114 protein-coding genes, 1 tRNA gene and 1 riboswitch (2 of these 116 cut by a window edge) are annotated in these 112,357 nt (G+C 62.6%); of the genes, 65 read left to right on the plus strand and 50 right to left on the minus strand.

From position 1 onward, the window contains the following. The 3 genes in view from frc to GO499_RS02820 are tightly spaced (at most 33 nt apart) and all read right to left on the minus strand, a layout consistent with a single transcriptional unit that may run on beyond the window. A protein-coding gene (gene frc, locus GO499_RS02810) for a formyl-CoA transferase (RefSeq protein ID WP_161860764.1) crosses the window boundary here: on the minus strand, positions 1-154 show its 5' portion. It extends 1,121 nt beyond the left edge of the window; 154 of the gene's 1,275 nt are visible here — the first part of the coding sequence; its start codon is at positions 152-154; the stop codon falls past the left edge of the window. 18 nt (positions 155-172) lie between these two features. Continuing rightward, complete coding sequence (gene oxc, locus GO499_RS02815) at positions 173-1,933, minus strand: oxalyl-CoA decarboxylase (RefSeq protein ID WP_161860765.1); 1,761 nt, start codon at positions 1,931-1,933, stop codon at positions 173-175. Between the two features lie 33 nt (positions 1,934-1,966). Beyond that, positions 1,967-2,668, minus strand: coding sequence for a GntR family transcriptional regulator (locus GO499_RS02820; protein ID WP_161860766.1), 702 nt, complete (start codon positions 2,666-2,668; stop codon positions 1,967-1,969). A gap of 307 nt (positions 2,669-2,975) precedes the next feature. Between GO499_RS02820 and GO499_RS02825 the strand changes: the two genes are divergently transcribed. Both GO499_RS02825 and sucD read left to right on the plus strand, forming a co-directional pair. Further along, complete coding sequence (locus GO499_RS02825) at positions 2,976-4,136, plus strand: succinate--CoA ligase subunit beta (protein ID WP_161860767.1); 1,161 nt, start codon at positions 2,976-2,978, stop codon at positions 4,134-4,136. After that, positions 4,133-5,011: a succinate--CoA ligase subunit alpha gene (gene sucD / locus GO499_RS02830; RefSeq protein WP_161860768.1), complete on the plus strand. Its 879-nt coding sequence runs from the start codon at positions 4,133-4,135 to the stop codon at positions 5,009-5,011. The genes GO499_RS02825 and sucD overlap by 4 nt, the downstream gene beginning before the upstream one ends. A 55-nt stretch (positions 5,012-5,066) precedes the next feature. Here the strand turns inward: sucD and GO499_RS02835 are convergent, their stop codons facing one another. Together GO499_RS02835 and GO499_RS02840 are read right to left on the minus strand one after the other, a co-directional pair. Continuing rightward, positions 5,067-7,484 carry a M10 family metallopeptidase C-terminal domain-containing protein gene (locus GO499_RS02835; RefSeq protein ID WP_161860769.1) on the minus strand — a complete coding sequence of 806 codons (2,418 nt, stop codon included), beginning with the start codon at positions 7,482-7,484 and terminating at the stop codon, positions 5,067-5,069. Positions 7,485-7,523: 39 nt separating this feature from the next. Beyond that, positions 7,524-7,883, minus strand: coding sequence for a hypothetical protein (locus tag GO499_RS02840; RefSeq protein ID WP_161860770.1), 360 nt, complete (start codon positions 7,881-7,883; stop codon positions 7,524-7,526). Positions 7,884-8,243: 360 nt separating this feature from the next. On the opposite strand from GO499_RS02840, the gene GO499_RS02845 reads away from it, so the two are divergent. The 3 genes from GO499_RS02845 to preA all read left to right on the plus strand — a co-directional run bounded on the left by GO499_RS02845 (position 8,244) and on the right by preA (position 11,878). Continuing rightward, entirely contained in the window at positions 8,244-9,590 is a 1,347-nt protein-coding gene (locus GO499_RS02845) for an NAD(P)-dependent oxidoreductase (RefSeq protein WP_161860771.1), read from the plus strand. A 126-nt stretch (positions 9,591-9,716) separates the two neighbouring features. Then, positions 9,717-10,553 carry a class I SAM-dependent methyltransferase gene (locus GO499_RS02850; protein ID WP_161860772.1) on the plus strand — a complete coding sequence of 279 codons (837 nt, stop codon included), beginning with the start codon at positions 9,717-9,719 and terminating at the stop codon, positions 10,551-10,553. A 14-nt stretch (positions 10,554-10,567) separates the two neighbouring features. After that, positions 10,568-11,878, plus strand: coding sequence for an NAD-dependent dihydropyrimidine dehydrogenase subunit PreA (gene preA, locus GO499_RS02855; protein WP_161860773.1), 1,311 nt, complete (start codon positions 10,568-10,570; stop codon positions 11,876-11,878). 3 nt (positions 11,879-11,881) lie between these two features. On the opposite strand, the gene GO499_RS02860 is transcribed toward preA, so the two are convergent. Further along, positions 11,882-12,559: a DUF2270 domain-containing protein gene (locus GO499_RS02860; protein WP_161860774.1), complete on the minus strand. Its 678-nt coding sequence runs from the start codon at positions 12,557-12,559 to the stop codon at positions 11,882-11,884. A 127-nt stretch (positions 12,560-12,686) separates the two neighbouring features. On the opposite strand from GO499_RS02860, the gene GO499_RS02865 reads away from it, so the two are divergent. Further along, positions 12,687-14,870 carry a hypothetical protein gene (locus tag GO499_RS02865; protein ID WP_161860775.1) on the plus strand — a complete coding sequence of 728 codons (2,184 nt, stop codon included), beginning with the start codon at positions 12,687-12,689 and terminating at the stop codon, positions 14,868-14,870. Positions 14,871-14,893: 23 nt separating this feature from the next. Here the strand turns inward: GO499_RS02865 and GO499_RS02870 are convergent, their stop codons facing one another. The 3 genes from GO499_RS02870 to GO499_RS02880 form a co-directional block, all read right to left on the minus strand. Further along, positions 14,894-16,030: a sensor histidine kinase gene (locus GO499_RS02870; RefSeq protein ID WP_161860776.1), complete on the minus strand. Its 1,137-nt coding sequence runs from the start codon at positions 16,028-16,030 to the stop codon at positions 14,894-14,896. After that, positions 16,014-16,523, minus strand: coding sequence for a methanogen output domain 1-containing protein (locus tag GO499_RS02875; protein WP_161860777.1), 510 nt, complete (start codon positions 16,521-16,523; stop codon positions 16,014-16,016). The genes GO499_RS02870 and GO499_RS02875 overlap by 17 nt, the downstream gene beginning before the upstream one ends. A 110-nt stretch (positions 16,524-16,633) precedes the next feature. Beyond that, positions 16,634-17,236, minus strand: coding sequence for a TetR/AcrR family transcriptional regulator (locus GO499_RS02880; protein ID WP_161860778.1), 603 nt, complete (start codon positions 17,234-17,236; stop codon positions 16,634-16,636). 67 nt (positions 17,237-17,303) lie between these two features. On the opposite strand from GO499_RS02880, the gene GO499_RS02885 reads away from it, so the two are divergent. Beyond that, positions 17,304-17,729, plus strand: coding sequence for a VOC family protein (locus tag GO499_RS02885; protein ID WP_161860779.1), 426 nt, complete (start codon positions 17,304-17,306; stop codon positions 17,727-17,729). A gap of 15 nt (positions 17,730-17,744) precedes the next feature. On the opposite strand, the gene GO499_RS02890 is transcribed toward GO499_RS02885, so the two are convergent. Both GO499_RS02890 and GO499_RS02895 read right to left on the minus strand, forming a co-directional pair. Then, entirely contained in the window at positions 17,745-18,437 is a 693-nt protein-coding gene (locus GO499_RS02890; protein ID WP_161860780.1) for a hypothetical protein, read from the minus strand. A gap of 120 nt (positions 18,438-18,557) precedes the next feature. After that, positions 18,558-19,181 (minus strand): TetR family transcriptional regulator C-terminal domain-containing protein, encoded by a 624-nt coding sequence (locus tag GO499_RS02895; protein WP_161860781.1) that lies wholly within the window; start codon positions 19,179-19,181, stop codon positions 18,558-18,560. Between the two features lie 117 nt (positions 19,182-19,298). On the opposite strand from GO499_RS02895, the gene GO499_RS02900 reads away from it, so the two are divergent. The 3 genes from GO499_RS02900 to GO499_RS02910 all read left to right on the plus strand — a co-directional run bounded on the left by GO499_RS02900 (position 19,299) and on the right by GO499_RS02910 (position 21,427). Beyond that, a complete protein-coding gene (locus tag GO499_RS02900) occupies positions 19,299-19,655 on the plus strand; it encodes a hypothetical protein (protein WP_161860782.1) in 357 nt (118 codons plus the stop codon). A gap of 32 nt (positions 19,656-19,687) precedes the next feature. Further along, positions 19,688-21,013, plus strand: a complete 1,326-nt coding sequence (aptA, locus tag GO499_RS02905; RefSeq protein WP_161860783.1) for an omega-aminotransferase AptA — start codon at positions 19,688-19,690, stop codon at positions 21,011-21,013. Between the two features lie 108 nt (positions 21,014-21,121). Continuing rightward, the gene (locus tag GO499_RS02910) at positions 21,122-21,427 is read left to right on the plus strand and encodes a cupin domain-containing protein (RefSeq protein ID WP_161860784.1); all 306 of its coding nucleotides are present in this window, start codon (positions 21,122-21,124) and stop codon (positions 21,425-21,427) included. 19 nt (positions 21,428-21,446) lie between these two features. On the opposite strand, the gene GO499_RS02915 is transcribed toward GO499_RS02910, so the two are convergent. Further along, complete coding sequence (locus GO499_RS02915; protein ID WP_161860785.1) at positions 21,447-22,121, minus strand: hypothetical protein; 675 nt, start codon at positions 22,119-22,121, stop codon at positions 21,447-21,449. Between the two features lie 104 nt (positions 22,122-22,225). Between GO499_RS02915 and GO499_RS02920 the strand changes: the two genes are divergently transcribed. Next, a complete protein-coding gene (locus GO499_RS02920; RefSeq protein ID WP_284154871.1) occupies positions 22,226-22,681 on the plus strand; it encodes a GFA family protein in 456 nt (151 codons plus the stop codon). 22 nt (positions 22,682-22,703) lie between these two features. Here the strand turns inward: GO499_RS02920 and GO499_RS02925 are convergent, their stop codons facing one another. Together GO499_RS02925 and GO499_RS02930 are read right to left on the minus strand one after the other, a co-directional pair. Further along, the gene (locus GO499_RS02925) at positions 22,704-23,081 is read right to left on the minus strand and encodes a carboxymuconolactone decarboxylase family protein (RefSeq protein WP_161860786.1); all 378 of its coding nucleotides are present in this window, start codon (positions 23,079-23,081) and stop codon (positions 22,704-22,706) included. Beyond that, positions 23,078-23,443 carry a MerR family transcriptional regulator gene (locus GO499_RS02930; protein WP_161860787.1) on the minus strand — a complete coding sequence of 122 codons (366 nt, stop codon included), beginning with the start codon at positions 23,441-23,443 and terminating at the stop codon, positions 23,078-23,080. Before GO499_RS02930 ends, GO499_RS02925 begins: the two co-directional genes overlap by 4 nt. 139 nt (positions 23,444-23,582) lie before the next feature. On the opposite strand from GO499_RS02930, the gene GO499_RS02935 reads away from it, so the two are divergent. From GO499_RS02935 to GO499_RS02990, 12 genes are all read left to right on the plus strand, one after another. Then, a complete protein-coding gene (locus GO499_RS02935) occupies positions 23,583-24,833 on the plus strand; it encodes a Zn-dependent hydrolase (protein ID WP_161860788.1) in 1,251 nt (416 codons plus the stop codon). 76 nt (positions 24,834-24,909) lie between these two features. Further along, positions 24,910-25,461: a hypothetical protein gene (locus GO499_RS02940; RefSeq protein WP_161860789.1), complete on the plus strand. Its 552-nt coding sequence runs from the start codon at positions 24,910-24,912 to the stop codon at positions 25,459-25,461. 629 nt (positions 25,462-26,090) lie between these two features. Beyond that, complete coding sequence (locus GO499_RS02945; RefSeq protein WP_161860790.1) at positions 26,091-26,603, plus strand: hypothetical protein; 513 nt, start codon at positions 26,091-26,093, stop codon at positions 26,601-26,603. A gap of 87 nt (positions 26,604-26,690) precedes the next feature. After that, positions 26,691-27,554, plus strand: coding sequence for an endo alpha-1,4 polygalactosaminidase (locus GO499_RS02950; protein WP_161860791.1), 864 nt, complete (start codon positions 26,691-26,693; stop codon positions 27,552-27,554). A gap of 162 nt (positions 27,555-27,716) precedes the next feature. Next, on the plus strand, positions 27,717-29,171 hold the full coding sequence (gene hydA / locus GO499_RS02955; protein WP_161860792.1) for a dihydropyrimidinase: 1,455 nt from the start codon (positions 27,717-27,719) through the stop codon (positions 29,169-29,171). Positions 29,172-29,192: 21 nt separating this feature from the next. Further along, the gene (locus GO499_RS02960) at positions 29,193-29,609 is read left to right on the plus strand and encodes a hypothetical protein (protein WP_161860793.1); all 417 of its coding nucleotides are present in this window, start codon (positions 29,193-29,195) and stop codon (positions 29,607-29,609) included. Beyond that, on the plus strand, positions 29,602-30,375 hold the full coding sequence (locus GO499_RS02965; RefSeq protein WP_161860794.1) for an ABC transporter ATP-binding protein: 774 nt from the start codon (positions 29,602-29,604) through the stop codon (positions 30,373-30,375). Before GO499_RS02960 ends, GO499_RS02965 begins: the two co-directional genes overlap by 8 nt. A 123-nt stretch (positions 30,376-30,498) precedes the next feature. Beyond that, positions 30,499-31,362: an ABC transporter permease gene (locus GO499_RS02970; RefSeq protein WP_161860795.1), complete on the plus strand. Its 864-nt coding sequence runs from the start codon at positions 30,499-30,501 to the stop codon at positions 31,360-31,362. Positions 31,363-31,546: 184 nt separating this feature from the next. Next, complete coding sequence (locus tag GO499_RS02975; protein ID WP_161860796.1) at positions 31,547-32,389, plus strand: ABC transporter permease; 843 nt, start codon at positions 31,547-31,549, stop codon at positions 32,387-32,389. 32 nt (positions 32,390-32,421) lie between these two features. Next, positions 32,422-33,402 carry an ABC transporter substrate-binding protein gene (locus GO499_RS02980; protein ID WP_161860797.1) on the plus strand — a complete coding sequence of 327 codons (981 nt, stop codon included), beginning with the start codon at positions 32,422-32,424 and terminating at the stop codon, positions 33,400-33,402. Between the two features lie 205 nt (positions 33,403-33,607). Then, positions 33,608-34,222 carry a hypothetical protein gene (locus GO499_RS02985; RefSeq protein ID WP_284154872.1) on the plus strand — a complete coding sequence of 205 codons (615 nt, stop codon included), beginning with the start codon at positions 33,608-33,610 and terminating at the stop codon, positions 34,220-34,222. A gap of 173 nt (positions 34,223-34,395) precedes the next feature. Further along, positions 34,396-35,079, plus strand: a complete 684-nt coding sequence (locus tag GO499_RS02990) for a hypothetical protein (RefSeq protein ID WP_161860799.1) — start codon at positions 34,396-34,398, stop codon at positions 35,077-35,079. 8 nt (positions 35,080-35,087) lie between these two features. Here the strand turns inward: GO499_RS02990 and GO499_RS02995 are convergent, their stop codons facing one another. Further along, positions 35,088-35,285, minus strand: coding sequence for a hypothetical protein (locus tag GO499_RS02995; RefSeq protein ID WP_161860800.1), 198 nt, complete (start codon positions 35,283-35,285; stop codon positions 35,088-35,090). Beyond that, positions 35,282-35,608 carry a TraR/DksA family transcriptional regulator gene (locus tag GO499_RS03000; RefSeq protein WP_161860801.1) on the minus strand — a complete coding sequence of 109 codons (327 nt, stop codon included), beginning with the start codon at positions 35,606-35,608 and terminating at the stop codon, positions 35,282-35,284. The genes GO499_RS02995 and GO499_RS03000 overlap by 4 nt, the downstream gene beginning before the upstream one ends. A 100-nt stretch (positions 35,609-35,708) precedes the next feature. On the opposite strand from GO499_RS03000, the gene GO499_RS03005 reads away from it, so the two are divergent. From GO499_RS03005 to GO499_RS03055, 11 genes are all read left to right on the plus strand, one after another. Beyond that, complete coding sequence (locus GO499_RS03005; protein WP_161860802.1) at positions 35,709-36,389, plus strand: DUF2161 domain-containing phosphodiesterase; 681 nt, start codon at positions 35,709-35,711, stop codon at positions 36,387-36,389. Between the two features lie 161 nt (positions 36,390-36,550). Continuing rightward, on the plus strand, positions 36,551-39,358 hold the full coding sequence (locus GO499_RS03010) for a hypothetical protein (RefSeq protein WP_161860803.1): 2,808 nt from the start codon (positions 36,551-36,553) through the stop codon (positions 39,356-39,358). Positions 39,359-39,470: 112 nt separating this feature from the next. Beyond that, entirely contained in the window at positions 39,471-40,010 is a 540-nt protein-coding gene (locus GO499_RS03015) for a histidine phosphatase family protein (RefSeq protein ID WP_161860804.1), read from the plus strand. A 14-nt stretch (positions 40,011-40,024) separates the two neighbouring features. Beyond that, a complete protein-coding gene (locus tag GO499_RS03020; RefSeq protein WP_161860805.1) occupies positions 40,025-42,079 on the plus strand; it encodes a M28 family metallopeptidase in 2,055 nt (684 codons plus the stop codon). 44 nt (positions 42,080-42,123) lie between these two features. After that, positions 42,124-42,531, plus strand: coding sequence for a DUF3775 domain-containing protein (locus GO499_RS03025; protein ID WP_161860806.1), 408 nt, complete (start codon positions 42,124-42,126; stop codon positions 42,529-42,531). 240 nt (positions 42,532-42,771) lie between these two features. Then, complete coding sequence (locus tag GO499_RS03030) at positions 42,772-44,409, plus strand: FAD-binding dehydrogenase (protein ID WP_161860807.1); 1,638 nt, start codon at positions 42,772-42,774, stop codon at positions 44,407-44,409. Continuing rightward, positions 44,406-45,074, plus strand: a complete 669-nt coding sequence (locus tag GO499_RS03035; protein WP_161860808.1) for a transaldolase family protein — start codon at positions 44,406-44,408, stop codon at positions 45,072-45,074. Before GO499_RS03030 ends, GO499_RS03035 begins: the two co-directional genes overlap by 4 nt. Before the next feature lie 3 nt (positions 45,075-45,077). Next, positions 45,078-46,244: a M20 aminoacylase family protein gene (locus GO499_RS03040; RefSeq protein WP_161860809.1), complete on the plus strand. Its 1,167-nt coding sequence runs from the start codon at positions 45,078-45,080 to the stop codon at positions 46,242-46,244. Between the two features lie 103 nt (positions 46,245-46,347). Further along, positions 46,348-46,941 (plus strand): NYN domain-containing protein, encoded by a 594-nt coding sequence (locus GO499_RS03045; protein ID WP_284154873.1) that lies wholly within the window; start codon positions 46,348-46,350, stop codon positions 46,939-46,941. A 74-nt stretch (positions 46,942-47,015) separates the two neighbouring features. Next, entirely contained in the window at positions 47,016-47,477 is a 462-nt protein-coding gene (locus GO499_RS03050) for a carboxymuconolactone decarboxylase family protein (protein ID WP_161860810.1), read from the plus strand. After that, on the plus strand, positions 47,467-48,324 hold the full coding sequence (locus GO499_RS03055) for a sigma-70 family RNA polymerase sigma factor (protein ID WP_161860811.1): 858 nt from the start codon (positions 47,467-47,469) through the stop codon (positions 48,322-48,324). Before GO499_RS03050 ends, GO499_RS03055 begins: the two co-directional genes overlap by 11 nt. 7 nt (positions 48,325-48,331) lie before the next feature. Here GO499_RS03055 and GO499_RS03060 read toward each other — a convergent pair whose 3' ends face one another. From GO499_RS03060 to chvE, 5 genes are all read right to left on the minus strand, one after another. Then, positions 48,332-49,243, minus strand: coding sequence for a Gfo/Idh/MocA family protein (locus tag GO499_RS03060; RefSeq protein ID WP_161860812.1), 912 nt, complete (start codon positions 49,241-49,243; stop codon positions 48,332-48,334). After that, a complete protein-coding gene (gene araD, locus GO499_RS03065; RefSeq protein WP_161860813.1) occupies positions 49,243-50,994 on the minus strand; it encodes an L-arabinonate dehydratase in 1,752 nt (583 codons plus the stop codon). The genes GO499_RS03060 and araD overlap by 1 nt, the downstream gene beginning before the upstream one ends. A 22-nt stretch (positions 50,995-51,016) precedes the next feature. Further along, positions 51,017-52,249 carry a multiple monosaccharide ABC transporter permease gene (mmsB, locus tag GO499_RS03070; RefSeq protein WP_161860814.1) on the minus strand — a complete coding sequence of 411 codons (1,233 nt, stop codon included), beginning with the start codon at positions 52,247-52,249 and terminating at the stop codon, positions 51,017-51,019. 10 nt (positions 52,250-52,259) lie between these two features. Next, positions 52,260-53,780, minus strand: coding sequence for a multiple monosaccharide ABC transporter ATP-binding protein (gene mmsA, locus GO499_RS03075; protein WP_161860815.1), 1,521 nt, complete (start codon positions 53,778-53,780; stop codon positions 52,260-52,262). Between the two features lie 71 nt (positions 53,781-53,851). Next, positions 53,852-54,919: a multiple monosaccharide ABC transporter substrate-binding protein gene (chvE, locus tag GO499_RS03080; RefSeq protein ID WP_161860816.1), complete on the minus strand. Its 1,068-nt coding sequence runs from the start codon at positions 54,917-54,919 to the stop codon at positions 53,852-53,854. A 155-nt stretch (positions 54,920-55,074) separates the two neighbouring features. On the opposite strand from chvE, the gene GO499_RS03085 reads away from it, so the two are divergent. After that, positions 55,075-56,019, plus strand: a complete 945-nt coding sequence (locus GO499_RS03085) for a LysR family transcriptional regulator (RefSeq protein ID WP_161860817.1) — start codon at positions 55,075-55,077, stop codon at positions 56,017-56,019. On the opposite strand, the gene GO499_RS03090 is transcribed toward GO499_RS03085, so the two are convergent. Genes GO499_RS03090 through GO499_RS03105 form a run of 4 tightly spaced genes read right to left on the minus strand, consistent with a single transcriptional unit; the run spans position 56,004 to position 59,323 of the window. After that, the gene (locus tag GO499_RS03090; protein ID WP_161860818.1) at positions 56,004-56,690 is read right to left on the minus strand and encodes an ABC transporter ATP-binding protein; all 687 of its coding nucleotides are present in this window, start codon (positions 56,688-56,690) and stop codon (positions 56,004-56,006) included. The genes GO499_RS03085 and GO499_RS03090 overlap by 16 nt on opposite strands. After that, a complete protein-coding gene (locus GO499_RS03095) occupies positions 56,687-57,430 on the minus strand; it encodes an ABC transporter ATP-binding protein (RefSeq protein WP_161860819.1) in 744 nt (247 codons plus the stop codon). Before GO499_RS03095 ends, GO499_RS03090 begins: the two co-directional genes overlap by 4 nt. Further along, positions 57,423-58,406, minus strand: coding sequence for a branched-chain amino acid ABC transporter permease (locus GO499_RS03100; protein WP_161860820.1), 984 nt, complete (start codon positions 58,404-58,406; stop codon positions 57,423-57,425). Before GO499_RS03100 ends, GO499_RS03095 begins: the two co-directional genes overlap by 8 nt. Beyond that, a complete protein-coding gene (locus GO499_RS03105; protein ID WP_161860821.1) occupies positions 58,403-59,323 on the minus strand; it encodes a branched-chain amino acid ABC transporter permease in 921 nt (306 codons plus the stop codon). Before GO499_RS03105 ends, GO499_RS03100 begins: the two co-directional genes overlap by 4 nt. Positions 59,324-59,367: 44 nt before the next feature. Here GO499_RS03105 and GO499_RS03110 point away from each other — a divergent pair, with 44 nt between their 5' ends. Next, positions 59,368-59,856, plus strand: a complete 489-nt coding sequence (locus GO499_RS03110) for a GNAT family N-acetyltransferase (protein WP_284154874.1) — start codon at positions 59,368-59,370, stop codon at positions 59,854-59,856. 1 nt (position 59,857) lies between these two features. On the opposite strand, the gene GO499_RS03115 is transcribed toward GO499_RS03110, so the two are convergent. The 5 genes from GO499_RS03115 to GO499_RS03135 form a co-directional block, all read right to left on the minus strand. Further along, entirely contained in the window at positions 59,858-60,994 is a 1,137-nt protein-coding gene (locus GO499_RS03115; protein ID WP_161860822.1) for an ABC transporter substrate-binding protein, read from the minus strand. Between the two features lie 93 nt (positions 60,995-61,087). After that, positions 61,088-64,150, minus strand: a complete 3,063-nt coding sequence (locus tag GO499_RS03120; RefSeq protein WP_161860823.1) for an efflux RND transporter permease subunit — start codon at positions 64,148-64,150, stop codon at positions 61,088-61,090. Further along, positions 64,147-65,211 carry an efflux RND transporter periplasmic adaptor subunit gene (locus GO499_RS03125; RefSeq protein WP_161860824.1) on the minus strand — a complete coding sequence of 355 codons (1,065 nt, stop codon included), beginning with the start codon at positions 65,209-65,211 and terminating at the stop codon, positions 64,147-64,149. The genes GO499_RS03120 and GO499_RS03125 overlap by 4 nt, the downstream gene beginning before the upstream one ends. Beyond that, positions 65,208-66,275, minus strand: coding sequence for an efflux RND transporter periplasmic adaptor subunit (locus GO499_RS03130; protein ID WP_161860825.1), 1,068 nt, complete (start codon positions 66,273-66,275; stop codon positions 65,208-65,210). The genes GO499_RS03125 and GO499_RS03130 overlap by 4 nt, the downstream gene beginning before the upstream one ends. 87 nt (positions 66,276-66,362) lie before the next feature. After that, positions 66,363-67,199 carry an AAA family ATPase gene (locus GO499_RS03135; RefSeq protein WP_161860826.1) on the minus strand — a complete coding sequence of 279 codons (837 nt, stop codon included), beginning with the start codon at positions 67,197-67,199 and terminating at the stop codon, positions 66,363-66,365. 198 nt (positions 67,200-67,397) lie between these two features. Here GO499_RS03135 and dksA point away from each other — a divergent pair, with 198 nt between their 5' ends. After that, positions 67,398-67,820 (plus strand): RNA polymerase-binding protein DksA, encoded by a 423-nt coding sequence (dksA, locus tag GO499_RS03140; RefSeq protein ID WP_161860827.1) that lies wholly within the window; start codon positions 67,398-67,400, stop codon positions 67,818-67,820. Between the two features lie 63 nt (positions 67,821-67,883). Next, positions 67,884-68,987, plus strand: coding sequence for an FAD-dependent monooxygenase (locus tag GO499_RS03145; protein WP_161860828.1), 1,104 nt, complete (start codon positions 67,884-67,886; stop codon positions 68,985-68,987). Here GO499_RS03145 and GO499_RS03150 read toward each other — a convergent pair. After that, positions 68,984-69,661 carry an ArsR/SmtB family transcription factor gene (locus GO499_RS03150; RefSeq protein WP_161860829.1) on the minus strand — a complete coding sequence of 226 codons (678 nt, stop codon included), beginning with the start codon at positions 69,659-69,661 and terminating at the stop codon, positions 68,984-68,986. The two genes, GO499_RS03145 and GO499_RS03150, sit on opposite strands and share 4 nt — an antisense overlap. 71 nt (positions 69,662-69,732) lie before the next feature. On the opposite strand from GO499_RS03150, the gene GO499_RS03155 reads away from it, so the two are divergent. Further along, entirely contained in the window at positions 69,733-70,035 is a 303-nt protein-coding gene (locus GO499_RS03155) for an NIPSNAP family protein (protein WP_161860830.1), read from the plus strand. Here the strand turns inward: GO499_RS03155 and xth are convergent. Further along, a complete protein-coding gene (gene xth / locus GO499_RS03160; RefSeq protein ID WP_161860831.1) occupies positions 70,030-70,809 on the minus strand; it encodes an exodeoxyribonuclease III in 780 nt (259 codons plus the stop codon). The two genes, GO499_RS03155 and xth, sit on opposite strands and share 6 nt — an antisense overlap. 96 nt (positions 70,810-70,905) lie before the next feature. Between xth and GO499_RS03165 the strand changes: the two genes are divergently transcribed. Further along, positions 70,906-71,793, plus strand: a complete 888-nt coding sequence (locus tag GO499_RS03165) for a hypothetical protein (RefSeq protein WP_161860832.1) — start codon at positions 70,906-70,908, stop codon at positions 71,791-71,793. Between the two features lie 25 nt (positions 71,794-71,818). Here GO499_RS03165 and erpA read toward each other — a convergent pair whose 3' ends face one another. Next, positions 71,819-72,148, minus strand: a complete 330-nt coding sequence (gene erpA / locus GO499_RS03170) for an iron-sulfur cluster insertion protein ErpA (RefSeq protein WP_161863815.1) — start codon at positions 72,146-72,148, stop codon at positions 71,819-71,821. Positions 72,149-72,237: 89 nt separating this feature from the next. Between erpA and GO499_RS03175 the strand changes: the two genes are divergently transcribed. The 6 genes from GO499_RS03175 (at position 72,238) to scpB (ending at position 78,640) form a co-directional block, all read left to right on the plus strand. After that, positions 72,238-73,380 carry a deoxyguanosinetriphosphate triphosphohydrolase gene (locus GO499_RS03175; protein WP_161860833.1) on the plus strand — a complete coding sequence of 381 codons (1,143 nt, stop codon included), beginning with the start codon at positions 72,238-72,240 and terminating at the stop codon, positions 73,378-73,380. Between the two features lie 95 nt (positions 73,381-73,475). Beyond that, on the plus strand, positions 73,476-75,209 hold the full coding sequence (gene argS, locus GO499_RS03180) for an arginine--tRNA ligase (RefSeq protein WP_161860834.1): 1,734 nt from the start codon (positions 73,476-73,478) through the stop codon (positions 75,207-75,209). 84 nt (positions 75,210-75,293) lie between these two features. Next, positions 75,294-76,208 carry an SPOR domain-containing protein gene (locus GO499_RS03185; RefSeq protein ID WP_161860835.1) on the plus strand — a complete coding sequence of 305 codons (915 nt, stop codon included), beginning with the start codon at positions 75,294-75,296 and terminating at the stop codon, positions 76,206-76,208. Beyond that, positions 76,184-77,218: a glycoside hydrolase family 3 N-terminal domain-containing protein gene (locus GO499_RS03190; RefSeq protein WP_431309882.1), complete on the plus strand. Its 1,035-nt coding sequence runs from the start codon at positions 76,184-76,186 to the stop codon at positions 77,216-77,218. Before GO499_RS03185 ends, GO499_RS03190 begins: the two co-directional genes overlap by 25 nt. Then, positions 77,208-77,993, plus strand: coding sequence for a segregation and condensation protein A (locus GO499_RS03195; protein ID WP_161860836.1), 786 nt, complete (start codon positions 77,208-77,210; stop codon positions 77,991-77,993). Before GO499_RS03190 ends, GO499_RS03195 begins: the two co-directional genes overlap by 11 nt. After that, entirely contained in the window at positions 77,990-78,640 is a 651-nt protein-coding gene (scpB, locus tag GO499_RS03200) for an SMC-Scp complex subunit ScpB (protein WP_161860837.1), read from the plus strand. The genes GO499_RS03195 and scpB overlap by 4 nt, the downstream gene beginning before the upstream one ends. A 3-nt stretch (positions 78,641-78,643) precedes the next feature. On the opposite strand, the gene GO499_RS03205 is transcribed toward scpB, so the two are convergent. From GO499_RS03205 to GO499_RS03245, 9 genes are all read right to left on the minus strand, one after another. Beyond that, positions 78,644-79,732 (minus strand): 2'-deoxycytidine 5'-triphosphate deaminase, encoded by a 1,089-nt coding sequence (locus tag GO499_RS03205; RefSeq protein ID WP_161860838.1) that lies wholly within the window; start codon positions 79,730-79,732, stop codon positions 78,644-78,646. 73 nt (positions 79,733-79,805) lie between these two features. Beyond that, positions 79,806-79,882: transfer RNA gene (locus tag GO499_RS03210), tRNA-Pro, on the minus strand. Between the two features lie 45 nt (positions 79,883-79,927). Continuing rightward, positions 79,928-80,593 (minus strand): MerR family transcriptional regulator, encoded by a 666-nt coding sequence (locus tag GO499_RS03215; RefSeq protein WP_161860839.1) that lies wholly within the window; start codon positions 80,591-80,593, stop codon positions 79,928-79,930. An 8-nt stretch (positions 80,594-80,601) separates the two neighbouring features. Further along, the gene (gene ihfA / locus GO499_RS03220; RefSeq protein WP_161860840.1) at positions 80,602-80,904 is read right to left on the minus strand and encodes an integration host factor subunit alpha; all 303 of its coding nucleotides are present in this window, start codon (positions 80,902-80,904) and stop codon (positions 80,602-80,604) included. Positions 80,905-81,019: 115 nt separating this feature from the next. Further along, on the minus strand, positions 81,020-81,997 hold the full coding sequence (locus tag GO499_RS03225; RefSeq protein WP_161860841.1) for a beta-ketoacyl-ACP synthase III: 978 nt from the start codon (positions 81,995-81,997) through the stop codon (positions 81,020-81,022). Further along, positions 81,994-83,100 carry a phosphate acyltransferase PlsX gene (plsX, locus tag GO499_RS03230; RefSeq protein ID WP_161860842.1) on the minus strand — a complete coding sequence of 369 codons (1,107 nt, stop codon included), beginning with the start codon at positions 83,098-83,100 and terminating at the stop codon, positions 81,994-81,996. The genes GO499_RS03225 and plsX overlap by 4 nt, the downstream gene beginning before the upstream one ends. Positions 83,101-83,122: 22 nt before the next feature. Then, on the minus strand, positions 83,123-83,329 hold the full coding sequence (gene rpmF, locus GO499_RS03235; protein WP_161860843.1) for a 50S ribosomal protein L32: 207 nt from the start codon (positions 83,327-83,329) through the stop codon (positions 83,123-83,125). A 167-nt stretch (positions 83,330-83,496) separates the two neighbouring features. After that, on the minus strand, positions 83,497-84,312 hold the full coding sequence (locus GO499_RS03240) for an aspartate dehydrogenase (protein WP_161860844.1): 816 nt from the start codon (positions 84,310-84,312) through the stop codon (positions 83,497-83,499). Beyond that, a complete protein-coding gene (locus tag GO499_RS03245; RefSeq protein WP_161860845.1) occupies positions 84,299-84,862 on the minus strand; it encodes a YceD family protein in 564 nt (187 codons plus the stop codon). The genes GO499_RS03240 and GO499_RS03245 overlap by 14 nt, the downstream gene beginning before the upstream one ends. A 146-nt stretch (positions 84,863-85,008) precedes the next feature. Here GO499_RS03245 and GO499_RS03250 point away from each other — a divergent pair, with 146 nt between their 5' ends. Then, complete coding sequence (locus GO499_RS03250) at positions 85,009-85,467, plus strand: outer membrane protein assembly factor BamE (protein WP_161860846.1); 459 nt, start codon at positions 85,009-85,011, stop codon at positions 85,465-85,467. Between the two features lie 21 nt (positions 85,468-85,488). Here GO499_RS03250 and msrB read toward each other — a convergent pair whose 3' ends face one another. Next, a complete protein-coding gene (gene msrB, locus GO499_RS03255) occupies positions 85,489-85,881 on the minus strand; it encodes a peptide-methionine (R)-S-oxide reductase MsrB (RefSeq protein WP_161860847.1) in 393 nt (130 codons plus the stop codon). 120 nt (positions 85,882-86,001) lie between these two features. Between msrB and GO499_RS03260 the strand changes: the two genes are divergently transcribed. Both GO499_RS03260 and mbfA read left to right on the plus strand, forming a co-directional pair. Then, positions 86,002-86,733, plus strand: coding sequence for a GNAT family N-acetyltransferase (locus GO499_RS03260; protein WP_161860848.1), 732 nt, complete (start codon positions 86,002-86,004; stop codon positions 86,731-86,733). A 67-nt stretch (positions 86,734-86,800) separates the two neighbouring features. After that, a complete protein-coding gene (mbfA, locus tag GO499_RS03265; protein ID WP_161860849.1) occupies positions 86,801-87,784 on the plus strand; it encodes an iron exporter MbfA in 984 nt (327 codons plus the stop codon). Between the two features lie 255 nt (positions 87,785-88,039). Here the strand turns inward: mbfA and GO499_RS03270 are convergent, their stop codons facing one another. Then, entirely contained in the window at positions 88,040-88,747 is a 708-nt protein-coding gene (locus GO499_RS03270) for a glutathione S-transferase N-terminal domain-containing protein (RefSeq protein WP_161860850.1), read from the minus strand. Between the two features lie 30 nt (positions 88,748-88,777). After that, entirely contained in the window at positions 88,778-89,758 is a 981-nt protein-coding gene (locus GO499_RS03275; protein ID WP_161860851.1) for an alpha/beta hydrolase, read from the minus strand. 138 nt (positions 89,759-89,896) lie between these two features. Beyond that, positions 89,897-89,973: riboswitch (SAM riboswitch) on the plus strand. A gap of 64 nt (positions 89,974-90,037) precedes the next feature. Here GO499_RS03275 and metZ point away from each other — a divergent pair. The 4 genes from metZ (at position 90,038) to GO499_RS03295 (ending at position 94,555) form a co-directional block, all read left to right on the plus strand. Next, a complete protein-coding gene (metZ, locus tag GO499_RS03280; RefSeq protein WP_161860852.1) occupies positions 90,038-91,225 on the plus strand; it encodes an O-succinylhomoserine sulfhydrylase in 1,188 nt (395 codons plus the stop codon). Between the two features lie 97 nt (positions 91,226-91,322). After that, positions 91,323-91,958 (plus strand): GTP cyclohydrolase I FolE, encoded by a 636-nt coding sequence (gene folE / locus GO499_RS03285; RefSeq protein WP_161860853.1) that lies wholly within the window; start codon positions 91,323-91,325, stop codon positions 91,956-91,958. 148 nt (positions 91,959-92,106) lie between these two features. After that, positions 92,107-93,555, plus strand: a complete 1,449-nt coding sequence (locus GO499_RS03290) for a TrkH family potassium uptake protein (protein WP_161860854.1) — start codon at positions 92,107-92,109, stop codon at positions 93,553-93,555. 70 nt (positions 93,556-93,625) lie between these two features. Continuing rightward, positions 93,626-94,555, plus strand: coding sequence for a glycine--tRNA ligase subunit alpha (locus tag GO499_RS03295; RefSeq protein ID WP_161860855.1), 930 nt, complete (start codon positions 93,626-93,628; stop codon positions 94,553-94,555). Between the two features lie 42 nt (positions 94,556-94,597). Here the strand turns inward: GO499_RS03295 and GO499_RS03300 are convergent, their stop codons facing one another. Next, positions 94,598-96,628, minus strand: coding sequence for an acyltransferase family protein (locus GO499_RS03300; protein WP_161860856.1), 2,031 nt, complete (start codon positions 96,626-96,628; stop codon positions 94,598-94,600). A 170-nt stretch (positions 96,629-96,798) separates the two neighbouring features. Here GO499_RS03300 and GO499_RS03305 point away from each other — a divergent pair, with 170 nt between their 5' ends. The 10 genes from GO499_RS03305 (at position 96,799) to glmM (ending at position 108,366) form a co-directional block, all read left to right on the plus strand. Next, positions 96,799-96,948 (plus strand): hypothetical protein, encoded by a 150-nt coding sequence (locus tag GO499_RS03305; RefSeq protein ID WP_161860857.1) that lies wholly within the window; start codon positions 96,799-96,801, stop codon positions 96,946-96,948. Further along, the gene (locus GO499_RS03310; RefSeq protein WP_161860858.1) at positions 96,945-97,394 is read left to right on the plus strand and encodes a DUF6446 family protein; all 450 of its coding nucleotides are present in this window, start codon (positions 96,945-96,947) and stop codon (positions 97,392-97,394) included. Before GO499_RS03305 ends, GO499_RS03310 begins: the two co-directional genes overlap by 4 nt. After that, positions 97,395-98,315 (plus strand): glutaminase, encoded by a 921-nt coding sequence (locus tag GO499_RS03315; protein ID WP_161860859.1) that lies wholly within the window; start codon positions 97,395-97,397, stop codon positions 98,313-98,315. It abuts the gene before it with no gap. A 54-nt stretch (positions 98,316-98,369) separates the two neighbouring features. Continuing rightward, positions 98,370-100,493: a glycine--tRNA ligase subunit beta gene (gene glyS / locus GO499_RS03320; protein WP_161860860.1), complete on the plus strand. Its 2,124-nt coding sequence runs from the start codon at positions 98,370-98,372 to the stop codon at positions 100,491-100,493. A 57-nt stretch (positions 100,494-100,550) separates the two neighbouring features. Beyond that, the gene (gene ppdK, locus GO499_RS03325; protein ID WP_161860861.1) at positions 100,551-103,133 is read left to right on the plus strand and encodes a pyruvate, phosphate dikinase; all 2,583 of its coding nucleotides are present in this window, start codon (positions 100,551-100,553) and stop codon (positions 103,131-103,133) included. A gap of 347 nt (positions 103,134-103,480) precedes the next feature. Next, entirely contained in the window at positions 103,481-104,332 is an 852-nt protein-coding gene (locus GO499_RS03330) for a cell wall hydrolase (RefSeq protein WP_431309891.1), read from the plus strand. Positions 104,333-104,440: 108 nt separating this feature from the next. Continuing rightward, positions 104,441-105,376, plus strand: a complete 936-nt coding sequence (locus GO499_RS03335) for a dihydroneopterin aldolase (RefSeq protein WP_161860862.1) — start codon at positions 104,441-104,443, stop codon at positions 105,374-105,376. After that, positions 105,357-106,016 carry an HAD-IA family hydrolase gene (locus GO499_RS03340; RefSeq protein ID WP_161860863.1) on the plus strand — a complete coding sequence of 220 codons (660 nt, stop codon included), beginning with the start codon at positions 105,357-105,359 and terminating at the stop codon, positions 106,014-106,016. The genes GO499_RS03335 and GO499_RS03340 overlap by 20 nt, the downstream gene beginning before the upstream one ends. Next, positions 106,013-107,014, plus strand: coding sequence for a dihydropteroate synthase (gene folP, locus GO499_RS03345; RefSeq protein WP_161860864.1), 1,002 nt, complete (start codon positions 106,013-106,015; stop codon positions 107,012-107,014). The genes GO499_RS03340 and folP overlap by 4 nt, the downstream gene beginning before the upstream one ends. Before the next feature lie 11 nt (positions 107,015-107,025). After that, on the plus strand, positions 107,026-108,366 hold the full coding sequence (gene glmM / locus GO499_RS03350; protein WP_161860865.1) for a phosphoglucosamine mutase: 1,341 nt from the start codon (positions 107,026-107,028) through the stop codon (positions 108,364-108,366). A gap of 15 nt (positions 108,367-108,381) precedes the next feature. On the opposite strand, the gene GO499_RS03355 is transcribed toward glmM, so the two are convergent. The 4 genes from GO499_RS03355 to GO499_RS03370 all read right to left on the minus strand — a co-directional run bounded on the left by GO499_RS03355 (position 108,382) and on the right by GO499_RS03370 (position 110,801). Then, positions 108,382-109,068: a DUF1194 domain-containing protein gene (locus GO499_RS03355; RefSeq protein ID WP_161860866.1), complete on the minus strand. Its 687-nt coding sequence runs from the start codon at positions 109,066-109,068 to the stop codon at positions 108,382-108,384. A gap of 10 nt (positions 109,069-109,078) precedes the next feature. After that, positions 109,079-109,756, minus strand: coding sequence for a DUF1194 domain-containing protein (locus GO499_RS03360; RefSeq protein WP_284154876.1), 678 nt, complete (start codon positions 109,754-109,756; stop codon positions 109,079-109,081). A gap of 95 nt (positions 109,757-109,851) precedes the next feature. Further along, positions 109,852-110,280 (minus strand): VOC family protein, encoded by a 429-nt coding sequence (locus GO499_RS03365; RefSeq protein ID WP_161860868.1) that lies wholly within the window; start codon positions 110,278-110,280, stop codon positions 109,852-109,854. 134 nt (positions 110,281-110,414) lie between these two features. Next, positions 110,415-110,801, minus strand: a complete 387-nt coding sequence (locus GO499_RS03370; RefSeq protein ID WP_161860869.1) for a response regulator — start codon at positions 110,799-110,801, stop codon at positions 110,415-110,417. Between the two features lie 321 nt (positions 110,802-111,122). On the opposite strand from GO499_RS03370, the gene thyX reads away from it, so the two are divergent. Next, positions 111,123-112,028 carry an FAD-dependent thymidylate synthase gene (gene thyX, locus GO499_RS03375; protein ID WP_161860870.1) on the plus strand — a complete coding sequence of 302 codons (906 nt, stop codon included), beginning with the start codon at positions 111,123-111,125 and terminating at the stop codon, positions 112,026-112,028. 38 nt (positions 112,029-112,066) lie between these two features. Further along, positions 112,067-112,357 carry the beginning of an NAD(P)-dependent oxidoreductase gene (locus tag GO499_RS03380; protein ID WP_161860871.1) on the plus strand. It continues 567 nt past the right edge of the window, so the window shows 291 of its 858 coding nt (coding positions 1-291); the start codon lies at positions 112,067-112,069; the stop codon falls past the right edge of the window.

The following is a 112,357-nucleotide window of genomic DNA, read 5'->3' on the forward strand; positions in this document are numbered from 1 at the left end:
GTACGTCCACGAGTTGCTTGCGTGTCGCATCGCCGACGCCGGGACGCTCCACCTTGATCACATCGGCGCCAAACCATGCAAGCAGCTGTGTGCAGGTCGGGCCGGACTGGACGTGTGTGAAGTCCAGAATTTTGACACCTTCTAGGGCTTTCATTTCACTGAAACTCCGGCATTACTTGATTTTTTGAGCCTGCGGGTAGCGCTGCTGCGCCACGACCGAAGACGGGTTCAGGTTGCCGATATTTCCGCTTTCCTTACCGGCATCTTCGGCAATGATTGCATTGATCAGCGTAGGTTTGCGGCTGGCAAAAGCCTGCTTCACGGCTTGTCGCAATTCATCGGGATTATTGGCTGTGACACCGACGCCACCGAAAGCCTGCATCATCAGTTCATACTTGCTGCCCTTGACGAAAACAGTGGTTGACGGGTCTTCTCCGCCAGACCAGTTCTCGCCGTCACCACGATAGATACCGTTGTTGTTCATGATCACGATGCAGACAGGCAAGTTGTAGCGGCAGACCGTCTCGATCTCCATTCCGCAGAAGCCGAAAGCACTGTCGCCCTCTACGGCGAGAACCTGATTTCCGGTTTCCACGGCGGCGGCGATGGCGGAACCCATTCCGATCCCCATGATGCCCCAAGTGCCGACATCCAGACGCTTGCGCGGCTTGTGGATGTCGATGATCGACCGGGCTTGATCCAGCGCGTTGGCGCCCTCGTTGACGAGAACCACATCCGGGTTTTCCGCGATCAAGTCCTTCAGCACGCCGAGCGAACCGGGATAGTCCATCGGGGAATTGTTGTTTTTAAGTCGGGGGGCCATACGCTCGATGTTGGCCTGTACCTTGGAACTGACGGCACCTGTCCAGTCTTCCGAGGGTTTTTGCCAATTGCCACCGATCTTTTCCAAAAGTGCGGTAGTGGTGCTCTCGATATCGCCAATCAGCGGGGCAGAAATCGCCTGGTTGCTGTCCATCTCTGTCGGCTCAATGTCGATCTGAACAAACTTTTTCGCGCCTTTCTCACCCCATGCCTTGCCTTGCCCATGGCTCAGAAGCCAGTTCAGACGCGCACCTATCAGGAAGACGCAATCGCTCTCCTTCAGTACCAGCGAGCGCGCGGCAGAGGCGCATTGCGGGTGGGTATCGGGCAGGAGGCCCTTTGCCATCGACATGGGCAAATATGGGAAACCCAGCGTTTCGACCAACTCTTTGACCTGTTCGTCGGCCTGTGCGTAAGCCGCACCTTTTCCGAGAATAATCAAAGGCTTTTCGGCGCTTTTCAAAACTTCCAGAGCCCGGTCCAAGGCTTCCGAGCTGGGCACACTGGCCGGGTTCGGATCCACCACCTTGATCATGGATTTCTGGCCTTCCGCCGCGTCCATGACCTGGCCGAGCAGAGCGCCCGGCACATCAAGGTAGACACCGCCGGGGCGGCCCGTCAACGCCGCACGGATGGCGCGGGCGACACCGAGCCCGATATCTTCGGCGTGCAAAATGCGGTAAGCGGCCTTCGCGTGAGGGCGGGCGATAGCCAATTGATCCATTTCTTCGTAGTCACCGCGCTGCAGATCGACAATCTCACGCTCAGACGAGCCTGAAATCAAGATCATCGGCCAGCAATTTGTCGTGGCATGAGCCAGAGCAGTTAGGCCGTTGAGGAAGCCGGGGGCCGACACTGTCATGCAGATCCCGGGTTTCTTGGTTAGGAAGCCGGCAGCGGCGGCGGCATATCCGGCATGTTGTTCATGACGGAAGGACAGAACCCGCAATCCCTGCGCCTGCGCGTAACGCCCAAGATCGGTGATCGGAATGCCCGGCACGTTGTAAATGGTTTCGACGCCGTTGATCTTCAGAGCGTCAATCAGCAGATGAAAGCCGTCTGTCAGGCTTTGTGGATCCGCCACTTCCAAGTTTTCCACTGTTGCAGACATTCTCTCTCCCTAATGTCTATTATCGCGTTGTTATCACGCGTTTTTTTCACCCGCGGCGCGGGCGTCCAGTTTTGTCCAAGCGCGGCGAACATGCTCATGCAGCCGCATCGTGTGCTCTCTTGAAAGTCTTGCAGCCACATCGGCCTCGCGCGTCTCCAGCGCTTCGATGATCCCCATGTGATCGACCACGGAGTTCGCCGCCCGATCATTTTCCGCCAACGCGCGGCGACGAACGGCGTACATGTGAACGAACAGCCGCTCCGCCATGTCCTTGAGTTGTGCGCTTCCGCACATCTCAAATATCATCTGGTGAAAACGGATGTTGGCGTCCGAATATTCTGAAAGATCGGCGCGGGCGGAACTCGCACTGTGCGACATGGCATGTTTGCGCAGTGCCGCTATCTGCTTGTCGGTCGCGTTCGTTACGCTCAGTCGTGCTGCCATGCTTTCCAGCGCCGCCCAGGCAACGATCATATCCAACACATCATCCATTGTCTTCCGCAGGACAAACACGCCCTTGCGAGGCCGGACTTCAAGAAAGCCTTCCTGTTCCAGGCGGGAAAGGGCTTCGCGCAGGGGGGTTCGCGAAATGCCGAGTTGTTCGGAGAGCGAGCGTTCGTCAAGGCGAAGGTTCGCGTCTTCGTCATAGATATTCATGTCAATGATAGCCGCCCTGAGCATTTCGTAGATTTGCTCTTTCAGCGTATTGTTTGTTGGAATCGGGCTCAGTTTCATGACTTCGTTTGGGCCTTGCGGTTGCCGCTGCGACTCAGTGCTATCTGGTATACCATACGCCACGGATTTTCGTCGTGCAATGAAAGGTTAAGACTTTTGTCTGGATTTCGTTTCTATCTATTGTGCGGCGCGCAAATATCTTCGCGGAGCCACGTTGGCTTCGATGTGACATTATATAATAAATTCAAGAGGTTGATAAAAAACAGGAGGCGCCGCATAGCTGCAATGTTTCCAGCGTTTGACCGACTCGAGTCCGTGGTATACCATATGCCACAGGGGTCGGAATAGGCCCGGGAGGAGCCAAATAATGAACTTGTCGGAGCACAGATCGAAGGAACTTCTGGCCCAATACGGGATCCCGATTCCCGCGGGCAGGTTCGCTGAAACAGCGCAGGAAGCCGAGGCGAGATGCCGAGAGATTGACGCGAAAAAATACGTGGTGAAGGCGCAGATCGCCGCCGGAGGCCGTGGGCTGGCGGGCGGAATTCGCTTTGCCGCAACGCCTTCTGCCGTGCGTGCGGAGGCTGACGCGATGATCGGCAAGCCGCTCGTTACCGAACAGACGGGTCCCGTCGGCCAGATCGTGAAGGGTGTTTACGTAGAGGCGGCCGTCGATGCGAGCCAGAGTTATTACGTCGCTCTGCTTCTGGATCCGGAAACCGCGCGTCCCGTCCTGCTTGCATCGCTGGAGGGCGGCGTCGAGTTTGAGAAGAGCGCCGCAAACAATCCGGGTATTGTGCGCCGGTTGTTGCTGGGTGGCACCTCCGTGAAAGAGATAACTTCCTTTCTATCAGACCTTGGATTGCCAGATGCCGAAGGCGCTGCGGGACTGATCGTTAAGATGGAGGAAGCCTTTGTTGCCAATGACATGCTGCTCGCTGAAATCAACCCGCTTGTTGCGGCACCGGGCGGATGGCTGGCTGTCGATGCAAAGGTGAGTCTGGACGGCAATGCAATGTTCCGGCATCCGGAACTCGAAGCTTTGGTGGAGGATCAAAACCTCTCGCCGGCGGAAAAGGTCGCGCAGGAAAACGAGATCAATCTTGTGAAACTCGATGGCAATATTGGCGTCGTGGTGAACGGTGCAGGTCTTGGCCTTGTTACCAACGATATGCTGACCAAAGCTGGCGGAGTGCCGGCAAATTTCATGGATATTCGGACCACGGCCACGAGTTTTCATATATCACGCGGTGTGCAGTTGCTGCTGGAGGATCCGAACGTGACGATCATCCTCGTCAATGTTCACGGTGGTGGCATGACGGTTTGCGATACTGTCGCCGAGGGCATCGCCTTTGCCTATTCAAAGGCGCAGCGTTCGGTGCCGATAGTTGCCCGGTTCGCGGGCCAGAGTGCTGACTGGGCCCACAAGATCTTGAGCGACCGTATGTTGCCGGTGGAAAAGGCCGCCAACATGACGAATGCTATTGAACGCGCTGTTGCCAAGGCAACTGGGGAGGCCAAGCGATGAGCATTCTTGTCGATGAAAACACCAAGGTGATCGTTCAGGGCATGACCGGACGCTCGGGCACATTTTATACCGATTTGGCAATTCGTTATGGTGCCAGTTATGTCGGCGGCGTGCGGCCGGGCAAAGGCGGCACAACGCATCTTGGCCTGCCGGTTTTCGACAGTTGCGCAGATGCTGTGAAAGCGACCAGTGCCAACGCCAGTCTCGTGATGGTGCCAGCGCATAGGGCCGCAGACGCGATCCTCGAGGCGATAGAGGCCGGTATCGGCGTCATCGTTTGCGTTACAGAACGGGTGCCACAGCACGATATGACCAGAGTGAAGGCCGCGCTGAGTGGCAGCGACAGCATTTTGATCGGACCCAACTCCCAGGGTATCCTGACGCCTGGCAAGTGCAAGATCGGCGTGATGCCCACCCGCGACGCACAGGCGGGCAGTGTCGGGATTGCGTCGCGTTCGGCGTCGCTGACTTCGGAAATCCTTGCGCAGGCCAGTGCCGCGAACCTTGGGCAATCCACTACCGTCGGAATTGGCGGCGATGCCATCCATGGGATCGGTTTTGTCGAGTGTCTGAAACTGTTTCGGGAAGATGCTGAAACGAAAGCTGTTGTTCTCATAGGAGAAATTGGCGGCAGCGAGGAGGAGGCAGCAGCGGCCTATCTGGCATCTGAACCCTTTGGCAAGCCCGTGATTGCCCTGATCGCCGGCATCCACGCGCCGAAGGAAAGAAGAATGGGGCACGCCGGCACGCTTGCCGTACTTGGCGCCACAAGTGCGAACGAAAAGATTGCGGCGTTGCGTGCGGCCGGGGTGATCGTTGCCGCGAATGCCGACGACGTTGTGCCTAAGGTCGTTGATGCCCTTACAGGCGGCTAGCCCGGAAACAAAAATGGCGCCCGGCGGGCGCCATTTCCGAAGCTGAGCGTGCGACTTAGGCGAAATTGAAATCGCCCGCGTCGATCAGCGTGTGATCGAAGTTAACCAGCCGGATGCGAACATCACTGAAATCGATCAGCGTATCCGCACCGGCGTCGGAAACGGAAAGCTGCCAGAAAGCCGCCGCGCCGCTGTCGATGCGGATCGTGTCCACGCCGTCCTGGAAGTCGAGAATGCGATCCGTGCCGTCGCCGGAATCGAAGACGAAGACATCCGCCCATGTACCACCGGCAAGAGTGTCGTTCCCTGCATTGCCCCAGATCGTATCACGACCGGCACCGCCACGGACGTCATCCGCGCCGTTGTCGCCACGAAGCCTGTCATTACCTGCATAGCCGAACAGTGTATCGCTGCCATCGCGGCCTTGCAGGACATTGCGGGCACCATTGCCGTGAATGATGTCGTTGCCCGATCCACCGGTGACGTTTTCGATGCTGATGAAGGTTTCCTGGCCGGAGTTCGTGTTTTGAGAACCGGAAATGTTCAGGTTTATCCGCAGGTTGGCGCCTGAAAGGTAGCGCGCTGTGTCGATGCCTCCACCGCCGTTGTAGATGTCATTGCCCCATCCGCCGTCCAGCGTGTCGTCGCCGGCGTGCCCTTGAAGATTGTCGTTCCCGGCAGCGCCCATCAGCAGATCGTTGCCGTCGCCGCCGCGCAGGCTGTCGTTGCCCTGACCGCCGAAAAGATTGTCGTTTCCATTGAGGCCGATCAAAGTGTCGTTGCCGTTCTTGCCGAAGGCGCGGTCGTTGCCTGCTCCGAGATTGATGACGTTGTTTGCGCCAGTGCCCCAGACGGAATCCGCACCGGAGCCGGTGGTGACGTTTTCGAAGTTGCGCACGTAGTCGGAACCATTGCCGTATCCGAGATCCTGCAGACCCCAGATGTTGAGGCGGACATCGGTGTCGTAGCTGCTGACGTAGCGAACGGTGTCGATGCCGTCTCCGCCATTGAGCGTGTCGATGCCGTTTCCGCCTTCGATGACATCGTTGCCGGCGCCACCATTGATCGTGTCGTTGCCGTCGTCCCCGAATGCGCGATCATTACCGCCGCCGAGGTTCATGACGTCGTTGCCGTTGCCGCCGCGAACGACGTTCCGGAGGCTGTTGCCCTGGATGGTATCATTGCCGCTGCCGCTGACGAGGTTCTCGATGTCCACGCCGCGGAAGATGAACATATTGCCGTCAAGACCGCCGATATCCGAAGAGCGACCGGCCCGCAGATCAATCCGCTGATCGTAGACGTAGCCACTGAAATCGAGCGTGTCGATGCCACCGTCATCGTAGATCGTAAAGGCAACCGGGTCGTTCTGGTTGGTGATTTGATTCAAATAGCCTGAAACGCCGACGGAGTTGAAGCCGTAGGTGGTGTCGCCGGTTCTCTGGTTGGTCGGTCTGCCGTAAAGGTCTTGAATCGCTATGATATCTGCCATCATGGGTGACATGATGTAGGCGTAGTCGGCGTCGACGTTGGTGTTATCTGTCTGGCTGAAATAGGACATCACTGTCGCCTGCCAGCTGTCATTTAGGTAGTCGTTGTCCTGACCGTAGATGGCGGAGCCGTTGTAGTTACCGGCGTGGCCGAGGCCGAGGGCGTGGCCGATTTCGTGGATGAAGGTCTGGAAGGTGTAGCTGTCCAGTTCGGACCCGCCGCCATCCCAGCTGGAAGATACGTTGACGTGGCTGGAAACGATGCGGCTGCCGGACAGGTTGCTCTGCGCGAAGGCACCGCTTTCGTTGTCGTCAAACGTGATGTCGGCGCCGGAAGTGACCCTTCTGAACGCGATGCCGGTGACATTTGTCCATGCCTCGAGGGCGTGGGTGGCGAGGGCTGCGCGAGCGCTGGTCAATCCGGACAGGTCAACGGTCAGTTCGCCGCCAGCACTGACGTTGAAAGAGCGGGCGCTGCCACCCCAATAGCCCTCTGTTAGTTGCTCGGCGATTTCATCGTAGGTGTAGTTGCGGGGAGGTTCCGGGGTGTCGACCTCGATGATGTAGTCGCCGTCGTAGTTGTTGTTCCAGGAATCCGCTTCGATGTAGTAGGTGCCGGTATAGCTGGCGGTGAATACGAGGCGCGAGTTGTATCCTGCGCCACCATCATCGTTCTCTGTAATGTACCCGCCGCCGGAATCGAACAGGCGCAGGTAAGGGTCGTCGAGACCATCGCCGCCGGTGGCGTCCAGCGTAATCTCGTATTGCTGACCTGCTGTCAGGTTGATGCGGACCCAATCGGTATCGCCGACGCTGAGGTAGCCCGTGAACGTGTCACCCACGTTCATGCTGTAGGCCGTGCCCGTGTTGGAAGCGGCATCGGAGCCGCTCTCGCTACGTGCAGCATAGTCGCGACCGGTGTCAGCGAGCTCTGCAAATACGCAGTCTTCGTCGTAGGGACGGAACTCGGCGCAGAGGGTACACATGATTGGTTATCCTTTTCCTAACGGGCACCAGAAAACTGGTTACTTCTTGATGGCGTCGGGGAGACCGGCGCTTTGGAGTAGGCTGGCGGCGAAGCGTTTGTAGGCAGCGGCGTCCAGTGTCTTGTCTACGATCGAAACGGTGAGGTCCGGGCCCTGCCGGCCGCCGCCTGCGCCGTGCCAGGCGAGGCTGGCCGAGGCTTCGGTGGGGCTGTGGGACAGCAGGGTCAGCGTGACTTTCACATCTGCCGCCTTGTCGGAGGAGGGCGCCAGCGCGACGCTGGAAGCGGGCAGCATCTCTTGCATAACCGATTGCAAGGCCAAACAAATTTCAGCTTTCGCCTGCGGGTTCTTACCCTCACAGCCAATCACGATTCGCTGCGCCGAGGCCTGTGAAGACATGCCGGAAACTGCCATGAGAAGAGCGATGGCCCCCAGAGATTTGCGAAGCACTACAGCCCCTCCCGCCACTTGCAAATTATCAGATCTGTCCATCCGATCGCAAGGTTTCGGTCGAGTTAGTACTAATTGAATGTGACCTCAATTCACTTTTTTGAGGTATTTTCGTGGCGTCGCCCCGTTATCCGAAACCCGGAAATCCGAAAGCTGGGTTTGGTATGGTTTCGGTATGGGTTTGGTATGGCTGCGAAACCATATTCCGCTGATTTCCCGCCGATTTTGCACCGCGAAAAAAATTTTTGACCTTTTGATAAAATTCTCACAGACTTCTGTCGAGCGGCGCAAGCGGAAGGAGCCAGGGCCATGAGTGAGACGGAGCGCAGAAGGGATGTGGCGGGGGCGCGACTTCCGGCGGAGGCTTACGGGGAGTTGTTTGCCGGAATCTATCCGCCGCTCGATGCGCACGAGGCCCGGGTGGAAGCCGACCGCTGCTATTTCTGCTACGACGCGCCCTGCGTTCAGGCCTGCCCAACGGATATTGATATACCGCTGTTCATTCGTGAAATCGCGACGGGTAACCCCGATGGCTCGGCGAAGACGATCCTGAGCCAGAACATTCTCGGCGGTATGTGCGCACGGGTCTGTCCGACGGAAACGCTGTGCGAAGAGGTTTGCGTGCGGGAGGTGGCCGAGGGCCAGCCGGTGCAGATCGGGGAATTGCAGCGATACGCGACGGATCACCTGATGGCCCGGGGCGAACACCCGTTCAGCCGTGCCGCGCCGACCGGCAAGAGCGTCGGCGTGGTTGGTGCGGGACCAGCAGGGCTGGCGGCGGCGCACCGGCTGGCGATGCTCGGCCACGACGTTGTGGTGTACGAAGCGCGGCCGAAGCCCGGCGGCCTGAACGAATACGGGATCGCGGCCTACAAGGCGGTGGACGACTTCGCGCAGGAGGAAGTGGAGTTCGTCCTGAAGATCGGCGGGATCGAGATGCGATATGACCAGCCGTTGGGCAACGCCGTGACGCTGGAAGATCTGCTGGAGGCGCATGACGCGGTATTTCTCGGCATGGGATTGCCGGATGTGAACCGGCTGGGGTTGGAGGGCGAGGAAGCGGACGGGTGCCTCGATGCCGTGGCCTATATCGAGACGCTGCGGCAATCGGACGATCTGTCGAAGCTGCCGGTTGGGCGCAACGTGGTGGTGATCGGCGGTGGCATGACTGCGATCGACATTGCGGCGCAGGTGAAGCTTCTTGGCGCGGACAGCGTGACGATTGCCTACCGGCGCGGGCAGGACGCGATGAACGCGAGTGTCTACGAGCAGAACCATGCGCGGAAACTGGGCGTGACCATTCGCCACTGGATGCAGCCCGAAGCGCTGATCGTCGAGGACGGCGCTGTAGTGGCTATCGACCTCGCGGCGACGACGGCGGGGCCAGAAGGGCTGCGGAAGACGGGCGAGATGGTGCGTCTGCCGGCGGATCAGGTTTTCAAGGCCATCGGGCAGGCGGGCGATGCCGGGCCGCTGGCAGGGGCCGGGATAGATATGGCCAAGGGCCGGATCGTGACGGATGAGACCGGGCGGACCAGCCATCCGAAGATCTGGGCGGGCGGAGACTGTACTGCCTCCGGCGATGATCTGACGGTGACTGCTGTGGCCGAGGGCCGGGATGCCGCCGAGGCGATCCACAAGGCGCTGATGGAATGAGCGGAGCGGCTGACTGCTCGCGACGTCCGGGAAGGGCCTGACATGGGCGCCGTGTGGCATACTGCACGCGAATACGGGGTAAATCGTGGTATGCTTGCCAACATTGAAATGTTGGGGGACATGGCGATGGAACGGACAGAGGACCGGGTGGTCGCGCATTACGGCGTGGACGGGTTGATGGAACGGATCGAGGCGGCGCTGGTGGAGGCGGGGGCCGATCTGGCGGCGCTGATGCCTGCCGACCTCAAACCTGTTGACGAGTTTCACACCGGTGGGTTGCAGGCGACGGAAGACCTGCTGTCGCAACTGGAGATTTCGCCTGAGATGGCGGTGCTGGACATCGGCAGCGGGCTGGGTGGCACCGCACGGTTTCTGACCCAGCGCTTCGGGGTACGGGTGACTGGCGTGGATCTGACGCCGGAGTTCGTGGACGTGGCGACGCGGCTGAGTGCGGCGGTGGGATTGCAGGAGGCGGTGCGGTTCGAGACCGGTTCCGCCCTTGATTTGCCGGCGGCGAGCGGAAGCATCGATCTGGAGACAATGCTGCATGTCGGAATGAACATCGAGGACAAGGCGGCGCTGATGGCGGAGGTGGCGCGGGTGCTGGCGCCCGGCGGGCGATTTGCGGTGTTCGACGTCATGCGGACGGGCGAGGGCGCGCTGGAGTTTCCTTACCCGTGGGCGGAGGAAGCGGGATTTTCCTTCGTGGCACCGCCGGAAGACTACCTTGCAGGCGCGGAGGCCGCAGGCTTGCTGCCGGTGGCGCAGCGTGACCGTTCCGAATTCGCGTTGTCCTTCTATCGCAACGTTTTCGCAAAAACCAAGGAAATGGGCGGGCCGCCGCCGGTGGGGTTACACCTGCTGATGCGCGGGACCGCGGGACCGAAATTGCAGAACTACATGAGAAGTGTCGAAGCGGGGCTGATCGCGCCCTGCGAGATGATCTTCGCCAAGCCGGGATAGATGAGGAGACAGCCATGGCGGACCTGACGACCGAGTTTCTGGGGATCCGATCCCCCAACCCCTTCTGGCTGGCCTCGGCCCCGCCGACGGACAAGGCCTATAACGTCGAAAGGGCGTTCGAGGCGGGGTGGGGCGGTGTCGTCTGGAAGACGCTGGGCGAGGCCGGACCGCCGGTGGTGAACGTGAACGGGCCGCGCTATGGCGCGATCTGGGGGGCGGACCGGCGGCTCTTGGGGCTGAACAACATCGAGTTGATCACCGACCGCGACCTGGAGTTGAATCTGCGGGAAATGACGGAGGTGAAGAAGCGCTGGCCGGACCGCACGATCATCGCCAGCCTGATGGTGCCCTGCGAGGAGGAGCCGTGGAAGGCGATCCTCGCGCGTGTGGCGGAAACCGGTGTGGACGGGGTGGAGCTGAATTTTGGCTGCCCGCACGGGATGAGCGAGCGCGGCATGGGCAGTGCGGTGGGGCAGGTGCCGGAATACATCGAGATGGTGGCGCGTTGGTGCAAGCAGTACAGCGACCTGCCGGTGATCGTGAAGCTGACGCCGAATATCACGGATATCCGCTATCCGGCGCGGGCGGCCAAGGCGGGCGGGGCCGATGCGGTGAGCCTGATCAATACGGTGTCGTCGATCACGGCGGTCGATCTCGACAGTTTCGCGCCGGAGCCGACGATCGACGGCAAGGGCTCCCATGGCGGCTATTGCGGCCCGGCGGTGAAGCCGATCGCGCTGAACATGGTGGCCGAGATCGCGCGGGATGCGGAGACGGCGGGGCTGCCGATCTCGGGCATCGGCGGGATCACTACGTGGCGCGATGCGGCGGAGTATATCGCGCTGGGCTGCGGCAACGTGCAGGTGTGCACGGCGGCGATGACCTACGGCTTCAAGATCGTGCAGGAGATGATCTCGGGCCTGTCCGACTACATGGACGAGAAGGGGTTCACGAGTATCGAGGATTTCCGGGGCCGTGCGGTGCCGAACGTGACGGACTGGCAGTACCTGAACCTCAACTACGTGACCAAGGCGCGGATCGACCAGGACAAGTGCATCAGTTGCGGGCGTTGCCATATCGCGTGCGAGGATACCTCGCATCAGGCGATCACCAACATGGTGGACGGCAAGCGGCATTTCGAGGTGATCGACGCGGAATGCGTGGGCTGTAACCTGTGCGTCAACGTCTGCCCGGTGGAGGACTGCATCTCGATGGTGGAGCTTCCGGCGGGCGAGGTGGATGCGCGCACGGGGCAGACGGTGCGCGAGGACTATGCCAACTGGACCACGCACCCGAACAATCCGAGTGCGCGTGCGGCGGAATAGGCGTCAGCCCATACTGGCCTGATTGCGGCGGAGGGCGGCGCGGCGGGTGTCGTCGCGCCAGCTCCAGTAGGCGGCGACGGCCCATGTCAGGCAGTAGGCGCCGCCCAGCCCGAGAATGACGGTACCGCTGACGGGGCCGATGGCGGCGCGTTCCAGCAACTGTGAGAAGCTCTCCAGCGGTTCGGGGTGGACGAGCAGTTTGCCGCAATAGGCTGTTGTCTGGATCAGCAGTATCCACAGGTAGTTTCGCCGGATGCGGCGGCCGATCGCGACCCAGATCGAGACGTGGTAGCGGGGCTGCCAGTAATCCTCCGCCAGGGTGCGTTGCCAGCCTTCCTCCATGTGGAGATCGCCGTCGTGCAGCATCGGCGCGTAGAAATGCGTTTCCATCCAGCGGCAACGGGCACGCCAGACGTTGAAGTATCGGTAGCGCCGGGCCTCCAGCATCAGGAAGAAGACGATGAGGATGCCGACGAGAACCAGCGGCAGCGGTGAGGCGACGGGCGAAGAGAACGAGATCGACAGGGCGATGCCGAGGGTGACGACGGCCCAGTTGGTGGTGGTGTCGAGGCGGGTGCGCCAGATCGTGGAGCGGTAGACCTCGCCCCGGTAGAGGTGGGCGACAGCGCCAATTTCGGCCGCGTCGAATGCCTTGCGTTCGGTTAACCCGCCTTTTGACATGTTTTCAGTCTCCCGGCCTCCATGATGCACGCAGGCTCGGCTTCGGGCAAGTTCCGGCCATCGTCCGTGTTGCATTGAATCGGGAGATGCGCTGATCTGAAAGCGGTTTGGCTTTGGGGGTTAACGGATGCGCGCGTTCAAGTGGCTGCTTTGGGTGGGTATGCTGGTTGCCGGTACGGACGCGGCCCTTGCGCAACAGGGCCGGCCGGGGGAGCGATGGAGCTTCGCCGATACCGAGTTTTTTCAGGACTATGCCTGGAATCTGGGGCGGCTTACCGGGAGTTTCAGCGAGATCGCAGTGTTTTGCGAGGGCGGCCAGCCGTTCGTGCTGTTCGATGACGGCCAGGTTTATCAGGGGGATACGCGGCAGGGGCGGTTGTCCATTTCGGTAGACGGGCGGGATTTTTCTCGGGTGGCGGAGTTCATTCCACATGGGCATGTATCCTTCTGGAAGGTCGATCCCGGCGCTGGATTGCTGGATGCACTGATGGCGGGGAGTACGGTAACGGTGGTGTCAGACAACCGCGGCGATGCCTTCAGTTTCAGCCTGCGCGGGTCGAGCGCGGCAATCAGCCAGGCGGTGCGGGCCTGCGGCGGGCAGGCCGTGGCGAGTGCTGGCGGTCAGGGCGGCGGTGGCGAGCTTTCGCCGGACCTGCTTGCGGCGCGTATCCGCGAGGTGTGCCGAGGGCCATCGACGCTGGAGCAGGGGGCGATCGCATCGGGCGACATCGACCGGGACGGGCGCGCAGACTACCTGTTGGACTGGTCCAAGGTCGACTGTGCGGACCGGTCCGTTGGGCGGGGTGGCGGTTTTTGCGGGATGCAGATGTGCTCCGTCGATGTGTACGCGTCGTCTGTGTGGACACCTTCGCGGTATCCGCAGGGTATTTTGACAGTGTCCTATGAACTGGCGGGGCCGGGTGACGATTTCGCCTTGCAGACGACCTCCAGCGGCGGCGGTTGTCCGTTTGCGCAGGTGTGCCATGCGGTGTGGCGGTGGAACGGGGCGGAGCTGGTGCCGACGGTCGTGGATGCGCCGGTGGAAAGCACAGCTTCGCAGCCTGAGCCATCACCCGTGCCTGTCCCTGCGCCGATGGCGGAGGCGCCGCCAGCGGCCGCGCCCGTGCAGGGCGAGGGTATTCAGTACCAAGGGGCAGGCCCGGACTATGGGCAGCAACTGGCGCAGGCCGGTATTGTGCCGGGCCAGTGGAGTTCGCTGGTGCCAGAGGGGGCGATGGGCGCGGTTTTCAGCCTTTATGTCGACCTGACGGGCCTGTCGTTGACGCTGGGATGCGCGCCGACGCTGCCGGGACTGACGGTGACGGCGGCGGCACCGATGCTAACGGGACTGAACCCCGATTTCGGGCCGGAGGACGACGTGTTCCTGCGACTGCGCGGGGAGGATTTCCGGCTGCCCTTTCACGAGACACTGACCACGGGTGGCGACCCGGGCCGGATGACCGCGCGCTGGGACGGGCAGGTGCGGCTGCTGGCCTTGTTGAATGCGGGCGCGGATGTCGACGTTATGATCGCGCCTGATGGGGACTATGGGGCTGCGATACCGGTGGGGCGGGTGCCCGGCTCTGCCAATAATCCGGGCTATGCGCATGTGCTGGCTGAGTGCGGGGACGGGCCCACGCCGGCGGGTGCGGTGCAGAGCTTCCCCAATGGCGAGGACATGGTATTCGAGGGAGCGTGGATGCTGCGGCCGCGGACGGAGCATTTCCTCGTGCCAGTTTCACGCAGCATAGATGAGCGCAACGGCATGAGTTTCGGACTGCATTGCGGCGTTGATGGCGGGCCGATGGGGCATCTGAACCCGATGCTGGTGACGGAGGGGGCGCTGTATCCGGTGCAGCTGCGGATTGGCGAACAACTCTTCAGCCTGCCGGGTTTTGGCGAGAAGGGATCGGTTGTCTTCGGGCTGACAGATCGGTTCATGGCTGCGCTGGACCCGGGCCAGCCGGTGATCTGGTTGCAAAACGGACGGGCGGAAAACACGTTCCGCACCGAAGGGCTGCCGCGGGCGAAGGCGTTCGCGCTGGGTGATTGCACCGGTGGCGGCAATGCCGGAGCGGGGGCGCCTGTGACCGAAGGTGACGACGCCGACGCGACTTTGGTGGCGGCGTTCGAGGCCAATGGCTGCGTGATGACGGAGGCCCAGTTGCTGGAGTTCTACAACGGTGCAGGTCTCGGCCTGATGGGCGCGAACAACGCGGTGATCGCCGTGTCGGAGCGGCCGGATGTGGAGGTCATCAGCCGGGAGCCTTTCACCTATCGGTTCTTCGGTTCGCCGTATTGCGGGTACTGAACGGGCAAGGATGCCGCCGCCTGTCAGCCGTCGGGCATGGCGATCTGGAAGATCGCGCCTCTGCCGGGGATGCCGCCCGCCGTGAGGTGCCATTGATGCTTTTCGCAGATGGAGCGGCAGGTTGCGAGGCCGATGCCGCTGCCCTCCACCGCCTCGGGCACTACCAGCCGCTCAAACGGTTCAAACAGGCGGGTGCGATCCCGGCAGTGAAAGCCGATGCCGTTGTCGCGAATGGTCAGGCGGCTGTTGCCGTTGGTTCCATGAAGGCGGCGGACGCGGATCAGGGGTGACCGGCTCTCGGCCCGGTACTTGATGGCATTGCCGAAGATGTTGATCAGCAACTGGTCAAGGAGTACGGGATCGGCCTGTGCCTCGCCCAGGTGGCCCATGATGTCGATCCGGGCATCGGTGCCACGGAATTGAGGAAGCATCGCCTCCTCAACGCGGGCGATCGCGTCTTCGATGCAGATGGTCTCCTTCGTTGGCATCATGGCCCCGGAACGGGCGTGTTCGAGCAGGTCGGCGATGAGTTTCTGCAGGCGCTCGGCGGCGGTGCGGGCGATGTCCAGCGTTTCGGTGGCTTCCGGTGGCAAGGCTTCGCCGTAATCCTCCTCGACGATGTCGATCAGGCCGGCAATGTGATTGAGCGGTGTCTTGAGATCGTGGGCGGCGACGTAGCTGAAGCGTTCGAGATCGTGGATGTTGGTTTCCATCTGCCGGATCAGGCGACGTTGTTCGGCGGCGAGTTGGTTGGCGCGGCGAAGCTGGGTGTTGAGAGCCTCGAATGTCTTGTCGATCGGCTTTTCCGGGTTCTCCAGCAGTGTGTAGGCGGTTGCGGGACCATCCGGACCCTTGAGCGCCGAAACCCGCATATCAAGGCTGATTTCCGGCCGTTGGCGGTGCCGCAGGCGCAGGCTGCCGCCGGATGCGGTGGCACGGATGTCGGCCATCAGGTCGGCGCGACCGCTGGTGAAGTGGGTATCTATCCGCGCGCCGGGCCAGGTGCCGGCGGGCATGCAGAAGGACAGGATCTGGCGCATGCGGCGGTTGGCGGTGGTGATTCTGCCGTCTGCGTCGATGGCAAGAACGGCGGTCGGCAGGCTCTCTACCATCGCCCGGTAATCGGCGGTTGATCGGGTGGGATCAGCCGAAATACTCACGACCGCCCCCGCCTTCTGCCAGATGGACGATGACCCGACAGCCCGGATCTCCCTGCGAGATTGTTTGCGCCAGTTCGACGCGGGCGTAACCCAGGTTGTTGGCGGCGATGCGCCCGAAGACGCTGGATGTCATCATGCAGAGCGAGTAGCGGCCGTTGACGTATCTGCCGAAGGGACATCGGGTGTTGACGAGGACGATCCTGCGGGCATCGATGCTCTCGATGGAAAAACCTCCGTCGATCCGGGATTTGAGATCGACCAGCGCATTGGCGACCTGATGGATATCCAGTTTGGCGGTGTCGGCAGCGGATAGGTATTCCGCGTTCATCATTTCGCCTATGCGGTTGCCGACAAGGGCGATGAAGCCTTCAGCCTCACTCAGGCCGACGGAATCCTCCAGCACGCTGGCAAGTTCGCTCATCAATTCGCGCAGGAAAATGTCCCGGTCACGGGAAATTTCGGAGGTGGCAAATATGTTGGTGTCGTCAATCATCGTTCTGCACTCCGGCCCGGCAGGCAGGCTATAGGCAGCCGGGGCACGAACAGTATGTAGCAGAAAAATACAATCAAAGGTTGATAAAGCTGTTCGGGCAGATCGTCGGGTCATCCGTCCGGGCCGCGGGTGTGATTCAGGATCAGTCCGAACAGGATCTCATGCAGCGCTTGGCGGTAGGGCTCGGCCGGGGTGCCGGTGTCGATGGCGAGGGCCGCACGGTCGAACATGGCGGAGGCGAGGTCGGCGCGGGCGTCGATATCCGATGATGGCGTTCCCGGGGGCGCAGCCGCGGCGATCGCGTGACGCAAGGTGGCCGCACCCGTGGCGGTGTCGATTTCGCGCATCGCCGCCGGACCGAGGACGGCGGGCCCCTCGACAAGCATAAGCCGGGTGCGTCCGGGGATGGCCATTGCGGCGAAGAAGGCGTCTGCGCCGGTTCTCAACGCCTCGTTACCGGGCGAAGTGCCCTGGGTGGCGCGGTCGATGGTTGTGGCCACGGCCTCCGCTTCGGCGGTGATGACGGCGCGGAACAAGTCCTGCTTGTCGCGGAAATGGTGATAGAGCGCGCCGCGGGTAACGCCGGCGGCAGCGACGAGATCCGGTGTGCCTGTGTTGGCATAGCCATGGGTGGCGAAGCGCTCCCGCGCGGCGCGGACGAGGGCTGTGCGGGTCTCCGCACGGCGGTCGGCGTTGGAACGACGTTCTTGCATACATACAGCCTGTATGTTAATTGCGATATACATACAGTGTGTATGTTTATTTCGGAAAGGACAAGGGATGAAGACGAGCCAGTATTATCCGGTGCTGATGGTCGAGGATGTGGCGACGGTGGCAGCGTTCTACGTGCGGCACTTCCGGTTCCGGCCGCTTTTTGAAAGCGACTGGTATGTCCATTTGCAATCGGTGGAAGATGAGGCGGTTAACCTGGCGATACTTGCTGGCGATCACGAGACGATCCCAGAGGTGGCGCGAGGCAGGGCTGCGGGTGTCTTGCTGAATTTCGAGGTGGAGGATGTGGATGCAGTTTACGCGGAGCTTGGCGCGGCAGGATTGCCCATGCTGCTTGAGTTGCGCGACGAGGCATTCGGGCAACGGCATTTCATCACGCGCGATCCGGCGGGTGTGCTGATCGATGTGATTACGCCGATCCCGCCCAGCGGAGAGTTCGTGGCTCAGTTCGACGCCGCGGCAGTGCCAGCGTAAGGGGCGTGCCGGTTATCAGGCCGCCACATCAAAAAGTTGCGGTTCCGGTTTGCCGGTGCCGTTGACGATCTCCACGTCACGCTCGATGGGTGTCTGCTGACGTTCCGGCACATCCCTGGCCAAGGAGGCATTCACTCCGGCATCTGTATCATTTTGGGTGGCTGCCGATGGGCCGGTGACGGCGAAGGGCGACGGGGGAGGAGCCTCTCCGGGATCAATGCGACCCGTGGTTTCCCGCAGCGCCGCCTCCCGCTGGTTGGCAAGATTGGTGCTTTCTGCCGTGTCGATGCGCCCACCGACCGGTTCCGTGGCAGCACCCGTAACGGTCTCCGGATTGGGAGGCCGGGTTTCGGTGGATGGTGCTGAATTGCCGGTCTCCGCTGTCCCGACGGATTCGTCCGCCGAATTGCTGGCGTCGGACCTTGCCTGCGAGACTTCCTCGGACTTGGCGACTTCCTCGGCCCTGGCCTCCACGGCCGCCTGCCTTGCGGCATCGGCACGGGCCTCGGCTTCCCGCGCCTTGGCCTCCGCCTCCGACAGGTCGCGAACCATCTTCTGGATAGCGGTGGGCGGCACGGAAGGTGCTTCCCGCACCGCTTTTGATGGCGGCAGTTCCGTCTTTTCGCCCTTTGCCTCACTTCGGGCAGCGGCGTTGGTGATCGCTCCGGACGCTGCCGGAGCAGGATCGATACTGGCTGATGGTATCATCGTATCCTCTTCCAATCAGAGCGTCGCTTCTGCGCGCGGCTTAACACGGTGATATTGCGGCTGAGGATGTTACCGGATGGTTAGCGACATGGCGCGGCCAACCGATATTTCCGGATCTGGTTAAAGACCCGTTATCGCTGACGGACGCAGGGTCTTGGTGAACATCTGTGTCAGGAAGTGTGCGGCGTCATGGATGTGGCCATCCTCGCGCGTGCCGAGGATGCCGCGTATCTGGGCATCGAAATCGGCGTAGTGCTGCGTCGTGGCCCAGATGGCGAAGATCAGGTGGTAGGGATCCGTGCGGGCGATGCGGCCGGAGCGGGACCAGCCGCGTATGACGTTGGCCTTCTCGTCAACGAGGTCCTTCAGCGGCCCTTCGATCACGTCCATCATGCGGGGCGCGCCCTGTACGATCTCGCCGGCGAACAGGCGGCTTTCGCGAGGATAGTCGCGGGCCATTTCCAGCTTGCGCTGGATGTAGGCGGTGATTTCGGTCAGCGGATCGCCGTCTGCGTCGACGGCGCGCAGCGGGGCCAGCCACATATCCAGCAGATTGGACAGGAGCGCGCGGTGGATCGCCTCCTTCGAGGCGAAGTAGTAGAGCAGGTTGGGCTTGGAAAGGCCCGCGGCGTCGGCGATCTGGTCGAGGGTGGCACCCCGGAAGCCGTGGGTGGAGAACACCTCCAGAGCGGCGTCGAGGATCGCCTCTGTCTTTTCCGATTGTATCCGTGTCCGGGCTTTCATGGGCGCAGCTTTGCGGAAGGCGCTGGGCTGTGCAAGAGCGGATGCGCCCCTTGCGGCGGCCCGGCGGCTGGGAGTAGCTTCGCCGGGACAGAATCCCGGGATAGAGAGGTAGACCCGATGTTGCGGAACGCCATTGCCTGCGCCTTTGCCGCCCTGACGCTTGCCGCCTGCGATGGCCCCATTGCCCAGCCGGTGCTGACCGAGGCCCAGTTCCGGCAGGAGATCGTCGGCAAGACGCTTTCCAACGGCGCGACGACACTGCGGATTTTCGCCAACGGCATTGTCGGCGGTCTTGGCAACTCCGGGCCGGTGGTGGGCACGTGGCGTTGGGAGGACGGTCGGTTCTGCCGGATCATCGCCTCGGGCGGGCCGGTAGGCGATGGCTGCCAGACGGTGCTGCTGACAGGAGAGGCCGTGACGTTCATCGAGGCGTCCGGCGGTGTCGGCAACCAGACCTATTTTCTGGCGAACTGAGCGCAGGGCGCGCGACGATAAGGAGAGACGAGATGTCGGACAGGACGGCGCGGGTGCCGAATGATTTGCGGGCGTTCTGGATGCCCTTCACCGCCAACCGCCAGTTCAAGGCGGCGCCGCGCATGTTCGTGGCCGCCGAGGGCGTGCACTATACCACGGCCGAGGGCCGGCAGGTGCTGGACGGGACATCGGGGCTGTGGTGCTGCAACGCGGGCCACAAGCGGCCGAAAATCGTGGAGGCGATCCAGAAGCAGGCGGAGGAGCTGGATTACGCACCCGCCTTCCAGATGGGGCACCCCAAGGCGTTCGAGCTTGCCAACCGGGTGATCGACATCGCGCCCGAGGGCATGGAACACGTGTTCTACACCAACTCCGGCTCCGAAAGCGTGGAGACGGCGCTGAAGATCGCGATTGCCTATCACCGGGCGCGGGGCGATGCCGGGCGCACGCGACTGATCGGGCGCGAGCGGGGCTACCACGGGGTGAACTTCGGCGGTATCTCGGTGGGCGGGATCGTGGCCAACCGCAAGCATTTCGGCAGCCTGCTGAACGGGGTGGATCATCTGCCGCACACGCATCTGCCCGAGAACGCCTATTCGCGCGGCCAGCCCGAGCATGGCGCGCATCTGGCCGATGAACTGGAGCGGATCGTCGGCCTGCACGATCCCTCGACCATCGCCGCCGTGATCGTGGAGCCGATGGCGGGCTCGACGGGTGTGCTGATTCCGCCGAAAGGGTATTTGCAGAAGCTGCGGGACATCACGAAAAAGCACGGGATCCTGCTGATCTTCGACGAGGTGATCACCGGGTTCGGGCGCGTGGGTGCGGCCTTCGGGTCGCAGCGATACGGGGTGACGCCGGACCTGATCACCTGTGCCAAGGGGCTGACCAACGGGGTGATCCCGATGGGCGCGGTGCTGGCGACAGCGGAGATTCACGACGCGTTCATGACCGGGCCGGAGAACATGATCGAGCTGTTCCACGGTTACACCTACAGCGGCAACCCGATGGCCTGCGCCGCCGGGCTGGCGACGCTGGAGACCTATCGCGAGGAAGCGCTTTTCGAGCGGGCGGCCGACCTGGCGCCCTATTGGGAAGACGCGCTGCATTCGTTGAAGGGGCTGCCCCATGTGATCGACATCCGCAATGACGGGCTGATCGGCGCGGTGGAACTGGAGCCGATCGCCGGACAGCCGACGCGGCGGGCCTTTCAGGCGTTTCTGGATGCCTACGAGGCGGGGTGCCTGATCCGCACGACGGGCGATATCATCGCGCTGTCGCCGCCGCTGATCTTCGAGAAGGCGCATATCGACCAGTTGATCGGGACGCTGGGGGATGTGCTGAAGAAGCTGGGGTGAGTGTGGGCTGCCGCTGGCCCGGCGGGCTTCGCCCTTGTTTCCGGGCCGGGTGTGCGGCGGATATGGACGGTGGGGTGAAGGCTACATTGCGGTTTTCGGGAGGTTCTGATGACGGAACGGGAAGCGGCACATGCCGAGACGCTGGTGGATGATGCGCGGGTGCGGGTGACGCGGTTCGATTTCGCGCCGGGGGCCGAGACGGGGTGGCATGTGCACGGGCATGACTACGTGATCACGGCGATTACTGATTGCGAGATGCTGCTGGAGGAGCCGGGCGGCGGGAGCCGGCGGGTGCAGGTGCCGGCGGGCAGTGCCTACCGGCGCGACGCGGGCGTGGAGCACAATGTCGTCAACGCCGGCGATGCGCCGATGCGGTTCATCGAGGTGGAACTGAAGGAGCGCGCCCCGGCGTGAGCCGGGGCGCTGGGTGGTATCAGCCGCAGGTTGCCGACAGGCTGGCGTGGCCACGATCCACCGCGTCGAGCGTGACGGTGCAGCTTTCGCCTTCGAGTTCGACTGTCGCTTCTTCACCGGTCGCAAGGGAGACGGTTCTGAAACCGTTGAGGGCGACGGTGGCACCGCTGCCGTCAGCGGCAACGCGCGAGACAAAGGCGCGGATCTTGCCATCGGCCAGTGCGATCGTTGAGCCGGGACGGGTGCCTTCGGGCTCGCCCGCCGGGGCGTCGGCTGCGGCATCGGCACTGGTGGCGGCACCGCCTGCGGCAAGCATTTCGGCAACGCTGCCCTGCAAACCCTCCAGCCCGGTACTGAGGGCCTGACTCTGGTTCTCGGCGGCCTCTGACAGAGCGCTGCTGACGGAGCCGGAGAAACCCTCGAAGGCGGAGGTGAAGCTGGCGCCGAGACCTTCCGTCGCTTCCGTGCTGGCGGTATTGGCTTCGGCGACGCTGGTTTCCATCGCGGTGACCTTCTCCGACAGGTTGGTAATTTCGGCGGACAGGCTGTCGGTGCTGGCGCCGATTGCCTCGATCTGGCCGGCGAGGCTCTGCTGCAGTTCCTCGACATCGGGCACGGAGGGGCTGGCGAGCCAGGTGATGAAGGCACCGAAGATGGCACCGCCACCGGCGACGAGAAGGGTGTTTTCGGACATTTGGAAACTCCTGAATGGCTGCGCACGATCGAATTTCGTTCACACATCCCGTGCGAATCCTGTTGATGGTAGCGCAAATGGGCGCTTCACCGAGGGGAAATTCCGTGCTGAATTCCGGAACGGAAGTGTCGAGGGAGGCGGCGATGGCCGGAGTGGAAGGCGGATGCCTGTGTGGTGCGGTGCGCTATCGGGCGGCGGAAGCGCCGAGCGTGACGGTGCATTGCGCATGCAGCGATTGCCGCAAGCTGGGCGGCACGGGGCACTCGACGCACAGCGTGGTGCCGGCGAAGGGCTTCGAGATCAGCGGCGCGGTGACGGCTTGGGAAAAGGTGGCCGACAGCGGCAACCGTATCAACCGGCGGTTCTGCCCGGTGTGCGGGGCGCAGGTCTATCACACGCGCGACGGGATGGAGGGGCTGGTGGTGCTGCGCACCTCGTCGCTGGACGATCCGGAGGTCGCGGTGCCGGCGCGGGTAATTTACATGACCTCCGCCGTCACATGGGATCATTTCGATCCGGGGTTACCGAAGTTTGAGAAGATGTCGGTGCCGAAGGGGTAGGCGTGCCACGGCCTGCCTGGGTTCATACGCCACGCTCGGCAAAGACCTCTTTTGCGGTGAAGAGGCCGTTGAGGGCGGCGGGGAAGCCTGCGTAGACGGCCATCTGCATGAGCACTTCGGTGATTTCCGCGCGGGTCAGGCCGACATTCAGACCAGCCTCTATGTGGACCTTGAGTTGCGGCGTGGCGGTGCCCATCGCCGTCAGGGCGGCGATGGTCGCGATCTCGCGGTCGCGCAGGGAAAGACCCTCGCGGCTGTAGATATCGCCGAAGGGAAACTCGATCAGCAGGCGGGCGAAATCGGGGGCGATGTCGGCGAGGGCGGCGACGACGTTCTCGCCAGCCGCGCCGTCGATCTGCGAGAGGGCGCGGGCGCCGCGCTCGTATCTGGTTTCGGTCATGTCGGTTCCTTTTCCACGAGGGATTGCAGCGCGGCGATCTTGGTATCGAGGGCGCTGAGGTTGCAGGCGAGTTCGGCGGCATCGGCGCGGACCTTCACACGATGCGCTTCCATCAGGGCAAGCCGGGCGGCGGCGCTGGCATCGCCTTCGCCGCGCAGCCGCGCGTATTCTAGCATCTGGCGGATCGGCATTCCGGTGGCTTTCAGGCGGCGCAGAAAGTCGATCCATGTCAGGATCGTCTCGTCATAGTCGCGCCTTCCGGAACCGTCGCGCCCCGCACGCGGCAGGAGGCCGATGCGCTCGTAATAGCGGATCGTATGGGCAGAAAGGCCGGTGCGGGCCGCGAGTGCGCCTATTTTCATTGCATGATTCCCCGAGTGATGCGGCCAACCTACGAGTTGGAGTACGCTCCAGGTCAAGAGCGGTTCGAGGGCGCGGAATCCGCTTGACCGCGCCCCGCCCCCCGGTAGCCTGCCTGCGACAGCAAGTGAGGAGAGCGTTATGGCGGCACCCGGTGAGAACCTGCGGATCAATGGCGAACGGCTGTGGGACAGCCTGATGGAGATGGCCAAGATCGGGCCGGGCATTGCCGGCGGCAACAATCGCCAGACGCTGACCGACGAGGATGGCGAAGGCCGGGCGCTGTTTCAGAAATGGTGCGAGGCGGCGGGCTGCGAGATGGGGCTGGACCAGATGGGCAACATGTTCGCGTGGCGCGCGGGCGAAGACCCGGATGCGCTGCCGGTTTATGTCGGCTCCCACCTCGACACGCAGCCGACCGGTGGCAAGTACGACGGGGTGCTGGGTGTGCTGGGCGGATTGGAAGTGATCCGCAGCATGAACGACCTCGGCATCAAGACGAAGCATCCGGTGGTGGTGGTCAACTGGACCAACGAGGAGGGCACGCGCTTTGCGCCCGCGATGCTGGCCTCTGGCGTATTCGCGGGCATGCATGAGCAGGCGTGGGCCTACGACCGCCAGGATGCGGACGGGAAGAGTTTCGGCGCGGAACTGGAGCGTATTGGCTGGAAGGGCGAGGAGGAGGTGGGCGCACGCAAGATGCATGCCTTCTTCGAGTTGCACATCGAGCAGGGACCCATCCTCGAAGCGGAAGGCAAGGATATCGGCGTGGTGACGCACGGGCAGGGGCTGTGGTGGCTGGAGGTGACGCTGACAGGCAAGGATGCGCATACCGGCTCCACCCCGATGAACATGCGTGTGAATGCGGGGCTGGGCATGGCGCGGATCACCGAAGCGGTTCACCGGATCGCGATGGAGCATCAGCCCAATGCCGTGGGCGCGGTGGGGCAGGCGAATGTCTATCCGAACTCGCGCAACGTCATTCCCGGCAAGGCGGTGTTCACGATCGACTTCCGCTCGCCCGATCTGGAGAAGCTGACCTCGATGCGCGAAAAACTGGAGGTCGAGGCGGCGCGGATCGCGGAGGAATTGGGGCTGGGCATTGAGATCGAGCCGGTCGGGCATTTCGATCCCGTCACGTTCGACGAGGGGTGCGTCGGCGCGGTGCGCGATGCGGCGGAGCGTCTGGGTTATTCGCATCTCGATATCGTCAGTGGCGCGGGGCACGATGCCTGCTGGATCAACCGCGTCACGCCGACTGCGATGGTGATGTGCCCCTGCGTCGACGGACTGAGCCATAACGAGGCCGAGGAGATCAGCGCTGAGTGGGCGCGGGCCGGGGCGGATGTGCTGTTTCACGCAGTGGTGGAAACGGCGGAAATCGTCGGATGAGGCGGAACAGGCACGCCGGCGTTAGCGCAGCTATAGGCGTGCCGAAGCCGCGCCGTGGTGCCGGGTGGATGCCGCGATGAAACGCGCGCTGCTTCTTGCCCTGACGCTGCTGATATCGGCCTCTGCTCGGGCGGAAGCGGTCTGGTACGACTATCGGAACTGGACGGTGATCGTGGAGACCGTCGATACCGGTGAGGATTTGCGGGTGACCTGCACGGCGCGAACTGGCGGCGACGGGCTGCCGACGCTGAAGCTGGAGGTTTCCAACGGCGATGCCTTGCCGCCGGGCTACTACCCCGAGGTGGCGCTGGAGGAGAGCGCCATACGCGGCTATCCGACAGTGATGAACGAGACAATGACGGTGTATTTCGAGACCGACAGCGGCTGGAAGAGCGATGCCGGTGTGGCCGCCTGGCGCGATGATGAGGGGTTTGCCCATGCGCGGGCAGTGATCTTCGGCGGCAGCGCGGCCAACCTGGCGCTGTTGCGGGAGATGCGGCAGGCGGGGAAGCTGTGGGTGACATCAGATGGCGAGGTGATCCATGCCGCATCGCTGGCGGGATTCACGGCGGCCTATGGCAAGGTGGCAGAACAGTGCGGATTTTCGGCGGCGGATGTGACCGGCTGAACTTTCGATTTGTTCACTATGTTCCGGAGAGAACAGATTGCCAGCCCGGGATGCGGTAGCTTTCCCTTGTGTTCAACATAACACGCGTAACGAGTAAGCCGGGGTTTGGGGGCCCCGGAGTTCGATCGGGGGGTTGAGCAATGAGTGGGGCAACTTTTCTGCTTCGCCCGTTGATCGTCGGTACCAGTCCCAGTCGGGACGCATAATTCAGGGAGCCATTCGACCTCTCCCGAAGTGTCGGATGGCTTCTCCTCGCGTCGGCCAGGGGCGCGGTGGTGGATCATCGCAGCGACAGCGACGGTCTCCAAACAGTGCAGCGCGCTGAAGAAACCGCGAAAGCCCTTATTTTATCAATTGCTTGCAGCCCGTTTCTTATGTGAAACGTCGGCTGCTTCTGCCGCTGTTCGCGGCCCGTTGCCAGAGCCGGCACTCGCAAAAACATCTGAACTGTAGGGCCAGCTGTGCGTTGCTGAAAGCAGAGGTCGATATCATGATCCTCGGGAATGATCAGACGAACGTATCGCGGCGCACCTGCAACGAGTAGCTGTAGCCTTGAGCGTTCCTGTCTGTCATTGTAACGCAACAAGCAGACCGGTCCGGGACAAGGGCCGGGCACAAAGGAGAGAACGATGCGAAAGTTTTTGGGGGCCTTTCTGGCCGCAACCCTCGGGTTCGGCGGTGCAGCAGTGGCGCAGGATCCGCCGAAGCACTTCAGCAACCAGTGGGAAGTCGGCTATTATGATGCTGATGGCAATGCCACGACGGCACTGGGTGGCGCCGAGCAGGTGGCCTTTGTGCGCGGACCGAAGGAGATCGTACTGGAGATCGGGTGCCGGACGGGTGACCAGGATGGCCTGTTCTATCGCATTGGCAGCCGTTCCGCCGAGAACAAGCAGTTCGCCGGCGAGGGGTTCACGCCGACCGTGACGATCCGGGATGCCGGCCAGGTGCGGTTCGAAAAGGAACTGGTGACCAACAAGTATTTCCCGCGCGAGTTCTATCAGGGCCCGGTGATCCAGGCTTTCCAGGACGGACTGAAAGGTGGCGACCGCATCGTCTTCAATGACAAGGCGAAGGAAGTTTTCTTCACCTTCTCGTTGGCCGGGTCTAGCAAGGCGATTTCCAGCCTTCCCTGCATGTAAGGACTGACCGTGGCGCGAAGAGGCAAGCGCGGCGCGTTGAAACGCGGGCTGCGTTGGGGAAAGTGGTTGATATCCGGCGGAGCCATTGTGGCTATCGCAATTTTCCTCGTGATCTTCATGCCGACCACAGAAACGGGTCCGGGGCAGGGCGAAGTGGCCTTGCCCCCGACCGGCATGCCGCAGGAAGCCAACGTGGTGCCGGAAGCGACGGCGGCGACCGTGGTGGAGAGCGAAGAGGCAACTGCCAAACCGCCGACATTGCCGAGCTGGGACTGGCAACTCTCCGCCCCGTTTGCCTATGACCGCGTCGTCGATGTGATGGATGTTGATCCCGACAGTATTGTCAGCTCCGACGTTGCCGCATTGAAGGAACGGGGCACGTATCTGATCTGTTACGTTTCGGTCGGGACGCTGGAGAGCTATCGCCACGATGCCAACCAGTTTCCGGCGGCGGTGATCGGCGAAATCTACGGTGACTGGCCGGACGAGCGGTTCCTCGACATCCGGGAGATCGACACGTTGCTGCCACTGATGGAAGCACGGTTCCGCGCGTGCAGGGACAAGGGGTTTGATGCGGTGGAGCCTGACAATCTCGATGTGCATTTCAATGACAGCGGATTTCCCATCACGGCTGCCGACAGCCTTGCCTATGCCAAGGCACTGGTAATGGTCGCCAAGGGCATGGGACTGGCCATCGGACAAAAGAACGTGCCGGATCTGGTGCCTGATCTGGTGGGCGAGATGGATTTCGCCATCGCCGAAAGCTGTTTTGAACATGTCTGGTGCGACAAGCTCCAGCCCTATCTTGATGCGGGCAAGCCCGTCTACGGGGCCGAATTCACCAACGCTGAGCTCGATTGGGAAGCTGCGTGTTCGGCGGCGACGGAAATGGGCATTTCCCTCATCCTCAAGGATCGCGACCTTTCGGCGGCGATCACCCGCTGCCCCTGACGCAATGCGGGCAAGTGCCTGACGGAAAGGCACTTTGTCGTTCATGCCCCTTGCGGGGCGTTCTCGTTCCTTGCACTCTCCGGACTGCTCATTAGAGTGGCGGAAGGCGGCGGGCCGGCGATGCCCCGGCCGTGCCGGACAACAGGGAAAACGAGGCGTATCATGACAACGGTTATCAAGGGCGGCACGGTCGTCACGGCGGATCTCACCTATAAGGCGGATGTGTTGGTTGATGGCGGCAAGATTATCGAGATCGGTGAGGGACTTTCCGGCGATACCGTGCTGGACGCCACGGGCTGTTATGTAATGCCGGGTGGGATCGACCCACACACGCATCTGGAAATGCCATTCATGGGCACCTATTCGTCGGACGATTTCGAGAGCGGAACGCGCGCTGCACTTTCGGGCGGCACGACGATGGTCGTTGATTTCGTGCTTCCTTCGCCCGACCAATCCCTGCTGCAGGCGATGGACATGTGGCACAACAAATCGGGCCGCGCGTCGTGCGACTACAGTTATCATATGGCGATCACCTGGTGGGGCGAGCAGGTGTTCGACGACATGAAGACGGTGGTGCAGGAAAAGGGCATCAACTCGTTCAAGCACTTCATGGCCTACAAGGGTGCACTGATGGTCAACGACGACGAGATGTACGCCTCGTTCCAGCGTTGTGCCGAACTGGGCGCGCTGCCGCTGGTGCATGCGGAGAATGGCGACGTGGTGGCGGAGTTGCAGGCTAAGTTGATGGCGGCGGGCAATGACGGGCCGGAAGCGCATGCCTATTCCCGCCCGCCGGAGGTGGAGGGTGAGGCGACCAACCGCGCGATCATGATCGCCGATATGGCGGGTGTGCCGCTGTACGTGGTGCATACCTCCTGCGAGGAGGCGCATGAGGCAATCCGGCGGGCGCGGCAGAATGGCAAGCGCGTATACGGCGAGCCGCTGATCCAGCATCTGACGCTGGACGAGAGCGAATACGCCAACCCCGACTGGGACCATGCGGCACGGCGGGTGATGAGCCCGCCCTTCCGCAACAAGAAGCATCAGGACAGCTTGTGGGCCGGGCTGGCGGCGGGATCGTTGCAGGTGGTCGCCACCGATCATTGCGCCTTCACGACCGAGCAGAAGCGATACGGCGTGGGCGATTTCACCAAGATCCCGAACGGGACCGGCGGGCTGGAGGATCGGCTGCCGATGCTGTGGACCCATGGCGTGGGCACCGGGCGGCTGACGCCGAACGAATTCGTGGCTGTTACATCAACAAACATTGCCAAGATATTGAATTGTTATCCGAAAAAGGGCGCCGTTCTGGTGGGCGCAGATGCCGATCTGATTGTCTGGGACCCGGAAGCGGAGAAGACGATCATGGCGTCCAAGCAGGTCTCGGCAATTGATTACAACGTGTTCGAGGGCAAGAAAGTGAAGGGCCTGCCGCGCTACACGCTGACCCGCGGTTTCGTCGCCGTCGAGGATGGCACGCTCAAGGCGCAGGAGGGCCATGGCGAGTTCGTCAAGCGCGAGCCGTTCCACGCGGTGAACAAGGCGCTGAGTACGTGGAAGGAACTGACGGCACCACGGAAGGTCGAGCGTTCGGGCATTCCGGCGAGCGGGGTCTAGGCCGTCGTGCCGGGTGGCGCGATGATGTGGATCGCGATTGCGGCGGGCATCGTTGTGGTCCTGCTTGTTGCCGGCCAGTTCCGGCCATCCCGCCGGGTCGGCGACGGCATGCCGGCAACGGGAAAGGGCCTGACCCCGGAGTTGCGACGGGAGATCGAGGCCATGCTTGCGGCCCGGAGGATGATTCCGGCGATCAGGCTTTACCGGCAGGCGACGGGCGCCGGGCTCAAGGATGCGAAGGAGGCTGTCGAAGCGATAGGCAGAGGCAACGTGCCGGGCCCGATTTCGCGCGATCACACCGGGGCATCGGCGGAGATCGAGGCTGCGCTGGCCAAGGGACGGGTGATCGACGCGATCAGGCTCTACCGAGAGGAACACGGCGTGGGTCTGAAGGAGGCGAAAGACGCCATTGATGCGATGAGGAAAGAGCGTGGTTGAAAGTGTGGTATCGGCACGTGGTCTGAACCTCGTATTCGAGACGGGAGACGGGCCGGTACAGGCGCTCTCCGATGTGAACCTCGAGATCGGCTCGGGCGAGTTCGTGAGCTTCATTGGCCCGTCGGGCTGCGGAAAGACGACTTTTCTGCGGGTGGTCGCGGATCTGGAGCAGCCGACCGGCGGTGCGGTGACGGTGAATGGAATGAGCCCGGAAGCGGCGCGCAAGGCGCGGGCGTATGGCTACGTGTTCCAGGCGGCGGGCCTGTATCCGTGGCGGACGATCGGCGGCAACGTGGCTTTGCCGCTGGAGATCATGGGATATTCCAGGGCCGAACGCGCGGAGCGGGTGGCGCGGGTGCTGGAACTGGTGGAACTCGGCGGGTTCGCGGGCAAGTTCCCGTGGCAGCTTTCGGGCGGCATGCAGCAGCGGGCGAGCATCGCGCGGGCGCTGGCGTTCGATGCCGACATCCTGCTTATGGACGAGCCCTTCGGTGCGCTGGACGAGATCGTGCGCGACCGGCTGAACGAAGAGTTGCTGGCACTATGGGCGCGGACAGGCAAGACGACGCTGTTCGTGACGCATTCGATTCCCGAGGCGGTGTATCTTTCGACGAAGATCGTGGTGATGAGCCCGCGTCCCGGGCGAATCCGCGACGTGATCGACAGCCCGCTGCCGAAGGAACGGCCGTTGGAAATTCGCGATACGCCAGAGTTCATTGCCGTGGCACATCGGGTGCGAGAAGGGCTGAGGGCGGGGCATGATTAGGGCGGTCGGGCGCGGCGCAGGGGCTCCGGCCCGCAGGGCGGGCACGGGGGCTTTGCCCCCGTCTGAAATGCAACATTTCAGCGGAGCCCGGTCGAACCCTCCGGTCCGGCGGGCTTGGCTGCGATGAGGTCGGTCCTGCCCGTACTGACGGTTGTCGCCGCGATCCTCGTGATCTGGTACGGCGCGGCCGTCTGGCTGAACTCCGCCTGGGCACAGGACCGGGCGGCCCGGGCGGATGTGGAGCTGAGCCTCGGCGCCCTGGTCGCTGACACTCTCTCTCAGGACAAGCCGAAGCTGCCGGCGCCGCACCAGGTGGCCGTGGAACTGTGGGAGACGGTGGCCGAGAAGAATGTGACCTCCAAGCGCAGCCTTGTGTATCATGGCTGGATTACCCTGTCGGCGACGCTGCTTGGCTTTACGCTGGGCACCGGGCTCGGCATCCTACTGGCCATCGGGATCGTACATGACCGGGCGATGAACAATTCGGTGATGCCGTGGCTGATCGCGAGCCAGACGATCCCGATCCTGGCCATCGCGCCGATGATCATCGTCGTGCTCAATTCCGTCGGCATCTCGGGGCTGTTGCCGAAGGCGCTGATTTCCACCTATCTCAGTTTCTTTCCTGTTGCGGTCGGCATGGTGAAGGGCTTGCGCAGCCCTGACGCGATGCAACTCGACCAGATGCGGACGTGGAATGCGTCCCGCTCTCAGGCGTTCGCCAAGCTGCGCTGGCCGTCGGCGATGCCCTATCTCTTCGCCTCGCTGAAGATCGCGGTCGCGGCCGCGCTGGTTGGGGCGATTGTTGGCGAATTGCCTGCCGGAGCGGCCGGCGGGCTGGGCGCGCGGTTGCTGGCGGGCAGCTACTACGGGCAGACGATCCAGATCTGGTCCGCCCTCTTTGCCGCGGCGGCACTGGCCGCGGTGATGGTGGGGCTGATCGGGCTGGTGCAGCGGGTGGTGCTGGCGCGGATGGGGATGGTGCGATGAGTTTGGCGCGGGTCGGGCTTGGGGTGCGGGCACAGAATTCTGCCGGGAAGCGGTTCAGGGGCAAGTCTGCCCTGAACGCGCCACCTTCAGTTTTCTGCGGGTCACGCCCGCGTCAAGGACATGCCCGCCATCGGCGCGGACCCATGACCGTGGCGCGAGCCACGCCGGCGGCAGGGAGAAACGCATGCTGATCGTGGCGGCCTTGGCTGTCTGGATTGCGGGCTGGGCGCTCAACCACTGGCTGGCGCGGCGACGGGAGCGGTGGGTGCCGCTGATCTCGGCCTTGATCTTCGGAGCGACGCTGCTGCTGATCTGGGAACTTCTGGTGCGGGGGCTGGCCGTGCCGGCAGTGATCCTGCCGCCGCCTTCGGCCATCGCGGCGCGGCTGGCGGACCCGGCGACGCAAGGTCTGCTCTGGGGCGATTTCGTGCAGACTTTCGTGAAGGGCGCCCTGTCCGGCTTCGTGATCGGCAGCGGCGCGGCCTTCGTGGTGGCGGTTGTCACCGACAGGTCGCCGTTTCTCCAGCGCGGCTTGTTGCCAGTGGGCAATTTCGTGGCTGCGCTGCCGATCATCGGCATGGCGCCGATCATGGTGATGTGGTTCGGTTTCGGCTGGCAATCCAAGGCCGCCATCGTCGTCGTCATGGTGTTCTTTCCCATGCTGGTGAACACGGTCGCCGGACTGAAGGAAACGGACGCGCTACAGCGTGACCTGATGCGCACTTATGCGGCCGGCTACTGGCAGACATTACTGAAGCTGAGGTTGCCGGCAGCGGCGCCGTTCATCTTCAACGGGCTGAAGATCGCATCCACACTTGCGCTGATCGGGGCGATCGTCGCAGAATTCTTCGGATCACCGACGCGCGGCATGGGGTTCCGGATCTCGACCGAGGTGGGGCGGCTTTCGCTCGACATGGTCTGGGCCGTGATTGCGGTGGCGGCGGTGGCCGGTTCCGCGTTCTATGGTGGGATAGCGCTCCTGGAGAGAGCGGCCACCTTCTGGCATCCTTCCCAACGGGAGAGGTGAGGAGCCATTTAGTGTTCAACAAGGAGACTGAGATGAAACGGGTTTTGACAGGGATCATGGCGCTCGGGCTTTCGGCCGGAGCGGCGGAAGCGGCGGACGAACTGACGCTGCAGCTGAAGTGGGTGACGCAGGCGCAGTTCGCCGGCTACTACGTGGCGCTGGAGAAGGGGTTCTACGAGGACGCTGATCTCGATGTAGAGATAAAGCCGGGCGGGCCGGACATCGCGCCGCCGCAGGTGATCGCGGGCGGCGGGGCCGATGTGATCATCGAGTGGATGCCGGCGGCACTTGCCGCGCGCGAGAAGGGGCTGCCACTGGTGAACATCGCGCAGCCGTTCAAGCGCTCCGGCATGATGCTGACGTGCCTGAAGGAGACGGGGATCGAGAGTCCCGAGGATTTCAAGGGCAAGACGCTGGGCGTCTGGTTCTTCGGCAACGAGTTCCCGTTCCTCAGCTGGATGAGCCAACTCGGCATTCCGACCGAGGGCGGCGACGAGGGCGTGGAAGTCCTCAAGCAGGGGTTCAACGTCGATCCGCTGATCCAGAAGCAGGCGGATTGCGTCTCCACCATGACCTACAATGAGTATTGGCAGGTGATCGACGCAGGGTTTACCCCGGATGACCTCGTCGTTTTCAACTACACGGATCAGGGTGTGGCGACGCTGGAAGACGGGATCTACACCACCGAGGAGAATGTCGAAGATCCGGAGATGGCCGATAAGCTGGCGCGGTTTGTTGCCGCCTCCATGCAGGGGTGGGAGTATGCCCGCGAGAACCCCGACGAGGCGGCGGATATCGTGCTGGAGTATGATGCCACCGGCGCCCAGACCGAGGAGCACCAGCGGCGGATGATGCGCGAGATCAACAAACTGACGGAAGGGTCCGACGGCACACTGGACGTTTCGGCCGCCGAGACCACCGTGGACAGCCTGCTGTCCGGGGGAGAAGCACCGGTGATTACCAAGCGGCCGGAAGGCGCATGGACGGACAAGATCACTTCGATGATCGAGTGAGTGAAATGCCGGGCCCGGTGCGAGGCCGTGCCCGGCAGCAATTGCCGATTTATCCGCAGTCTGCCCGGCTTGAGGCCGATTCCGGCGAATTTCCGTCTCCAAACGTGATTTTTCGTCGATATACCCGCCTATTGATGGTGTAACCCGTCCGATCCGGCGCTACCCTGCGCGCCGGGTGAACAAAGTGTTTGGAAAGGGGTGACATTTGGGGGTGATTTCAGGGCTCAGGCGGCTTTTCGGCGGGGGTGTGCCGGAGAAGCAGGCCGAGGGAGTTTATGTGCGTGCGCGGTTGAATGCACGGGTGCAGCCGATCGACCGCGGCGAGTATTTCGAGGATCCGCTGGACGAGTTTTTGCGGGAGGCGGGCCTCGGAGAGGTGACCGGCGGCGGCACGCAGATGGCGGAAGAGCCGGCGGGGATCGAGTTCTGCGACGTCGAGATCAGGTTGACTGATGACAGCGACGAGACCGTGGCACTGCTGATCGGCCACCTGGAGGGGCTGGGGGCGCCGATGGGTTCGCGTCTGATCCGGGAGGGCAGCGAGGAACTGCCGTTCGGGGTTCTGGAAGGACTGGGGTTGTTCCTCAACGGCACCGATCTGGACGAGGAAATATACAGCACCTCAGACGTCAACCACGTGATCACGGAGTGTCAGCAGCTGATCGCGCAGGGTGATTCTTTTCGTGGGCACTGGCAGGGATCGCGTGAGACGGCGCTGTATTTCTATGGGCCGTCATTTGCGGAGATGCGGGCGGCGATCGAAGGGTTCGTGGCCGAATATCCGCTCTGCCAAAGGGCGCGGATCGAGCAGATCGCCTGAAGCGACCCCGCGGCGGAACGCTATTTCCGAGGAAGGCGGCCGCGGTGACATCCTGGAGAATACCGAACTGTGACGAATGCCATTGTCTCGCAGGGAACTGTGCCGCCAGAATATATCTGAAATGCTAAAGATGTGAATGTGATTGGTTTCAACACGCGGATGGTGTGAGTGCGATGTCCAAGAGCAGGCTTGAGCGGTGGGATATAAGGGTCGGCATCCTGGTCGGGATGCTGACGCTGATTGGTGGAGCGTACAAACTCTACGGCGATCAACGTGACCGCAGGGCGGCCTTCGTCGACAATGTGCAGGAAGTGCGGAGCGTGGCGGAGGCGCTCCGGGATTCGATGTATGGCGAGCGGATCTACAGCCAGCTTGAGAACTTCGAGGTTGCGCTGCAGAAGTGGGACACGCTGGCAGCGCCGCCGCCTGACATCAGGCTGATACCCGAGCAGATTGTCACCAATCGCGCGGATGTGCAGGCCCTGTATATCCGGCTTCAACAGAAGATCGACGCATTGGAACTGGCGGGGGACGGCGACACGCTGGGCGAGATCGCGGCTTTGATGGAGCGAGTAAGGATCAATTCCAAAGGCATGTTCGACCATGCGTTCGCGCGTTTTTCCGACCCCGAGCACGACATGAGCGATCCGGAGGGGTTTGCGGTTCAGAAGGCGCGGTGGGCGGAGATTTCAGCCACTCTGCGGTCATTGCTGCGCAATGAGACACAAGCCCTGCTGAACTGTGTCGACGACAGGCTTGGGGCGGTGATCGACGACCGCAAGGCCATGCAGGGCACACTTTGCAAGGCCGAGCGGGAGGCCTATCTTGCGCGGCACGCGGCGATTTTGCGTCAGTAAAAGTAGGGTTAGCCGCGGTGGCGGGCCAGATCGCGGGACAGGCTTGCCTCGAAGCTCTTGAAATCCTCCGGCACCGGCAGACCGAGCGAGCGGAATTCCGCGATCTTCTCGCGGATACTCTCCTCGATCTGATGTGCGTCCTCCGGCTGGTTGACCATCTGGTCAAGCAGGAGCGAAATACTGGCTTTCAGTGTCTCGAAGCTCATGAACACGCCTTTGCACAGGTCCGGCAGATCGGCGTCTCTGGCAGGATGGCGAGGCGGTCCTCGTCGATGCTTTCGCCGCAACCGGTGCAGACACCGTAGAGCCCGGCCGCAAGCCTGTCCAGTGCCGCCTGGATGCGGCGCATCTCTTGCTGGCCGGCGGTGCCGAGCCCCTCAAGTACCTCCGTTTCCTCGCGCTCCGTGGCGAAATCCTCGAAGTCGCGGGGCGGGGTTTCCTCCAGAGTGTCCTCGATCCTGTGGAGGCGGCCATCGAGTTCAGCCATGCGGCGTTCGAGCCGCGCCCTGATCTGATTTCGGTCCTGCATTGTGGTCTCCTTCCATCGTTTCGCCACCAAGTCTGGCGCAGGTGGTTGCCGGGCGCCTTGATGCGGGTCAATCTTTGTGCGGAAAAAACGGGGACGACGAATGCGGGAAACCGATCTCTACGCGCCGGTGAAGGCTTATCTGGAAGGTCAGGGCTTCGAGGTGAAGGGCGAGATTGGCAATTGCGACGTGCTGGCCCGGCGCGGGCAGGAACCGCCGGTGGTGGTGGAACTGAAGCTGACATTCTCGCTGGCGCTGGTGATGCAGGGGACGGCGCGGCAGGCGCTGTTTGATGATGTCTACCTGGCGGTGCCGGTGTCCGGCGCGAAGGGGTGGAAGCTGCGTTACAAGGATGTCCTGCGGCTGTGCCGCAGGCTGGGGTTGGGACTGCTGGCCGTTGATGTGAAAACGGGCAGGGTGACGGCGCATCTGGATCCGGGGCCGTATCAGCCGCGCCGGAATGGCAAGCGGGCAGGGCGGCTGTTGCGGGAGTTCGAGCGGCGTGTGGGTGATCCGGTGACGGGTGGCGTAACAGGCGTGAAGCAGGTCACAGCCTACAGGCAATCGGCGCTGCGGGCGGCAGAATTTCTGGCGGCCTCGGGCCCGGCGCGGGCGCGCGACGTGGCGGCAGCGACAGGATTCGCGCAAGCGGGAGCGATGTTGCGGGCCGATCATTACGGCTGGTTCGAGAGAGTCGAGCGTGGCGTCTATGCGCTGACGCCGAAGGGCGTGGAGGGGCTGGCAGAATACGCCGAGGAGGTGGCGGCGCTGGCGGCGGATTGAGGCCTTGCCGGCAATCCGTTCATCAATTCAACTGGTTGTCTGACCCATAGCGCTTTGATCGCTTCCTTGTGGGGAGTGACAAATGTCGCATCCGGCATGCGTGCACTGTGTCACCCTTGTCCCAGAAAGAAATTCACACATCGCTTTTTGGGGGAAATGCCATGTCTGAGACGATTATCCGGAACAAGTATGGCGAAGTCGAACACATGACCTTCGATGCGCCGATGGCTGTGCCTGACGGTTTTGCCGGGGCCAGCCCGACTATCATGGCAAATTGGGCTCTGAAGGAACTGATGGGCCAGATGGGGCTGGAAAAGACCCGGATGGACAGCGATCCGGCAGCCGAGGATGCAAAACGCGCTGATGAACCGATCCTTCGGATGGTGAAGGAAAAGCCGCTGCCCGGCACGATGATGGTGGTCTACGAGCAGGAGGCGATGGGGATGCCGGTTTTCGGGGCGAAGGTGGGCATTCGGATCGCCGAGGAAACGAAAGCCGTCACCTCGCTGCAATCATCGGTCCATGCCGGGATCGACGTGCAGAACCCGAAAGCCAAAAGCGCGCGAGAGCCGATGGACGGGATTGCCAAGACGACCTTGAAGAAGATGATCGGCGCGACGCCGGACAAGGCCGAAAACGGGCGCGTGCGTCGCCAGGTCATCTATCGCTACGAGCCGGATGAGCGGGTGGAGGAGCCGCACCGCGAGGAAGGTGGCTGTTTCGGCCGTGATCATGCGTTGCCACTGAAGCTGGCCGCCGTACCGAAGGGTATCGAGGCCGGAAAGCATTACATCGCCGATGAGATACTGTTCGAGGCGCCGTACTCCGAGGCCGGACACACCGCGAACTGGCGGGCGCTGGTGGAGCCGGAGACGGGTGCGGTGCTGTACATCCGGGCGCTGGTCGGCGGCGCGACCGGAATGGTCTATGATCGCGATCCGCAGACGCAGACGGGCACGGCGCTGGGGCCGGACGCGAGCGACGCACAGCTCAACCCATTCCGGACGAGCGTGACGTTGCAGGGCCTGACGGCGGCGACGCCGCAGCCGCTGGCCGGTGAGTTCGTGTCCGTTCAGGAGACGCGGGATCCGGTGGTGGCCGCGCCGGAAGCTGCGGGTCCGGGTGGCACGTTCAACTTCAACGTGACGACCGACGATTTTGCAGCCGTGAATGCCTATTTCAGCATGGATCGATGCTATCGGACGGTGCAGGATTTCGGCTTCGACATTCCCACGTATTTTGCCGGAACGACTTTCCCGGTGCCGGTCGACCATCGCGGTGAATTCGGCGGACGCAACGCCCACGCATGGTCGAACGGGACGGGCGACGGCATGGGGCATTACACCTTCGGCCTTGTCGAGACGGGCGAGCCGGTGGGGATTTCGACGTCGAACCGGGTGTGCTGGCACGAGTTCGGCCATGCACTGTTGTATGAAAGCGTCGGCGGACCCAATTTCGGCTTCGCCCACAGTGCGGGCGACAGCATGGCTGCGATTTCCAATGACCCGGGCACCGCGGCGCCCGATCGCGGATTGACCTTCCCGTGGGTGGACGCGGGCTCCGGCTTTACCCGGAGGCATGACCGGACGGTTGCGGCGGGCTGGGGCTGGTTTGGCAGCCAATACGGTTCCGGCTACGACGGCGAGCAGGTGCTTTCCTCGACGCTGTTCCGTCTCTACCGCTCCTACGGCGGCGATTCCGGGAACGTGAACCGGCAGCGCGAGGCCTCCAACTACGTGATGAACCTGATCTTTGGCGGCTGTGGTGCGCTGACGTCCACAACCAGCAACCCCGAGGTTTTCGAGGCGGCGATGGAGGATTTCGAACGCAATATTCCGATGTTCAACGGCATACCCGGCGGACATCTGCACAAGGTGATCCGCTGGTCTTTTGAACAGCAGGGGCTTTTCCAGCCACTGGCGGCACCGGGGACGCCGGGCAATGTGACGACTGTGGGCAACCCGCCGGATGTGGATGTATACATTGATGACGGGCGCAACGGGGAATACGAGTGGCAGGCAAACCACTGGTCCTGCCAGGACATGTGGGTGCGCCGCAGCGCCGATGGCGGCCTGACGCACGAGCAGCCGATCGTCGGCCAGACTAACTACATGTATGTCAGGGTGAAAAACCGGGGCACGCAGACGGCAAACGGGGTTTCCGTGGATGCGTATCACTGCATTCCGGGCACCGGGCTGGCCTTTCCCGACGACTGGATGCCAATGGCGACGGCGACGCTGGGCCTGCCCGCCATCGCATCTGGCGGCGAAGATATCGCGGGACCGTTCGCCTTCGTGCCTACGGAAGTGGGGCACGAATGCCTGCTGGCGATTGCCCGCGCCGATGGCGACGAGGGCAATGACACGACGATCAACGGCACGATCCCGGAGAGCCGGCTGGTGCCGTTCGACAACAACATCGGCCAGCGCAACGTCAACCCGATCCTGCCATCTTTCCGCCGGATCGTGGAGTGGTGGCGTGAACACGTGATCATCGTCCGCAACCCGTTCTGCGACCCGCGGATCGCCCGTATCGATATCATCCTCCCCCAATTCCTGCGGCGGCTGGGCTGGCAGATGCGTGTCGTTTCCGAAGGTGGGCCGAAGTTCCGTCTGGAGGAAGGCGCACGCAACAAGGTCTACTTCCAGATGGAGCCGGGCAAGGATTTCTCTGACGACCTGGTGCGCCGGGCGATCAAGGAGGGCGATGCCGAGATACGGATCGAGGTGTGGCTGGACGGCGAGTTGTCGGGCGGCATGAGTTATCCGCTGTCCTTCGATGCCGGTGACGACGGCAAGGACCCGGATGGCGGACGCGACCCGATAAAGCCAGTGCTGACGGGCAATACGATCCGCGACATCCTGGGCGTTCTGCGCGGCGGCACCGCGCTGCCGGGGGGTACGATTTCGGAAGCTGGCGGCGTCCGGCGGCTGCGGATCGAATTCGATCTGGACGACGACGAGACCTGAGTGGGGGAACCGGTGTCCCGTCACGGCGATGTATGCCGCGGCGGGACCGTTGGGGGAAAGCTTGCGGGGGCTGGCTTTCCCCCCGGTTATCGAAACGTGAAAGGATGGACCGATGAAGGAACGCAGACACGGCTTTCGCAGGATGCTGATTTCCGGGCTGGTGATCGTTGCCGTGATCATCATTGGCTGGTGGTGGTGGTTCTTCCCGATCACGACAACGGTATTCGTGGTGCGGCACGGCGAGAAGGCCACGGCCAACCCGGCGGATCCCGTGCTGTCGACAGCCGGTGAGGCGCGGGCGCAGGAATTGGCGCATGTGCTGCGCGATGTGGGCATCGATGCGGTCTACGTGACGCAATTCCAGCGTACGCAACTGACCGGCGCACCAGTGGCGGCGGAGGCCGGAGTGACGCCGGTGCAGTATGATGCCGGTACGGTTTCGGAAGCGGTGGACGCGGCGCTGGCGGATTTCAACGGCCGTGAGGTCGTGATCGTCGGCCATTCCAACACGGTGGACGACATCATCGCGGCGCTTGGTGTCAACGGGGTCAGTGAACTGGCGGAGAGCCAGTTCGATCGGCTGTTCGTGGTGACGAAACATTCCGGCGCGACGCATCTGACGCGGCTGCGCTACGGCGCGGACACGCCCTGAAAGGGGAGGGGATCATGGCCAAGGAAAAGATACACGCAGCGCTGGTGGTGCTGGATCAGGCCAGCGGCGCCTTGCGCGAGGGTGGAGAGGGAACCATGGGGATGGACCTGTGGCCGGAGACCCGTGCCGCACTGGCGCTGGCCCGCGAGACCGGCGTGAAGACGGCGCTGGTGGTTCCGACGCCGGAGGGGGCCAAGGCGCGGGGGGCACTGCTGCCCTACAGCGACGGATCCGAGGTGATCGCCGTGCCGATGCACGATGTGCAGGTGGCGGCGGAGATGCGCGGCGGCGAGGGGGTCGCGCTGGTGTCCGGCGACCGGCGAATGCGCGGAGATGCGGCCAAGGCAGGAATGTTGCCGGTGGCCCACGCAGCGCTGCTGCCGGTGGTGTGTGCCGGAGAGTCGGTGGTGGCGGCGTGTCTGACCGGCGGTCGGGATGCGTTGTGGCGCTTTGCGGTAAAGACCGGTGCGGTGCCGCTGTATTTCCAGCCCAGTGGGGGCAGCAGGGCGTGGGTGTTGATTGCCCTGATGGGCGAGTCGGCGCTGGATGGTGGCAAGGGGCTGTCGGTGGAGCGGCTGGAGTGCGATCCGGGCGTCTGCGACCTCGTCTGGCAACGTCTGGACGAGGGTAAGCCACCGGAACGGCGCAAGGTGCTGTACCGTGAGCCGGGGCAGGTTCTGCTGGCGCTGGGACCGGGGGAGACGGCGGAGGATATCGGCATGCACGGCGAGCACGGGCATACCGAGGCGTTGCTGCCCGACCCCGGACTGCTGCGGCCACCGGTGATGGAGGACGCCGGGTTCCGCAGCGGTGACTACATGCGGTTTCCCGCGGAGATCATCGACGTGACGGAGGCGGTGCTGCCCGACAGCGTGATCCGGCAATTGAGTTTGCCCGCATGTGCCAGCGTGACAGCAGGCTACGAGAACGACATCGACCGTTATTCGGGGGTGACGCCGCTGGACGCGGCGGGGGTGATCGTATCCCGCCACATCAACCACGCCGACAACAAGCGGGTGGAGGCGCAACTGCTCTCCGATCTGCGGGCGATGGGCTATTGCCCGTGGCGGCACAACTTCTTCCACGGCGGAACGATGCATTCCAACATCATCGCCGATCTGCCGGGGCGGGGGTATTTCGTGCTGAAGCCGCAGGTGCTGGAGCGGGTGCGCGAGATCATGCTGCGCGGGCCGGTGCTGAAACCGGTGCAGGCCTGGGAAGGCGAGATGGAACGCCTGAAGCTGGCGGACTGGTTCCGAGACGGAAATTTCGGTGAGATGGAGCCGCGTGAGCTGCGGTTGCGAATGGAGGAGATATTCCAGTTGCGGCCGTGGTATCCGTGGTGGCACCGGTTCTGCCTGTTCGCCGGGTTCGGTGCTGGCATACAGATCGTCGGATGCCACCTCGACAGCACCGCGGCAAACGACGGCGGCTACAATTCCGCTGTGGATCCGGCTCCGGGCCGGGACGACAACTGCTCCGGCCTTGCGGGCGTGCTGAGCATGGCGCGATACCTGAAGGCGCATCACGCCGGCAAGCTGCGGCACACGGTGCGGTTCTGTTTTTTCAACGCCGAGGAACAGGGGCTTGTCGGCTCCAAGGCCTATGCGGCCCATCTGAAGGCAGCGAACGCGCCTTTGCGCGGGGCGCTATGCCTGGACATGATCGGACATAACTCGGACGCGCATCGGTTGTGGGAGGTACATGCCGGCGCGTTCGACGGGGCGGCGCGGGACGCTAGCCTGCCGATGGCAGCGGTGGTCGAGAGCGCGGGCGCGGCCTATGGCACGCTGGCACCTGCACAGGTTTACCGTGGCACGAGTTGGTCCGGCGCACCGGACAGGGATGTTTATGACGGGGCGATCAACCGGTCGGACCATGCGGCCTTTCACCAGCAGGGATGGCCGGCGGTGCTGTTGTCCGAGGACTTCTTTGCCAACCTTGCCTCGGAGCCCGGGGCGGACCCTAACCCGAACTATCACCGGCAGGCGGACACAGTGATCGACCTGCCCTTCGCGCGGGACATCGTTTGTGCTGCGACGAAGGCAGTGCTGACGCTGGCGGGATAGCGCAAATTGTGGCAGACTGCGCCCCTGAAGGGGGGCTTTCGGCCATGCCGGAACTGGATTTTGATCCCGAGTACCTGCGACGCCTGATCGTGAAAATGCGGGTGGTCACCGGCGGCGAGGCCACGCAGATGGCCGAGACCCTGGAAGAGGCCGCGGGCGACGTATGGCACCTCAACGTCAACCGCAAGAATGGCGATCCCCTGAACCAGGAACTGGAGGAGGAGATCGGGGCGCTCGACCTCGACCACAAGCTGGAACTGGTGGCGCTGATGTGGCTGGGACGGGGGGACTTCGGGGCGGACGAATGGGACGAAGCGCTGGCGCTGGCGGACGAGCGCCGCGGGGCCCCGACGGCGCAATACCTGCTGGCGCATCCGCAGGTGGCCGACGAAATCGCCAGCGGGCTGGACGCGCTGGGCTTCAGCCATATCATGGAAGATGGCGAGTATTGAGAGCACATCAATTTTTTACCTCAAGCAATTGATTCATATAAGTTTAAACAAGAAAATCAGTGATTGACGGGTGGCCGGGAGACCGCGAACCCCTGATCTTCACGGCATATGCGAGAGCTGCAGGCGTCAGGAAATTCCGGCCAGTATTCGATTGATCTTCCGCCGCAATGATCTTTCATGGTGCGAAAGGCACGGGGGAAATCGGCATGAACAATCAGACAGGCGTCGGGGTTGCTGCCCATGGAGGCTGATGTCGTCGTGATTGGCGCCGGGCTATCGGGCCTTGTGGCGGCCGTGGGGGTGGCGGACCGGGGCAAATCGGTACTCGTTCTTGATCAGGAGGGGCGACAGAACCTCGGCGGGCAGGCGCACTGGTCACTGGGTGGGTTGTTCATGGTCGATACACCGGAGCAGCGGCGGATGGGCATTCGTGACAGCCTGGGCCTGGCGGTGGGCGACTGGATGGGCTCCGCCCAATTCGACAGGGAGACGGATGCGTGGCCTCGCAGCTGGGCTGCGGCCTACCTCGATTTCGCCAGCGGCGAGATGCGTGACTGGCTGCATGGCCTGGGGCTGCGCTGGTTTCCGGTGGTCGGCTGGGCGGAGCGTGGTGGCAGCTTTGGAAGCGGGCACGGAAACTCCGTTCCGCGATTTCATTTGACGTGGGGCACGGGGCCGGGGGTACTGGCGCCGTTCGTGGCACGGGCGCTGGAGCATGAACGCGCAGGGCGGCTGCGTTTCGGCTTTCGCCACCGGGTGACTGCGCTGGAATGTTCCGATGGCGCAGTACGAGCGGTGGCAGGTGATGTGCTGGCGGAAGATGCGGCCGAGCGGGGGGCAGAGACGAACCGAGACGTGGTGGGGGATTTTCGGATCGACGCCGCGCAGGTGATCGTTACCTCCGGCGGGATTGGCGGCAATGACGAGATGGTGCGGCGCAACTGGCCGGTTGACCGTCTGGGACCGCCCCCGGACGAGATGGTCTGCGGGGTGCCGGCCCATGTCGATGGCCGGATGCTGGACGTGGCGGCGGCGGCGGGGGCTTCGCTGATCAACACCGACCGGATGTGGCATTATACCGAAGGCATCCGCAACTGGGCGCCCATCTGGCCGCGCCACGGCATCCGCATCCTGCCGGGACCGTCCTCGCTGTGGTTCGATGCCGAGGGCAATCGGCTGCCTGCACCCTGTATGCCGGGGTTCGACACATTGTCCACATTGCGCGAAATCTGCCGCCGTGGGCATGGGCATTCGTGGTTTGTGCTTACGCAGAAGATTATCGAGAAGGAATTCGCCCTGTCCGGTTCGGAACAGAACCCGGACCTGACCTCCGCATCTTGGCGGGCGGTATTGAAGGAACGGGTGGGTAAGGGCGCGACCGGCGCTGTGGAGGCTTTCAAGGAAAAGGGCGCCGATTTCGTGGTTGCCGAAGATCTTGCGAAACTGGTCGAGGGCATGAACCGATTGAGCGGGCGCTTCGATGCGCAGGCGTTACGCACCGAGATCGAAGCGCGTGATGCGCAACTGGAAAACCGATTTGCCAAGGATGCGCAGATCATTGCACTTCGCGGCGCGCGCAAGTATCTCGGGGACAGGCTGGTGCGGACGGCAAGACCGCATCGCATCCTCGACCCGGCAGCCGGGCCGCTGATCGCAGTCAAGCTGCATATCCTGACGCGCAAGTCACTGGGCGGTATCCACACCGACCTAGACGCAAGGGTGCTGGATGATGGCGGAGAGCCGATAGGCGGGCTTTATGCCGCGGGCGAGGCAGCCGGGTTCGGTGGCGGAGGCTACCACGGATACAACGCTCTCGAAGGCACGTTTCTCGGCGGTTGCCTGTTCTCGGGGCGCAAGGCAGGAGAAGCGGCAGGATGAGACTTTACCTCGACACGGCGGAACGGGCGGCCTGGGAAGAACTGATGCCGCTGGGAATTTTCCACGGTATCACAACAAACCCGCTGCTGGCGCATCGCGCGGGTCTGGAATACGGCGCTATCGACTGGCGAGAGATGGCAGGCCGGGCAAGGGCCCTGGGGGCACAGGAATTGCATGCGCAGGCGGCCGGACCTGTGGAGGGCTATGTTGAGTTCACCGCGGCTCTCTATGAGGCCGGACGGGCCGAGGGCATCGAGACCGTGGTGAAGGTACCACTGGTGCCGGATGCGATCCGGCAGGTGCCGGCGGTGAAGGCGCTGGGCGGCAAGATCCTGATGACATGTTGTTACGACGCAAAGCAGATGCTGGTGGCAGTGGCGCTGGGGGCCGACTACATCGCGCCGTATTACGGGCGGATGGTGGAGGCAGGAATGGATGCGGATGCGCATATGGCGCGGATGCTTGCGATTTCCCGGGCCGGTGGCGGTACCTGCCGGGTGATGGCGGCCTCCCTGCGGAATCCGGAGCAGGTGACGGCGCTTTCTCTCGCAGGGCACGACGTGTTCACCATCGCGCCCGCGGTCGCCCGCGCATTGTTGGGCGATGATCTGAGTGCCAAGGCCTATGCCCAGTTCGAAGCGGCGGCTGCCGGAGAGGGAGAATAGCCGATGCCAATCAGGAACCGCATGGCTGAAATGAAGGGCGAGATTACCGCATGGCGGCGCGACCTGCATGCCAACCCGGAACTGGGGTACGACACGCACCGGACTTCGGCGATGGTGGCCGAAAAGCTGCGTTCGTTCGGCTGTGACAAGGTGGTGGAAGGTATCGGGCGTACTGGTGTCGTTGGCCTGATCCGGGGGCAGAAGGATACGCGCGGGCATGTCGTCGGCCTGCGGGCGGACATGGATGCATTGCCGATCACCGAGGCGACGGGCAAAGAATACGCCTCCAAGGTACCCGGCAAGATGCATGCCTGCGGACATGACGGCCACACTGCAATGCTGCTGGGGGCCGCGAAGTATCTGGCGGAAACGCGTAATTTCGACGGGTCGGTGGCCGTTGTCTTCCAGCCGGCGGAAGAGGGCGGCGCCGGGGGCGAGGCCATGGTCGAGGACGGGCTGATCGACCGGTTCCGCATCCGGGAAATCTACGGGATGCACAATGTTCCGAACAGGCCGCTGGGCAGCTTCGCCATCCGTCCCGGCGCCTTCTATGCGGCTGTCGATACGTTCGAGATCCTGGTGACGGGCAAGGGCGGACACGCGGCACGTCCGCAGATGGTGGTCGATACAACGCTGGCGGCCTCGGCTATCGTGGTGGCGTTGCAGTCGGTGGTGTCGCGCAATGCCGACCCGCAAACGGCGGCTGTGCTGTCGGTAACCAGTTTCCGCACTGAGAGCGAGGCGTTCAACGTGATCCCGGAGCGTGTGGTTCTGCGAGGCACGGCGCGCACCTTCACCAACGAGACGCGGGAGATGGTCGAAATCCGCCTCAGGAACATCGCCACGCTGACGGCAGAGGCGCATGGCGCGCGCGCGGATGTGAAGTGGATGCCGAGCTACCCCAGCATGATCAACCATCCACGCGAGACCGAGATCGCCGCCGATGTTGCGGAGAGATTGACTGGCGCGGTGGAGCGCAATGCACCGGCGACGACGGGTGGCGAGGACTTTTCCTACATGCTGCAGGCCTGTCCGGGGGCCTATATCCAGGTTGGCGGCGGCCCGGGGGCGGGATTGCATCACCCCGAGTACGACTTCAATGACGAGTTGATCCCGGTGGGTGCCTCCTACTGGGCGGAATTGGTCGAGGCGCGTATGCCTGCCGGGTGAACCGTTGCGCAGCGGCCGGTTGACGGCCGCAGAAGGCTGGTGCCATGCTGGTCCGACAGTCGGATTTGAGGCGGGCAGGCGATGAAGCTGCCCGGCACGTGATTTGAAAATACCTTTACTGTTTCTGGTTGTCTGCCTTGCCGCCCTCGGTGCCGGTATCGTCCGGCCCGAATGGACGGAAGCGATACCGCTGGCTGCGGCAGGAGTGCTGGCAAGCGCCATACTGTTCATAAGGGCGCTGCTGCGTCGTCCGCGCGCCGCGCCGGAGAACTACGTCATCATCGATGGTTCCAACATCATGTACTGGAAGAAGGGCGTGCCGGATATCGAAACGGTGCGTGACGTGGTGCGCAGGATCTCAGCGTTGGGGTATATGCCGGGGGTGATGTTCGACGCCAATGCCGGCTATCTGCTGAAAGGCCGCTATCAGCATCACCGTGAATTCGCCCGGCACCTGAAACTGCCGGAGGCGAGCGTGATGGTGGTGCCCAAGGGGACGCCGGCGGACGCGTATATCCTGAGGGCCGCGCGTGATATGAGAGCCGTGATTGTCACCAATGACCGCTATCGCGATTGGGCGGATGAATATCCCGAGGTGCAAACGCGCGGGCATCTGAACCGGGGTGGGTATCGTGACGGCAAACTGTGGCTGCAACTGCAGCCTCTGGACCAACCGGTGGCTGCGCGAGCAGGATAAATTTCCCGCTGCATGTCACATTCCGCTTCGCTGCCTCGTCAGAGGGGTGTCAGTTCGAAGAAGGAGACAGAGACATGACACCGAGGATGACCGATTACATGGAACGGGCGGCGGCAGGGATGAAGCCCTTGTTCACGATGGAAGCGGCGATCGGCAACTCGCCGCTGGAGCGGGAGCTTGTGCATCTGGTGAAGCTGCGGGCTTCGCAGATCAACGGCTGTGCGTTCTGCATCCATATGCACGTATCCGAAGCGCTGCGCGACGGCGACACGCCGCTGCGCCTGCACATGCTGCCGGCGTGGCGGGAGTCGTCGCTCTACTCCCAGCGGGAGCGTGCGGCACTGGCCTGGACCGAGGCACTGACGCTGGTGGCGGAGTCGGGCGCGCCGGATGGTGACTGGCAATTGGTGGAGGCCGCCTTCGACCCCGATGAGCGGGCCTGGCTGTCACTGACGATAGGGGCGATCAACCTTTGGAACCGGATGCAGGTGGGTTTCCGTGCCGCGCATCCGCTGGAGTTGCCGGTTGCCGCCTGAGCCGGGGGTGGATGTGTTCGAGGCGCAGCGGCCGCGGCTGCTGCGTCTCGCCTACCGGATGCTCGGCTCCTCCTCTGAGGCAGAGGACGTGGTGCAGGAGGCTTGGCTGCGCTGGGACCGACAGGCGCAGGCCGAAATCGGTGAGCCGGCGGCATGGCTGACGAGGGTGGTCAGCCGCTTGTGTCTCGACATGATGAAGTCGGCGCGGTCGCGTCGGGAGAGCTATCCCGGCATCTGGCTGCCGGAGCCGCTGGTAGAAGCCGAGGACGACGATCTGCGCGCCGACAACCTGACGCTGACGTTGATGCTGGCGCTGGAGCGGCTTTCGCCGCTGGAGCGTGCGGCTTTCCTGCTGCACGACGTGTTCGGGCAGCCACTGGACGAGGTGGCGGCGGTGGTGGAGCGCAGCCCGGAAGCGGCGCGGCAACTGGCGCGACGGGCGAGGGCGCATGTGCGGGTGGACCAGCTGCGTTACCCGGTGGCACGGGATGAAGGTGAGAATATCGTGCGGGCCTTTTTCGAGGCTTGCCGGGTGGGAGATGCGGAAGCCCTGTCCCGGATGCTGGCTGAGGGTGTGACGCTGCAGTCGGACGGTGGCGGCAAGGTTCTGGCCTATCCGAACCTGATCCGGGGGTCGAAACGGATGCTGCGGCTGCTGCTTGGCCACGCGAGCAAGTATGGCAGCGGCATGCGGTTCGAGCGGTTCGTGATGATCGACGGTCTGCCGGGATTTGTCAGTGCCATGGGCGGGCAGGTGCAGACGACAGCGCTGGATACCGAAGGCGGGAAGATCACGGCGATCTACATCACCCGAAATCCCGAAAAACTGGCGCGGGTTGTGCACTGAGCGGCGCTCAGAACGAAAACTCCGCCGCTTCCACCCGTTGGCCGAGAGTGAAGGCATCCGCCACGTGGACCATCGGTGCGAGATCGACATCGCTGATCCCCAGAGCGATGCATTCGGCCATGCGGGCGTAGAGGCCGGCATACTCGGTGTTGCGCGGCAGCGGGTGGTCGGCACCGCCGATGCTGAGGGTCGAGCCTCCCTTGCCGAGGTGAAGGGTGCCTTCCGACGTCTCCACGTCGATGTCCCATGTTGGCGGGCCTTCCTGCAGCCAGTTGAAATGCGCCGTGGTGTTGCCGGTGAAGCGGAGGTTTGCGGCAATGGGGGTCGCGCGGTTAGCGGGGAAATCGAGTGTGGCGGCGGTGAGGTGAACCGGGTGCGGCAGGATCTCCGTGAGGATCGACAGGGCGTTGATACCGGGGTCGAAGACGCCCATGCCCCCGGGTTCGAAGACCCAGTCCTGGCCCGGATGCCATTCGCGGACGTCTTCTTGCCAGTCGATGTGCACGCGGGTGATGCGTTTGTCGGCGAGCCATTCCCTGGCAGGAGCGACACCGCAGGCGGCACGGCTGTGCCATGAGGCAAAGAGCGTCAGGCCGCGCTCCCGCGCCATCGCGGCGAGGGTATGTACCTCCGCGAGTGTCGCACCTGGAGGCTTTTCCAACATCACATGACGACCGGCCTCCAGAGCGGCCTGCGCATAGGCAAAGCGAGGCGCGGGCGGCAGACAGAGGGAGATGACAGGGATGTCGGGCCGGGTGGCCAGCATTTCCTCGATGCCGGTGAAACCCTCGACGTCCGGCACGGAGCCGGAGCGGGAAACAGTGGCTGCCAGATGCCAGTCATCGCTGGAGGCAATGGCCGGGAGGTGCTGGTCCTCGGCGATCTTGCCGATGCCGACGAGCGCGACAGGCGTGGACATCAATGCGATTCCCGTGCCACTTCGTTTCCGCGACAGCCGACGAGGAAGTCGAAGTCCGCCCCGGTATCGGCGCCCATCACCCGCTCATGGTAGAGTTGGGCGTAGCCGCCATCGGGAACATCGACAGTCGGTTGCCAGGCCTTGAGACGGGCCTCCAGTTCGGCGTCCGGAATGTCGAGATGCAGGCGGCGGTTCGGAACGTCGAGTTCGATCATGTCACCGGACTGCACGACTGCCAGCGGGCCGCCGCGCGCAGCTTCGGGCGAGGTATGCAGGACGACGGTGCCGTAGGCGGTGCCGGACATGCGGGCGTCGGATATACGGATCATGTCGGTGATGCCCTTGCGCAGGACCTTGGGCGGTAATCCCATGTTGCCGACCTCGGCCATGCCGGGATAACCGCGCGGGCCGCAATTCTTGAGCACCATGATGCAGGTCTCGTCAATGTCGAGATCCTCGTCCTCGATGCGGGCCTTGTAGTCGTCGATGTCCTCGAAGACGACGGCGCGGCCCTTGTGCGTCAGCAGATGCTCGCTTGCGGCGGACGGTTTGAGGACCGCGCCGCCGGGGGCGAGGTTGCCGCGCAGGACTGCGATGCCGCCAGAGGCTGTCAGCGCCTGTTCCTTCGGCCGGATGACATCCTCGTTCCAGTTCTTGACGTCTTTCACCTCTTCCCAGATCGAGGCGCCGGAAACGGTGATGGCCTCCTTGTGCAGGAGGCCTTCCTCACCCAGACGCTTGATAACAACGGGCAGGCCGCCGGCGTAGAAGAACTCTTCCATCAGATATTTGCCGGAAGGCATTAGGTTGACGATCGTGGGCACGTTCTGGCCGCAGCGGTCCCAGTCCTCGAGCGTGAGGTCGATACCGACGCGGCCGGCGATGGCGAGCAGGTGCACGACGGCGTTGGTGGAGCCGCCGATGGCGCCATTGGTGCGGATGGCGTTCTCAAAGGCGTCCTTCGTCAGGATGTCTGAAGGTTTCAGGTCGTCCTTGACCATCTGCACGATGCGCCGTCCGGTAAGTTGCGCCATCATGCGGCGACGGCTGTCGACCGCCGGGATGGCGGCATTGCCGGAGAGTGCCATGCCGAGAGCCTCGGCCATGCTGGCCATCGTGCTGGCGGTGCCCATGGTGTTGCAGGAGCCGGGGGAACGGGACATGGAGGCTTCCGCCTCGACGAAATCCTCCGACGTCATCTCACCGGCCTTCACGGCTTCGGAGAACTTCCAGAGATGGGTGCCGGAGCCTACTCGCTCGCCCTGGAAATAGCCGTTCAGCATCGGGCCGCCGGAGACGACGATGGCGGGCAGATCGACTGAGGCTGCACCCATCAGCAGGGCTGGGGTGGTCTTGTCGCACCCCGCGAGAAGGACCACGCCGTCGATGCACTTGCCGCGGATCGCCTCTTCCACATCCATCGAACAGAGGTTGCGGAACATCATGGCCGTGGGGCGCAGCGTGCTTTCGGAGGGCGAGAATACCGGGAACTCGACGGGGAAGCCGCCCGCTTCCCACACGCCGTTCTTCACCCGCTCGGCGATGTCGCGCAGATGCGCGTTGCAGGGGGTGAGTTCCGACCAGGTGTTGCAGATGCCGACGATGGGACGGCCATCAAACAGGTCGGCCGGGAAGCCCTGGTTCTTCATCCACGAGCGGTGGTAGATGGCATCCTTGGTGGAGCCCGAAAACCATTCCTGGGAGCGGAGTTTGCGGGGCCAGGTGGCTGGTTTGAAGCTGGTGGCGTCCATTGTGCGCGTCCTGTTCCGGGCCTCAGCCCTGTTTGCTCTTGTTGTAGACATCGAAGATGACGGCGGCGAGCAGCACGAGACCCTTGATGACCTGTTGATAATCGATACCGATTCCCATGATCGACATGCCGTTGTTCATGACGCCCATGATGAAGGCGCCGACGACGGCACCGACGATCTTGCCCACGCCGCCCGACATGGAGGCACCGCCGATGAAGACCGCGGCGATGACGTCGAGTTCGAAGGCGACGCCGGCCTTGGGTGTTGCGGTATTGAGGCGGGCGGCGAAGATGAGGCCCGCGAGTGCCGCGAGCATACCCATGTTGACGAAGGCGAGGAAGGTGAGCCGTTCGGTCTTGATGCCAGAGAGCTTGGCCGCCTTCTCGTTGCCGCCGAGTGCGTAGATGCGACGGCCGAGCGTCGTCTTCTCCGTCAGGAAGGCGTAGACTACGGTCAGGACGCCCATTGTGATCAGCACGTTCGGCAGGCCACGGAAGGTGGAGAGCTTGTAGGAAATGAAGACGATGGCACCGGCCACGAGAGCGTTGCGGATGACAAAGAATGCCATCGGCTCGCCAGCCATGCCATAGCGGGCGTTGCGGATGCGGGAACGGTAGCCGACCCAGACGATGGCGGCGGCGATGATGATACCGCAGGCAACTGCGAAGCCATTGACGCGTTTCGCGCCGGTGATTTCTGCCAGAAGCGCGCCGAACGGGCTGATGAAATCGGGAATGAAACCGGTGGAGAGGCGCTGAAACTCGACAGGGAAGGGGCCGACCGACTGGCCCTCGAGCAGCCAGAGCGACAGGCCGCGGAAGACGAGCATGCCCGCGAGGGTGACGATGAAGGACGGAATCCGCCAGTAGGCGATCCAGTAACCCTGCGCGGCACCGATCAGGATGCCGGTAAGGATGCAGGCGGGCGCGGCCATGAGAATGGGCCATTCCCATTGCACGATCATCACGGCCGCGAGGGCACCGACAAAGCCGACGACCGAGCCCACGGAGAGGTCGATATGGCCCGCGACGATCACCAGCAGCATGCCCAGCGCCATGATGATGATGTAGCTGTTCTGCAGGAAAAGGTTGGTGATGTTGACTGGGCGCAGAAGGGTTCCGTCGGTCACGATCTGGAAGAAGCCCATGATAACGACCAATGCCAGCAGCATGCCGTAATCGCGGATGTGATCGGCGAGGTAGGTCTTCATCGAAGTCCTGTCAGCCGGGGCCGGGGCGTCTATCACGTCTGCCATCTACTCTCTCCTACCTGCGCACGATGAACGACATGATGCGTTCCTGGCTGGCCTCCTCGGCCGAAAGCTCACCAACCAGTGCGCCTTCGTTCATCACGTATATCCTGTCGCACATGCCGAGCAGTTCAGGCATTTCCGAGGATATCATGACGACGCCCCGGCCCTCGGCGGCCAGATCGTTCATGATGCTGTATATTTCGTATTTTGCGCCGACGTCGATGCCGCGTGTCGGCTCGTCGAGGATCAGCACGTCGGGTTCGGTGAACAGCCACTTGGACAGTACGACCTTCTGCTGGTTGCCGCCCGAGAGGTTCATCACTCTCTGGTGAACGCCGGGCGTACGAATGTTCATGGCCTTGCGGTATTTCTCGGCCACCTGCTGCTCGCGCCCCTCGGAAAGAACGGCGTTCTGCGAGACGCCGGCGAGATTGGCGAGCGTGATATTTCGGCTGATCGGCTCCTCCAGGATCAGCCCGAGCGATTTCCGGTCCTCCGTCACGTAGGCAAGGCCGGCGGCGATGGCGCGATCAACGGTGGAGATGTCGATGGGCTGTCCGCGAAGCCGGGCTTCGCCAGAGATGTTCTTGCCATAGCTGCGACCGAAGAGGCTCATTGCCAGTTCGGTGCGGCCAGAGCCCATGAGGCCGGCGATGCCGACGATCTCTCCGGCGCGCACCGTGAAATTGGCGTTCTTGATCACCTGACGTTCGGCGTGCTCGGGGTGCCAGACGGACCAGTCCTTCACCTCGAAGAGTGTCTCGCCGGGGTTGCGCACGCGGTCCGGGTAGCGGTGGGACATGTCGCGGCCGACCATGTCGCGGATGATGCGTTCCTCGCTGATTTCCCCGGCCTTGGCGTTCAGGGTGCTGATGGAACGGCCGTCGCGGATGACGGTGATGGTGTCGGCCACACGCTCGACCTCATTGAGTTTGTGGCTGATGAGGATGGAGGTGATGCCCTGGCGCTTCAGTTCCAGCAGCAGGTCCATCAGGGCGGCGCTGTCATTCTCTTGCAGGGCCGCCGTGGGCTCGTCGAGGATCAGCAGTCGCACGTCTTTGGAGAGCGCCTTGGCGATCTCTACCAATTGCTGTTTGCCGACGCCGATTTTGTCGACGATGGTTGTGGGTGCTTCGCGGAGGCCGACCTTGCGCAGGAGCTTCTCGGTGCGGGCGAATGTTTCGGGCCAGCTTATTACACCGTTGGTGGCGACCTCGTTGCCGAGAAAGATGTTTTCGGCGATGGAGAGGAGCGGGATCAGGGCAAGTTCCTGATGGATGATGATGACGCCCTTCTTCTCGCTGTCTCCGATGGACCCAAAACGGGCTTCCTCACCTGCATAGGAGATCGTGCCTTCGTAGGAGCCATGGGGGTAGACGCCGGAAAGCACCTTCATCAGCGTCGATTTGCCGGCGCCGTTTTCGCCAACAAGAGCGTGGATTTCGCCTTCCTCCACCGAGAGAGAGACCTCGTCCAGTGCTTTCACGCCCGGAAAGGTCTTGGTGATGGATTGCATTTCGAGGAGGGTTGGCATGTCTGGTTCTGCTTCAGGACAGCAGAGCCCGCCGCAGATGTCGCGGCGGGCCCCGGCGTTGCGTGGACAGATTACTCGATCTGGTCTTTGGTGTAGTAGCCGGACCCGATCAGGATCTCTTCCCAGTTGGAGGCATCGACGGAAACCGGCTCCAGCAGATAGGAGGGAACGACGAGGACGCCGTTGTCGTAGGTTTCGGTGTCATTGATCTCCGGCTCACCGCCTTCCAGCAGAGCCTCGACCATACCGACTGTGACGCGTGCGAGTTCACGTGTGTCCTTGAAGACCGTGGAGTACTGCTCACCCGCGAGGATGGACTTCACGGACTGTACCTCCGCATCCTGACCGGAAACGATGGGCATCGGCTGGTCGCCGGAGCCGTAGCCGACACCTTTCAGCGAGGAAAGGATACCGATGGACAGGCCATCGTACGGCGAAAGGACGCCGTGGACGGGCTGGTCGGTATAGTGGGCGGAGAGAAGGTTATCCATCCGCGCCTGCGCAACCGCGCCATCCCAACGGAGGGTTCCGACCGTATCCATGCCCATCTGGCCGGACTGAATGATGACAGTGCCATCGTCGATCAGCGGCTGGAGGACCGACATGGCGCCATCATAGAAGAAATAGGCGTTGTTGTCGTCCGGGCTGCCGCCGAAGAGTTCGACGTTGTAGGGGCCGTCGCCAAAGCGCTGCTTCAGGCCGTCTACGAGCGAGGTCGCCTGCTGGACGCCGACCTTGAAGTTGTCGAAGGTGGCGTAGTAGCTGACGTCGCCGCTGTCGCGGATCAGCCGGTCATAGGCAATGACGGGGATGTCGAGCGCGGCGGCGTTGGCGAGGGCATTGGACAGGGTCGTGCCGTCGATGGCCGCGATTACGAGCGCGTCGACTTCCTTGGTGATCATGTTTTCGATCTGGGCGAGCTGGTTGGGAATGTCGTCTTCGGCATACTGAAGATCGGTCTCGTAGCCGGCGGCTTCGAACTGTTCCACCATGGACGCACCGTCGGAAATCCAGCGGGCGGAGGATTTGGTGGGCATGGCGATGCCAATGGTGCCCTTGTCCTGCGCCGCCACGGGGGCGGTAATTGCCATACCCGCAACGAGTGCCGTCGCGGCCAGGGCCGTTGTCAAAAATTTCATAATGTCCTCCCAGACCCGCCTCGGTGACGGGTAAAACTTTGAACGGAGCGACTCGTTGCTTGGGCCGCTTCCTGCGGCATCATGGGCATGGGTGGACATATCAGTCAAATGCGAAAATAAGATAGAGTCATACCAATTTTGATATGAGATTCGGCATGCTCGACCAGAGATTGCATAAGGGCCTGAAGATTTCCCACATCCGGCTGCTGGCCGCAGTGCTGCAGGAGGAAAACCTGAGTGCCGCGGCGATGCGGGTGGGTATCAGCCAGCCTGCGGCGTCGCGTCTTGCCGGCGAACTCGATGCGCTGCTGGGCTGTCCACTGTATTTGCGGACGGCGCGCGGCGTGCGGCTGACGGCGGAGGGGGCGGCGCTGGCGAAGCGGGCAGCGAGGATGCTGAGCGAGATCGATCTGGCCGGACGGGAAATCGAGGAACTGCGCAGCGGAGCCGTGGGGCGGGTGCGTGTGGGATCCGTCACCGGACCGGCGGTGGAATACGTGCTGCCGGCGATTGCGGCTTTCCGTCTGAGCCACGGACAGGTGGCGGTAGGCGTGGACGTCGGCACCAGCGATGACCTGATGCCGCGCCTGCTGGACGGGACGCTGGATTTCGCGCTGGCGCGGCGGCCCGCACATCTGCCGTCGGAAGAATTTGTTGAATTACCGCTGATTGACGAGCCGGTGGATTTCATCGTGCGTGCCGGTCATCCCTTGCTTGGACAGGGGCGGCTGCCGGTGGAGGCGGCGCTGGCTTATGAGTGGGTTCTTCCGTTCGAAAGGGCGCTGTTGCGTGAGACGGTGGAACGGGCACTGAGGGCTGAGGGGCTGGCGATGCCGGCGACGGTACTGTCCACCAGTTCCTTTCTCGCGACGCTGGCGGCAGTACGCAATTCCAACGCGGTGGCGCCGATCGCCTCTTCTGTGGCCGATGGCTTTCCGGGCAGCGAGATCCGGACCTTGCCGCTGACAATGCAGGTGCAGGTTGAGCGGTATTCCTATTTCCAGCGGGCGGGGACGGACCTGACGCCGGCGGCGCGGGCGTTGGCACGGGATGTGATCGGCCGGTTGCAGCCGGCGCTGCTGTCTCAGATGCCGAGGTAGCGGGTTGCCAGATCGGGTGTCAGGCCGGAGATGGGCCCTGACCACACGGAGGTGCCGCGCTCCAGCAGTACGGCGGTATCGGCGATCGACCTAAGTTCCTTCAGCGACTTGTCGATGATGAGGAGCGAAAGGCCGGTCTCGGCTTTCAGCGTGCCGATGGCTGCCCAGATTTCCTGCCGGACAAGGGGGGCCAGGCCCTCCGTCGCCTCGTCGAGGATCAGAAGGCGCGGATTGGTCATCAGGGCGCGGGAGATGGCGAGCATCTGCTGTTCGCCGCCCGAGAGCGTGGCGGCGTTCTGGCCCCTGCGCTCGGCGAGGCGGGGAAAAAGCGCCGTAACACGGGCCATGTTCCAGTGGCCGGGACGGGCGGCGGCGAGGAGGTTTTCGGAAACGGAGAGGTTCGGAAAGCAGCGGCGGCCTTCAGGCACGAGGCCAATGCCGAGGCGGGCGGCCTTGTGGGCGGGAAGGTCGGCGAGTGACCGACCGGCGAAGGTAATTGTGCCGCCCGCGGGCAGCAGGCGGCAGATCGCCTTCACCGTCGTGGATTTGCCCATTCCGTTGCGGCCCATGAGTGCCAATGCCTCACCTTCGGCAATAGTCAGCGAAACGCCGAAGAGCGCCTGTGCGGGGCCGTATGAGGCGGAGACGTTTTCAAGGGACAAGAGGCTCATGCGTCCTGCCCCAGATAGGCTTCGCGCACCACCGGATTGGCGCGGATCTCATCGGTTGTACCGGTGGCGATGACTTCGCCGTAGACGAGGACGGAGATGCGGTCGGCCAGCGCGAAGACGGCATCCATGTCGTGTTCCACCAACAGGATCGGGGCTTGGGTGCGGAGTGTGGCCAGAAAGTCGGTCATGTTCTGGGAGCCTTCAGAGCCGAGCCCGGCCATGGGTTCATCGAGGAGGAAGGCCTTTGGCTCCAGCGTCAGGGCGATGGCGAGTTCCAGCAGGCGGCGCTGGCCGTGGCTGAGGGCGGAGACGGGCGTGGCGGCCTGCCCGGCAAGACCGACGCGGGTGAGCGCGGCCTGCGCCCGTTGGCGGAGAGTGTCCACAGGACGACCCCACAGACGGAAGGGCCGACCGTTGGTGGCGGTTGCGCCGAGCAGAGCGTTCTGCAGTACCGTGTCCTGCATCGCCAGTTGCGATACCTGAAAGGTGCGGGCGAGGCCTGCGCGCGCGCGGGCAGGAGTGGAAAGATGGGTGATATCTTCGCCGCAGAGATGGACGCTGCCGTTGTCTGGCTTCAGTGCACCGGCGATCTGGGCGATCAGGGTCGATTTGCCCGCACCGTTGGGGCCGATGAGGGCATGGATTTCTCCGGGGCAAAGAGTGAGGGAGACAGATTTGCTGGCTTCGAGTGCGCCGAAGCGCTTAGAGAGGCCGCGCGTTTCCAGAACCGGGTCAGACATGGGGCCGGGCCTTTCCGGCGGCGATGCCGACCAGGCCGCCGGGGGCGAAGAGCACCGTCACCAACAGGATGAGGCCAAGTGCGATCTGCCAATAATCCGAGACGCCGCCGAGCAGTTCTTCCAGCAGGATGAACAGGGCCGCGCCCGCGACCGGCCCGAAAAGGCGGGCGGTGCCGCCGAGAATGACGAGGATCATGATCTCTCCACTGGTTTGCCAAGAGAACATGGCCGGAGAGACGAAGCGGTTGAGATCGGCATAGAGCGCGCCTGCAAGGCCGGTGATCATGCCGGAGAGGGTGAAGGCGAGAAGGCGGAGGCGGTAGGGCGAGAGGCCGACAGCCTCCACCCGCGCGTGGGCTTGCCGGGCGGCATTGAGTGAAAGGCCGAAGGGTGAGCGGGCGAGCATGGCTGCGAAGGCGAGGGCGGCGAGCAGCACGGCGAGGGCAAGACCGTAGAACTGGATCGGATCGAGCGTGTTGAGGCCGGGAAAGCCGTTGCGCACGTAGATCGGCAACCCGTCCTCGCCGCCATAGGCGGGCCAGCTGATCGCGAAGTAGAAGAACATCTGGCCGAAGGCGAGCGTGATCATGATGAAGTAGACGCCGGAGGTGCGCAGCGACAGCGCGCCGATGGCCAGCGCGGCAAGGCCGGAGGCGGCGAGGGCGGTGGCCCAGATGATGGGCATCGATTTGGTGCCCTCGATCAGGACCGGCCAATCGGTGAGGGGCGTGTAGCTTTGCGCGTGGCTGGCGAGGATGCCCATCGCGTAACCGCCGAGACCGAAGAAGGCCGCGTGGCCGAGCGAGACGAGCCCGCCGAGGCCAAGGGCGATATTCAGGCCAACACCTGCGAGCGCCAGGATGGCGACCTTGGTGCAAAGCGTGATGATGAAAGGCTCGTCCGCCACCCATGCCCAGAGCGGCACGGCGACAAGGGCGGCGAGGAGGGCCGCGTTGAGGATACGCTCGCGGGTCATGCGCGGGCGCCGTAGAGCCCGGAGGGGCGCAGGATGAGGATGACTGCCATCAGGATGTAGATGAGCATGGACGAGAGGGCCGCGCCGGTGGAGGCGGCGGCCGACGGTTCCATGAAAAGGGCGAAGGCGGCGGGCAGGAATAGGCCGCCCAGCGTATCCGTGAGGCCCACCAGCAAAGCGCCAACAAGCGCGCCCTTGATGGAGCCGATGCCGCCGATGACGATGGTGACGAAGGCAAGGATCAGTACCGGCTCGCCCATGCCCACCTGCACGGACTGGATCGCCCCGACGAGCGCACCAGCCAGCCCGGCCAGCGCCGCGCCGAGCGCGAAGACGATGGTGTAGAGGCGGCTGATGTCGACACCGAGGGCCGCGATCATCTCGCGGTCACTTTCGCCCGCGCGGATGCGGATGCCGAGCCGGGTGCGGCCCACCAGCAGGAACAGGCCGCCCGCGATGGCGAGGCCAGCGACGATGAGCGCGAGGCGGTAGAGCGGGTACTCGATGCCGAAGGGCAGGGTGACGGGGCCCGACAGCACGGGCGGGATCGAGAGGTAGAGCGGGAAGGAGCCGAAGACCCAACGCGTGCCTTCCGAGAAGATGAGGATCAGCGCGAAGGTCGCGAGCACCTGATCAAGATGGTCGCGCGCATAAAGGCGACGGATCACCGTGACCTCGACCAGCGCCCCGGCAGCGGCAGAGGCGGCAAGGGCCGCGATGAGCCCGAGAAAGAACGAGCCGGTGGCGGCGGCGGTGGCTGCAGCGGCGAAGGCGCCGATCATGTAGAGCGAGCCGTGCGCGAGGTTGATCAGGCCCATCACGCCGAAGACGAGCGTGAGACCGGCGGCCATGAGAAACAGCATGATGCCCAGTTGCAGCCCGTTCAGCACCTGTTCGGCAAGAAGGAGACTGGACATCAGCGCATCGCTTCGGAACTGTGCCCGAAAAAGGAGGATCCGGGGTGAGCGAAAGTGTAAAGGTGCGGCCCGCACGGGCGGAGGATGTGCCGGAGATGGCGGCGATCCTGAACGAGATCATCGCGATCGGCGGGACGACCGCCTTCGAGGATGAACGGAGCGAGGCCGAGGTTGCGGACATAGTGATGGAGCGGCCGGAGAGCCTCTTCGCGCATGTCGCGCTCGACGGCGAGGGGGCGGTGGCCGGGTTCCAGTACGTGATCGCGACAGACGAGGCGGGCGTCGGCTCGGTCGCCACCTTCGCGCGGCAGGCGCCGGTCATCCGGGCCGTCGGCACGGCGCTGCTGCGTGCCACTGTTCTGTCGTCGCAGGCCGCGGGGCTGACGGCCATCGACGCGCACATCCGCGGCGACAATGTGCCGGGCCTGGCCTACTATTCGAAGATGGGATTCAAGGATCATGCGGTGGTGCCGAGCGTGCCGCTGAAGAACGGCACACCCATTGATCGGATCGTTAAACGGCTGCAACTGTAGGTTACATCTCGCATTCGGCGGCATAGGCGTCGCCGTGGGCGAGCAGAGCCGTGTCAACGATCTTGTTGGTGTAGACGTCACCTTCCTTGATGACCTCACGCACGTAGATATCCTGGATCGGATGGTGGTTCGGGCCGAACGAGAACGTGCCACGCGTGCTGTCGAAATCCGCTTCCTCCAGTGCGGCCTGGAAGGCGGCGGTGTCTTTCACATTCGCCTTTTCCATTGCTGAGAGCAGCAGCAGCGCGGTGTCGAAACCCTGCGAAGCATAGAGCGAGGGAAGGCGATCGTACTCCGCCTGGAAGCTTTCGACAAAGGCCTTGTTGGCGGGCACGTCGAGATCCTTGCTCCACTGCGACGTGTTCTTCACGCCGAGTGCGGCGTCACCCACAGCCTGCAGGATGCCCTGATCAAAACTGAAGGCGGGGCCGACGACAGGAATGTCGATGCCGCTGTCTGCGTATTGTTTCAGGAATGAGATGCCCATTCCGCCAGGCAGGAAGAAGAACACGCTGTCTGCACCGGATGCGCGGATGTGGGCGATTTCGGCGGCGTAGTCGGTCTGGCCGAGATCCGTATAGATCTCGTCGGCGATCTCGCCTGCGTACTCGCGCTTGTAGCCGGTGAGAGCGTCCTGGCCAGCCGGGTAGTTGGGCGCGAGGATAAACGTGTTGGTGAAACCTGCAGTGTTGGCGTAGGCCCCCGCCGCCTCATGCAGGTTGTCGTTCTGCCAGGCGACGTTGAAGTAAAGCGGATGGCAACCCTTGCCGGCGAGCTGGGACGGGCCGGCGTTGGGCGAAAGGTAGAATTTGCCCTGCGCGGTCGCTGAGGGGATCACGGCCATTGCAAGATTGGACCAGATTATCCCGGTCAGCACGTCCACCTTCTCGGACTGGATCATCTTGTCGGCCAGTTGCACGGCGATGTCCGGTTTCTGCTGGTCGTCCTCGATGACGACCTCGATATCGGTGTTACCGGACTGCTTGACCGCGAGCATGAAACCGTCGCGCACGTCGATGCCGAGGCCGGCGCCGCCGCCGGAAAGCGTGGTGATCATGCCGACCTTGACTGGGTCTGCCGTGGCAGCGGTGGCGAGCGCGGCGAGGCTGGCCGCGAGCAGCGTGGATTTGAGGCGCATGGTGTTACTTTCCCGGTTGTTACGCTTGTTCTGGTTTTGTGGGAGAGTGTGCGGTTTTCGGGCGCGCAGGCAACCCCGTATTGCGGTTGAAGCCTATTCGGACACCGATGCCGGGGCCGGTTCCTCGCGTTTTACACGGAAGACGGCGAGGTAGAGTGCGGGCACGAACACCAGTGTGATGATCGTGCCGGCGATGATGCCGCCCATCATCGCATAGGCCATCGGCCCCCAGAATATCTGGCGCGAGATGGGGATGAGCGCGAGACTGGCTGCGGCGGCCGTCAGCAGGATCGGGCGAGCCCGGCTGTCGCTGGCCTCGAAGACCGCATCCCATGCGGACCGCCCTTTCTCGCGCAGGACCTCGATTTCGTGGACGAGGATAATTGAATTGCGGATCAGGATGCCGACCAGGGCCAGCACGCCGAGAATCGCGACAAATCCGAGCGGTGCGCCAGAGGGCAGGAGGGCGGCGACGACACCGATCAGGCCGAGGGGCGCGACACAGAGGACGACGAAGGTGAGGCGGAAGCTCTGCATCTGGATCATGATAAGAAAGAGCATGATCAGGATCATGAGCGGCACGACGGCCGCTATGGGTGCCTGACTGTCGGCGCTGGTCTCGACGGCGCCGCCGACCTCCGCCCTGTAGCCGAAGGGAAGATCGGCGTTGAAGGCGGCGACAGCGTCGGCCAGATCGGCGACGACAGTGGCCGGCTGATCGGCGGTGGCGATGGCGCCCTTGACGGTAATCGTCGGTATCCTGTTGCGCTGATGGATCACGGGCTGCTCGGTGGCGACAGGGAAGGTGGCGACGGAACGCAGCGGAATAGTCGTGCCGCTGGCGGTATTGAGTTGCAGGTCTGCGAGGGCCTCGACCGAGCTGCGATCCTCTTCGCTGCCGCGGGCGACTATGTCGATCAGGTACGATTGGTCTCGCAACTCGGTGACGTTCGATCCGTCGTAGATTGCGTTGAGCGCGGTCGAGATGTCGCTGGCGGTAATGCCGAGTTGCCTTGCCTTGTCCTGCAGGATCTCTACCCGGACGACGCGGGCGGGCTCGTTCCAGTCCATGACGATGCCAGTCAGCCGCTCGTCCTGCCCTAACAGGGCGGCGAAGTCGCGGGCGCTGTCGCGCAGTATCAGGATGTCAGGTCCTGAAATTCGGTACTGGACCGGCCGGCCCACAGGCGGGCCGATTTCCAGCAGTTTGACGAAGGCATCGACGCCCGGGAATTCGGTGCGTGTCACCTCGTCCAGTTGAATGCGAAGGGCATCGCGATCCTCGACGGACGGAGTCTGGATCACAATCTGGCCCGTATTCGGCCCGGGGGTCGGCGTATCAAATGAGAGTAGGAAACGCGGAGCGCCGCGACCGACGTAGGAAGACCAGAAAGAGACGTGTTCGTTGCCGTCGAGATAGGTCTCCAGCCGCTCGATCTCCGCCTCTGTCGCGGCGATGGACGCATTCTGGGGGAGGGTGATATCGACAATCAGTTCCGGGCGGTCGGAATTGGGAAAGAACTGCTGCTCGACAAAGCGCATGCCGAAGATCGAGAGCGCGAACACGGCCAAGGTTATGACAATGGTCAGCCAGCGGAAATGCATCGCAGCACGCAGCAGGCGGTGGAAGCCGCGTCGCAGACGACCTGGTTGCGCATCATGTTTGTGCATGTTCGAGGACAGCATCGTCACCCCGATCAGCGGTGCGAAGAGTACGGCGACGACCCATGAGACCAGCAACGAGACGGCGATGACGACGAACAGCGAGAAGGTGAACTCGCCCGCCGCCGAGGAATTGAGGCCGATGGGGATGAAGCCGGCGACGGTCACGAGCGTGCCCGAAAGCATCGGAAAGGCGATGCTCGTCCAGGCATAGGAGGCCGCCTTGCGCATGCTTTCGCCTTTTTCCAGGCGGGAGATCATCGTCTCGATGGCGATCATCGCGTCGTCCACCAGCAGGCCAAGGGCGATGATCAGCGCGCCAAGCGAGATGCGCTGCAGCGTGATGCCGGTGTATTCCATAATGACGAAAGTGATCGCCAGCACCAGTGGAATGGTGAGGGCGACGACAAAGCCGGCGCGGAGACCGAGCGAGATGAAACTGACGGCGAGAACGATGAGCACGGCCTCCGCCAGCGCTTGAATGAAGTGGCCTACGGCTTCATCGACCACGTGCGGCTGGTCGGCGACCTGATGGATGGTGATGCCTATGGGCAGATCGGCCTGTGCCCGCGCGATCACGTCGCTCAACTCTTCGCCGAATTCGAGAATATTGGCGCCCTTGCGCATACCGACGGCGAGGCCGATCGCCTCTTTGCCTTTGAAATGGAAGAGTTCCGAAGGCGGGTCCTGATAGGCGCGGCGAATTTCCGCCACGTCCGTCAGGCGGAAGAAGCGGCCGTCGATGCGCAGGTTGATGTCCTCCAGGCTGCCGGCATCTGCGAACTGTCCGCCGACGCGGACGAGCACCTGCTCGGGGCCTGCGTCGATCACACCGGATGGGAGAATGGCGTTCTGGGCGGAGAGTGTGGCCTGCACGGCCTGTTGGTTGAGGCCGAGGGCCGCGAGGCGCTCGGTGGAGAATTCAAGGTAAATGACCTCGTCGCGGGTGCCGAAAATCTCGACCTTACCGGCATCGTCCAGCGCCTGAACGGTGCGGCGGACATCTTCCACGTAGTCGCGAACCTCACGGTGGGAAAATCCGTCCGACGTGAAGGCGAAGATGTTGCCAAAGACATCTCCGAAAGTGTCATTGAACTGAAATCCTGCGAATTCGGCGGGGAAATCGCCGCGGATGTCGCCGATCATGTTGCGGACCGTCTGCCAGATACGGGGCAGTTCGCTGGCGTCGGTGGTGGGCAGCAGTTCGACATACACGATCGTCTGGCCGGGTATGGTGATCGAGCGGGTGAAATCGAGTTCGGGAAGATCCTCCAGCTTCTTCTCGATCCGGTCGGTTACCTGTGTTCGGGTCTCCTGCACATCGGCGCCGGGCAGGGCGGCGGAGATCACCATCGTCTTGATCGAGAAATCCGGGTCTTCTTCCCGGCCGATGTTGAGATAGGACAGCGTGCCGGCGATGACCGAGACGATCATCAGGAACCAGACGAAGGAGCGGTGATCGAGCGCCCAGTCGGAGAGATTGAAGGATTTCACGGTTCTATTCTCCGGCCGACATGCTGCCCGTCAGACAGCGAGTGAATGCCCTTGATCACCACCTCGTCGCCCGGCGCGATACCTTGCAAGATGCGGACGCGGCTGCCGAAGGCCTCTCCGAGGGTCACAGGGGTGCGGACAACGGTGCTGTCGGAACGGTCAACCTTCCAGACAGAGGGCGATCCGTCGGGGTCGACAAGGGCGGCGAGGGGAAGTGTCGAGGTAGCTTCGGAATCGGCCTGGGGGCGCACGCGAACGAGTGCGCCGAGGCGGAAGGCATCGCTCGGATCGACCAGTGTCAGGTGCAGGCGTCGGGTGCGTGTGGCACGTTCGGCCACCGGATCGATCCTTGACAGGATTGCGTTGGCGGCGATGCGTGGATCAACCGCCAGCAGGGCATCGAAGCGGGTGCCGACTTCGAGAGTGGCTACATCCTGTTCGGTCAGGTCTATGACGACCTCGCGTTCGTCGGTGCCGGCCAGCCGCAGCACTGCCTGGCCGGCTGCGAGGGCGGCACCGGGTTCGGCATAAACTTCTGTAATCACGCCGTTTTCCGCTGCCCGCAAGATGGCTAGGCTGCGCATGTCCTCAGCACGGGCGAGTGTTGCCTGTGCCTGTTCCAAGCGGGCCTCGGCGGCGACGAGGGCGCGGCCCGCGTCCTCCAGCCGGGTTTCGCTATCAACGCCACGCGCCGCCAGTTCACGGGCCCGTGCCTCGGCATCTTCTGCGGAACGGTATTGGGCCTGTGCTACGGTGACACCGGCCTCGGCTGCACGGACATCGGCATCGAGTGTCTCGGGATCGAGCCTCGCCAGCACGTCGCCGGCCTCAACCCGGTCGGCGGCACCCGCCGGGCGCTCCGCCAGGCGTCCGGCCAGAGGGAAACCCAGGTCGGTGCCGGTCCGAGAGGCGACGGTGCCAACGTAGTCGTTGCCGGTGGCGGCAGTGAGACTGACGATCTCCGTGACCACCGGACGCGGCACCTGCGAAACCTCGGCGGCGTCTTCGGCCAGTGCGGACAGCGGCAGGAAGACGAGGATGGCGGCCAGTCGGCGTATCACTGTGCGGCCTCCGAGTAAGTAACGATGCGGCCCGGATAGAGCAGTTGTGCCCCCTTGGTGACAACGGTCGTACCTTCTTCGACGCCATTGGCGAGCAGGATGCGCCCGGTCTCGAATCGGTCGATCTCCACATTTCTGAGCGTCACGGCCATCGTTTCGGGATCGACAATCCAGACGGCAGGCCCGTCGGAGTTGGCCGAAAGCGATGTGAAGGGCAGGGCGATAAAGGGTGCAACGGTGCGGGTGGCGGTGCCGCGAACGGCATCACCGTATGCTACGAACCGGGGAGGATCGGTGATCGTGACCTTGACGGCGACGGTGCCCTTTTCGGGATCGACGAGGGGCGCCATTTCGCGGGCAATTCCCTCAAAGATTACATCTGGATGGTCGATCAGCGTCAGTTCGACCTCAGGTTTTGGCAGATCGGTGGTCAGCAGCACCTCCGGAACGTCGAATACGGCATCGAGGGCATCGCCTAACGCCAGCGTCATCACCGGCTGGGCGGCGCCGACGACCTGACCGGGTTCCACCGAGCGATCAATGATCGTGGCGTCGGTGGGGGCGAGCAACACCGTATCGTCGAGTGCATCGTGCGCCCTGTCGAGTTCGGCGCGAGCCTGCGCGAGGCCGCCTTCGGCGATCCGCAATGCATCCTCGGCGTCGTCACGGCTGATGCGTGTGGTGGCACCGCGTTCGAGCAGGGCGGTCTGGCGTTCAAGATCCTCTACCGCTTGCCGGTGGTCGGCCTCGGCGGTCGAAAGACCGGCTTCGGCGGCACGGACAGCCTGCTCCTGCTGAACGGACTGCATGCGGGCAAGCACTGTGCCCTCGGTGACCGTGTCGCCCTCTTCGACCAACACTTCGGCAATGCGTCCACCGGAAGGAAAGGAAGCCGAAAGGGTATCCCGCGCAGCGATCTCCCCCGTCAGCGAAAACGTGCGGTCATCGGACACGTTCTGTGCCTTGACCACCTCCACCACCAGCGGCTGGTCGGCGGTGGCGATTGCCGCCGCGAAGATCGAGATCAGCGCCGAAAAAATGATGGCGCGCATCGGGGGGAACATGGCTGACCTTTGCAATTCGCTTTTGCGCTAATTCATGCGCCCGACTTAGGCGCATTTAAACCAGTTTAAACCGTCTGCTCGAAAAAATCAGCCGCGACGGGCCAGAAATGCCAAACGTTCGAACAGATGCACGTCCTGTTCGTTCTTCAAAAGTGCGCCGTGCAATTTCGGCAATGCGTCTTTGGCGTTGCGTTGCAGGTCGGCAGCATCAAGGTCCTCGGCGAGCAGAAGTTTCAGCCAGTCCAGCACTTCGGAGGTGCTGGGCTTTTTCTTCAGGCCCGGTGTTTCGCGGATTTCGAAGAACTGTTCGAGAGCGGCGGAAACGAGCGACTTCTTGATACCGGGGTAATGTACCTCGACAATACGGGCGAGGGTTTCGGCATCGGGAAAGCGGATGTAGTGGAAGAAACAGCGGCGCAGGAATGCGTCCGGCAGTTCTTTCTCGTTGTTGGAAGTGATAATAACGATCGGCCGATGAACGGCCTGCACCGTCTTACCGGTCTCGTAGACGTGGAACTGCATCTGGTCGAGTTCCTGAAGCAGGTCGTTGGGAAATTCGATGTCGGCCTTGTCGATTTCATCGATCAGCAACACCTGCCGTTCCGGTGCGACGAAGGCTTCCCACAATTTGCCGCGACGGATGTAATTGGCGACATCGTTAACGCGCGGATCGCCCAACTGGCTGTCACGCAGGCGCGAGACGGCATCATATTCGTACAGCCCCTGCTGCGCCTTGGTTGTGGATTTGATCGACCACTCTGTGATCGGAGCGCCGAGAGCCTGTGCAACCTGTCGCGCCAGTTCGGTTTTCCCTGTTCCCGGCTCACCTTTTACGAGCAGAGGCCGCTCCAGCGTGATGGCGGCGTTGACAGCGACCTTGAGATCCTCGGTCGCGATATAGTCTTTCGTTCCGGTAAATTTCATGCAGTGGTCCTTCGGAGCAGAGTCCGATGAGGCCTAGCCCAATGCGCACGCTTTTCAAGTAGTTTTGACCATATTGCCGCCCATCTTGCGCGTGACAATTTCTAACAAAGGGTTTAGACGAAGCGCAGTGAAGGGCCAGCGCCCCAGGGTATTGGCCCGCCGTGGGAGACACTAACTATGGTCAGGGGTAGTGCGGCGATGAAAGCTGAAAACAATTTTGACAAAGATTACCGTCCCGCTGAGGATGAGCCGTTCATGAACGAGCGTCAGCTTGAGTACTTCCGTCAGAAGTTGCTGACGTGGAAGGCCTCCATCCTGGAGGAAAGCCGTAACACGATCGAGGATATGCAGGCGGGGACACGCAACATACCCGATGTGACGGATCGGGCTTCGGAAGAAACCGACCGTGCGTTGGAACTGCGAACGCGCGATCGCCAGCGTAAAGTCGTGGCCAAGATCGACTCGGCATTGCGCCGGATCGAGGATGGCAGCTACGGCTATTGCGAGGATACCGGCGAGCCAATCAGCCTGAAGCGGCTGGATGCCCGCCCTATCGCGACCCTGAGTCTGGAAGCGCAGGAACGACATGAACGCAAGGAGCGGGTGCATCGCGACGACTGACCGTGAGTTGCAACCACGTGCATCGGGGGCCTTCGGGCCCCTTTTGCGTCTGAAGGGGCGGGAATGAAGGTCGCGGTCATCGGTGCGGGCATCGGAGGTGCGGCGGCGGCGCTGGCGCTGGCGCGGCGCGGCCATGACGTGGAGGTGTTGGAGCAGGCTGAAGCGCTGGGGGAAGTCGGCGCCGGTTTGCAACTTGGACCTAACGCCGTGAAAGTTCTGCGTGCCTTGGGGGTCGCGCCTCCGGCGGAGGGGCCCGAAGCCATCGTTATGGTGGACGACCTGACGGGACGGGCTATTGCACACGTGCCGATGAATCCGGATATGGAAACGCGGTTCGGTGCGCCCTACTGGCAGTTGCACCGCGCCGACCTGCTTTCAGCGCTGGCGGATGCGGCAAAGACGGCTGGCGCTACGTTCCATTTAGGCCAGAAGGTCGCTGCTGCGCCGGACGCGGATTTGGTGGTGGCTGCCGACGGAGTGAGGTCTGGCTTTCGGGAAATCGTTGCGGGTCCGGGTTCGCTGGCCTATTCCGGGCATGTGGCATGGCGGGCGCTGGTGCCGGCGGCCGCAGTACCCGACGGCTGGGGCCGACGCACGCGGCTGTTCATGGGGCCGCGACGCCACATGGTTCTGTATCCCTTGCGCGGCGGCGAGTTCTGGAACCTGGTGGCCGTGGCGGAACGGGGCGATTGGCAAGCGGAAGGCTGGCGGCAGGAGGGTGATCCGGAGGCGTTGAGGATGGCGTTCGGTGATGTCTGCGCAGAGGCCGCGGGGGTTCTGAGCGCTGTCGATCAGTGCATTCTCTGGGGATTGTTCGCCCATCCGCCGCTTGAGCGTTGGTGCAAGGGTAACGTCGCGCTGTTGGGTGATGCCTGCCACCCGATGCTGCCCTATCTGGCGCAGGGCGCCGCCATGGCGATCGAGGATGCCTGGGTGCTGGCGGACTGCGTCAGCGCGGACGGCCTGAATGGCTTGAGCCGGTACGAAGCCCTGCGCAAACCCCGTGCAACGCGGGTACAGCGAGCGGCTGTCGCCAATGGCAAAGTGTATCATATTGCCCATCCGCTGCTGCGGCGGGGATTGCATATCGGCATCGGTGTGCGGGCACATCTGCCGGGCGGGCTGATCGGCCGGTTCGGCTGGCTCTATGGCGGTGATGTGACCTAGGCCGGTAGCGGGAAGGCCGCGAAGAATTCCGTTTCGCCCCGGCTGGTGAAGTTGATGACCCGGCTTTCCGGCTGGCGCATTGCCCAACCGAGGCTCTCAAAACGCGAGAGATAGGCACGGCCAAGACTGCCGGCGAGGTGGCTGCGCCGCTCCGACCAGTCGAGGCAGGAGAGGGTGATGGGCTGGCGCAGCGTTTCGGTATCGATACCGAAGTCAGTGGCGGCCGCTGCCCCGGCAGCTGTGAGTTCGGGATGGCCCGCCACCTCCAGGATGTGGCTGTTGGCCAGCAGGCTTTCGTACAGTCGGATGCCGAAATCACCCGCCAAGTGATTGTAGCACACGCGGGATTTACGCAGCGCCGGATCCTTCGGGCCGGGGCGGGAGCGCATGTGGCCTGCGACTGCGGCGAGGCCCATCATTCTCTCCAGCGTCTGACCGACATCTTCATGCGCGAGGGCGAAATACTTGTGGCGGCCCTGAGATCGGACGCCGATGAGCCCGCCCGATTGCAGCTTGGCGAGATGGCCGCTGGCGGTGGAGGCGGTGATGCCGGCCTCAGCCGCGAGTTCGGTTGCGGTCAGCGCCTGCCCACCCATGAGCGCCGACAACATGTTGGCGCGGGCGGGGTCGCCGATCAGGGCGGCGATGCGGGCAATATCCGGACCTTCTTTCATAGTTTGATCTGCGCCGAAGCATGAAGGTCTGTCAACCAGTTATCCCTTGGGCAGCAACAGAGGAGTGTGTCATGCTGACCTGCATCATCCGGTATCATATCGAGCCGACGAAACGGGCCGCGTTCGAGACCTATGCGCGCAACTGGAACACGGCGATTCCACGCTGCGGTGCCGACCTCATCGGGTACTTCGCGCCGCACGAAGGCTCCAGCACATTGGCCTACGGAATCTACAATGTTGCCAGTCTTGCCGACTACGAACAGTACCGGGCGCGATTGGCGTGTGACCCACTGGGGCGGGAGAATTTCGAATTCGCGATGGAAGAGCGGTTTCTGCTGCGGGAGGACCGGACCTTCCTGAAGCGGGTACTATAGATCGAGTTCCACCCAGACCGGCACGTGGTCTGACGGTTTTTCGCGGCCGCGGACATGGGAGTCGATTTCGCAGGTGATCAAGCGGTCGGCGCATTGTGGCGTCAGCAGAAAGTGGTCGATGCGGATGCCGTTGTTCCGTTCCCATGCTCCAGCCTGATAGTCCCAGAAAGTATAGGTTTCCGGTGCAGTGGATGTGGCGCGGAGCGCATCTGTGAAGCCCAGATTGACGATACGCCGCCAGGCTGCACGGCTTTCGGGCAGGAACAGGGCATCCTCTGTCCAGTTCTGCGGGTTGGCGGCGTCCTCGCTTTGGGGAATGATGTTGAAGTCGCCAGCCATGAGCGCAATTTCTTCTGATTCCAACAGCGCTTGCGCGCGTTTTTTCAGGCGCTCCATCCAGGCTAGTTTATAATCGTATTTCGGTCCGGGCGCCGGGTTGCCGTTCGGCAGGTAGAGGCCACAAATGCGCAGTGCCTGTTTGCCCACGACCGTCGCTTCGATCCAGCGCGCATGGTCGTCGTTGTCATCGCCGGGCAGTCCGCGGGTGACATCTTCCAAAGGCAGTCGGGAGAGAATGGCGACACCGTTGAAGCTTTTCTGACCATGCGTCTCGATACTGTAGCCGAGATCCTCGATCGGTTCCCGCGGAAAGGTTTCGTCCAGTGACTTGATTTCCTGAAGGATTGCGACGTCGGGCTTTCCCTCCTCCAGCCAGGCCAGCAGGGCGGGCAGGCGAGCCTTGATGCCGTTGATGTTGAATGTCGCGATCTTCATGGCAGGTCTCCCGCTTTTCGGCAGGTGCTACCACCCGTGCCACGTTAAGCCAATATTAATCCTTGCAACGGCCTGATGGGCAGCATGGAGCCGGTCGTGATCAAGATTTTCGGGGAACGGAACACCGGCACGCGAGCCGTTGGGGCCATGCTGGCGGGTATGCCGCATGTCCGGCGCCGGGTGGTGGAGCGCACTGTTCCCGAGGCCGATGGGCGGGTAGAGGCCGCGATCCTTTCCGAGATGCGCGGCAGTTGGCGGCGGCTCTATCTGCATGCATTGCGCGACGAGGCCGCGGCGCTGCAAAGCGCTGCTGATCCGTGGAAACATGCAGCGCCGGTTTTAACACCCGAGATGCGGGCAGCGGGGGTGAGAACGATCTGCATGTTCCGCAACCCCTACTCATGGTTTCTGTCGTTCGCGCGACGGCCTTACCACCTGAAGGGGCCGCCAGCCCGATCACTCGAGGCGTTCGTGCATCGGCCCTGGATGACGGAAAGGCGAGAGGGTCTTGCTGCGATCCTCGCCAGCCCGATGCTGCTGTGGAGCGAAAAATCCCGGGCGGCGATGCGCTATCGAAATGAAGCGGTGCAGGCGGGATGTTTCTGTGAATTCATACACTTCGAACAGTTTGTTCAGAACCGTCTCGCGCTTGTCGAGCAGGCCTTGACGGACATGCATGTTCCGCTGTCGGGGTTGTCGGACCTTTCATTGAACAGCAAGTCCGGCGATCCCGACCCACAGGCGCTGGCCCGCTGGTACAGGGTGGAGGGATGGCGGGAGGACCTGACGCGACCGCTGGTGGCGGGTATAAATGCGCATGTGGACTGGAGTGTTGCGGAAGGGCTGGGTTATCGCCGCCGCGATCCGGCCGATTATCCCGAGCAATTGGCACCCGACCATGCCGAACGGATCGCGCTGGAGATGAGCGGCCTTGGTGCCAACTGGGATCGCAGAATCGACGAACTGGGACCGCTTAGCGCATAAGTGCGGCTGCCTGCTTCAGCATCGTTTAAATAGAGAACGACGTGCCGCATCCGCAACTGGACGTCGCGTTTGGGTTGTTGATGACGAAACGCGCGCCAATGAGTTCGCGGGAGAAGTCGATCTCCGCATCGGCGAGAAACGGCAGCGACACCGGGTCAATCAGGACGGCCATGCCCTCCCGTTCAAGCACGATGTCGTCATCCGAGGCCGTGTCCTCCAACTTGATGTCGTACTGAAAACCGGAACAGCCGCCGCCTTCCACGGCAACGCGCAGAAACTTGGTGGTGCCCGCGTTCTCCGTTATCGCCTTCAACTGGGCAAAGGCTCGGTCCGTCACGCGAGGGGGCAGGTTCAGGTCCATCGTTTGTTCGCCTTTCTCACGGCAATCACATCGTTATAAGGAATGTAGGGCCGATCCCGGCCCGCAACAAGACCGGAGAGACCATGGCCCTTGCCCCCTATGCAACCCGCCCCGAAGACAGCCGGGGGCGGCTGGTGGCCGAGCCGCCGTCGCGCCACCGCTCACCTTTCCAGCGCGACCGGGACAGGATCATTCATTCCAGTGCGTTCCGGCGGCTGAAGCACAAGACGCAGGTTTTTGTCGAGCACGAGGGCGATTACTACCGTACCCGGCTGACGCACTCGATCGAGGTGGCGCAGGTGGCCCGTACACTGGCCAAGGCGCTCCGCCTCGACGAGGAGCTGACTGAGGCAGTGGCGCTTGCGCACGACCTCGGCCACACACCTTTCGGTCATACCGGCGAGGATGCGCTGGCAGAGGTGATGGAGCCCTACGGCGGATTCGACCACAATGCGCAGGCGCTGAAGATCGTGACCTCGCTGGAGACGCATTACGCAGATTTCGAGGGACTGAACCTGACGTGGGAGACGCTGGAAGGGATTGCCAAGCACAACGGGCCGGTGACGGGGGATCTGCCTTTCGCGCTGTCCGAATATGACGCGCGGCACGATCTCGAGCTGTCCACCCATGCTGGCGCCGAAGCGCAGGTAGCGGCGCTGGCCGATGACATAGCCTACAACAACCACGATCTGGACGACGGGTTAAGGGCAGGGCTGTTCACCGTGGGCGAGATCGCGGAGTTGCCGATCATCGGCCCGGCATACACGGCGGTGGATCGCGCCTATCCGGGGCTCCCGGCGCGCAAACGCCGCTACGAGGGGCTAAGGCGCGTCTTCGGAGCGATGGTCGAAGACGTTTTGCAGACGAGCGCCGATGCGCTGGAAGACTCCGGCGCTCAGAGCGCTGCCGGAGTTCGGGCGCTGGGGCGGCCGGTAATCTGCTTTTCTGATGGGATGTTTGCCGATCTGAAGCATATCCGTGCCTTTCTGTTCGCGCGGATGTACCGGCACCCGGATGTTGCGGAGATGCGCAAACGCTCCGACCGGATCGTGCGAGAACTTTTCGCGGCGATCATGGCGGATGTAGCATTGATGCCGGACGACTGGCAGGCGGCGGCGGAGGCCTGCGAGGAAACGGGGCGGGCGCGGATGGTGGCCGATTACGTCGCGGGTATGACTGATCGTTTTGCGATCGATCTGCACGCACGGCTGTTCGGCACCAATTGAGGGCAGGGCGGCGGCGCAGGGCGCGATCTTTCGCGTCTGGAAGCGTTGGGGGGGCTGTGTTATGCGCAGCAGCGAACGTCTGAGAGGCTGATGAAATGAATGTGTTTGCCGATATCCGGGCCATGGTGGTGACGGCTCTGGAAGCAATGATGTCCGAAGGCGCATTGCCCGCGGGCCTGTCCCTCGCCAACGTGACGGTGGAACCGCCGCGCGATGCCGCTCATGGTGATATGGCGACCAATGCCGCGATGGTTCTGGCCAAGCCTGCCGGTCAGAAGCCCCGCGACATTGCCGACGCCCTTGCCGCGCGCCTGGTGGCGGATGCCAGGATCGACGCTGCCGAGGTTGCAGGGCCGGGCTTTCTGAACCTGCGTCTGGCGCCTTCGGTCTGGGCTTCGGTGATCCCGGCGGTGCTGGAGGCGGGGGCCGCGTTCGGCAGTGCACCGGCAGGCAGTGGCCAGAAGATCAACGTCGAGTATGTCTCTGCCAATCCTACGGGGCCACTGCACGTCGGCCATACCCGTGGCGCGGTTTTCGGTGATGCACTGGCGGGGCTGCTGGAGTTTGTCGGCAACGAGGTGACACGGGAGTACTACATCAACGATGGCGGTGCGCAGGTCGATGTGCTGGCCCGGTCGGTTTACCTGCGTTACCTGGAGGCGCACGGGCAGGAAGTTGCGTTCCCGGACGGCACCTATCCCGGCGACTACCTGATCCCTGTCGGGCAGGCGCTGAAGGACAAGGTCGGCGACGCTTTCGTCGACATGGGCGAGCAGGGCTGGCTGGCAGAGGTGCGGGAATTCGCAACCGAAGCGATGATGCAACTGATCCGCGATGACCTGGCGGCGCTCGGCGTCGAGATGGACGTGTTCTATTCCGAAAAATCGCTGTACGGCACCGGCCGGATCGAGGGCGCGATTGCGGCGCTGGACGGCAAGGGGCTGATCTACGAGGGTAGGCTGGAGCCGCCGAAGGGCAAATTGCCAGAGGACTGGGAGGCGCGGGAGCAGACGCTGTTCCGCTCGACCGCGCATGGTGATGACGTAGATCGGCCGGTGAAGAAATCCGACGGAGCCTGGACTTATTTCGCGCCGGATATCGCCTATCACTACGACAAGGTCGAGCGCGGCTTCGATGCGCTGATCGATGTTTTTGGTGCCGATCACGGCGGATATGTCAAACGGATGCAAGCGGCGGTGTCCGCGCTGTCGGACGGGCGGGTCCCGCTCGACATCAAACTGACGCAACTGGTCAAGCTCTACAAGAATGGCGAGCCGTTCAAGATGAGCAAGCGGGCGGGGACGTTCGTGACGCTGCGCGACGTGATCGACGAGGTTGGCGCAGACGTGACCCGGTTCACGATGCTGACGCGCAAGAACGATGCTCCGCTGGATTTCGATTTTGCAAAGGCAACGGAGCAGTCGAAGGACAATCCGGTTTTTTACGTGCAGTATGCCCATGCCCGGATCGCGTCGGTGATGCGGAAGGCACAGGGTGACATTTCGGATGCGCAGCTTGCCGCGGCGGATCTTTCTGCGCTGTCACACGAGGCTGAACTGGGCCTGTTGCGCAAGGCGGCGGAATGGCCACGGCTGGTAGAGTCCGCGGCGACAGCACATGAACCGCACCGCGTCGCTTTCTACCTCTATGACCTTGCCAGCGCTTTCCACGCTTTGCAGCATTTGGGCAAGATGGAGCCGGAACTGCGGTTCCTGCGCGAGGATGCGCCTGAGGTGACAGAAGCGCGGTTGGCGCTGATCCGGTCCGTGCAGCTTGTGATTGCGGCCGGCCTTGGTATTCTGGGAGTGACTCCGGCTAACGAAATGTAACCTTTTTGCGTTACGCATAATATTTCGGGGTTGGTACTGAGGTAAACACAAGATAGTGTGTGCGCGAGCAGAGGCACGCCGAACATGCAGGATATGACATATGGTGATTCCCACGAGGAGGGTCCGGTCGGGGCCGCCTTTTGGGTTGGTGTTTTGGTCAAGTGGGGCGGGGCGCTGCTGTCGCTCGCGCTCGTGGTGTTGCTGGTGCTCTGGGCCTGGCGGCTGACCACCCGCGACCCCGGCGAGGTGCCGGTGATCAAGGCGCTGGGCGGAGCCGTGCGCGTGGCTCCGGAAGTGCCGGGCGGCCGAACGGAAAACCACCAGGGACTGGAGGTCAACGAGGTGCTGGCCGGCGAAGAGGCCGGGCTGCCGAGACAGGCCGAGCTTGCGCCACCACCGGCAACGCTGGCCGAGGAGGACCAACCCGGGCCACTGGCACCGGAAGTGCTGCCCGCGATCCCGGAGGACCCGTCGGAGGCGCCGGAAACGATCACAGTGGAGCGTGAGGGCGGCGATGAGGTCGAGGTGGAGGTTCCCGGCGGCTCTGGCGACGATCTTCAGGCCCTGATCAACGAGGCCGTGCGCGGCGTGGTTGAAGAACCGGCGGAGAGCGGAGGCAACGAAATCGTTGCTGTGCTGCCGCGTCCTCGGCCGAGCGATCTGCGGGCCGGAACGGGGGCCGTCAGCCAGAGCACGGCAGTCGGCACGGAATCAGCGCAGACAGGATCCGAGATCGCCTCGGTGGCGATTGGAACCCGCACCATTCAACTGGGCGCCTTTGACAGCGAGCGGGATGCGCGCACGGCGTGGGACCAGTTGGCGCGGCTTCACACTGATCTGTTGGCGAGCCGCGACCGTTATATCCAGGAAGCCCAGTCCAACGGACGCACATTCTATCGCCTGCGGGTGCTGGGTTTTGACAGTTCGGCGGAGCAGAACAGCCTCTGCGAAGCGCTCAAGGCGCGGCTCGTGGCATGCATCCCGGTGACGGCACGATGAGCGCGGCGCGGGCAGCGATCTTCGGCTGTACGGGACCAGTGCTGGAGGCGGATGAACGGGCGTTTCTGCGTGAAGCCGATCCTTGGGGATTTATCCTTTTTGCTCGCAATCTGGAGACCCCGGAACAGATCCGGGCGTTGACTAGCGAACTTCGGGCGACGGTGGGCCGCAACGCGCCAATTCTGATCGACCAGGAAGGCGGGCGCGTGGCACGTCTGCTGCCACCGCATTGGACAGGCTGGGAGGACGCGCTGCCATTCGTTGCACGGTTCTCGCCGGAAGCGGGGGCGGAAGCGATGCGCCTGCGCTACCATGTCATCGGCACGGAACTTCGGGCACTGGGCATTGACGTCAACTGTGCGCCGATGGCCGATATTGCCCAACCTGACACGCACCCGGTGGTGCGCACCCGCTGCTATGGCACCGATGCCGGCACAGTCGCCCAGATGGCACGCGCCGTGACGGAAGGGTTGGCGCTAGGCGGCGTGTTACCAATCCTGAAACACATTCCCGGCCATGGCCGGACCGACCTCGATAGCCACGCGGACCTGCCAGTGGTGCATGCCGATGCGGTGACGCTGAACGCAGAGGATTTCGCGCCGTTCCGGGATTTGGCCGATTTGCCAATGGCGATGACGGCGCATGTCGTCTATCCCGCGCATGACGCGGAAAATTGTGCCACATGGTCACCGAAGATGATCTCGCTGATCCGAGAGACTATTGGTTTCGACGGCCTTCTGATGAGCGACGACATTTCCATGCACGCGCTGACGGGGACGATGGACGTTCGCGTCAGCAAGGCGCTGGATGCGGGCTGTGATATCATCCTCCATTGCAATGGCGAGCGGGACGAAATGGCGGCGATTGCCGCGGTTGCACCCCGGTTGGAGGGCGACGCGCTTCGGCGCGCGGAAGCGGCGTTGGCTGCCCGGACGGAAGTTCAGCCCATCGACGTGCCAGCAACGCTCGCCCGGATTGAAGACCTGAAGGAGGCCGCCCATGCCCGATGATCAGTTCGTCGATCAGGGCCAAACAACCGAGGCCCGCCTTGCCGCCGAGGCGTTGGTCGTCGATGTCGACGGGTTTGAGGGGCCGCTTGACCTGTTGCTGACACTGGCGCGGACGCAAAAGGTGGATTTGCGCCGCATTTCAGTGCTGGCATTGGCGGAGCAGTATCTTGGCTTTGTGGAGCAGGCGAAGAAGCTGCGCATCGAACTGGCCGCCGACTACCTTGTGATGGCGGCCTGGCTGGCATTCCTTAAATCCCGTTTACTGCTGCCACCGGATCCGGCAGAGGAAGGCCCCTCGGGTGAAGACCTTGCCGCCCATCTGGCATTCCAGCTTGAGCGGCTGGAGGCAATGCGCCGGGCCGCAGCTCAGTTGATGGGGCGTGATCAGCTTGGCCGGGATTTTTTCGCCCGAGGTGAACCGCAGGCAATGACCACAAAAAAGAAGGTGGAGTATTCGGCGACGGTTTTGGATCTGATGCAGGCTTATGCCCGCATCAAGACACGGGACGATTTTCAGCCATTCCACCTCAAACGCGGCCCGATATACACGATGGAGCAGGCGCTGGAACGAATGCGCGGGTTGATTGGCCATGCGACGGAATGGTCGGCACTGGAACAGTTTCTGCCTGAAGGCTGGCAGCTTGATCCGAAAAAGCGCCGCTCCGCCGTGGCAGCGACTTTTGCCGCCAGCCTTGAACTGGTCAAATCGGGCCGGTTGAGCATCCGTCAGGAAGAAACGTTCGCGCCGATCCAGTTGCGCAGGAACGACGGATGAGTGACGGGGCCGAACAAGGCAGTGTCGCCTCTTTGTTCGAGGCGCCGCCGCTGGCGGAGCAGGAACGGATGATCGAGGCAATCCTGTTCGCCGCTGACAAGCCAATGACGCTGGCGCAGATCGAGGCACGGATGCCGCACGGCTCAGACGCGGGTGAAGCGCTGACCTATCTGCGCAAACGCTACGAGGGCAGGGGCGTACAGGTTTCGAAAATCGGCGACGCCTATGCGTTCCGCACGGCGGGCGATCTCGGCTTTTTGATGAGCCGCGAGAGCGTGGAGCCGCGTAAACTGTCGCGCGCGGCCATCGAAACGCTGGCGATTATCGCATATCACCAGCCGGTGACGCGGGCCGAAATCGAGGAGATCCGCGGCGTGTCCGTCTCTCGCGGCACGCTGGATTTGCTGCTGGAGCTTGAATGGATCAAGATCGGCCGCAGACGAATGACGCCGGGGCGGCCAGCGACATTTGTGGTGACCCAAGGCTTCCTCGACCACTTCGCACTGGAGAGTGCAAAGGACCTGCCTGGCATTCGCGAATTGCGCGATGCCGGGTTGCTGGAAAACCGGCCGATGCCTGGCAAGGGCGCTGAGCAGGACGACGGCGACGGCGAGGATGACGACGATCAGGACGACATGTTCGAGTAGGCGTCAGCCACGGAAATGCTTGGACAGCTTCAGAGACTGGCCCTGGTAGTTGGATTTTAGGTCCGCGCCGTAGAGCCTGTCGGGGCGTTCCGACATACGCTCGTAGACCAAACGTCCGACGATCTGGCCATGCTCCAGCGCGAAGGGCGCTTCGTGGCAGCGCACCTCCAGTACGCCGCGCGAGCCGGTGCCGCCGGTGGCGGAATGGCCAAAGCCCGGATCGAAGAAACCCGCGTAATGCACGCGGAACTCGCCCACCATCGCGAGGTAGGGCGCCATCTCGGCGGCGTAGTCGGGCGGCACGTGCACCGCCTCGCGGCTAACGAGGATGTAGAACGCGCCGGGGTCGAGGATGATGCGGCCCTCCGGTGCTCTGACCTCTTCCCAGAAATCGGGGATCGCATAGTGCCCCAGCTTGTCGAGGTCGATCAGGCCAGTGTGCGGTTTGGCGCGGTAGCCGACGATGGCATCCTTGCCGCGGTCGAGATCGACAGAGAAGCCAAGGCCGTCGTCGATATGGGCCGGACCGTCGACGAGTCTGACATCATCATGCAGCGCCGAAAGCTCACTGTCCGTCAGTGCCGCCCTGCCACGGTGAAAGCGGATCTGATTCAAACGCAGGCCGGGCCGGGCAAGGACTGAGAAGGATCGCGGTGAGATTTCCGCGTAGAGCGGGCCGCGATAGCCTGCCTCGACCCGGTCGAATTCCGTTGCGCCATCGGTGATCAGCCGGGTGAAGAGGTCGAGCCGGCCGGTGGAAGACTTGGCGTTGGCGATCGCAGAAACATTGCCGGGCAGGGCCAGAGCCTCACGCAATTCGACAAGGTAGACACAACCCTTTTCCAGCACCGTTCCCTGCTTCAGGTCGATTTCGTGCATGGCGAAGTCAGGCAGGCGTTGTGCCATTGTCCTGCGTTCCCCGGGCAGGAACGAAGCGCGCACGCGCCACGCACGGTCGCCGAGCCGCAGATCCAGCGAGGCCGGTTGAATCTGGTCGCTGTCTGCAGGATGGGAGAGCGTGATCGCGTCGTCATTGATCATCTCGGCAATGCCTTGCGACGGCAGGACGCCGTGAGATTGCGTGTCGGTCATGGCCTGTCTCCCAGTCGCCGGATGTGAAAAAGGCGCCCGATGTCCACGAGGACAGGCGCCTTTTCAGGGTATTTGGTCGGGCTAGCGAGATTCGAACTCACGACCTTTCGTCCCCCAGACGAACGCGCTACCAGACTGCGCTATAGCCCGCCGAGACCCGTGTATACCGGGATTTCACACGGGTGCAAGCTTGTTTCATGCGCCTTCGACATGTTGCGCCATCCGTGCGCGCAGGCGGGAAAGGCGGGCGAGAATCTTGCGTATTTCCTCGGCCCGTGCCTGCTGCCGCGGATCGGGCGGGAAGGGGCGCCGGGACTTTTCCTCTTCGCGGGCGAAGAGATCGAACTGGCGGTCGTCTTCCAACCGGGGAGCCTCCGGTTCGCGGCGGATGCGGATCGGCCTCGGCGTCGGGCGTGGATCGGGTAGCGCGGCGGGCGGTTCTGTCGCTGCCACCGGCGTTTTGGCCGGCATTGCCTTCGCGACTTCGTTCGCAGGTGTGTCGGCAGCAGTCACCTTCGTGGGTGCAGGCGTTACGGGGGCAGGGGGCGGGGAGGCCGGCGCGGTGCTGTCCTCGTTCAGACTGACCGTGCCGAGCGCCGCAACCTGTTTGGCGCCGTTTTCCTTTAATTGCTTCTGCACACCCTTGATCGTCATGCCCTCGTTGTAGAGCAGGTTCTGGATGCCGGAGAGCAGGTCTATGTCTTGCGGACGATAATAGCGCCGACCGCCGCCGCGCTTAATCGGCTTGATCTGTGTGAAGCGGCTTTCCCAGAAGCGCAGGACATGTGCTGGGACGTCGAGTATCTCGGCAACTTCGCTGATGGTGCGAAAGGCTTCGGAGGATTTCCGGACGGTGGCCATCGGCGCACCTAACGCTTGTTGCCGGCGTCTACCCTATCTTTCATCAGGTGGGACGGACGGAAGGTGAGCACGCGTCGTGGTGCTATGGGCACTTCCTCACCCGTCTTGGGATTGCGGCCAACACGGGCGGTCTTGGTGCGGACGTTGAATGTGGCGAAGGAGGAGATCTTGACGCTCTCTCCGGCGACAAGAGCGTCCGACATGTGCTTGATTACGGATTCGACGAGTTCGGCACTTTCCTTGCGCGAAAGGCCCACTTCCTGGAACACGGCTTCGCTCAAATCCATACGCGTCAACGTCGTTTCACTCATTGCACATTCCCTACATTCTATAAAGTATTGAGAACGCTAGTGGGATTCGGGAAAGCGAGTCAATATCGCCAGCCATGAATGCCTTGCAGACAAAGGTATTTGCGCCGGATGCCGCCTACCAGCGCAGGGTCGCGGCGCCCCATGCCAGGCCACCGCCAATTGCTTCCATCAGCAGCAGGTCACCGCGCTGGAACCTTCCGTCCTGGTTCGCGACCGACAGCGCCAGCGGGATCGAGGCGGCAGAGGTATTGCCGTGATCCTGGACCGTGACGATGATCTTTTCCATTGGGATGCCGATCCTTTGCGCGGTGGCCTTGATTATCCTCAGATTGGCCTGATGGGGGACCACCCACGCCACATCCTCGACACTGAGGCCGGACGTGAGCAGGGCTTCCTCACCGGCTTCGGCCAGCTTGGCGACTGCATGGCGGAACACTTCGCGTCCCTGCATCTTCAGAACGCCTGCCTTCTGGGTCGTGGAAACACCGCCGTCGACGTAAAGAAGGTCGTTGTATTGGCCATCAGAGTAGATGTTGGTGGAAAGGATGCCCCTATCTTCCGGGGTGCCGTCTGCCGGGGCAGCTTCAAGGACCAGCGCACCGGCGCCATCACCAAACAGTACGGATGTGGTACGGTCGTTCCAATCCAGAATGCGGCTGAAAGTTTCGGCTCCGATCAACAGCACCCGTTTCGCCTGGCCGGAAACGATAAGCGCGTTGGCGTTTGCCAGACCGTAGATAAAGCCAGCGCAAACGGCCTGAATGTCAAAGGCGAAACCACCGGTCATGCCGATGGCATGTTGGACGCGCGTGGCCGTGGACGGGAAGGTTTGATCTGGGGTGGCTGTCGCCAGAACCAGCGCATCTATGCTCGATGCCTCGAAACCGGCGTTGTCCAACGCCATGCGTGCAGCGGCAATGGCTAGATCGGACGTTTTCTGGCCCTCGGCTGCGAAATGACGGCGTTCGATACCGGAGCGGGAACGAATCCACTCATCGCTGGTATCCATCATACTTTCTAATTCTGCATTCTCGACCACGCGGTCTGGCAGATAGTGGCCGGCGCCCACGGCGACGGCGCGAAGAGGTTTCATGCTCTATTGGCCTCTGGAGGTTCTTTTTCTTCGGGGCCAGAATGGCCCGTCGCTATATCGGATGCAAGACGTGCGGCCACACGGTCGGAAAAACCGTTCTTCGCCAGCTTGAAGGCCAGCTTGATCGCGGCGGATACACCTGTCGCGTCGGCGGATCCGTGTGACTTGATGACCGTCCCGTTGAGGCCGAGAAACACGCCACCATTAACACGGCGTGGATCGATCCGCTTTTGCAGGCGGCGCAAGGAGGTCAGGGCGAAGAGCGCACCCAGTTTGCTGAAAGGGGAGTGGTTGAAGGCATTGCCCAGCAGTTCCCGTACCAGCGAGGCGGTGCCTTCGGCTGTTTTGAGGGCTATGTTGCCAGCGAATCCGTCCGTCACGACAAGGTCGACACCGGCGGAGGAGATGTCCGAGCCTTCGACGAAGCCGATGTACTCGAAATCGCCGGTGACCGAAGCTTCCTCGATCATACGCGCGGCGTCGTGCAACTCGCTGCGGCCCTTGTGCTCCTCTGTGCCGACGTTCAGCAGGCCGACGCGTGGGCGCTTCAGCTCCAGACCGTGGCGGGCGTAGGTGGCGCCCATGATCGCGAATTTCAGCAGGTCAGAAGCATCGGCGCGGATATCGGCACCCACGTCGAGCACGACATTGTAGCCGGATGGGTTGCGCGAAGGCCAGAGAACGGCGATGGCGGGCCGATCAACTCCGGGCGCCCGGCGCAACCGCAACATCGACAGGGCCATCAGCGCACCGGTATTGCCGCAGGAAACGGCGACCGTGGCCTCACCCTGTTCGACGCTTTCCAATGCATTCCACATGCTGGTGCCCTTGCCCTGGCGCAGGGCCCGGGCAGGCTTCTCGTCCATGGAGATAACCTTGGTGACAGCCTTTAAGCGCGTACGCGCGCTGAGTTCCGGCTTCTTCTGCAGAAGCGGACCAAAAACGTTTTCGTCACCGTGGAGGATAAACCCGATTTCCGGGTTTTTGGCGGCTGACATCGCCATGCCGCCGATGATCGCCGTGGCCCCCCCTTCGCCGCCCATGGCATCGACAGATATCCATACGGAAGGATCGCTGCTGTCGGCTGCGGAGGAACCATTCATGGCGTATCAGCGTGTCGCTGTCTTATGCGGCATCTTCATCAATGTCGATTTCATCGACGAGTGCGACGACTTCGCGCTCATCATAGTGGCCGCATGCACCGCAAACGTGGTGTGGGCGCTTGAGCTCTCCACAGTTCGAGCACTCGTTCGGGTTCGCCGCAACGAGTGCATCGTGCGAGCGTCGCATTCCGCGCCGGGAGCGCGTGATCTTACTCTTAGGAACCGCCATGTGTTCAACCTCAGTTCTTTGGGCCCTCAGCCCTTCGGGACGGCGTATCAGGATGCCGCGACGTTGTCACGCGCTAACAGGACCCGGGAAGCCATGAAATGAAGCGCGGACAATACTCAGAATCGTACTCTCTGCAAGACCTTTTTATGCATTCTTTCTGTCGGTTTCTAGAATGCAATCACTGCCTGTCTGTCGCGGAGTTGCGTGATCATGCTCATGGCGGCCAGTGCGGAACTGCGTGGATTGTCCGGCAGGCTTCGGCCGGTAATGGCAAAGCGGAGGTTGCCGAATTCACCCTCGGCCTCGATTTCGTGGGTGTTTCCGATGGCATTGCCGTCGGCGACCAGCACACATTCCGTGTCGTCGAAGCCGATGCCTGCAAGCGCCACCGCGGCGGCGACATTGGCGTTCTTGGGATAGCGCAGCGCCGCTTCGCGGGCCGAGCCTCGGAAATGTTCGTGTTCTGCGTCACCCAGCGTCGCAAGGTCCAGAAGGTCCTCGGCGGGCGAACCGCGCCATCCGGATGCCGGTTTGATGCCGCGGTAGGTCACGCGGGTGAGTGCGCCGACGGCTGCTGCGCGCAATGCGTCCAGCGCGCCGATGGCACCAGAAGCGAGGTGCAGCCGCGTGCGGCCGCGACGTGCCGCCCGATCCAGTTCCTCTGTCAGCGCTTTATCGGCGAGGGCGCCGAGGGCTACGGTTGCCACCGGCGTGCCGGTTCCCAGGATGCGGGGGCCATGCGCCAGCAGGCCGGCATGGCCGGCACAATCGAGAACAATTGCAAGGTCTGGGGGCAGACTGTCCAAATCCGACGTCACCTGCACGTTGGGGCCAAATACTGCCGCGGCGGCATCCTCGCGACCGGCACGGCAGATCGCACATCTGACCGTTGCGCCGGCTTTGGGCGCATTCGCAATGACATAGCTGGCTATCGCACCATGGCCGATGATGCCGATCTGAAGCGGTGCGTCAGGTGTCGTCATTGCCGGACAGCTTGTCCTTCAGTGCGGCCAGTGCCTCGAAGGGGTTCTCGCGTTTTACCTCGCCGGGGTCATCGGGGTCGACTGCCGTCTCGGGAAGCTCCGCCCCGGCCGCGCGGGGATAGAGCGGCAGCGCCAGCGCAATTTCCTCCAGTGCAATGGCACCGATGTCCAGCTCCTCCGGAATCGGCTCTATGTCGATGTCATCATCCTCACCCAGTTCTGCACCGTCGGGCACAGGTCGGGCGGCGGCCGAATAGAGGCGGGTAAAATCCGTGTCGATGCGGGTAACCACCGGTTCCAAAGTTACGACACACTCCTGCGTCACTGTCGCGCCGACACTGCCGCGCAGGCGCCAATCCCGTTTGCCAGCGGGTTCGAGACGGGCGGACAGGCGCAGCTTGCGGATCGCAGGGATATCTAACTGAAGCGCCGCCGCCTTCATTTCGCCGGTGTCGGCGGTTTCCTCGAACAGGTGCGGTTGGGCCGATGTCAGGCGGGAAAGTTGTACGGGACGGGAAAAGGCGGAGCTGGGATCGGAAGGGTTGGGCATGAGGCGTTGAACTTCGGGTGTGATGACAGAGTGGGTTTCGACAGGCTTGCGCTTTCCGGCAGGAGAGTTGAACTTAGCGCAATGCCCCGATAGGGAACAGGGGAAATGCTGGATGGGGCTGCGCATGCGGCTCCCGGGAGGAATGAGTGAAGTCTGTGCGTGCGCGTATGGTTAATGGCGGTTTCGCCCTTGCTGGCTTGGCTCTCTCGGCTTGCGCTCCGCAAGTGTCCGTGCATGGCTATACGCCGTCCGATGACGAACTCCAGATGATCGAACCTGGAGTCGATTCGCTGGAAACCGTGCAGGAACGCATTGGCCGCCCTGCAAATTCCGGACTGCTGCGTGGCAATACCTGGTATTATATCCAGAGCAGAATGGAACAGCTGACCTACAATCCGCCCCGGGAAACGGACCGCGAAATCGTGCGGATCGTGTTTACCGATGAAGGCCTTGTCGAGAGTATCGACCGGTTCGGGCTGGAAGACGGGCGGGTGATCGACCTCAATACCCGCGTAACCGTCACCGATACCGGCCAGCTGGGCGTTTTCCAGCAGATTTTCGGCAACATCCTGAACTTCAACGCCGAGCAATTGTTCGGCGACTGACGGAACCGGTGGGCCGCAAACTCAGTTTTCGGGATCGAATTTCAGCACCACGCCGTTCATGCAGTAGCGAAGTCCAGTCGGCTGCGGCCCGTCGGGGAAGACATGCCCGAGGTGAGAGTCGCAGCGGGCGCAGAGCACCTCCGTGCGTTTCATGAACCAGCTGTTGTCCGCTTTCTCATCAACAGCGTCGGCGGAGATCGGCGCATAGAAGCTGGGCCATCCGGTGCCGCTTTCAAACTTTGTTTCAGCATCGAACAGGGGCAGATCGCATGCCACGCAGCGGAAGGTACCGGGTACCTTGGGAAAATTGTCATGTGTTCCAGCACGTTCCGTTCCGTGCTTGCGTGCAACCTTGAAGGCCAGATCGGAGAGCTGTTCACGCCATTCGGCCTCTGTTTTGACAACTTTTTCCATTTTTATCAGTCCTGCCTGTTTGTTTGGGGATGACAGTTGGTAAATCGCCTGCCAACAGTCATATATCCTACATGAATTTTGGTCATCCCTGCGCATGTAGGCGCGAAACTGGAGAGAACAATGGCTGGTTTTCTCACGGCAAGGTACAAGACGAGGTTCGCTGATTGCACGGCGGACATCGAAGCCGCGCAGCGTTTGCGCCATCTGTGCTTTCGCGGCGGCGACGGTCTTGACGCCGACGATTTTGATAACGCCTGCGCGCATGTTCTGGTCGAGGAAGCCGCGTCCGGCAGGCTCGTCTGCTGTTTTCGCCTGCTGCCGCTGAAGAACGGCGCCGAAATCCACCAATCCTATGCCGCACAATTCTACAATCTCTCGAACCTCGAATCCTTCGATGGTCCGATGGTCGAGATGGGGCGGTTCTGCATCCTGCCAGGCCTTGTTGATCCCGACATTCTAAGGATCGCCTGGGGAGCCATGGCCCGGTACGTCGAGGATAACGGTGTCGAGCTTCTGTTTGGGTGCTCCAGCTTCAAGGGCACGGAAGCCGAAGCCTATGACGACGCCTTCGCGTTGCTCAAGGAGAGACATCTTGCACCGAAGCGCTGGTTGCCGCGGGTCAAGGCGCCGCGCGTCTTCCGGTTCGCCAGCCGTCTGCGGTTACGCAAACCCAACCTGAAACTCGCACAAAAACGGATGCCGCCGCTCTTGCGGACGTATTTGGTGATGGGGGGGTGGGTGTCGGACCACGCGGTTGTGGATGCGGATCTCAACACGTTGCACGTCTTTACCGGGCTCGAAATCCGGGCAGTGCCGCCGGCACGTCGACGGCTGCTCATGGGCGCCGGATAAACTGCCGCACTTGAAAATCTGAACCATTACCCCTTAATTTAGAATCATTCTAAATATGGGGGCGGCTATGCTGCAACGTGTTTTCGGCGCCGGACGCCGCAGGTTCCAGGACCTCGATGAACAGGAAATTCTGGCACTTGCAATTTCGGCCGAGGAAGACGATGGACGAATTTATCGCGCCTATGCGGAAGGATTGCGGGCATCATATCCGGATTCAGCCGCCGTTTTCGAAGGCATGGCGGCCGAGGAAGATGACCACCGCAGACGGTTGATCGAATTGCACCGCCAGCGGTTCGGCGAAACCATTCCCCTGATCCGCCGCGAACATGTGAAAGGTTTCTACATCCGCAAACCGGACTGGCTGGTCCGCCCGTTGGGACTGGAAAAGACTCGGGCGGCAGCGGCAGCGATGGAGGACCAGGCCGCACGGTTCTACGAGGTGGCAGCGGCACAAGCAGTCGACGCCAGGACGCGAAAATTGCTGGGTGATCTGGCTGCAGCCGAGCGCGGGCACGAGAAACGGGCGGCGGACCTCACTGCCACGCATCTTGGCGATGGCGCCGCCGAGGCGGAGGACGTCGAGGAGCACCGGCGTTTCGTGCTGACCTGGGTGCAGCCGGGTCTGGCCGGGTTGATGGACGGCTCGGTTTCGACGCTCGCCCCGATCTTTGCCACAGCCTTTGCCACCGGAGATCCCTGGACCACCTTTCTCGTCGGCTTGTCGGCGAGCGTGGGGGCGGGTATTTCCATGGGCTTCACCGAGGCTGCGGGCGACGACGGCAGGATCTCGGGTCGGGGCTCACCGGTCGCACGGGGTATCGCATCGGGTGTGATGACGACGGTCGGGGGACTTGGCCATGCGTTGCCGTACCTGATTCCGCATTTCTGGACGGCAACGATAATCGCCTTCGTCGTCGTATTCATCGAGTTGTGGGCGATCACCTGGATCCAGAGCCGATATATGGAGACGCCTTGGCTGCGGGCGGCGTTGCAAGTGGTGCTGGGCGGGGCGCTGGTGCTGGCTGCCGGGGTGTTGATCGGAAATGCCTGACGGGTCGATAACGGGAGCCCCCGGGCGGCGCCATTGACGACCCTTCAGCGGCTGGCACCTTGCTAATCCGCAGCCCGTAGGTATTGGCCATCGGGTTTTCGGGTTCTGCTTCGGCTGAAGTAGCGCATCTTGCAAGGCCGGTGCGGTGGTCCAATATGCAGTCGAGACGCAGCGCGACCTGTCCCGGCCTCAAGGGCCACCTGCCAACGGCAGGTGGCTGCGTGATCCTCGGTCGCAAACACGTCGCGTGTGCCTTCAGCCCCTTTGTTTGAAGAGGATGTCCTGCGATTTCCTGTCCGCTGGCTTGCTGCTGCGTTTTTCCTCCGCCACTGCCTTGCCTTTCTGCACGGCCGGTCGCTCGCCCACGCGATTCAGCCAGGCCTCCATATGTGGGAAGCGGGCAATGTCCTGTTCCTGGCCTTCCCAAAGGCAGGCCCAAGGCCAGATAGCCATGTCGGCGATGGAAAAGAAGTCCCCGGCGACATACTCCCTTCCTTCGAGACGGGTGTTCAGTACGCGGTATAGGCGGCCCGTCTCATTTCGGTAGCGGTCCTTGGCGTAGGGCAAGTCATTCGGCGGGTCCATCTGCGGGGCGTATTTCAGGAAATGATGCGCCTGGCCCGCCATCGGCCCCAACCCGCCCATCTGCCACATCAGCCACTGGTCGACCTCTATCCGCTCCCGCTCCGTCCGTCCGCAGAACTTGCCGGTTTTGCGGGCGAGGTACTGAAGGATCGCGCCGCTTTCGAAGATAGACACCGGCGCACCGTCGGGGCCGTCGGGATCGACAATCGCCGGCATGCGATTGTTGGGCGCGATTTTCAGGAAATCGGGCTCGAACTGGTCGCCGGCGCCGATGTTCACGAGGTGGAGCTGGTAGGGCAGGCCCATCTCCTCCAGCGCAATCGAGATTTTCCAGCCATTCGGCGTGGGCCAATAGTAGAGGTCGATCTTCTCGGTCATCCCTGTGGTTCCCATATTTGCTGCTGATCCCTAAACTGTACACTTCCCGCCATTTGGCAAGGGCAGCAGCGGCGCGGGGGGGACGGCTTCAGGCCACGTGAGATCCGCCCCCTCTTGAACCGAGAAGGCGCGGCGCAGGTCCGCAGGCCGAAAGCTGTGGCGCTGACGAAAAATTGCACCATAGAGCGGCAGTGCGCCGCGACGCAGGTAGAAATTCCAATGGCAGATGGCAGCGTCGCCACGCTCCAGAGGAAAGCCGCGCTGGCGCAAAGCAGTTCCGGTGCGGGGGCAATCAAGGTCGATATCGACGCAACGCGTCTGGCTGGTTTGCAGACCTTCCCCCAGAGCAGGTCCGCCGACTCCGGGCGCGAAGCGGCGAAAAAGGTGATCGTAGAACAGGTTACTTCGGGCGGTGATGTTGTAGATTTCGGGAGCGCCGCGATAATTGGCGAGGCAGTCTAGGGCCGTTTCACGAAATTCAGCGCCGCCCATCAGCATGACGCGCCCAATATTGCCGACATCGCTGCTCCGCATCGCCTGCAGGGCCACGCGGGCACCGAGCGAATGCGCGAGAATATCGACCTTGCGGGTGGGAGCTATGTCAGCGATCCGCTCCAGCAACCCGGCCAACGCCGTTCCGGACGTGGCTGCTCTGGCATAGGCATCTGCGAAGCCTGTATGCGCGATCGCGAAGCGGCCAAGGCCAGTGGCCGAGCTTCCGGGCCAGGCGAACCCGATGGCGAGGCCATCTCGGTAGCCTGCGCCGGAGAATCCAAGTCCGCGCGGCCAGCTTACCAGCTTCCAGTGTTTGCGCTCGGGTTCCATCGCGAAAATCAGGCGATGCGGATCACGATAAGGGTCATCCGGCGTAAAGCGGTAGCCGTGAAGCATGATTACCAGCGGTGCCGAAGGAGGCAACTCGGAGAGGACCGCCCGCAGCCTCGTAGCAGCCGCGCTGCCGTCGGCGCAGACCAAGTTGCCTGCTCTCAGGGAAAGACCGAGAAGTCCCATCTGCTCGCCACATCTTCTTTTTTCGGAAGGGTGTCGCAAGGCTGCGCCAGTTTCTTTACGGAAGCATGAAGGATTTTTGAACCGTACGGTCGAGAATCGGTCTGGGTACGGCATTGACGGACTTCGGCTGCTCCAGTATGCGTGCGATGTGGCGATTTGTTACCGGATTGCGGGCCACGTTAAACATGCCGCTAAAAGGTCAGCGCCCATTGCGGATATCCGGGGCCCCGACCGATCGGTTGGGGTTTTTTTGTGGGCGTTCGCCCGATGGAGAGAAAGATGTCGAAGGACCTGAAAGCTCGGACAAAACTGGTACATGGCGGCACCCGGCGGAGCCAGTACGGAGAAATGTCCGAAGCTATCTTTCTGACGCAGGGATTTGCCTATCCGACGGCGGAGGCGGCGGAGGCCCGGTTCATTGAGGCCGGCGAAGACGAGTTCATCTATGCCCGTTACGGCAATCCGACCGTGGCGATGTTCGAGGAACGGATCGCGCTGCTGGAAGGGGCGGAGGACGCTTTTGCCACGGCTTCCGGCATGGCGGCAGTAAACGGCGCATTGATGAGCATGTTGAAAGCCGGTGATCACATCGTTTCATCACGGGCGTTGTTCGGTTCCTGCCTCTACATCGTCGAAAACATCCTGCCGCGCTTCGGCGTGGAGGTGACTTTGGTTGATGGCCGCGACAACGACGCCTGGGCTGAGGCCGTGCGAGAGGACACAAAGCTGGTGTTCTTCGAGGCGATCTCCAACCCGACACTGGAAATTATTGACATCGCGGCGGTTTCAGCGATCGCCAAGCGTGTGGGCGCCACCGTGGTGGTGGACAATGTCTTTGCGACGCCGGTTTTCCAGCGTTCCCTCGATCTTGGCGCCGATGTCGTGATTTATTCCGCGACCAAGCATATCGATGGGCAAGGCCGCTGCCTCGGCGGCGTCGTTCTTGGTACAAAGGATTACATTCGCGGCACGCTTGAGCCCTATCTCAAACACACTGGCGGGGCGCTGAGCCCGTTCAATGCCTGGGTGATGCTCAAGGGCTTGGAGACGCTGGATCTGCGCTGCCGGGCACAGGCTGAAAGCGCCGCGAAGATCACCGAGGCGCTATCTGTCCATCCGAAGATCAATCGCTGCATCTATCCCGGCCATGAAAGTCACCCACAGGTGGATCTTGCGCGCAGGCAGATGGAAAAGGGTGGAACGGTCCTTTCCTTCGAAGTTGCCGGCGGCCAGGCTGGTTCTTTCGCCTTCCTCAACGCCCTGAGGGTGGTTCTAATCTCCAACAATCTGGGCGATTCGAAGTCGATCGCCACCCATCCTGCGACAACGACGCACCAGCGACTGGACGATACCCAAAAGGCGATATTGGGCATAACGCCGGGTTTGGTGCGCCTGTCCGTGGGCCTGGAGGATACGGATGATCTGATCGCGGATCTGGAAGGGGCACTGGCGGCGGCGGCGGTTTGACCGGCGCCACCTTCCCGAAGTCGTGAAAATGACCGGTTGGAAATCCAGGCTTGCCACCACATGTTGGTAGAGCAGACACGAGGGACAGGACACCAGTATGAATATCCACGACCCGAAGGTTAAGTCCGACAGCCAAGCCACATCGTCGGTTTCGCGGCCCAGCCGTGAGGAGGCCGAGGAGGCTGTCCGCACCCTGCTGCGCTGGGCGGGAGACGATCCTGCCCGTGAAGGGCTACTTGATACGCCCGCCCGTGTGGTGCGTGGCTATGAGGAATGGTTCCGCGGCTATGACGAAGACCCCGAGGCGATGCTTCAGCGCACGTTCGAGGAGGTTGCCGGCTACGACGAGATGGTCGTGCTGCGGGACATTCGTTATGAGAGTTTCTGTGAGCACCATATGGCGCCGATCATCGGCAAGGCGCATGTCGGCTACATCCCGACGGACCGCGTGGTGGGCATCTCCAAACTGGCCAGAGTGGTGGATGCCTATTCCAAGCGGTTGCAGGTTCAGGAAAAGCTGAACGCACAGATCGCCAACACCCTGCAGACGGTGCTCAAGCCGCAGGGCGTGGCCGTGGTTCTGGAGGGGGAGCATCACTGCATGTCCACTCGCGGAGTTCACAAGCCCGGAGTCAGCATGGTCACCTCCACAATGCTCGGCGTATTCCGGGAGGACCGGGAGACAAGGCGCGAATTCATGGGCCATATCGGCAACCCGGTGAACCGGCTCTGAGCCTGCTGCCGTATTCCATCGACCGGGACCGGCCCGTTAGCGTGCCTCTGGGTTCGATGGCGGCACGCGCGTCACGCATTTGAACCACACCGTAGCGCCGGTGCGCAAAAGCTTGACAGCTTCCCACTCCACGGCCAAGCGTGCCGCTATGTTCGATCTCCGCCCCGTCGGCTATGTCATTGGCCTGCTTGTCACCTTGCTCGGTGTTTCGATGGTCATTCCCCTTCTCGCCGACCTGGTGGAGGGCAAGGGCCCGGTATCCACGTTCGGCTATGCGTCGCTCATCAGCACCTTTACGGGTTCCATGGTCATGCTGGCGTGTAAGGAAGAGCGCGCGCCGGGGCTCTCCTTGCAGCAGACATTCATGCTGACCACGGGCACCTGGCTGATCCTGCCATTGTTCGGTGGATTGCCGTTCTGGATCGGGGCGCCCGAGGCAAGCTTCACGGACTCGTTTTTCGAGGCGATGTCGGGTCTGACGACCACTGGCGCCACAGTGTTTTCCGGGCTCGACGACATGCCCGCAGGTACCCTGCTCTGGCGGGCGTTGCTGCAATGGTTCGGCGGCATCGGCATCATCGTCGTCGCCATTGCCTTCCTGCCGACGTTGAAGGTGGGCGGCATGCAACTCTTCCGATCCGAAGCATTTGATACGTTCGGAAAGATCCTGCCCCGCGCCGCCGAGATCGCTGCATCAATATCATGGGTGTATCTTGGGATCACCCTGGCCTGCATCCTGTGTTTCACTTGGGCCGGGATGCCGGGTTTCGATGCGCTTGTGCACGCGCTTACCACCGTTTCGACAGGTGGTTTCTCCAGCCATGATGCTTCCCTCGGCTTTTATCCGGGGCGCGTGGAATATGTCGCCACTATTTTCATGTTCCTCGCCAGCCTGCCGTTCGTGCGGCTGGTGCAGGCGGTCGCAGGCAACCCCAAGCCTCTGCTTTGGGACAGCCAGGTGCGCACTTACTTCATGGTTCTCGGCAGCGTCGTTCTGGTGATGACGGCCTATGTGACGCTGATGACGGAGCGGGAGCCGGAACACGCGATTCGCGAAGTTCTGTTCAACGTCACCTCGATCATGACTGGTACCGGGTTCGCGTCGGTCGACTATCAGCTCTGGGGCCCGTTCGCGATGGCAGTGTTTTTTCTCGTGGGCCTCATTGGCGGCTGCGCCGGCTCGACGGCGTGCTCTGTAAAGATTTTCCGGTACGAATTGCTGTTCGCGGCATTGCGCAGCCAGATCCAGCGTATTCACAACCCTTCCGGAGTGTTCACACCACGTTATGATGGCCGCCCTGTCCCCGATGACGTCATGAATTCCGTCATGGCGTTTTTCGTGATGTTTCTGCTGTCGCTGGCAGGCGTGTCCGTCGTCCTGTCGCTGATGGGCCTTGCCCCGATCACTGCAATTTCCGGCGCGGCGACGGCGCTGGCCAACATTGGTCCGGGACTTGGCCCCGAAATCGGCCCGGCGGGCAACTTCGCCGGCCTGCCGGATGGGGCCAAATGGGTCCTCTCTTTCGCCATGCTGATCGGCCGTCTGGAACTGATGTCGGTCTTCGTATTGTTTACCGTGGCCTTCTGGCGTCATTAACGCGGGGCCGCGTTGACCCGCACCGCACGCTCTCGTAAGAGGGGCGCGACATCGCACGAGGGCAGCAGACATGGCCGAAACGACCCCCCCACGCAGCTTTCAGGAAATCATCCTGCGGCTCCAGAACTATTGGGGCGCGAAAGGCTGCGCGATTCTTCAGCCCTATGACATGGAAGTCGGCGCCGGCACATTTCATCCGGCCACGACACTGCGCTCACTCGGTTCCAAGCCGTGGGCAGCGGCTTACGTACAGCCTTCGCGCCGGCCGACAGACGGGCGCTACGGCGAAAATCCCAACCGCCTGCAGCACTATTACCAGTATCAGGTGCTCATCAAACCGTCGCCGCCTGACCTGCAGGAACTCTACCTCGGTTCGCTGGAGGCTATCGGCATCGACATGAAGGCCCACGATATCCGCTTTGTCGAGGATGATTGGGAAAGCCCGACCCTCGGGGCGTGGGGCCTCGGCTGGGAAGTCTGGTGCGACGGCATGGAAGTCAGCCAGTTCACCTATTTTCAGCAGGTCGGCGGGCAGGATTGCCACCCGGTGTCAGGTGAACTGACGTATGGGTTGGAGCGGCTGGCAATGTACGTGCTCGGCGTCGACCATGTGATGGAGATGCCGTTCAATGATCCGCAAGCGCCGATTGCGTTGACCTACGGCGATGTCTTCCGCCAGACGGAGGAGGAATACAGCCGCTGGAACTTCGATCAGGCGGATGTGGACACACTGCTGAAACATTTCGAGGACGCGGAAGCGGAGTGCAGACGCATTCTGGAAGCTCCGGCGCAGGATCCCAAGACGGGCAAACGCATTATCATGGCGCATCCGGCCTACGACCAGTGCATCAAGGCTTCTCATCTGTTCAACCTGCTTGACGCGCGCGGCGTGATCTCAGTGACGGAACGTCAGGCCTACATCGGTCGTGTGCGCGCACTGGCTCGTGCCTGCGCTGAAGCCTTTGTCGAGACCGATGCCGCCAAGGGTACTGCCGCCTGAAGCGTAAAGCGGCTTCAACGCTACTAATTGCAGTCGAAACGTCTAGTCCCGTTCAAACAGCGGGGCGAGGACGCCGCGCAGGTGGATCGCGCCGGTGTTGGTGATGTGATTGTTGTCGAAATACACAGCCTGATCTCCAACCACTGCGGAACACGCAGCGTCACCACAGAACCACGGCCAGCTATCCAGGATTGTTGCCAGCCCGTCCGAAGACAGTGTGTCAAACGGTGCCTCTGAAGTGGCCACCCGCGCTTCGACACTGCTGCGCGGCACGTTTATGATCATATCCGTTTCGCCAGCATCGATTCTGCGATGGGCCGTAGCCCGTGCAACACGAACGGAACTGTAGTGCGGTATTTCCGGTGGTTGGCGTAACAGGAACACGCCTTTGCCCATGCCGACCATTTCAATCAATGTGTGGCGCAGACCTGCCAAGTAAGGCGTATCATTGCCCTCGAGTGCGCTACCGTCTGCCCCAGACAGCGCGATGCGTTCCTCAACGCCGTCACCTGTACCGGTGCCTTCGGCGTAATAGCTCCAGCGTCCGACGAGAAGTACGTCGGTGAGGTTGTCTTCGCTCGCCAGTGCCCGGCGGATCTGATCGTTCTGGATACGACAGGAAGCGTTTTCAAACCGCGTCGCCGTATTCTCTTCTTTCTCGATATCGAAAAATGGCGGGCAGCCTGCCTTCCAGATGATCAGGCCCGGCCGCTCCGCCTCATGTGCGGCGAGGTCCAGTCCCTCTTTCAGAGCCCGCAGGTGGCTGTCACCCCAGGCAAGAAACGTGGGCGTTCCTTCCGGGCCGACTGGACAGATCTCGATGCCTTCGAAAGGGCCGTTGGCCGGTACGGTGCAGCGGCTCCAGTCCTGCAGGAAATCCTGCGACGCGCGAATGTGCGTCTGGACGGCGGGCGAGAACCTTTCCGGCAGCCCCTCGCCTTTGTAAAATACGGCTCCGATGGCCAGAGCGGTGATCGAACCGGTGGCCGCCGCGCCGAAGATCACGCTATAGCGTTTCAGCGGCAACTGTCGTACCGGCGCCTCGATGAACCGCCACGACGCCCAGGAAACGATCCCGGTGAACGCAAGCCAGGTGATCATCTCCATCGGCCCGGAGTACTCGACGCTCCAGTAGAGAGACAGCGTCAGGATGGGCCAGTGCCAGAGATACAGCGAATAACTGAGCAGGCCGATGAACACCGGCCCGCGCATGGAAAGTAATCGGTTGACCGGATTGTTTCCCTTGCCATTCCAGATCAGCAGCGCGGTGCCCGCGACAGGTGCGATCACCTGAAAGCCGGGAAAGGCTTCACCCGGCTTGATCAGCAGTATACCCCCGACGACCAGCACCAGCCCGGCCCAGGAGGCCCAGGCGCCGTGTGCCCATGTCTCGCCCTTGTGAAGTCCCCATGCCGCCAGCAGCACACCGGCCAGCATTTCCCACGCCCGAAAGGGAAACAGGAAGAAGGCTGCACTGTGCGACAGTGGCGTGAAGATCAGGTTGGCCGCCAGCGATGCCGCGAAGAAAATGCAAAGCACCGGTAACACCCAGCGGGTCCTGCGGCAGAACAGCAGCAGGCAGAGCGGCAGGAACACATAAAACTGTTCCTCAACCGATAACGACCAGGTGTGGAGGAGGAACTTTTCTTCCGACGCGCTGTCGAAGTAACCGGATTGTCCGTAAAAATAGACGTTCGACAGGTAAACGGTGGAGGCGATTACGGTCTTGCCGAACTCTCGCAACTCGAAGGGCAACACAATGAAATACGCCACCAGTGCCGTGACAGCCACCATGGCGAAAAACGCAGGCGCCAGCCGTCGGAACCGCCGGGAATAGAAGCGTGCCAGCGAGATGCGCCCGGTTTCGCCTAACTCCTTCAGCAGGATCGCCCCGATCAGGAAACCGGAGATCACGAAGAAGACGTCGACACCGACGAAACCTCCGGACAGGCCCGGCACACCGAAATGATAGAGCACCACCGCCAGCACCGCGATGCTTCGCAGCCCGTCAATCTCCTTGCGATGTGCCAGAGTCGGGTTGTCGGGAATGGGCGGGGCAGGGGAGGCGGACATGGAAACACTCTCGGAGGCACTACGCCGCCCTTCCTAGCGTGTTCAATGCCATGGCAAAACTGCTTTATGTCACTATGCCTTCGTGCTGGGCATTTCGACGACATTGCCGCATTGCGGGTGGGCGGGCCCGGGGATAGAACAGCCGCGCGACCAGCACAGGGGAGAGGCCGATGTCTCTGAATTCCGTAAAGCCGATCCTGCGCACCGGCGCCAACCAGCGGGCGCGGGCCAGACTCCGTTTTGCCGAATTCTGCACCCTGCGCGAAATTCAGTTTCGTTGCCCTAAAAGCGACGTCCCGTCTGTCGGCACCACCCAATGAACGGCAAGATCTTCATCACGGGCCTCGTCGCATTCCTGCTGTGCTTCGGCGGGGCGCTTATCTATTTCCAGCTCTACGCCTACTATCAGCCGATGGGACAACTCACCTCCATCAGCGTCGCAGACCGTGAAATCGCCGTTGGTTCTTTTGAGGGTATCAACAGCGACACCTCCCCGAACAAGTTGCGCGCTTGTTTCGATGTGGATCCAGCGGCCTTTGATGGCCTAGAGCCGGCAACAGATGCAGAACCGCTGCAGGCACCCTACTGGTTTGGCTGTTTCGATGCCGAGACGCTGACGGAAGACCTTGCCGCCGGCCGCGCCACCGCCTTTGTGGCTGAGGACGAAACTCCGGCGAACGCGGTCGAATACGAAATTTTGCGTTTTGTCGCCGTCTATCCCGATGGCCGTGCATATCTCTGGCGCCACTACCGGGAGGCGGAGTAGGTGGACCTTTCGGCCATCGTTTCGGAGATCGCGGAAGCGATGCAGTCCGAGACGGATCGTGGTGCCGTAGCGACCTACATTCCCGAACTCGGCGCCGTTGATCCCGACCAGTTCGGACTCGCCATCTGGCAGCCTGACGGAGAGGTTTTCGCCGCCGGTGATGCCGACACTCCGTTTTCCATTCAGTCGATTTCCAAGGTCTTTACACTGACGCTGGCAATGCGGGAGATGGGCGAATCGCTCTGGCACCGTGTGGGAATCGAGCCGTCGGGAAACCCGTTCAACTCCATCGTCCAATTGGAGGCGGAACACGGAAAGCCGCGCAATCCGCTGATCAACGCAGGTGCTATAATCGTAGCTGATTGCCTTGCCGCCGGGCGCAGCGCCGGCGAGGCGCAGGCTGCCGTCACCGGTTTCGTGCAGAGAGCGGCAGGAGACGCAAGCATTGCCATCAACCCCGCTGTCGCCCGCTCCGAACTGCTGACGGGCCAGCGTAATCGGGCGCTGGCGCATTTCATGTCGGCCGAAGGCAATCTGCGCAATCCTGTCGAGAAGGTGCTGGAAATCTATTTTGCCCAATGCGCCCTGTCGCTCACGTGCCGGCAGTTGGCCCTCGCCGGACGTTATCTCGCAATGGAAGGTCAGGTGAATGACGACGTGCTGACGCCGCCCCACCGTGTCCGCCAGATTCTCGCGCTCATGCTCACCTGCGGCCATTACGATGGCTCGGGTGCCTTCGCCTATCGCGTTGGCATACCGGGCAAGAGCGGGGTCGGTGGCGGCATCCTCGCCATCGTTCCGGGACGTGCCTCCATCGCCGTCTGGTCGCCGGGCCTCGGCCCCAACGGAAACTCTCTGCTCGGCACCCGTGCTATGGAACTGCTGGCCGCGCGCACCGGCTGGTCCGTCTTTGCCCCTTGACCTTCGGGCCCGCATCCGCTTTCCCCTCAGCCCAGACAAGCCGAGAGACACACCATGCCCGATCTTCTGCTCGAACTCTTTTCCGAGGAAATTCCGGCCCGCATGCAAGCGCGTGCGGCGGAGGACCTGAAGAAACTGGTGACGGACGGTCTCGTCGAGGCGGGCCTGACCTATGAGAGCGCCGGAGCCCTCGTCACCCCGCGCCGGCTGACACTGACGGTGGAGAACCTTCTTGCGGCCTCACCCAAGCAGCGTGAGGAACGCAAGGGCCCCCGCGCCGACGCGCCGGAGAAGGCCATCGAGGGTTTCCTTCGCTCCACCGGTCTCAGCCGTGATCAACTGGAGGTTCGCGCGGACAAGAAGGGCGATGTGCTGTTTGCTGTGGTGGAGACCAAGGGCCGCCCGGCGGCGGAGATCATTGCGGAGGTCGTGCCGAACACCATCCGCAACTTCCCATGGCCGAAATCCATGCGCTGGGGCGCTGGCAGCTTGCGCTGGGTGCGCCCGATGCGCTCCATTCTCTGCATCCTGACGGACGAAGCGGGCGCGGAAACAGTGCCCTTCGATGTGGACGGAATTGAGAGCGGCAACACCACCGAGGGTCACCGTTTCATGGCCCCGAAACGCTTCGCGGTCACCAGCTTTGACGACTACGCCGCCCAACTTCGCCGCGCCCATGTCATCCTGTCGCCCGAAGAGCGGGCGGAGATGATCCGCACTGACATGGAAAATCAGGCCTTCGCGCAGGGGCTGGAAATCGTCGAGGATAAGGGGCTTCTGGCCGAGGTCGCGGGCCTTGTCGAATGGCCCGTTGTGCTGATGGGCGAGATCGGGGCCGATTTCCTCGACCTGCCGCCCGAGGTGCTGCAAACCTCGATGAAGGAACACCAGAAGTTCTTTTCCGTGAAGAACCCCAAGACGGGCCGGATCGAGCGCTACGTCACCGTCGCCAACATCGAGGCGGCGGACGGCGGCGCACTGATCCTCGCGGGCAACTCCAAGGTGCTGTCCGCCCGCCTGTCGGACGCGAAGTTTTTCTGGGAAAACGATCTGCGCGTGGCCAGGGCCGGCATGGAGCCTTGGCTGGAGGCGCTGAAATCCGTCACCTTCCACAACAAGCTCGGCAGCGTTGCCGACCGCATCGAGCGCATTGCCGCCCTCGCTTCCGAGATCGCGCCGCTCGTGGGTGCGGACCCCGAGCAGGCCGCCCGTGCCGCACGGCTGGCCAAGGCCGATCTAAGCTCCGAAATGGTCTATGAGTTTCCGGAGCTTCAGGGCCTGATGGGGCGCTACTACATCGAAGCGGCAGGTGAACCTGCGGATGTGGCCGCCGTGGCACAGGAACATTACTCGCCGCTCGGCCCGTCCGACGACGTGCCGACTGCACCACTGTCGAATGCTGTTGCACTGGCGGAGAAATTGGACGTCCTTACGTGCTTTTGGGCGATTGACGAAAAACCAACAGGTTCCAAAGATCCTTTCGCTCTGCGCCGTGCTGCACTTGGGATCATCCGCATAATTATTGAAAACAGTTTGAGACTTCGGTTGTTTCCCATTATTAATGGCACTATTCGAAGCCTCAAAGCCGATTTTTTTCCTGAACGTGAAGAACAACCGAACATGAAAGAGTTCGATGATCGCGTTGCTGTCGGTTCGGCACTTCAAGAGTTTTTCTCTGATCGGCTCATGAACCATCTTCGTGCCGATGGGGTCAATCATGATACTCTTGAAGCTTGTTCTGCACTTGGCGGTCAGGACGATCTCGTTCTCCTCGTCAACCGCGTGAAGGCGCTGCAAACCTTCGTGGAGACGGAGGACGGGCGGAACCTGCTGGCCGGCTATAAGCGGGCCAACAACATCCTCACCGCCGAGGAGAAGAAGGACGGCGTGGAGTATTCGCTCGACCCGCAGCCGAAGCTGGCCGAAGCGGGGGTCGAGGCCGATCTCTTCTCAGCACTCGATGCCGCCGAGGCCGCAATCGCCCCCGCACTGGAGGCGGAGGATTTCACCGCCGCGATGCAGGCGATGGCCACGCTGCGCGCGCCCATCGACGCATTCTTCGACGGCGTGCAGGTGAACGCGGACAACGAAATGGTCCGCCGCAACCGGCTCTGCCTTCTCAACCGCATTCGCACGATCATGAACCGTGTCGCTATCTTCTCCGCTCTCGAAGGCTGACGACGTCTCCGCAAATGCCCGCTTTGCTGCACTGCAAAAGGGCGTTAGGCTGCGCCCATGACGCACCCGATCATCTTTCACCCCCTTGACGGGACACTCCCTGACAGCGCGCTGGTTGGCGCCCGTGCCCGCCGGATCGCACGGATGCGCAAGGCCGGCCTGCCGGTGCCTCCGGCCGTGGCGCTGGATTTCGCCGCTGTCGCCGCCCTGACCGAGGGCGCGGATCTGCCGCCACTGCCGGAAGGTTTCACTCTGCCCGTATCGCTGCGCGGCTCTGCTGGTGATTCCGCGTGGGGTGGGCCGCAGGCGATGCTCAACATCGGTTTCGGCCCGGATACGCGCAACACCATCGCCACGACGCTGGGCGAGGCCGCCGCCTGGGAGTTGGAGCGCCGCCTGATTCAGACATTCGGCACCCGCGTCGCCGGGCTGGACCTGGAGGATTTCGAGAACCTCTATTATGATCAGCTGAAGCTCTCCCCCCAGCCGGAGGAAGAGGATCTGGCCGCAATCGTCGCCGCCGCCCATGAATTCTACGCGGATGAGGAAGGCGAGGAATTTCCTATGGATGCCCGCCTGCAACTGGGCCGGGCGGTGCGGGCCATGGCCGGTGAATGGCACGCGACCACGGCCCGCATCCTGCGTGAAGCCAAGGGTGCACCCCCCGATGCCGGGCTGGGCCTCGTTGTGCAGCAAATGGTTTTCGGCCTTGGCGAGGGCAGCGGTGCCGGCATGTTCCAGGCGGTGGAAAGCAACTCCGGCCGACCGACGCGCACTGGCCGCTTCCTGCCCAACGCACAGGGTACAGACGCGCAGCGCGGCGCCCGCACCCCACACCTGATTTCCGCCGAGGAGCGGGCGGCGGCCGGCCAGTCATTGCCTGCGCTGGAAGAACTGTTTCCCGAGATATATGCCAACCTGCTGGCTCGTCACGCAGAGGTCACGGCCCTCTTCGGCGAGCAGATGGCCCTGTTCTTCACCATCGCCCGCGGCGAGTTCTGGATTCTTGACGCCGTGCCCGTTCGCCGCAATCCCGAGGCCGCGATCCGCATAGCGGTCGACTTGGCCAAGGCAGGTTACATTACCCGCGAGCAGGCCCTGCTGCGGGTGGAGCCGCGCAACATCGGCGAAACGCTGCACCCGCAGATCGACAAGGATGCCCGCCGCGATGTCTTCGGTAGCGGCCTGCCGGCCAGCCCCGGCGGTGCCACCGGTCGTATCTGTTTTTCCTCCGAAGCGGCGGCGGCACTGCATGCGCAGGATCAGTCCAGCATTCTCGTCCGCGTCGAGACCAGCCCGGAGGACATTCGCGGTATGCATGTCACCGCTGCCGTCCTCACGGTGCGCGGCGGCATGACCAGCCATGCGGCAGTGATCGCGCGCGGCCTCGGCGTGCCCTGCGTTGTTGGCGCCTCGGATCTGGATCTCAATCTGCGGGACGGCACTCTCACGGCGCTCGACGGCCGCATCTTCCGCGAAGGTGACATTATCACCATCGACGGTACCACCGGCCAGGCGATCGCCGGAACGATGAAAATGCAGCCGGCGGCACCTTCGGACGCGCTAGATACCTTGCTGGAGTGGGCCGACCAGACGCGAAGGCTTGGTGTCCGGGCCAACGCCGACACCGCGCAGGATGCCAGCCTCGCCCGCCGCTTCAAGGTCGACGGTATCGGCCTCTGTCGAACCGAGCATACGTTCTTCCAGGGTGAACGCATCAACGCCATGCGCGAAATGATCCTTGCCGAGGACCGGACAAGCCGGGACAGGGCCCTCGCACGCATGCTGCCGATGCAACGCGGCGATTTCGAGGATCTTTTCGAGATCATGCGCGGACTGCCCGTCACCATCCGCCTGCTCGACCCGCCACTGCACGAGTTCCTGCCGCATTCGGCGACGGAACGGGCACAGCTGGCTCGGGAGATGGACATCCCCGTGGAAAAGCTGACGCATCGCATCGAGGACATGGCCGAATTCAACCCGATGCTGGGCAAGCGCGGTGTCCGGCTCGGCATCACCATGCCCGAAATCTACGACATGCAGGCCCGTGCGATCTTCGAAGCGGCGCTGAACGCCGGGAAGAAGACCGGGGCGCAGATTGTTCCGGAAATCATGATTCCGCTCGTTTCCGCCAATCGCGAGGTCGAACTCGTCAAAGAGCGCATTGCCGAGGTTGCCAAGGCAGTCGAGATGGAAAACCAAGCATCCGTGCAATACCACGTCGGCGTGATGGTTGAGACTCCACGCGGCGCACTCAGGGCAGGGGATCTTGCCCGTTCGACCACTTTTCTCAGTTTCGGCACCAACGACCTGACGCAAATGGCCTATGGCCTCAGCCGCGATGATGCCGGACGGTTTATGCGCGATTACGTCGGCAAGGGCGTGTTCCCCGAGGATCCGTTCCACACACTCGACCTCGAAGGGGTGGGCGAATTGCTCTTGCTGGCCGCGCGTCGTGGGCGGTCAGAGAACTCCGATCTGACACTCGGCCTGTGCGGGGAACACGGCGGCGACCCGGCCTCCATCCGCTTCTGCGATGTTGCCGGTTTCGATTACGTCTCGTGCTCTCCCTTCCGCGTGCCTGTTGCCCGTCTGGCAGCTGCGCAGTCCGCCATCCTGTCAGCCAAGCGCGGCGAGTGAAAACGCCGAATTTTCGTGCGCGAATTTGCGAATCGAGCTTGCGAATCGACTTGGAAGGCGCGATTTTCAGTACGCGCCACAGTGTCGCCACAATTCACCTAAAGCTTGTTCGGACAATAATCTCGTTGCCGCCGGGCACCCGAGGTTCTTTTTGAATCTTGTTGGATCAATTGGCTTTCCGATTGTTATCCACAGATTTGTCCACTGCGACCAATCATCCCCTCTACGTAGAAAACATTGGACAGGAGCCTATTTCCTCGTTCAAGAAAGCGCCCGTCTTCGTAGCAAGACAACCGACTAACGCGGTGTCGCCTCTTAACACCGCTTTGGGGATGTGAGGTTTGTCGATGATTATCAGTTTGAAAGCGCGCAAAATGGCGCGCAAGTCGTTATGCGTTCTGGCAGCAACTTCGACCCTGCTGGCGGCGTCCGGCGTAACACCTGTCAGCGCCCACCGCACCGAGCTGGCTCCTGTGGAGGTCGCAGCGCAGGTCGCACTTCAGATTTCCGAGATGAAGCAGCAGCAGGCTGCAGTCAACGCTAGCGCGCAGGCACAGCGAATGAGCGGCATTGAGGTCTTCCAGCCGCCTCTACGGCTTGGCGAGATCAAGGCGCAAGAGGCACCCCGTGCGCCGATCGCGCGCTTGGCGGCAGCGTCTGATAGCGTCGCCTACGACCAGCGCGCGAAGGGCGAGACGATCGCCGCGCAGCGTGTCCACAGTGCCTTCGATTCCCGCCAGCCACATGGTTTCGACGTCGAGCAACTCGACGAGATGCCGCGTGTCGCAGGCGATGCAGAATGGCAGTGCCTGACGGAAGCGCTTTATTTCGAGGCTCGTGGCGAAACCCTGAAGGGTCAGCTTGCCGTGGCAGAAGTAATTCTCAACCGTGTCGACAGCCGTAATTATCCGGGCAGTGTCTGCGGCGTGATCAGTCAAGGTTCAAAAAGGCTGCACGCTTGCCAATTCTCCTTCAAATGCGACGGTCAACCCGAGAAGTTCCGCGAGAAGAAAGCCTACGAGCGCGTGGGCAAGATCGCACGGCTGATGCTGGAAGGACGCGAGCGGCTGTTGACTGACGGGGCGACGCACTACCACACTCGCCACGTAAATCCCTCCTGGGCTCGCCGTCTGACGAAAACGGCGGATATCGGCGTCCATCTCTTCTATCGCAAACCCAGCCGCACGGCGAGCCGCTAGAGCCGGTAACGGGAAGCCCCACCCCGGGGCTTCCGGACGCCACTCTATGACGCGTTGCCCTGCGCGCGCCCCCTTGCTATGCGGGGAGCGGGAGGAGGGCCGACACCAATGGATGAACTAACCCAGGCCTTTGAAGGCCCGACTGCGCGGGCCGCAGCGACGGCGACCACGCCATGCGACAGGATATCGGTCCGCGACCATATCCGCGAGGTGGAAATTGGTGCCTTTCGCGCTGAGAGAGGCCAAACCCAACGTATCCGTTTCAACATAGTGGTTGAGGTCTCTGCCCATGTTGCGGCGCAGGATGACGATGTCGACAAGGTTCTTTCCTACGACACAATCACCAGCGCGGTTGAAACAGAATTGGCCTCTGCACGTATCAACCTGCTGGAAACATTGGCCGAGCGCGTTGCCGCACGCATTCTGAAAGACCGTCGCGCCATACGCATCTTTGTGCGCATCGAGAAACTGGATCGAATACCCGGAGCACTCGGTGTCGAGATAGTGCGCAGCCGCAGACCCGAGGTTGCCGCCGTTGTGCCGGTAACACCGCCGCCATCGGAGGAAGACGTACCCGGGCCAGAACTGCTCTTCCTGGGACAGGAGGTTCTGAAAGGACCGCATCTGGAAGAGTGGCTGTCTGCACTCACCGAGCGACAGGTAGTACTGCTGCTGCCACCGCTCGCCGGATTCGACCTGACGGCGGTTCCAGCACCCGTTGCAGGCCAGATTTTGCTGCTGTCGATGGATCAGAACGCCGTCCGACTGGCCGCTCTCCACGATGGTCTGGCCGTGGCCGACAGCCTCACCGAAATGCGTTGGGCGCTGGATGAGGGTCTGACTGTTGTATTGGCCCCGTCGCGCCTCGTCGCCGCCGCGCCGGTCGTGCCGGACTGGTCTCCGGAAAAGCCGGAAACCATCGCCCCCTGGCTGGCCGAACGTCTCGATTCGCCGCAGCTTTCTGCCGTCGGAACATCGCTGCCCGATCCGGCCCGGATATTCGCACCCGCCGAGTGGAAGCAATATGGCACGCTTGATCTTTGATCTCGATGGCACGCTCGTCCATAGCCTGCCAGCACTCTGCCACGCTGGCAACAATCTGCTGGCGGAGATAGGTAGGTCGCCGGTGACGGAGGCCGAGTATGCGGCATTCGTTGGTAGGGGCATGCGGGCGCAGGTGCAGGACCTTTTGTCCGCGACAGGCGGCATACCCTCGGAAGGCGTCGAATTGCATCTCCGGCGTTTTCTGGATCTCTATGCTGCAGACCCTGTCAGCGGTTGCACAGCGTTTCCCGGTGTTCTCGATACGCTGGCGCAGCTTTCGCTTGGCCATGCGATCGGCATCGCTACCCAAAAACTGGAGGCGCCTGCCTGGCACCTGTTGAACGCGACGGGTATCGGGAAGTTCGTTACCGCCCTTACAGGTGGCGATACGCTCGACGTGCTCAAGCCCGATCCGGCGATGCTGTTGCACACAGCCGACCGCATGGGCGCCGGGCCGATCCTGTTTATTGGTGACAGTGAGGTCGACCGCGCCACCGCCGACAACGCAGGTGTCCCGTTTCTTCTGTATGAGGGCGGTTATCGCAAGGCCAGTGTCGCGGCACTGGCACCCGATGCAAGTTTCAGCCACTATGATATCCTGCCAGGCCTCGTGGCCGAATTGCTCGGGGTTTCCGCATGACAGCACTCTACTACCGGCCGCTTCTGCAGGCGGAGCGCCATCGTTCCGCAGGGGCAATCGGCCTGGCGCGCGGCCCGCTTTGGTTTGACACTGTCGAGGTGCTGACGCGGGGTGCGGAACCGGCACGGATGTCTGCCTCCGAACTGCCCGAAGACGTACTCGGACGCCTGGTGGCGCCGCGGTCGCCGATCGCCGGGCTGGACTGGTCCCGACCGAGGATCATGGGCATTCTGAATGCAACGCCTGACAGCTTCTCTGACGGAGGACGGCACCAGGGCAATGCCGGAATTGCACATGGGTTGGCAATGCACGTTGCCGGCGCAGATATTGTTGACATTGGCGGTGAGAGTACCCGTCCGGGCGCTGCCATGGTTTCGGAGGAAGAGGAACTGGATCGCGTGCTGCCGCTGATCGTCGCGTTGCGGCGGGAAGCGCCGGAACTGCCGATCTCCGTGGATACGCGCAAGGCGAACGTCGCAGCGGCAACACTCGCGGCGGGCGCCGACCTCTTCAATGATGTGTCCGCGCTGACCTATGATGCTGCTAGCGCCGGTATCGCCGCCAACGCTGACAAGCCCGTCTGCCTGATGCATGCCCAGGGCGACCCGGCGACAATGCAGAAGGATCCGCATTACGACGATGTCCTGCTGGATGTTTTCGACTTTCTCGCCGACCGCGTTGCCGCGGCCGAGGCCTCCGGCATCATGCGATCGCAGATCATGGTCGATCCCGGCATCGGCTTCGGCAAGACTGCGGAGCATAATCTGGCACTGCTGCGCGGTCTGTCGCTCTTTCATACGCTTGGCTGCCCGATCCTGCTCGGCGCTTCGCGCAAACGTTTCATCGGCACAATCGGCCGCGCCGAGGATGCCGACGCCCGCGCACCCGGCTCCATCGCCGTCGCGCTTGAAGGCGTGCGTCAGGGTGTTCAGATGTTGCGCGTGCATGATGTTGCAGAAACCGTGCAAGCGGTTAGGCTGTGGCAGGCATTGATTTAGGGCAGGGTAGCATGGTGCGGCAGTATTTCGGCACGGACGGCATTCGCGGACGTGCCAACACTCATCCGATGACGGCGGAACTGGCACTGCGGCTTGGCGCCGCCGTTGGCCGCTACTTCAATCAGGGGCCGCACAAGCATCGCGTCGTCATCGGCAAGGATACCCGCCGCTCCGGCTACATGCTGGAAAACGCGCTGACCGCCGGGCTGACATCCGTTGGCGCGAACGTGTTGCTACTCGGTCCGGTGCCAACGCCAGCCGTCGGTATGCTCACCCGCTCGATGCGCGCCGATCTCGGCATCATGATTTCCGCCTCCCACAACCCGTTCGAGGACAATGGCATCAAGTTTTTCGGGCCGGACGGGTTCAAGCTGTCCGACGAGGCGGAAAAGGCCATCGAAACCCTGCTGGACGAGATGCCCGCGCTTGTCCCGCCGGCGGAAATCGGCCGCGCCCGCCGTATCGAGGGGGACCGTTCCCGCTACGTGGAAATCGCCAAGCGAACACTGCCGGGTGCCCAACGGCTCTCCGGCTTGAAGATCGTCGTCGATTGCGCCAATGGCGCTGCCTACAAAACGGCGCCGGAGGTGCTGTGGGAACTGGGGGCGGAGGTAATTTCCGTTGGCGTCTCGCCCGACGGCTTCAACATCAACAAGGATTGCGGCTCCACCAGCACCGGTCTGGCGGCCGAAACCGTCGTCGCGCACGGTGCCGACCTTGGCATCGCCCTTGATGGTGACGCCGACCGCGTGATGATCCTCGATGAGCGTGGCAAGGTTTGCGACGGCGATCAACTGATGGGCCTGATTGCCGGGCTCTGGGCCGATCAGGGCAGGTTGGAGAAGAACACGCTGGTTGCCACCGTAATGTCCAACCTCGGGCTGGAGCGCTATCTGCAATCGCGTGACCTGAAGCTAGAACGCACCGCCGTGGGTGATCGCTATGTCGTCGAAGCCATGCTGCGCAACGGCTACAACCTCGGCGGTGAACAGTCAGGCCACATCGTCATGACCGACTACGTGACCACGGGCGACGGCCTCATCGCCGGCCTGCAGTTCCTGTCTGCCATGATCGCCAGCGGCCAGCCCGCCAGCGCACTCTCGCGTACGTTCGAACCGGTGCCGCAACTCCTCACAAATGTGCGCTATGCTGCCGGTGCAATGCCGTTGGAGGCCGAAGCGGTGCGCAAGGCCATTGCCGCGGGCGAGGAGCGGCTGCGCTCGTCCGGTCGGCTGCTGATCCGCAAGTCGGGCACCGAACCGCTGGTGCGCGTGATGGGCGAGGCTGAGGATGAGGCGTTGCTGGCCGAAGTGGTCGGCAGTGTCGCGGCAGAGATCGAGCGGGCTAGCTGACCTGGCGCAGGGCGATCAGTTCCCGGCCAACCCCAGCTTCGGCACCCCGAGTTCCCGCACCAGTTTTTTCCTGATCGCCCGGGCGAAATCGTCATAGTCGGTCGCCTCCATCACGAAGGCCCCTGGCCCACGGATGACTGTTGTTTCGAAGTATTCCGCCAGATCCGTGGCCTGATGGCCGACCGCCAGTGCGTTTACCGTGATACCGCTATAATCCTGCCACTTGTACATCTTGTCCGGTGGCAACCCGTCGTTGTTGCGCCCGTCGCCGGAAACATCCACCTTCCAGTCGAAACAGTAGGCCCGATCCGTCAGCTTGCGACGCGCAAAATCCAGTGCATAGCCCAGCGCTGTCGGCCGATTGGCGCGGCGGGGCCAGTTCAGCCGCAACTGCCGGGCTACCCTGTCGAGGTCGGCCACACTGCTGATGTCCACCCAGTCTTGCAAGACACTCTGATCCTGTTGGCCGGACCATTCAAAAACCAGCAGCGCCACGCTGGTACCGGGCAGCGCCACAAACGCATTGCGCACTTCCCGGTCTTCCAGTGCCTGCGCCACGCCTTCCAGCTGCAGGTGCCGCTCTTCGGAATCGACGCTGGAGGAAACATCGAGCGCCAATACCAAGGCCAGTCGACAGGCCTGCGCTTCCGCTCGCACGGGCACAACTAAGGCCAATAGCAGCAGCAGCAGGACAGGGCGCATGACGGTTCCTTCAGAATGCGGGCTTGATCACTTCTCGCAGCAGTTTCCGGCGGATCGCTTCAGGGTAGGATGCATAGGTTTCCGCCGTTTCGACGAACGCTCCGGGGCCGCCTGTCACCGCATCCTCGAAATAGCGCGTCAACCCGGAGATAGAAGTTTCGATTGCCAGACCGTTGATTGTCGTACCACGCGAGACGACTTCGTCACGGGCCTTGTGCGCTTTCAATCCCTCATTGGAGAGACCGTCGCCGGACACGTCAATAACCCGCCGAAGGCAATCCGGCACCTCTGCAAAAAGGGCATCGGAAAACAACAGCGCCTCTCCGACAGCGGTTGAATAGATCTGCCATGCCCGGTCGGTATTGTTCACCATTTCGGAAAACCCGGCCATATCGGCTTCGCTCAGAACCCGCCGCCAATCTATCGACACCACTTGGCGACTGCTCCCCGACCATTGCACCAGCGTTAGCGCGGCCTGATTGGCCTGCAACGCCTCGCTGATCTCGGGGTCGAGAAGTGCATCGGCCAGACCGCGCATCTGCAGGTCGTACTCCGTAGGTGAAATCGAGGCAGAGACATCCACCGCCAGCACCAATGCCAGATCGCAGGCCTGCACCTGTTGCGTCCCCACCACGAGCGACAGGCCGAGCGTTCCCAGTATTCCTCCCCGCATCAGATCAACCCTCATGCAAACGCCCCACCCGGCAATTCTGCGAGAGGCGGGGCGCTTTCGGCAAGGTATCATTTCAGCGAAGTGTCAAACGTCGCCGATAAGTTACCGCATCACCAGTGGCCGGTATTTTCCATGCTGCTCCATGGCTCGGCCGGCGGCAGGCTCTCACCTTCCTGCAACAACTCGATGGAGACGTTGTCCGGGCTGCGGACGAAAGCCATGTGACCATCGCGCGGCGGCCGGTTGATCGTCACGCCATTGTCCATCAGGTGCTGGCACGTCTCGTAGATATTCGGGACCCGGTAGGCGAGATGGCCGAAATGGCGGCTGTCGGAGGGCAGGCCTTCGTCCCCGTCCCAGTTGTACGTCAGTTCGACCGGGCATTCCGGTTGGCCCGGAGGTGCCATGAACAGTAGCGTGAACCGCCCGCCCTCATTGTCCATCCGCCGTGTCTCTTCCAGCCCCAACAGCTTGAAGAACGCCACTGTCGCGTCGAGATCCTTAACCCGGACCATAGTGTGAAGATACTGAATGCCCATTGCGGCCCCTTCCTCGAATTCTCCGGCCGCCGGTCTCTTCCTCGCGGCCCCTTTGCTGATAGTTACTGCTTTGTCGCGCAAAGGAAAGGCTGGCCGGTCTCGCGTGGTCGGGGAATTTCCGTGATGTGGGGCCCTCAGGTCGGCGCGGCGATCACCAGTCCGGTCCAGAACGCATTGATGGCATCCACCAGTTTGCGAAGGCCGTCGGAGCCATGTGGTTTCAGCAGGTAGGCATTGGCGCCCTCGCTGTACGCCCGCGCTACGTCATCGGCATTGTCGGACGTCGACAGCATTATGACAGCGGGAAAGCTGCTGCGCCGCGCCTCCCGCGTCTGGCGCAGGACTTCGAAACCACTCATGCCAGGCATGTTTATGTCGAGCAGGACCAGATCGATATCTCCCCGCCGCATGCGCTCCGCCGCTCCATTGCTGCCGAGGTGCGTTTCAAAATCCACTTCCGCCTCGGCCTTTGCAAAGCCACGCTGCAAAAGACGAATCTCGGTGGAATCGTCATCCACCATCAATATGCGTGCGATCCGTCGAACCGGAATGAGAAAACCTCCCAAACTTATGCCCCGGCATTGTTGCCCTTGGCCGCAAATTCTGCCCCATGCCACCGGTACCCAGCCGGTATTCAATTGGCCTGATAGCGAACGGGTGTCTCTTCTAAAATCATCAACAGGTTAGCCCCCGTCTCGCGACTCTTCAACTCTGTTTCGGTCCAGCCAGCTTACCAGTCGAAGGGTTAACAGATAATTTCGTGCAGATCGTAGATATGGGTGTTCCGTCCTGTAGCCTCACAATATAGTGTATGTTCGAGACTCACGAGAGAGGAAGATTTCATGCCCCTCAGCCTGGAAGAGGCCGCCGCGATCGCCGCGCAGAAGGAAACCACCCATACCACAGCCCGTGCAACCGTGCAGGGTATGGAAGAACATCTTTACACTGCGATCCCGGTGCTGGATCACGGTTTCATCCGGGTCATCGACTACATGGGCGACGACAGTGCCATCACCCAGGCCGCGCGGGTCTCCTATGGCAAGGGTACGAAATCCGTCTCCAATGACGAAGGCCTCATCCGCTACCTGATGCGCCACTGGCACTCCACCCCGTTCGAAATGTGCGAGGTCAAGCTACACGTCAAACTGCCCGTCTTCGTGGCCCGGCAGTGGATCCGTCACCGCACCGCCAACGTCAACGAGTACTCGGCTCGCTACTCCATTCTCGACCGTGAATTCTACATCCCGGCGCCTGAGCATCTGGCCGCTCAGTCCAGTACCAATAATCAGGGCAGGGGAGATGTATTGCAGGGCGAGGAGGCGCAACGCGTTCTCGATTATCTGCGTGACGACAGTATCCGCGCGTATGATCACTACGAAGCGATGCTCGGCACCGAGGATCAGCAAGGTCTTGCCCGCGAACTTGCCAGAATGAACCTGCCCGCAAACATCTACACGCAATGGTACTGGAAGGTCGATCTGCACAACCTTTTCCATTTCCTGCGCCTGCGCGCCGATGCCCACGCCCAGTACGAGATCCGCGTCTACGCGGAGGCGATCTGCGATGTCGTCAAGGACTGGGTGCCTGCCGCATACGCAGCCTTCGAGGATTACCGTCTGGGTGGCGCCCAGCTTTCCGCCAAGGGTGTGGCAGCGCTGAAACGGATGCTGGCCGGTGAACAGATGGATGCGGAGAAAGCCGGGATGACCAAGGGAGAGTGGCGGGAGTTCGAGGCTTTGCTCGCTTAGCGAAGGTGCCTCTTCCTTTCCCAAAAGAAAGAAATTTCATGGAACATATCGGAGTCATAGGTCTCGGTCGCATGGGCAGTGCCATTGCCCGTCGAATGCAGGCCAAGGGCCATGCGGTGAAGGGCTGGACCCGTAGTGGTAAACCCGTTGACGGGGTCGAGAGTGCGGAAAGCTTGCAGAGCCTCGCCAACACCGCCGATACGCTGATCCTAAGCCTGTTCGATGATGCCGCCGTCGCTTCGGTGCTGGATCGTCTGCTGCTGCTCGACCTTGCGGCCAAGCAGATCATCGACACCAGCACTGTTGTGCCGGAAATCCTCAAATCCCGC

The sequence above is a fragment of the Algicella marina genome, from assembly GCF_009931615.1.
GTDB lineage: Bacteria > Pseudomonadota > Alphaproteobacteria > Rhodobacterales > Rhodobacteraceae > Algicella > Algicella marina.

Excerpts from the sequence above, each read along its gene's own strand:
- oxc (WP_161860765.1), bottom strand. The coding sequence starts at position 1,933 with ATGTCTGCAACAGTGGAAAACTTGGAAGTGGCGGATCCACAAAGCCTG.
- GO499_RS02820 (WP_161860766.1), bottom strand. The coding sequence starts at position 2,668 with ATGAAACTGAGCCCGATTCCAACAAACAATACGCTGAAAGAGCAAATC.
- GO499_RS02825 (WP_161860767.1), top strand. The coding sequence starts at position 2,976 with ATGAACTTGTCGGAGCACAGATCGAAGGAACTTCTGGCCCAATACGGG.
- sucD (WP_161860768.1), top strand. The coding sequence starts at position 4,133 with ATGAGCATTCTTGTCGATGAAAACACCAAGGTGATCGTTCAGGGCATG.
- GO499_RS02835 (WP_161860769.1), bottom strand. The coding sequence starts at position 7,484 with ATGTGTACCCTCTGCGCCGAGTTCCGTCCCTACGACGAAGACTGCGTA.
- GO499_RS02840 (WP_161860770.1), bottom strand. The coding sequence starts at position 7,883 with ATGTCTTCACAGGCCTCGGCGCAGCGAATCGTGATTGGCTGTGAGGGT.
- GO499_RS02845 (WP_161860771.1), top strand. The coding sequence starts at position 8,244 with ATGAGTGAGACGGAGCGCAGAAGGGATGTGGCGGGGGCGCGACTTCCG.
- GO499_RS02850 (WP_161860772.1), top strand. The coding sequence starts at position 9,717 with ATGGAACGGACAGAGGACCGGGTGGTCGCGCATTACGGCGTGGACGGG.
- preA (WP_161860773.1), top strand. The coding sequence starts at position 10,568 with ATGGCGGACCTGACGACCGAGTTTCTGGGGATCCGATCCCCCAACCCC.
- GO499_RS02860 (WP_161860774.1), bottom strand. The coding sequence starts at position 12,559 with ATGTCAAAAGGCGGGTTAACCGAACGCAAGGCATTCGACGCGGCCGAA.
- GO499_RS02865 (WP_161860775.1), top strand. The coding sequence starts at position 12,687 with ATGCGCGCGTTCAAGTGGCTGCTTTGGGTGGGTATGCTGGTTGCCGGT.
- GO499_RS02875 (WP_161860777.1), bottom strand. The coding sequence starts at position 16,523 with ATGATTGACGACACCAACATATTTGCCACCTCCGAAATTTCCCGTGAC.
- GO499_RS02880 (WP_161860778.1), bottom strand. The coding sequence starts at position 17,236 with ATGCAAGAACGTCGTTCCAACGCCGACCGCCGTGCGGAGACCCGCACA.
- GO499_RS02885 (WP_161860779.1), top strand. The coding sequence starts at position 17,304 with ATGAAGACGAGCCAGTATTATCCGGTGCTGATGGTCGAGGATGTGGCG.
- GO499_RS02890 (WP_161860780.1), bottom strand. The coding sequence starts at position 18,437 with ATGATACCATCAGCCAGTATCGATCCTGCTCCGGCAGCGTCCGGAGCG.
- GO499_RS02895 (WP_161860781.1), bottom strand. The coding sequence starts at position 19,181 with ATGAAAGCCCGGACACGGATACAATCGGAAAAGACAGAGGCGATCCTC.
- GO499_RS02900 (WP_161860782.1), top strand. The coding sequence starts at position 19,299 with ATGTTGCGGAACGCCATTGCCTGCGCCTTTGCCGCCCTGACGCTTGCC.
- aptA (WP_161860783.1), top strand. The coding sequence starts at position 19,688 with ATGTCGGACAGGACGGCGCGGGTGCCGAATGATTTGCGGGCGTTCTGG.
- GO499_RS02910 (WP_161860784.1), top strand. The coding sequence starts at position 21,122 with ATGACGGAACGGGAAGCGGCACATGCCGAGACGCTGGTGGATGATGCG.
- GO499_RS02915 (WP_161860785.1), bottom strand. The coding sequence starts at position 22,121 with ATGTCCGAAAACACCCTTCTCGTCGCCGGTGGCGGTGCCATCTTCGGT.
- GO499_RS02925 (WP_161860786.1), bottom strand. The coding sequence starts at position 23,081 with ATGACCGAAACCAGATACGAGCGCGGCGCCCGCGCCCTCTCGCAGATC.
- GO499_RS02930 (WP_161860787.1), bottom strand. The coding sequence starts at position 23,443 with ATGAAAATAGGCGCACTCGCGGCCCGCACCGGCCTTTCTGCCCATACG.
- GO499_RS02935 (WP_161860788.1), top strand. The coding sequence starts at position 23,583 with ATGGCGGCACCCGGTGAGAACCTGCGGATCAATGGCGAACGGCTGTGG.
- GO499_RS02940 (WP_161860789.1), top strand. The coding sequence starts at position 24,910 with ATGAAACGCGCGCTGCTTCTTGCCCTGACGCTGCTGATATCGGCCTCT.
- GO499_RS02945 (WP_161860790.1), top strand. The coding sequence starts at position 26,091 with ATGCGAAAGTTTTTGGGGGCCTTTCTGGCCGCAACCCTCGGGTTCGGC.
- hydA (WP_161860792.1), top strand. The coding sequence starts at position 27,717 with ATGACAACGGTTATCAAGGGCGGCACGGTCGTCACGGCGGATCTCACC.
- GO499_RS02960 (WP_161860793.1), top strand. The coding sequence starts at position 29,193 with ATGATGTGGATCGCGATTGCGGCGGGCATCGTTGTGGTCCTGCTTGTT.
- GO499_RS02970 (WP_161860795.1), top strand. The coding sequence starts at position 30,499 with ATGAGGTCGGTCCTGCCCGTACTGACGGTTGTCGCCGCGATCCTCGTG.
- GO499_RS02975 (WP_161860796.1), top strand. The coding sequence starts at position 31,547 with ATGCTGATCGTGGCGGCCTTGGCTGTCTGGATTGCGGGCTGGGCGCTC.
- GO499_RS02980 (WP_161860797.1), top strand. The coding sequence starts at position 32,422 with ATGAAACGGGTTTTGACAGGGATCATGGCGCTCGGGCTTTCGGCCGGA.
- GO499_RS02990 (WP_161860799.1), top strand. The coding sequence starts at position 34,396 with ATGTCCAAGAGCAGGCTTGAGCGGTGGGATATAAGGGTCGGCATCCTG.
- GO499_RS02995 (WP_161860800.1), bottom strand. The coding sequence starts at position 35,285 with ATGAGCTTCGAGACACTGAAAGCCAGTATTTCGCTCCTGCTTGACCAG.
- GO499_RS03000 (WP_161860801.1), bottom strand. The coding sequence starts at position 35,608 with ATGCAGGACCGAAATCAGATCAGGGCGCGGCTCGAACGCCGCATGGCT.
- GO499_RS03005 (WP_161860802.1), top strand. The coding sequence starts at position 35,709 with ATGCGGGAAACCGATCTCTACGCGCCGGTGAAGGCTTATCTGGAAGGT.
- GO499_RS03010 (WP_161860803.1), top strand. The coding sequence starts at position 36,551 with ATGTCTGAGACGATTATCCGGAACAAGTATGGCGAAGTCGAACACATG.
- GO499_RS03015 (WP_161860804.1), top strand. The coding sequence starts at position 39,471 with ATGAAGGAACGCAGACACGGCTTTCGCAGGATGCTGATTTCCGGGCTG.
- GO499_RS03020 (WP_161860805.1), top strand. The coding sequence starts at position 40,025 with ATGGCCAAGGAAAAGATACACGCAGCGCTGGTGGTGCTGGATCAGGCC.
- GO499_RS03025 (WP_161860806.1), top strand. The coding sequence starts at position 42,124 with ATGCCGGAACTGGATTTTGATCCCGAGTACCTGCGACGCCTGATCGTG.
- GO499_RS03030 (WP_161860807.1), top strand. The coding sequence starts at position 42,772 with ATGGAGGCTGATGTCGTCGTGATTGGCGCCGGGCTATCGGGCCTTGTG.
- GO499_RS03035 (WP_161860808.1), top strand. The coding sequence starts at position 44,406 with ATGAGACTTTACCTCGACACGGCGGAACGGGCGGCCTGGGAAGAACTG.
- GO499_RS03040 (WP_161860809.1), top strand. The coding sequence starts at position 45,078 with ATGCCAATCAGGAACCGCATGGCTGAAATGAAGGGCGAGATTACCGCA.
- GO499_RS03050 (WP_161860810.1), top strand. The coding sequence starts at position 47,016 with ATGACACCGAGGATGACCGATTACATGGAACGGGCGGCGGCAGGGATG.
- GO499_RS03060 (WP_161860812.1), bottom strand. The coding sequence starts at position 49,243 with ATGTCCACGCCTGTCGCGCTCGTCGGCATCGGCAAGATCGCCGAGGAC.
- araD (WP_161860813.1), bottom strand. The coding sequence starts at position 50,994 with ATGGACGCCACCAGCTTCAAACCAGCCACCTGGCCCCGCAAACTCCGC.
- mmsB (WP_161860814.1), bottom strand. The coding sequence starts at position 52,249 with ATGGCAGACGTGATAGACGCCCCGGCCCCGGCTGACAGGACTTCGATG.
- mmsA (WP_161860815.1), bottom strand. The coding sequence starts at position 53,780 with ATGCCAACCCTCCTCGAAATGCAATCCATCACCAAGACCTTTCCGGGC.
- chvE (WP_161860816.1), bottom strand. The coding sequence starts at position 54,919 with ATGAAATTTTTGACAACGGCCCTGGCCGCGACGGCACTCGTTGCGGGT.
- GO499_RS03085 (WP_161860817.1), top strand. The coding sequence starts at position 55,075 with ATGCTCGACCAGAGATTGCATAAGGGCCTGAAGATTTCCCACATCCGG.
- GO499_RS03090 (WP_161860818.1), bottom strand. The coding sequence starts at position 56,690 with ATGAGCCTCTTGTCCCTTGAAAACGTCTCCGCCTCATACGGCCCCGCA.
- GO499_RS03095 (WP_161860819.1), bottom strand. The coding sequence starts at position 57,430 with ATGTCTGACCCGGTTCTGGAAACGCGCGGCCTCTCTAAGCGCTTCGGC.
- GO499_RS03100 (WP_161860820.1), bottom strand. The coding sequence starts at position 58,406 with ATGACCCGCGAGCGTATCCTCAACGCGGCCCTCCTCGCCGCCCTTGTC.
- GO499_RS03105 (WP_161860821.1), bottom strand. The coding sequence starts at position 59,323 with ATGTCCAGTCTCCTTCTTGCCGAACAGGTGCTGAACGGGCTGCAACTG.
- GO499_RS03115 (WP_161860822.1), bottom strand. The coding sequence starts at position 60,994 with ATGCGCCTCAAATCCACGCTGCTCGCGGCCAGCCTCGCCGCGCTCGCC.
- GO499_RS03130 (WP_161860825.1), bottom strand. The coding sequence starts at position 66,275 with ATGTTCCCCCCGATGCGCGCCATCATTTTTTCGGCGCTGATCTCGATC.
- GO499_RS03135 (WP_161860826.1), bottom strand. The coding sequence starts at position 67,199 with ATGAAATTTACCGGAACGAAAGACTATATCGCGACCGAGGATCTCAAG.
- dksA (WP_161860827.1), top strand. The coding sequence starts at position 67,398 with ATGAAAGCTGAAAACAATTTTGACAAAGATTACCGTCCCGCTGAGGAT.
- GO499_RS03145 (WP_161860828.1), top strand. The coding sequence starts at position 67,884 with ATGAAGGTCGCGGTCATCGGTGCGGGCATCGGAGGTGCGGCGGCGGCG.
- GO499_RS03150 (WP_161860829.1), bottom strand. The coding sequence starts at position 69,661 with ATGAAAGAAGGTCCGGATATTGCCCGCATCGCCGCCCTGATCGGCGAC.
- GO499_RS03155 (WP_161860830.1), top strand. The coding sequence starts at position 69,733 with ATGCTGACCTGCATCATCCGGTATCATATCGAGCCGACGAAACGGGCC.
- xth (WP_161860831.1), bottom strand. The coding sequence starts at position 70,809 with ATGAAGATCGCGACATTCAACATCAACGGCATCAAGGCTCGCCTGCCC.
- GO499_RS03175 (WP_161860833.1), top strand. The coding sequence starts at position 72,238 with ATGGCCCTTGCCCCCTATGCAACCCGCCCCGAAGACAGCCGGGGGCGG.
- argS (WP_161860834.1), top strand. The coding sequence starts at position 73,476 with ATGAATGTGTTTGCCGATATCCGGGCCATGGTGGTGACGGCTCTGGAA.
- GO499_RS03185 (WP_161860835.1), top strand. The coding sequence starts at position 75,294 with ATGCAGGATATGACATATGGTGATTCCCACGAGGAGGGTCCGGTCGGG.
- GO499_RS03190 (WP_431309882.1), top strand. The coding sequence starts at position 76,184 with ATGCATCCCGGTGACGGCACGATGAGCGCGGCGCGGGCAGCGATCTTC.
- GO499_RS03195 (WP_161860836.1), top strand. The coding sequence starts at position 77,208 with ATGCCCGATGATCAGTTCGTCGATCAGGGCCAAACAACCGAGGCCCGC.
- scpB (WP_161860837.1), top strand. The coding sequence starts at position 77,990 with ATGAGTGACGGGGCCGAACAAGGCAGTGTCGCCTCTTTGTTCGAGGCG.
- GO499_RS03205 (WP_161860838.1), bottom strand. The coding sequence starts at position 79,732 with ATGACCGACACGCAATCTCACGGCGTCCTGCCGTCGCAAGGCATTGCC.
- GO499_RS03215 (WP_161860839.1), bottom strand. The coding sequence starts at position 80,593 with ATGGCCACCGTCCGGAAATCCTCCGAAGCCTTTCGCACCATCAGCGAA.
- ihfA (WP_161860840.1), bottom strand. The coding sequence starts at position 80,904 with ATGAGTGAAACGACGTTGACGCGTATGGATTTGAGCGAAGCCGTGTTC.
- GO499_RS03225 (WP_161860841.1), bottom strand. The coding sequence starts at position 81,997 with ATGAAACCTCTTCGCGCCGTCGCCGTGGGCGCCGGCCACTATCTGCCA.
- plsX (WP_161860842.1), bottom strand. The coding sequence starts at position 83,100 with ATGAATGGTTCCTCCGCAGCCGACAGCAGCGATCCTTCCGTATGGATA.
- rpmF (WP_161860843.1), bottom strand. The coding sequence starts at position 83,329 with ATGGCGGTTCCTAAGAGTAAGATCACGCGCTCCCGGCGCGGAATGCGA.
- GO499_RS03240 (WP_161860844.1), bottom strand. The coding sequence starts at position 84,312 with ATGACGACACCTGACGCACCGCTTCAGATCGGCATCATCGGCCATGGT.
- GO499_RS03245 (WP_161860845.1), bottom strand. The coding sequence starts at position 84,862 with ATGCCCAACCCTTCCGATCCCAGCTCCGCCTTTTCCCGTCCCGTACAA.
- msrB (WP_161860847.1), bottom strand. The coding sequence starts at position 85,881 with ATGGAAAAAGTTGTCAAAACAGAGGCCGAATGGCGTGAACAGCTCTCC.
- GO499_RS03260 (WP_161860848.1), top strand. The coding sequence starts at position 86,002 with ATGGCTGGTTTTCTCACGGCAAGGTACAAGACGAGGTTCGCTGATTGC.
- mbfA (WP_161860849.1), top strand. The coding sequence starts at position 86,801 with ATGCTGCAACGTGTTTTCGGCGCCGGACGCCGCAGGTTCCAGGACCTC.
- GO499_RS03270 (WP_161860850.1), bottom strand. The coding sequence starts at position 88,747 with ATGACCGAGAAGATCGACCTCTACTATTGGCCCACGCCGAATGGCTGG.
- GO499_RS03275 (WP_161860851.1), bottom strand. The coding sequence starts at position 89,758 with ATGGGACTTCTCGGTCTTTCCCTGAGAGCAGGCAACTTGGTCTGCGCC.
- metZ (WP_161860852.1), top strand. The coding sequence starts at position 90,038 with ATGTCGAAGGACCTGAAAGCTCGGACAAAACTGGTACATGGCGGCACC.
- folE (WP_161860853.1), top strand. The coding sequence starts at position 91,323 with ATGAATATCCACGACCCGAAGGTTAAGTCCGACAGCCAAGCCACATCG.
- GO499_RS03290 (WP_161860854.1), top strand. The coding sequence starts at position 92,107 with ATGTTCGATCTCCGCCCCGTCGGCTATGTCATTGGCCTGCTTGTCACC.
- GO499_RS03295 (WP_161860855.1), top strand. The coding sequence starts at position 93,626 with ATGGCCGAAACGACCCCCCCACGCAGCTTTCAGGAAATCATCCTGCGG.
- GO499_RS03300 (WP_161860856.1), bottom strand. The coding sequence starts at position 96,628 with ATGTCCGCCTCCCCTGCCCCGCCCATTCCCGACAACCCGACTCTGGCA.
- GO499_RS03305 (WP_161860857.1), top strand. The coding sequence starts at position 96,799 with ATGTCTCTGAATTCCGTAAAGCCGATCCTGCGCACCGGCGCCAACCAG.
- GO499_RS03310 (WP_161860858.1), top strand. The coding sequence starts at position 96,945 with ATGAACGGCAAGATCTTCATCACGGGCCTCGTCGCATTCCTGCTGTGC.
- glyS (WP_161860860.1), top strand. The coding sequence starts at position 98,370 with ATGCCCGATCTTCTGCTCGAACTCTTTTCCGAGGAAATTCCGGCCCGC.
- ppdK (WP_161860861.1), top strand. The coding sequence starts at position 100,551 with ATGACGCACCCGATCATCTTTCACCCCCTTGACGGGACACTCCCTGAC.
- GO499_RS03330 (WP_431309891.1), top strand. The coding sequence starts at position 103,481 with ATGATTATCAGTTTGAAAGCGCGCAAAATGGCGCGCAAGTCGTTATGC.
- GO499_RS03335 (WP_161860862.1), top strand. The coding sequence starts at position 104,441 with ATGGATGAACTAACCCAGGCCTTTGAAGGCCCGACTGCGCGGGCCGCA.
- GO499_RS03340 (WP_161860863.1), top strand. The coding sequence starts at position 105,357 with ATGGCACGCTTGATCTTTGATCTCGATGGCACGCTCGTCCATAGCCTG.
- folP (WP_161860864.1), top strand. The coding sequence starts at position 106,013 with ATGACAGCACTCTACTACCGGCCGCTTCTGCAGGCGGAGCGCCATCGT.
- glmM (WP_161860865.1), top strand. The coding sequence starts at position 107,026 with ATGGTGCGGCAGTATTTCGGCACGGACGGCATTCGCGGACGTGCCAAC.
- GO499_RS03355 (WP_161860866.1), bottom strand. The coding sequence starts at position 109,068 with ATGCGCCCTGTCCTGCTGCTGCTGCTATTGGCCTTAGTTGTGCCCGTG.
- GO499_RS03360 (WP_284154876.1), bottom strand. The coding sequence starts at position 109,756 with ATGAGGGTTGATCTGATGCGGGGAGGAATACTGGGAACGCTCGGCCTG.
- GO499_RS03365 (WP_161860868.1), bottom strand. The coding sequence starts at position 110,280 with ATGGGCATTCAGTATCTTCACACTATGGTCCGGGTTAAGGATCTCGAC.
- GO499_RS03370 (WP_161860869.1), bottom strand. The coding sequence starts at position 110,801 with ATGGTGGATGACGATTCCACCGAGATTCGTCTTTTGCAGCGTGGCTTT.
- thyX (WP_161860870.1), top strand. The coding sequence starts at position 111,123 with ATGCCCCTCAGCCTGGAAGAGGCCGCCGCGATCGCCGCGCAGAAGGAA.